Origin of the sequence: Duganella radicis (genome assembly GCF_009720825.1) — a bacterium.
Classification (GTDB): domain Bacteria; phylum Pseudomonadota; class Gammaproteobacteria; order Burkholderiales; family Burkholderiaceae_D; genus Rugamonas; species Rugamonas radicis.
Genome location: NZ_WNKY01000006.1, coordinates 1 through 115,343, shown reverse-complemented (window position 1 = coordinate 115,343; position 115,343 = coordinate 1). Strand labels below are relative to the sequence as shown.

The window sequence follows — 115,343 nt, the reverse complement described above, 5'->3', positions numbered from 1 at the left end:
AGAATGACAAGGGAGAGATCGCCGCCGTCAGCTTCAAGAACGGCGCCGGCGAGACCGAGGAATGGGCTGACGTCATCGGCCTCGATTACGGCAACAAGGAACTGTGGCCGGCGATGATTTCGGCCATGGCGTTCTGGGTCAAGGATGTGGGCGTGGACGGCTTCCGCGCCGACGCGGCGGGCTTCGTGCCGACCGAGTTCTGGAATCAGGCGCGCGCGCAATTGGACAAGATCAAACCGGTGTTCATGCTGGCCGAGTCGGACGAGGTGGCGCTGCACGACAAGGCCTTCGACGCCAGCTATGACTGGACGCTGAACGGCATCATGAAGAAGATCGGCAAGGGCCAGGCCGGCGCCGCCGATTTGCGCGCGTATGTCAGCAATCCGGCCAAAGCATTCTCGCGCGACAGCTATCGTTTGCAGTTCACCAGCAACCACGATATCAATTCGTGGGAAGGCACGGACAAGGAGTTGTATGGCCCGGCGTGGGGCGCGATGGCGGTGCTGAGCTATACCCTGCCCGGCATCCCGCTGGTGTACAACGGCCAGGAAGCAAAGCTGGACAAGAAGCTGGCGTTCTTTGAAAAAGATGCCATCGAGTGGAACAACATCGATCTGGAATTGTTCTTCGCCGGCCTGAATGCATTGAAGAAGCAGAACCCGGCGCTGTGGAATGGCGCGTCCGGCGCGCCGGTGCAGTTGCTGGAGGTCGGCAATGAGAACCTGTTTGCCTTCAAGCGCCAGCAGGGCGCCAACAATGTGCGCGTGATCGTCAACACCACCGGCCAGCTGCAAAAGTACAAGCTGGCCGGCGACGAAGGCCAGGCTTACCTCAAGCCCTGGCGCTGGCGCATCGTCGTGCCGGAGTAAGCATCACTCGGTCGCCAGGCGTTTGCCCAGGCGGTACAGGTACTCCTGGCCGTCATACAGCGACTTGACGCGGATGTGTTCATTCAGGCCGTGGGCGCCGCTGCCTTCCGGACCGTGGAACATGCCGCTGACGCCATAGGTCCAGATGCCGGCGTTGTTGAGGAAGCGGCCATCGGTGCCGCCGGTCGACATGGTCGGAATCACCGGCACGCCCGGCCACATGTCGTTGCTGATGTCTTCCACGGCCTTCATCAGGGTGACCGTCATCGGCGGCATCGGGCCGTCGACGCCTTCACCCACACGGGTGATCTTGATTTTGTCGTCGGCCACCACACGCTGCAAGGTGGCCTGCACTTCGGCGATCGGCTCGCCCGGCAGAATGCGGCAGTTGACGATGGCGCGCGCGCGTTGCGGCAAGGCGTTGTCGGCGTGGCCGGCATCGACCTTGGTGGCCACGCAGGTGGTGCGCACGGTGGAATTGTGCGACGGGCTGACGGCGTACAGACGGTCCAGCGCCGCCTGGTCCGGCGGATCTTGCAGGATGGCTTTCATGTCTTCCGCCACCTGGCCTTTTTCGATTTTCGACATGCGTTCATAGAACGCGCGCGTCACCGGCGACAGCTTGAACGGGAACGAGAACTGGCCGAGGCGCGACAGGCCGTCGGCCAGATGGTAGATGGCGTTGTCCTTGAACGGCGCCGAACTGTGGCCGCCCGGATTGGTCACCTCCAGCTGGAAGCTCTGGTAGATTTTTTCGCCGGCCTGGATGCCGTGGCGTACCGGCTTGCCGTCCTTGTCCAGCAGACCGCCACCGCCTTCGTTGAGGGCGATCTCGGCGTCGATCAGGGCGCGGTGGTGGTTGACCAGGTATTCGGCGCCGTCGAATTTGGACGGCACCAGTTCTTCATCGCAGGTCAGCGCCATGATGATGTCGCGCTTGAGCGGCAGCTTTTCTTTTTTGTAGAGGATCATGTTGTTGACGAAGGAGGCGGCCATGGCCTTGTCGTCCGAGGCGCCGCGCGCGTAGAACATGCCGTTTTCCTCGACCAGCTTGAACGGGTCGCGCTCCCAGTCCTCGCGATTGGCTTCCACCACGTCGATGTGGGCCAGCAGCAGCAGCGGCTTCTTGCTGCCGTCGCCTTTCAGGCGGGCGACCAGGTTGCCTTTTTTCGGACCGCCGGGCGGGATGATGAGCTGGATCTCGCTGTCCTGGAAGCCACCGGCCTTCAGGCGCTTGGCCATCTTTTGCGCGGCCAGGGTGCAGGAGCCGACCGAGTTGGTGGTGTTGGTTTCCACCAGTTCCTGATAAATCGCGCGCATCTGCTGTTGCACCGGCGTCAGCCCGGCGCCATGCGCCGTCGTCATCGCCAACCCTGCCGCCAACCAAACTGCCTTCTTCATAATGCTCCTGTCCCGATGAGGTTGCTTAAGAGATCAAATTTATCTCTCGACCATAGGACTGTCAATAAAATGGATTCAGGCCCTTGCCAAACGGCACAGCCGCTCGTTATAATGCGTGCCCTTGGCCTGGTAGCTCAGTTGGTAGAGCAGAGGATTGAAAATCCTTGTGTCGGTGGTTCGATTCCGCCCCGGGCCACCAAGAATAAGCAGCAAAATCAAAGAGTTACGCGCATTAGCCCGTAACTCTTTTTTTTCGAACGGCGTATGGCACGCCCTACGCGCTGGGCGAGGCTACCGCCGCGCGAGTACCGGGCCCTCGCCAGCGGCTGAGCCCGGGACATGCCGCGGCGATTATTTTTGCGCGCTCCACTGGATGAACTCGCGCGCATGGTCGGCCCACAATGCGGGATGACTCATGCTCAGATGGCCAGGTGATCCCGGGGACTTCGGCCGCACCACGTATCGCCCTTGCCTGACCTGAGGGACATCGCGTTGAAGAATTTGCAGGCTGTCGGGATAAAACTCATCGTCCGCAAAATTCAAGGCATAGACTTTCGCCTCGATTTTCCCGAGAGCGGGTTCCGCATCAAAGTCGCCGGACGCTTTCAACGCGTACAGGAGATCGTTGGCGTCCACCTTGACGTTCTTTCTGACACCTTGCAGAAAACCGTCAATTTTGGGTGCCGCATCGAACCGCTCTTGCAAGTTGCCGACGCCGTCGATCATCATGCTGATCAGTCCCACCACGCTCGGTAGCGACGCCGGGTCGGTTTCGATCATGTTCACCGCGATTTTTCGCCACATCAGATTGCGGCCGGAAACCGGGGCCGGGAAGCAGGCGATGGGCATGACGCCATCCATCATCCCGGGATACCGCTCGGCCCATTGCCAGGCATTCATGCATCCCATCGACATGCCGACGACCGCCTTGAGATGGGGAAGGCCCAAAGCTTCGGTGACCAGCTTGTATTGCAGGTCGACCATATCCTGATAGCCATACCTGGGGAACGCGGTGCCCAGGCCATCACTCGGCTTGCTGGATTGGCCGTGTCCGATCGGGTCGGGCAAGACCACGAAGTAGCGCCCGGCATCGAAAGGCGCGCCAGGCGCAAACAACGATGACCGGAACTCCTCCGTGAGCAAGTCCGCGCTGCTTCCTCCAGTCCAGGGAAGCATCAGGATGGCGTTATCCACGACGCCATCCGCATTCCGGTGAGGCTGGCCAACGGTCGCATAGTGCATCCGGAGCTCATCCAACTCGCCGCCGGCGCGGAAGCGATAGTGTTTAAACGTTACCTCCGACTGCCGGGCCTTGGATGGGGCGTCAGCGTCCGCCGATGCGGCAACGGTGAGCGGCCCAAGCGCGATGACGGCAACGGCAGCGGCGAGCCCGCGTTTGATGGTGTTCATTGTCGATCCTTGTAATGGGTTCGCCGTCCTTTTTAAGACAACTGTTTGCGGAAAAACCCAGCGATGCTCTGAATGGCAAAATCGGCCTGCGTGGCCTGATCGTAATAATCAAAATGGGTACCGTCCCCCCACGCAAGTTCTTTTACTCCACCGAGAAGCGTGTAAAACTCCTTCGCCTGCTCAGGGAAGGCAGCCCCGTCCGAATGAACGACCAGCGTCGGTATCTTGATGGCCGGCGCCTTGTCGAGCGGGCTGAAATCCAACCAGGGTCCGTACGACATGACGGCAAATTCGTTCCGCCACTGGGGAACCCCACCACGCGCTTCGTTGAAGTAATAATCGTACGTGGCAGCCGGGTTGTAGTTCACTGCGAATTGATCGGCGTTGCTGTAAGCCGGCACCAAGATCTGCTCGCCCGTTTGCTCGTACGTCAACTTGGCGGCGGCGCCTGCCGCGCGGCGGCGGGCAATTTCCGCCTCGCCGAACACACGATTGATCAGCGCGGGACCAGGCAGGAATGCCGCGACTGTCGCCAACGCCTTGACGCGTGCGTCGTCAGCCGCAAGGTAGGCGGCATTTCCGGCCGAGGTACATACGCCCACCATGCCAACTCCTTGGACGTAGGGCAAGCTGGAAAGATAAGTAACGGCGGCTTTCAAATCGCGCAGTTTTTCAGCGGGCGATTCATATTGCCGAGGCTGACCTTCGCTCTCTCCGTAGTGGCTGTAATCAATCGCCAGCGCGACAAAGCCATTCTCAGCGAGTTTTTGGCCGTACGTGCCAGCCATTTGCTCTTTCACGGAAGTAAACGACCCGGCGACAACAACCGCCTTGTAATTGCCGCTCTCATCGAAATTTTCAGGTGTAAAAAGATTGCCCACCAAGGTCAAATTATCGCTTTTGAAGCGTACTTTGCGTGTCATGATGTTCCCTTGCAAGTGGCGGCGCCCTGGCCTTCCGCAGGTCGGGCTGCTGAAGGCCAGGGCGAGGATGAATTTCACGCGAGCCCGAACGTTTTCCTCAGGCCTTTCTCGACCGGTGCGGCGGGCATGAAACGGCGCAGCTTGGCCAGCAGCGACGCCTCGCCTTTGGGCGTGTGACGCATCTTCCATGCGCCCAGCGCGGCGTCGGCGATGGTGGCGGCGACGCCCTCGGGCTGGGGCGCCTTTTGCACGTTGTTCTGGATGGCCTGGGAAACCACCTCAAGCTCGCTTGCGTAGTCGCCGATTCTGGCTTCGGTCTGCGGGGCATTGAGATCCAGATTGGTTTTGGTAAACGATGGCTCGACCAGCGCCACGCGGACGCCGAATTGACGCACCTCGTGATCCAGGGACTCGGACAGGCCTTCCACCGCATGCTTGGACGCCGCATAGAGCGCCATATACGGCGCCGGCAAGAAGCCCAGCACCGAACTGACGTTGACGATGCGACCGGAACGCTGCGCGCGCATGTAGGGCAGGACCGCCTTGATCGTACGCAGCAGCCCGAACAGGTTGGTGTCGAACAAGGTCCTGGCCTCGACGATCGAGGTTTCCTCCGCCGCGCCGAGCAAGGTCCCGCCGGCGCTGTTGACCAGCACGTCGATGCGTTTGGCTTGGGCGATGATGCTCTGCATGCCTTGTTGCACTGATGCGTCGTCGCGCACGTCCATCTCGACAAATACCACACCCGGTATTGCCTGGGCTTTCGCCACATTGCGCACGGTACCGAATACCTGGCAGCCGCGCTTGACAAACAGCTCCGCCGCGGCACGACCAATCCCCGACGACACGCCGGTAATTACCACCACCTTCGACATAACAACTCCTTATAAGTTCAAAAATAGAAACGCAGGGCGCGGGAGGTCAGCCGGCTTTGCCTATCGGCGCCACATTGCGCTGCTGATGTATTTCCGCCTCTCCCTGGCCAACGCTGCCGGGCCGGATCTTGAACCAGATCGAATACATGGCCGGAAGGAACACGAGCGTCAGGATGGTTCCCGCGAACGTGCCGCCGATCAGCGTGTAAGCCAGCGTTCCCCAGAACACCGAATGGGTCAGCGGGATAAAGGCCAGGATCGCCGCCAGCGCGGTCAGGATCACCGGACGGGCGCGCTGCACAGTCGCCTCGACCAGCGCGCGGAATGGGTCCAGCCCGGCCTGCTCGTTTTCGTGGATCTGTCCGATCAGGATCAGCGTGTTGCGCATCAGGATGCCGGACAGGGCAATCAGGCCCACCAGCGCGTTGATGCCGAAGGGCTGCCGGAACAGCAGCAGGGTCGGCACCACGCCGATCAATCCCAGCGGGCTGGTCAGGAAGACCATCACCATCCCGGCAATCGAACGCACCTGGAGGATGATGATGAGCAGGGTAATCGCCAGCATGATGGGGAAGATCGGCAGCATGGCGACCGTCGCCTTGCCCGACTCCTCGATGGAACCCGCCTCCACAATGCGATAACCGGCCGGCAGTTTTTCCATGATGGGCTGGAGTTGCCTGGTGATGGCGGCCGACACGTCCGGCGGCTGCAAGCCTTCGGCGATGTCGCCGCGGATGGTGATGGTCGGCACGCGGTCGCGTCGGCGCATGACCGGTTCTTCCATGCGCACCTCGACCTTGCCCACCTGCGACAGCGGGATGCGCTGCCCGTTGGCGCCCGCCAGCGTGAAGTCGCCAATCCTGGCCGGGTCAAGCCGGTTGTTGCCCGCCGAGCGCGCCACCACCTGCACCGTGCGGATGTCCTCGCGCACGGCGGTGACAGGGATGCCCGAGAGCAGGAATTGCAGTTGCTGCGCCACCGAGCTGGAGCTCAGCCCGACGGCCTGCAAGCGGTCCTGCTGCAAGGTGAAATGCAGGGTGGGCACGCGCACGCCCCAGTCCGTGTTGACCGTGCGCATCAGCGGGCTGGCGTCCATGACCTGTTGCACCTCCAGCGCCACCTTGCGCAGCACCTCCGGATCGGGGCCGGCGATGCGGTAGGCCACCGGGAAGGGCGAATACGGGCCGAACACCAGCTGGGTGACGCGCAGGCGCGCCTCGGAGGCCAGGCCGTCGGCGATGGCTTGCCGCAGCCGGAATTTCAAGGCTTCGCGCTGCTCCTGGTTGTCGGTGCGGACCACGATCTTGGCGAACGATGGATCGGGCAACTCCGGCCCCATCGAGAAATAGAAGCGCGGCGCGCCCTGGCCGACGTAGGCGGTGACGATCTTGGCTTCCTCCTGCTTGGCCAGCCAGGCTTCCACCTTTTCCGCAGCGGCGCTGGTCTGCGTGATCGAGGTGCCGTACGGCATCTGCACCTCGACCAGAACCTCCGGCCGGTCGGAGATCGGGAAGAACTGCTTCTTGACCACGGCCATGCCGAGCACCGACGCCACGAACAGGCCGATCACGGTGCCGGCCACCAGCCACTTGCGGGCGATGACGCGGCCCAGCAGCTGGCGGAAGCGGTTGTAGCGCGGCGTGTCGTAGATCGCGGCGTGGCCGCCCTCGACCTTCTTAAAGTCGGGCAACAGCTTGACGCCAAGGTAGGGCGTGAACACCACCGCCACCACCCACGAGGCGATCAGCGCGATGCCGACGATCCAGAACATGTTGCTGGTGTACTCGCCCGCCGAGGAGCGGGCGAAGCCGTTGGGCATGAAGCCGACGGCGGTGACCAGCGTGCCCGACAGCATCGGCGCCGCCGTGTGGCTCCAGGCGTAGGCCGACGCGGTGATGCGGCTGTAGCCCTCCTCCATCTTCACCACCATCATCTCGATGGCGATGATGGCGTCGTCCACCAGCAGCCCCAGCGCCAGGATCAGCGAGCCCAGCGTGATGCGGTCGAAATTCTTGCCGGTCGCGAGCATCACCGCGAACACCACGGCCAGCGTCAGCGGCACGGCCGCAGCCACCACCACGCCCACCCGCCATCCCATGCTCACGAAGCTCACCAGCATGACCACCAGCACCGCCGCGAAGAACTTGACCATGAACTCATCGACCGCCGAGCTGATATTGACGGCCTGGTCGGTCACCTTGGTCAGGCTCATGCCCAGCGGTTGCTCCGCGTTGATCGCGCTCACCTCGCCGTCCAGGGCCTTGCCCAAGTCCAGCCCGTTCCAGCCGTCGCGCATGACGACGCCCAGCAGCAGCGCCGGTTCGCCGCCATTGCGGATCATGAACGTCGCCGGGTCCTCGTAGCCGCGCTTCACGGTGGCGATGTCCGACAGCTTCAGCGTGCGGCCGCGCGCCACGACGGGCGTGTTGCGGATCTTGTCCAGTTGGTCGAAGGCGCCGTCCAGGCGCAGGAACACCTCCGGCCCCTTGGTCTCGATGGACCCGGCCGGGGTCAAGGCGTTCTGGCTGTTGAGCGCGGCAAACACATCCTGCGGGCTCACGCCCAGGGTGGCCAGCCGCTCATGGGAAAACTCGACGTAGATGCGCTCCGGCTGCTCGCCAACGATGTTGACCTTTTTCACGCCGGACACGTGCAGCAGGCGCTGGCGCAGCGTTTCCGCGTCGCGCACCAGCAGGCGCTGCGCCTCGCCCTTGGCCTTGAGCGCGTACAGGGCGAAGGTCACATCGGAATACTCGTCGTTGACAAACGGCCCGACCACGCCCGGCGGCAACTGGCGGACCTCGTCGCCGATCTTCTTGCGGGCCTGGTAAAACTCGTCCGACACCGCCGACGGCGGCGTGCTGTCCAGCAAGGTCAGCGTGGTGAACGCCAGCCCGGGACGGGTGTAGGTCTCGCTGCGCTCATACCAGCGCAGCTCCTGCAGGCGCTTCTCGATCTTTTCGGCGACCTGGTCCTGCATCTCCTGCGCGGTGGCGCCGGGCCAGGCGGTGACGATGGTCATCACCTTGATCGTGAACGAGGGATCCTCGGCGCGCCCCAGCTTGAAGAAGGACAGGCCCCCGGCCAGCGAGATCAGCAGGATCAGGAACAGGGTGATGGCGCGCTCGCGCACGGCGAGCGCCGACAGGTTGAATCGGCCTTCGCTCACGGACGCGCTCCTTCGCTCACAGGGGCCGCGGGACCCGCCACCCGCACTTGCTGGCCTTCGCGCAGCAGATGCGCGCCGAGCGCGACTATCCGTTCACCCTGCTTGATCTGGCCGGCGACATAGGCGCCGGCGTCGTCGAGGCGCACCACGGTGACGGGCCGCCAGGACACTTTCGCCGGCTCGCCATTGATCACCCACACCCCCGCCCCCTTGCCGGTGTCGAACAGGGCGCCAATCGGCACCTGCAGGCCGCCGGACGCCTCGGAACCCGGCTCGGGGATGCGGACGGTGACCGTGGCGCCCAATGGCGCCTCGGCCAGCGCGCCCTCCAGCACGTAACGCGCCTCGAAGGTGCGGGTCAGCGGGTCCGCGCTGTCCGAAAGCTGCCTGAGCCGGGCTGGAACGGCGGCGCCTTCCTTGCCAAACAGCGCGGCCTGCCCCGCCGAGCCCAGCGCCGGGCGCACGGTTTCGGGCAGTTGGATGACCGCTTCGCGTCGTCCCGCATGGGCCACCCGCACCACGACCTGCCCCGCGTTGACGACCTGGCCGGGCTCGGCCAGCGTTTCCACGACGACGCCGTCGGCGTCGGCCAGCAGTTCCGCGTACCTGCTGGTGTTGAGGGCGACCTCGGCCTGGGCTTCGGCCGCGCTGAGCTGCGCCTTGGCGGCATCGGCCGCAGCCTTGGCCTGGTCATAGGCCGAGGCGGAGACGGCGCCGGTGCCGCGCAGGTTGCGGTAGCGCACCTCGTCCTCCGCCGTCTGCCGGGCACGCGCGCGCGCGGCGGCCACGGTTTCCTGCTGCGCGTGCAGGGCAAGTTTCAGGTCGACCGGATCGACGCGCATAAGCGGCTGACCCCGCTTGACGGTCTGGCCGACATCCACCAGCCGCGCCAGGACTTTTCCGGGGACGCGGAATCCCAGGTCGCTTTGCACGCGGGCGGCGACGGTTCCAGTGTACGCATGTGATGAGGCGGTGGCCGCCTGAACCCCGGCGACCCGCACGAGCGGGGCGGCGGTACGCGGATCAGGTGGCGCCTTGGCGCCGCAGGCGGCTAGCGCCAGCGGCAAGACAGAGACAGCGATGAGGTGGTTGCGGCTGAGCATAGAAATCCCGTGGGTGGAATCAAACAGGATTTCATTTTGGTACTAGTGACTAAATAAGTCAAGCGTCACATGAATATTGCCGACCTAGGGTGACAAGCTGCGCAGCACCAGACTGGACAATTTGGCCGGCGCCTCCTCCGCGTAATCGAGGCCATATTGCAGGAGCATCGGGTTGAGGTAGGGCCGCATGACCAGATAAATGGCGGCAACGGCCTCGTCCAGCGGCGTCTTGCGCTCGAACTCCCCCGTCGCGCGGCCCTGGCGCAAAATTTCCAGCAGTATTTCCTGGATGCGCCGGTCGTGGATGTCCACCACCTCCCACTGCCCGGCCGCCGCCGCGGCCGCAATGTCATACAACTTGCGGTCTCCAAAACACAGGCGAAGACTCGACTCGACAATCGCCTTGAACATCCGCCGCAGCTTCTCGGGCGGCGACTCAACCGCGTCAATCGCCGCCCTGATATCGGCTTCGATCCGCCGCAGGCACGCCGCGCAAATCGATTCACCGATGGCTTGCTTGGATCCGAAGAACTTATAGATATAGGCCTTGGAAAAACCTATCGCCCTGGCCAGATCGGAAACAGTGGTTTTTTCGTAGCCGTACAGCCGGAAGTGCCCGGTTGCGGCGGTCACGATCTGATCCCGCACCTCGTGATCGACCGGACCACGGGCGGGGCTGGGGGAAGGGGTTGCTGGTGTCATGGCCGACAGCTTACCTCTTGCCTCAACTTTTCACAACTAGTGACTATTTTGTGATAAAGTCACCTCCATTATCCCTCCTCACGGAAGACACTCATGCTAAAACGCACTCTCCTCATGGCGGCTGTCGCCGGCCTCGCCGCCGGTTGCGCGGTCGGGCCGGACTACCTGCGTCCGGACGCCCCCTTGCCACAGCGCTATCTCGGTCAACCGGCGGTTGAGCAACGCGCCGCCTCTGCCAGCGCCGATTTCGCCACCTGGTGGGAGGGTTTTGGCGATCCACAGCTGAGCCGCCTTGTGACCCTGGCGCTGGAGCAGAATCTGGACCTGGCCCAGGCCAGCGCGCGCGTCGCCCAGGCGCAGGCGGGACTGGGGGCCGCCAATGCCGCCCTCCTCCCTTCAGGCAATATCAGCGCCCAGGGCGCGCGCGCCTACCAGTCGGTGGAAACGCCAGTGGGACAAATCCTCAATTCCCGCCCCGGCTTTGACCGCTACGGCAACGCCTATGAGGCCGATCTCGCCGCCAGCTGGGAGCTGGACATCTTTGGCGGCCTGCGGCGCGGACGGGAAGCGGCGCTGGCCGAGTACCAGGCGTCCCAGGCCGGCGCGGTGGCCACCAGGCTGGCGGTGGCCGCGCAGACCGCCGACATCTACGTCGGCATCCGCGGGCTGCAAACGCGCCTGCAGGTCGCGCGGCGCCAGGTGCGGACGCAGCAGGACCTGCTCGCCACCATCAACCAGCTCCACGCCCAGGGCCTCGCGGCCGAATTGCAGGTGCGCCAGGCCGAAGGCGCGCTGGCCCAGGTGCGGGCGTCGATCCCGGTGCTTGAAGCCGGCCTGGACACGGCCATGAACGCGCTGGACGTGATGCTGGGCACCCCGCCCGGCACCCACCGCGACCAGCTGGCCGTCAACAGCGGCGCCATCCCGGCCGCGCCGCGCATCGACGACAGCGGATCGCCCGGCGATCTGCTCAGGCGCCGGCCGGACCTGATCGTGGCGGAGCGCCGCCTGGCCGCCGCCAACGCACGCATCGGCGCGGCGATTGCCGAGTACTACCCCAAGCTGTCCCTGACCGGCTTGATCGGCAGCGCGACGTCGGTCTCGGCCGGCAACCTGTTCAGCGGCGGCGCCAGCCAGGCGTCCGGCGTGCTGGGCCTGCGCTGGCGGCTGTTCGATTTCGGCCGCATCAACGCCCAGATCGGCCAGGCCAAGGGGCAGGAGGCGGAAGCCCTGGCCGCCTACCGGCTGGCCGTGCTGCACGCGGCGGAAGACGTCGAGAACGCCTTTTCGGTGCTGGTCAAGCGCGAGGACCAAGCCGAGATCCTGACCCAAGGCGTGGACTCGCTCGGCCGCGCTCGCGCGGCGTCGTACGCCGCCTACCAGAACGGCGTGGTCAGCCTGATCGAAGTCCTGCAGGCGGACGAGAACCTGCTGCGCGCCGCCGACGCGCAGGCGCAGGCGCAGACCGAGTCGGCCCGCGCCGCCATCGCGGCCTTCAAGGCGCTCGGCGGCGGCTGGCATCCCCGGCCATCCGAAGCCGTGGCCCTGAAGTAAGCACCCATGAATATCACCACTTAAACAACCATAAAAAGGAGAACGACATGACGATGTATCGGAATTCGCGGACGCTGCTGGCGGCGGCCGCCGGCCTGCCGCTGGCCAGCCAAAGCCAAGGCGCGGCATTTGAACTCAAGGAGCGGAGCGCCAAGGCACAAGGCCGCGCCTACGCCGGCTCGATCAGCACGCCGGGAGACGCCAGCGCGATCGCGGACAATCCCGCCGCGATGCGCGGCCTGGACGGCCGGGTGTTCCAGGCCGACGTGACGGCCATCGATTACTCGGTGAAATTCAGCGGCGATGGCGCGGACGCGCTTGGCCGGCCGCTGGCGGGCGGCAACGGCGACGACGCGGGCGCGACCAAGGCGGTGCCCGCGCTGTATCTGCACCTGCCGCTCAACGAGCGCACCCACCTGGGACTGTCCGTGACCGCGCCGTTCGGCTTCAAGACGGAATACGATGCGCAATGGAAGGGGCGCTATCACGGCCAGCGGACCGAGCTGAAGGCGATCAATCTCGGCGCCGCCCTGTCGTATGACGTCAGCGACGCGTGGTCGCTGGGCGGCTCGCTGTTTGTCGAACACGCGCAGGCCAAGCTGTCGAGCGCGATCGACTTTGGCGCGATCCTGGCTGCGGCGCGCGTGCCGGGCTTTGCCCCGGCCAGCGCAGACGGGCGCATCGCCATCGACGGCAGCGACAACGCCGTCGGCTTCACCATCGGCGCCCTGTACAGCCCCGCCAGGCAAACCCATATCGGCCTGGCGTACCGCTCGGCGGTGAAGCATACGCTGGGCGACGTCCCGGTGGCATTCGAGGTGCCGCAGGGGCCGAAAGCCATCCTGGCGGCGGTGCGGCCGGGCTGGTTTACAGACACGACCGCCGCCACCGAATTGTGCATGCCGTCGTCGCTGACACTCAGCGTGTCGCACCAGATCGATGAACGCTGGTCGGTCATGGCGAGCGTGAGCCGTACCCAATGGAGCAAGTTCCGCGACGTTGTCCTCGACTTCCGCTCGGCGCAGCCGGACCAGGCCATTGCGTTCGACTACCGCAACACCTCCTTTGCCGCGCTGGGGACGGAATACCGGGTCGACGACAGCCTGACCCTGCGCACCGGCGCGGCCTACGATCAGACGCCGGTCACCGGCGGCGCCCGCGATGTCCGGGTGCCCGACGTCAACCGCAAGTGGCTGGCGCTGGGCGCGACCTGGCAGGCCAGCCGCAACCTGGAATACAGCGTGGGCTACACCCATCTGTTCCTTGACGAGCCCGGCGTGAGCCTGCGCTCCCCGACCGGCAGCACCCTGCACGGCACTTACGACCTCGCCAGCAATATTCTCGCCATGTCGCTGGCCTATCGGTTCTAGGTCTCAACGCGAGACGGGAATGCTTCGGCACGCCGAAGCTGATCACGATTGAAAGGTCAGGCGTTTTTGCCTGGCGCCTGACCTGGCGTGACAATGTGTGCGTTTCTTCGCGCCACAAACTGATACCCTTGCGCTGATTTTGACCAAATGAAAAGGTTGTCATGCGCAAATCAATCTCGTCGGGCGTGATCTTGCTGGGACTGGCCGGCTGCGGTGGTGGTGGTGGTGGCAGTGGCACCGGCGTGACCGCCCCGCCCACGCCCGCCGCCCCCACCTACACCGTGGCCGGCAGCATCACGGGGCTCAAGAGCGGCGGCATGACGCTGTCGTCGGGCTCGGACAAGCTCGCCATCCCGGCCGCCGCCACGGCCTTTATCTTGCCAACCGCCCTGACCGCCGGCACGGCCTACAATGTGCGCATCAGCGACCAGCCGCCGCGCTTCACCCAGCAATGCGCGGTGGCCAACGGCAGCGGCACCATCGGCGGCGCCAACGTCACCAATATCGCCATCAGCTGCGCCAACCAGATCGCGCTGGTCAGCACGCTGGCCGGCAACAACAACCCCACCAAGCTGCCCGGCGAACCGGCGGCGATCTTCAACGAGCCGCAGGGACTGGCGGTCGATGCCGCCGGCAATGTGTTTGTCGCCGACCGCAAGTATGGCCGCATCGCCATGGTCACGCCGGCCGGGGCGGTGAGCACCTTTGTCGGCGCCACGCCCGGCCAAGCCGCCACCGAGGCCGAACTGGCGTTCGGCTACGCCGACGACATCGCGCGCGACCAGGCCGGCAATTTTTACGTGGTCGGCAAGCACATGGTGCGCAAGATCAGCAAGGACGGCGTGGTGACCACGCTGGCCGGCGCCGACGAGATCGGCTTTGCCGACGGCGCCGGCAGCCAGGCGCGTTTCAATACGCCGCTGGGCATCGCGGTCGACAGCGCCGGCAACGTGTATGTGGCCGACACGCTCAATCTGCGCATCCGCAAGATCACCCCGGCGGGCGTGGTGAGCACCATCGCCGGCAGCGGCGCGCGCGGCGCCAGCGATGGCGCGGCCGCGCAGGCCAGCTTCAACAATCCTTACGGCCTGGCGGTCGACAAGGCCGGCAATGTGTTTGTGGCGGACACGCTGAATGACCTGATCCGCAAGGTGGCGCCGGACGGCAGCGTCACCACCTTCGCCGGCCATATCGGCGACACCGATGCCGGCGACGGCGCAGGCATCAAGGCCACGCTGAAACAACCGGCCGGCATCGCGCTCGACGGCGATGGCAATCTGTATGTGACGGAAATGGGTGGCAAGGTGCGCACCATTACGCCTTCCGGCTATGTGTCGACCATCGCCGGCCAGTATGGCCTGAACGGTTTCGGCACCACGGACGGGGTCGGCAGCGTGGCGACCTTCCGCACGCCGCGCGGCATCGCGCTGGACGCGGCCGGCAATCTTTACGTCAGCGATACCGCCACCGGGCGGGTGCGCAAGATCGTCCAGCAATAATCGCCGGGGCCGCCCCGCAAGCCGAAGCCGGATCGCGGGGCGGAGGGTCGCTTAACGCGAGACGGGCAGCGCCAGGCGGCGCATGGCGGCACGGCTGGCCGACAGGGCCGGAACCGGCGCCACCACCAGGCGCGCGTCCCCGATGAAGAACAGCGTCGCGCCATCCGGGCTGATGGCACCCAGCGCGCGCGTGTCGCATTCATAGGCGTCGATGTTGCAGGTCGGGTAGTCCTTCAGATCGAACGAACCCAGCAGCGGCAGGTTGGTGCTGGTCACCATGCGCGTGCTGCTGTCGAAGACGTACACGCGCGGCATGACGGTCGAACCCAGGTACAGGCCGGCGCTGCTGTACGCCAGCACATACAGGCGCTTGCCATCCGGCGAGAACACCGGCGTGCGGCCGAAGTAGTTCGCATCCGGGAGGGCGACTTTGCCGATGATGTTGAAGTCGCGGTCCCACACGGTGTAAGTACCTTCGGCAAAACGCTCGCCGCGCAGGCTCTGGGCTGCTTCGTACCAGAAGGTCAGGCCGCCCGGAGCCGGCTTGGCGGCGCTGTCGGTGCCGTCCAGCGACACCATCGGCGGCTGCGGGCTGTAGCTGGCCGACTGCACGATGTTGAGGTGCGAGCCGTCGCCGGACGCCACCGCCCAGCCAAAGGCATAGCTGCCGCCGATATTGCCGAAGCTGCGGCTGGCCAGATCGAAGTAGGCCATGCCGCCGGCGCCAGCCACGCCGGAACCGCCGGCAAACAGCACCTTGCCGTCATTGCGCACGGCAAGGCGCGGCAAGGCGTTCAGGGTATCGCCGGACACGTAACCGGCTTTATAGCTGCCCTGGCTGGCCAAAGTGGCTGGATCGAACAACTGGATCTGGCCGCTGGTGACGGTCACGATCAGGCTCTTGCCGTCAGGCGCGATGGCGACCGCGTCGGCGTCCGGCACCGGGACGCTGCTGACGTCCCAGCTGGCGCCGTTTTTCTGGAAGCGCATCAGTGAGCTCAGCGTCTTGTTGATGGTGTACACCGCCTGGCGCTCGGGATCGAACACCATGCCGCCCTTGCGGCCCTGGGTGTCGATGGCGGCGTAGGCCATGGCCGGCTGCGCCAGCGCCTTCAGGGTCGCCGCGCCCACAGGCGCGCCAAGGGTGTTGGCGATGGCGAAGGTGGCGTCGCCGGTGGCGGCCGGCAGGCTCACCTCCAGCTGGGTGTCATTGACGCGCACCACCTTGGCCGGGACGGCGCCGCTCACCTGCAAGGCCTTGCTGACATCGGCCAGCGCATCGAAGCCGCTGCCGCGCACGATGTAGTTGCCGGCCTCGCCCGGCAGGCGGGTATGCGGGCTGACGAAGTTCAGCTCGGCCAGCTTCTTGTCCAGCGTGACGGTGAAGGTGGTCGGATCGGCTTTGCCGCTGGCCACGCTCAGGCTGATGGCGGCGGTGTGGGTGCGGCCGTTGGCCAGCTTCAGCATTTCGGCGACGTTGACCGAAATGCCGAGCTTGTCGGTGCGCAGCGCGCCGCTGCCGCGCGACAGGGTCAGCCAGCTGGCGTTGCTGCTGGCCTGCCAGGTTTGCACCGGCAGGTTGGGGATGTCGATGCTGATCTGTCCGCTCAGGCCGGCCGCGGTGCTGGCGGCGTTGACGCTGAAGCTGGAACTGCCGCTGACGCTCCAGTCCGGCGCCAGCACATTCAGGCTGACCGGTAAGCTGACTGGCAGCACGTCGGGGCCGCCGTTCAGCACCAGGCTGGCCGCGTAGTTGCCGGGACGCAGGCCGACCGCCGAGGCGACCAGGTTCAGCGCGCCCGCGGCGTCGACGTTCACGCTCAGCCAGCCGCTGCCGCTGTCGTAGACCACGGCGCTGCTCAGCCCAGTGGCCCAGGCCGGCAGCGTCACCTTCATTTGCTGGGCGGTGCTGGCGTAGCCGGCCGGGGCGGTGAAGCCCAGGCTGGCGCGCTCGGGTGTGATGCTGTTCACCGAAGCCGGATTATTGCCGACGTTGTAGGTCACCGGCACGGTGACCTGGCGATTGGCCGCGCTGACCGTTACCAGCGCGGAGTACACGCCAGGCGCCTTGCCGGCCGCGGTGAGCGTCATGCCACTGGCAGTCACGCCCGAGATGTTCAGCCAGGTGGCGGTGGTGGTGGCGGTAAAACTGGTGGCGCCGGCTGGCAGCTGCACCACCAGCTTGGCCGAGGCGGTGACACCAGCCAGCGCGGTCAGGCCGACGCTGCCCGGCGTCACCTTCAAACCTTTATTGATGCTGACGGTGTAGGTCACGTCCACCGGCGAACCCTTGAAGTGCTGGGCGCACTGGGTATCGGCGCACATCGACAGCCGCAGGGTGCCGCTGTACTCGCCCGCCGCCAGTTGCAGCTTGGGGTAGACGGAGAATTGGGCGCTGGTGCAGCTGATGAAACTATTTGAAGTTTCTATTTTTCTTGACGTTGGCGGCCTATCGGCCTATATTAAACCCATAGGTTAATTAATCGATTGGTGAAATGATGCAGGACCAGCTCAGCCGGACTTTTTCCGCCCTTGCCGACCCCACCCGCCGCGCCATGCTGGCGCGGCTGTCGAGCGGCGAGGCCAATGTGTCCGATCTGGCCCAGCCCTTCCTCGGCGAGATGAGCCTGCCCGCCGTGACCAAGCACCTGCAAGTGCTGGAAAAGGCCGGGCTGATCACCAAGACCCGCAACGCCCAATGGCGCTCGTGCAAGCTCAATGGCGACGGCCTCAAGGACGCTGCCCACTGGATGGAGCAGTACCGCGTGTTCTGGGAAGAGAGTTTCGACCGTCTCGATGCCTATCTGAAAACCGTCACCGCCCAAAAACCGCCAACAGGAGATGAAAATGACTGAGTTCAACGCCCCGAATGAAATCCGCATCGTCCGCCTTTACGACGCGCCGCTACAGGCGGTGTGGGATGCCTGGACCGATCCGGCCCAGGTGGCGCAATGGTGGGGCCCGCGCGGCTTCACCATCACCACCCACAGCAAGGACCTGCGCGCGGGCGGCCACTGGCGCTACACCATGCACGGCCCGGACGGCACCGACTGGCCCAACAACACGAAGTACCTCGAAGTCGAACCGCTGCGCAAACTGGTCTACGACCACGGCGGCAACGATGAGCAGGCGCCGCTGTTCCGCGTGACGGTGACGTTCGAGGACCTCGGCGGCAAGACGCAGATGGACATGCGCATGGCGCTGGCCAGCGCCGAGGCGGCCGCGCAGACGCGCCAGTTCATCAAGCAGGCCGGCGGCGATTCGACCTGGGACCGCCTGGCCGAATACCTGGGCAAGCGCTGCGCCGACCAGGACCGGTTTGTCATCAGCCGCAGTTTCGAGGCGTCGCGCGCGCTGGTGTTCGCGATGTGGACCCAGCCCGAACATCTGGCGCGCTGGCTGCCGCCCACCGGCATGGAGATGCGCCTGCTGCGCGCCGACATCCGCACCGGCGGCGGCACGCTGTACTGCATGAGCGGCAACGGCCTGACCATGTACGGCCGCGCCCATTACGAGGAGGTGCGCGCGCCGGACCGGCTGGTCTACACCCAGCAGTTCTGCGACGAGCAGGAGCGGATCGCCCGCCACCCGCTGGCGCCGGTGTGGCCGGAAACCATGCGCACCACGGTGGACTTCACGGCCGAGGGCCCGCAGCGCACGCGGGTGACGGTGACGTGGGAAATCGACGGCCCGGCCACGGCCGAGGAACGCGCGGTGTTCCTCGCCGCGCGCGCCGGCATGACGCAGGGCTGGACCGGTTCGTTCGATAAACTGGAGGCGGCGCTGGCGCCGGAGAGCGGCCAGCGGTGAGCCAGAGTCCGCTGCTATTGCGGCGCCTGCTGCGCGCCAAGGACAAGATGGACGCGGCGCCGCACGAGGCGTGGCCGGTGCAACGGCTGGCCGAGGTCAGCGCGGTGTCGCCGGCCTATTTCGCGCGCGAGTTCAAGCGGGCCTTCGGCCTGCCGCCGCACCGCTATCTGCTGACGCGCCGCATCGAGCGCGCCAGCGCGCTGCTGCGCGATACCGATCTGCCCGTCACCGAGATCGCGCTGCAAACCGGCTGGACCAGCCTGGGCACCTTCGGCCGCATTTTCCGCGACATCACCGGCGCCAGCCCGGGCGAGCTGCGCGCGCACGAACGCGCGCAGCCGCACGCCGGCGCCGGGATCCCGGAATGCGTGACGCGCCACGCCGAACGGCCCGATCTCAATATCGCAGTTTTGGAGAAGCGGCGCCGCCAGGACGGCGGCACACTGTAGCTCCCAAACCAAGGAGGTGATATGACGCAATCTGTAAATGTAGCCGGCCTGTATGTGCGCGACCAGGACGAGGCGCTGGCCTTTTATGTCGACCAGCTGGGCTTCGTGGTCCATACCGATGTGCGCAACGGCGATTACCGCTGGCTGACGGTGCAGGCGGCCGACCAGCCGTCGTTTCAGCTGGGCCTGTTCAAGCCCGGGCCGCCGCTGCACGACGCCGCCACCGCGCAAACCCTGAACCAGATGGTGGCCAAGGGCGCCATGCCGGCGCTGGTGCTGCACGTGGACGACTGCCGCGCCGCCTGGGAGCGCCTGCGCAAGAACGGCGTCGAGTTCACGCAGGAACCGGTGGCGCGCTACGGCACGGTGGATGCCGGCTTCCGCGATCCGTCCGGCAATGGCTGGAAGATGGTGCAGCGCTAAGGCGGTCCGCCAACGAAAACACCCCGCCGCAGCGGGGTGCCGGCTTTACGCCAAGGGGGTTCAGGATTGGCGGCGGCGCAGGGCCGCGCCCATCAGACCCAGGCCGGCCAGCAGCATGCCGTAGGTGGCAGGCTCCGGCACCGCGCTGGTCATGTACAGGCCGCCGTTGGACAGCGAGCTGAAGCTGGTGTCGATGGCGTAGATGCCGGTGTTGCCGGCATCGAACAGGTAGAAGGCGGTGCTGTTGGCCACGTGATCGTCGGAGCCGCCGCCGATGTGCAGGCCGATGATGGTCATGCCGTACAGCGCGGTGGTGAAGGTCAGGGTGCTGCCGGACTTGCTGGCCAGCTCGATGGCGTGGCCGTCCGACACCAGGCCCAGGATGCCCAGCTGGGTGGCGGCGTCGCCGTCGGCCGAACCCTTGATGTGGTTCTTGTCGATGAAGCCGGCGCAGGCGGTGACGGTGACGCTGGTCAGGTCGCTGAAGGTGCAGGGCGCCGGATCGGCCGGGGCCGCAAACGCCGAGGCCGCGATCAGGGCGGTGGCGAGGATGGCTGCTTGAGTAGTCTGTCGTACGAACGCTTTCATTTTTTATTCCCCTCATATTGTGTGTGCGTGTCACTGGCAATTATTTGCTCAGTAAGGATGATCCTAGCACCAACAATAGTTTCCAGATTCAAAAAATGAATTTCATTTTTATATCAGTTATTGTCATTCCGATAGGGGTTTTGTATGAACTCAACAGGAATTTTCAAAGAGAAATAAACGCTTACCTGACGCCCCTCGCCAGCGGTGCTGGCGGGGCGGCGGGCGGGGCTGCGAAAACGGCTTCCCCTTCCCCCGCGGTAATGTTGCCGCAGCTACCTGTCGGGGAAAAGCCACAGGGCGCGCGACCTGTTCCCGCCATGCGGCAATTCATCGGCGCCGCCGGCGGCCTGTCGCATGGCGTACGCACGGGGATGCAAAGTTGCTATGATGACCTTTCCCTTTCACCACCATGAGGTCAACATGATCCGCTACGCCCTGCCTGCCCTGCTGCTTGCCAGTGTTTTGCCGTGCTACGCCCAGTCCCCCGCCACCGATGTGCCGCTGATCGAGCGCGCCCGCATCTTCGGCAATCCCAGCAAGACCGGCGCCAAGCTCAGCCCGGACGGCAAGTGGCTGTCGTGGATCGCCCCGCGCGACGGCGTGCTGAATGTGTGGGTGGCGCCGGCCGGCGACCTGGCCAAGGCGCGGCCGCTGACCGATGAAAAGACGCGGCCGCTGCGCGGCAGTTTCTGGTCGCCCGATTCGCGCCATGTGCTGTTCATCCAGGACAAGGGCGGCGATGAAAACTTCCTGCTGTACGGCGTCGAGGTGGCCAGCGGCAAGCAGACCAATTACACGCCGTTTGAAAAAACCCGCGCCGCCGTGCTGCACATCAGCAGCAAGATCAAGGACCGCATTCTGGTCGGCCTCAACAACCGCGACCCGCGCTGGCACGATGTCTACAGCCTGGAGCTGGCGACCGGCAAGCTGACGCTGGTGCAAAAGAACGAGGGCTACGGCGGCTTCCTGGCGGACGACCAGCTCAAGCTGCGCATCGCCGAGAAGCCGCGCAGCGACGGCGGCACCAGCTATTTCCGCATCAGCGATGGCAAGATCGAGAGCACGCCGCTGGCCGAGGTCGGCCTCGACGATTCGCAGACCACCGCGCCGGCCGCCTTCACGGTGGACGGCGGCACGCTGTACTGGATCGATTCGCGCAACCGCAACACCGCCGCGCTGGTGGCGCAGGATGTGGCCAGCGGCAAGACCACGGTGCTGGCCGAGGATGGCCGCACCGACATCAGCAACGGCCTGTTCGATCCGCGCACCGGCCGCGTGCAGGCCTACAGCGTCGATTATCTCAAGCAGGAGTACATTCCGCTGTCCGACGATCTGAAGGCCGACCTGGCGTTCCTGAAGCAAAACACCAAGGGCAAGTTCAGCGTGACCTCGCGCACCGAGGCCGACGACAAGTGGCTGGTGGCGGTCGATCCGGTCACGGCGCCGGCCTCGACCTGGCTGTATGAGCGCAAGGCCAAAAAACTGACGCAGCTGTTCGTCAGCCGGCCGGAGCTGGAGGGGGCGCCGCTGGTGGCCATGCATCCGCAGGAGATCAAGGCGCGCGACGGCCTGACGCTGGTGTCTTACCTGACCCTGCCGAAGTCGGTGGACGCCGCCGGCAGCGGCAAGGCCAGCAAGCCGGCGCCGCTGGTGCTGCTGGTGCACGGCGGCCCGTGGGCGCGCGACGGCTATGGCTACAACGGCTATCACCAGTGGCTGGCCAACCGCGGCTACGCGGTGCTGTCGGTGAATTACCGCGGCTCGACCGGCTTCGGCAAGAACTTCATCTCGGCCGGCGACCTGCAATGGGGCCGCAAGATGCATGACGACTTGCTCGACGCGGTGGACTGGGCGGTCAAACAGGGCGTGACCACCGCCGACCAGGTGGCCATCATGGGCGGCTCCTACGGCGGCTACGCGGCGCTGGCCGGGGTGGCGTTCACGCCGACCACCTTTGCCTGCGGGGTCGACATCGTCGGCCCGTCCAATCTGTTCACGCTGCTGCAAACCATCCCGCCGTACTGGGAGGCCGGCAAGCAGCAGTTCTACAAGCGCATGGGCGATCCGACCACCGAGGCCGGCCAGGCGCTGCTGAAGGAGCGCTCGCCGCTCAATTACGCCGCCAATATCCAGCGGCCGCTGCTGATCGGCCAGGGTGCCAACGATCCGCGCGTCAATGTGCGCGAGTCGGAGCAGATTGTCGACGCGATGGCGGCCAAGCATATCCCGGTCACCTATGTGGTGTTCCCGGACGAGGGCCACGGCTTCGCGCGGCCGGTCAACAACATCGCCTTCAACGCGGTGACGGAAAACTTCCTGGCCCAGTGCCTCAAGGGCCGCGCCGAGCCGATCGGCGGCGCGCTGAAAGCCTCGACCGCCCAGGTCAAGCACGGCGCCGAGTTCGCGCCCGGCCTGGCCGAGGCCCTGCAGTAAGCCGGTTGGCCGGGCTCAGCCCCGGCCCTGCCCGGCGCGCGCCAGCGAGGCGCGCAGGGTCATGGTGACCGGGTAGTTGCGGGTCACCGGGCGTTGCAGGTGGTAGCAGCGGTTGAGCAGGTCGCTGACGCCGTTCTGGGTCATTTCGCGCCACGGCATGTGCACCGTGGTCAGGCGCGGCGCGGAGAATTCGGCGCTGGGTGTGTCGTCGTAGCCGATCACCGAGATTTCGTGCGGCACGCGGATGCCGGCTTCCTGGAAGTAGGACAAGGCGCCGGCCGCCATCTCATCGTTGGCGCAGAACATGGCGGTGCAGCGCCGCCCCGATTCCACCAGTTCCTTGGCGGCCGACCAGCCGCCGGCCGGCGAGAAGTCTTTTTCCACCATCCACATGGCGCCGGTGTCGACCCCGGCCGCCGCCAGTTCCTGCTTGAAGGCGGCCACCCGCACCACGTTGTCGGGCAGGCTGGCCGGGCCCGACACCAGGGCGATGGCGCGGTGGCCGTGGTCCAGCAGGGCGCGCGCGGCGATCTTGCCGCCCAGGGTGTGGTCGACCGTGAAGCATTGCGCGGCGATGCTGTCGAAGTGATGGTTGAGCACCACCATCGGCGTCGGCCGCGGGCCCAGCGCGTGGATGTCTTCCTCCAGCAGCACGTTGGTCATCAGGATCAGGCCGTCGCAGCCGCGCTCGACCAGGAAGGCCATGCCTTCGATGGCTTGCTGGCGCGCGCCGCCCAGGCCGGCGCCGAAGGCCACCACCATGTGCAGGCCGGCCGCGCGCAGTTCGGTGTCGATGATTTGCAGGATGGGGGTGTAGAAGGTCCCGCTCAGCACCGGGATGTAGACGCCGATCATTTTGCTATGGCCCGACAACAGGGTGCGCGCCGCGTGCGAGGGGCGGAAGCCCAGTTGGTCGATGGCGGCGCGCACCTTGGCCAGGGTGGCCGGCGATACCGAGCCCTTGCCGCTGACCACGCGCGATGCCGTGCCCAGTCCCACGCCCGCCAGCCGGGCCACGTCTTTAATGGTCGCCACGTTGTTTCTTCACGTAAGTCATGATGTTGAGGAAAGTATCGGTCCAGTATAACTGACGGTGTGCCGCCAGATAGCGGACCAGCTCCTCGTGGGCCTGGGCGCTGGTGCTCAGGTAGTCGCCGCCGACGCCGTGGAAGGTGAAGTTGACCATGCTGCCCTGCGCGGCCGCCTGCTGGACGATGGCGATCAGTTGCGCCCCGCTCAGGCCTTGCGGCGCGGCCACGCCCACCGCGTACGGATCGAGCGCGGCCATCGACGGGGTCACGGCCGCGCCGCTCACCTTGATGGCGACGAAGCTGTCGCGCAGGCCCGGCAGGTAACTGGCGCCGGCCGCCAGGGTGTCGCCGCAGGGCACGGTGTAAGTGCGCTCACTGCGGCCGTCGATGGCGGCCAGCATGGTGTTGCCGAGCAGGACCTGGTCCTGCATCTGCGCCGCGCTGGTGGTGTCGAGGTCGCGCTGCGGCTGCACCCAGTCGTGGCCGGGCGCGCTGCGCGAGCACTGGTGGAACAGGCTGTGGTTGCCCAACTCATGGCCATTGGCGGCGGCGCGGCGCCAGGCGTCCAGCCGGCGCCCGACCGCCGGATTCGACAGCTGCAAGTAGAAGCTGCCCTTGAGGCCGTATTGGTCGAGGGCGGGGATGGCCACGTCCAGCTGCGAGTCGAGCGCGTCGTCATAGGTCAGGCTGACGGCGGCACGGGCGCCGTGCGGCCAGGGAAAATCGGCGGCGGCGGCCAGGGCCGGCGCCAGCAGCCATGCGGCCAGGGTCAGGCGGGTGCGGAAGCTCATCCAGTGGCCTCGTGATGGAAACGTTCCCAGATGATCGCATCCCCCTCCCCGCATGTCAACAATTGGAAACGTTGCCAATTAGCCTCACTTGGGCAGGTTTACCGCTCCGCCGCCGCGTTGCGAATTGACTTTGATTTTTGAGGAATGCTATATTCACCACATTATTGGAAAGCTTTCCAAGCATTTTCCAAACAGTAGGGCAAGTCGGAGTTGTTCATAAAAACCAGGAGATAACATGCATTATCCTAAGGCACGACAAACACTAATGAGTCTGGCGGTAGCCAGCGCCTGCGCAGCGGCAGCCCTCCCCGCCGCCGCCCAGGACAGCCAGGTCAAAGCGGCTGAAGACACCGCGGTACAAAGCGTGGTCGTTACCGGCCTGCGCGCGTCGCTGTTCTCGTCGATGAATCTGAAGCGCAATTCGGACGGTATCGTCGACGGCATCGTGGCCGAGGATATCGGCAAGTTCCCGGACACCAACCTGGCCGAATCGCTGCAACGCATTTCCGGCGTGTCGATCGACCGCTCGATCGGCGAAGGCTCGAAGATCACCGTGCGCGGCGTCGGTCCCGACTTCAACCTGGTGCTGCTGAACGGCCGCCAGATGCCGACCTCCAATCTCGGCGACCTGAACGGCCGCGCGTTCGACTTCGCCAACCTGGCGTCGGAAGCGATCTCGCAGTTGCAGGTGTATAAGACCAGCCGCGCCGAGAACGCCACCGGCGGCATCGGCGCCACCGTCAACGTGCTGACCGCGCGCCCGTTCGACCGTCCGGGCCTGCACGCCAGCGTCGGCGCCAAGGGCGTGTACGACACCTCGAACAACAATCTGCCGGGCGACGTCAAGGCCAGCAGCTCGGGCACGCCCGAGGTGTCGGGCCTGTACAGCGACACCTTCGCCAACAACACCTTTGGCGTGGCGCTGACCGGCAGCTACCAGGAACGCAACCTGGGCTACAACACCGCCGCCGTCGCCAACGGCTGGAAAGGCCCGTGGCTGGGCAACGCCGGCCCGCTGCCGGCCAGCGGCGCCACCAACCGTCCGGGGCCGACCGACCTGTACTCGCTGCCGCAAAACCTCAATTACAACTTCAACGGCGTCAAGCGCCAGCGCACCAACGCCCAGCTGACCTTGCAGTACAAGCCGGTCGAGACGCTGACCACCACGCTCGACTACACCTATTCGGAGAACAAGATCCAGACCAGGCGCAACGACGTCTCGGCCTGGTTCAACTTTGGCGACTCGACCAGCGCGTGGACCGGCGGCTCGCCGCGCAGCCCGCTGAGCTACACCGAGATCCTGCCGGCCGGTAACAGCGACATCGCCATGGGCGCGGCCGACTTCGCCACCAAGACGCAGAACAAGTCGCTTGGCTTCAACGCCGTGTGGAAGCCGTCCAGCACGCTGCGCTTCGAGCTCGACACCCACCACTCGACCGCCACCTCGGGCGCCGACAGCCCGTTCGGCTCCAGCAACACGTTGGCCACCGCCAGCTTCAGCCGCGGCAACACCACGGTGGACTTCAGCAAGGACTTCCCGGTGCTGAGCATCCAGGGCGCCGACTTCGTCAGCGACGCCAAGCGCCAGCAGGTGACCGGCTCGGTGTTCACCAACGCCTATATGCGCGGCGAAGTGGACCAGCACCAGGTCAAGGGCGCGTGGAAGGTGCTGGACGCGTCCGAGCTGAAGTTCGGCCTCAACTACACCAAGGTCGACAACCGCTCGGCCTTCTCCAACAACCAGCGCGACACCTGGGGTGGCGCCACCAAGCCGTCCGATTACCCGAGCAGCGTGTGGCACCAGGAGAGCGTGCGTCCGTACTTCGACAAGATCGATGGCAGCGGCAGCCCGGCGCTGTTCAACCAGTTCTACACCTTTAACTTCGACCAGGTGCGCCAGCTGGTGGCCAAGGCTTCCGGCCTGCCGGAGATGTACCTGCCGAAAAATACCTTCGACAACGACGCCCGCACCGGCGAGAAATCCAAGGCCGCCTTCCTGCAATTCAACACCGACTGGGACACGGCGCTGCCGATCCGCACCGCCGTCGGCGTGCGCTACGAGAAGACCGACGTGGTGTCGACCGCGCTGGTGCCGTCGGCCAAGGCCATCAACTGGGGTTCGCAGAACGAGTTCCCGATCGAGTTCGGGGCGCCGACCTTCACCACCCTGACCGGTTCCTACCACCACCTGCTGCCCAGCTTTGACTCCGACATCGAGCTGACGCCGGAGCAGAAGGTGCGCTTCAGCCTGGGCGAAACCATCGGCCGCCCGCGCTACGACCAGATCCAGGGCGGCCAGACGCTGGACCGCCTGGTGCGGGTCGACGGCGGCACCGGTTCGCAGGGCAATCCGGCGCTGAAGCCGGTCAAGTCGAAGAACCTGGACCTGTCGTACGAGTGGTACTACGGCAAGCAGAACTTCATCTCGCTGGGCTACTTCCGCAAGAACCTGGAGAACTACGCCGGCCAGACCCAGATCGACGCCACGCCATTCAATCTGCACACGCCGGTGGGCGGCGCGTTCTGGAACGAGGCGCTGGCCAATGGCTGCGCCAAGGCCGACACCACCTGCATCCGCAACTTCATCCTGCGCAAGTACAACGGCGGCAATGGCGTGACCATGACCGGCACCGACGCCAACGGCAACGCCACCGGTTCCATCGTCGGCCAGCCCAACGATCCGGTGGCGCATTTCCGCATCACCTCCTTCTCCAACCAGAAGAAGGCCAGCCTGGACGGGCTGGAGGTGAACTTGCAGCATATGTTCGGCGAAAGCGGCTTCGGCGTGTCGACCAACTACACCTATGTGAACTCGGGCCTCAAGTACGACGACAACAAGGTGGGCGAGCAGTTCGCGCTGGTCGGCCTGTCGAACTCGGCCAACCTGGTCGGCATCTACGAGGACAAGAAGTTCAACGCGCGGGTGGCCTACAACTGGCGCGGCAAGTTCCTGTCCTCGACCTTCGACGGCGGCGGGCCGAACCCGCAGTACGTGGAGGCCTATGGCCAGGTCGACGTCAGCCTCGGCTATCAGTACAACGACAAGCTGAGCTTCCAGCTGGAGGCGATCAACCTGACCGACGAAATCCAGCGCGTGCACAGCCGCACCAAACAGCAGCTGGAGTCGGTGACGCAAGCCGGTCCGCGTTACATGATCGGCATGCGTTACAAGTTCTGATGTTGTAAAAAATCCACGATTTATCCACGACCAGGCCGCTGCTCCGTCAGCGGCCTTTTTTCGGTTAAACTCCCTGTAATCTATTACGTAATAAGACCCTCATGCTGAAACGTATCGTGATCGTCGGTGGCGGTTCGGCCGGCTGGATGACCGCCGGCGTCATCGCCGCCGACCATCGCGCCAGCGGCGTCCAGGTCACCCTGATCGAATCGCCCGACGTCGCCCCGATCGGCGTCGGCGAAGGCACCTGGCCGAGCATGCGCGACACGCTGCGCCGCATCGGCGTTTCCGAATCCGATTTCTTCCGCGAGTGCGACGCCGCCTTCAAGCAGGGCTCGCGCTTCAACCGCTGGGTCGACGGCGGCGACGACGATGTCTACTTCCACCCGTTCATGCTGCCGCACGGCCATCACGAGGTGAACTTGCCGCAGCAATGGCAGGCCCGGCATCCCGGGGTGCCGTTTGCCGACCTGGTCAGCGTGCAGCCGCACCTGTGCGTGCATGGCCGCGCGCCCAAGCAGGTGGTGACGCCGGAATATGCCGCGGTGGCCAACTATGGCTATCACCTGGACGCCGGCAAGTTCGGCGTGTTCCTGCGCAAGCACTGCCTGGAAAAACTGGGCGTGCACTACGTGCCGGACCATGTGACGGGCGTCAAGGCGCATGAGAATGGCGATATCGCCGCGCTGCAAACCCAGCGCCACGGCGCGCTGGAAGGCGAGCTGTTCATCGATTGCAGCGGCATGCAGTCGCTGCTGCTGGGGCGGCACTATGGCGTGCCGCTGCTGCCGCAGCATGCGGTGCTGTACAACGACTCGGCGCTGGCGGTGCAGATTCCCTACGCGCAGGAAGAGGCGCCGATCGCCTCGCAAACCTCGTCCACCGCGCAGAGCGCCGGCTGGATCTGGGACATCGGCCTGCCGAGCCGGCGCGGCGTCGGCCACGTCTACGCCAGCGCCTACATCAGCGACGACCAGGCCGAGGCCGAGCTGCGCGCCTACATCGTCCAGAGCGGCGGTCCGGCCGAGATTCCCGCCCCGCGCAAGCTCAGCTTCACGCCCGGCTACCGCGAACAATTCTGGCACCGCAACTGCGTGGCGATCGGCCTGTCGGCCGGCTTCATCGAGCCGCTGGAGGCGTCGGCGCTGGCCCTGGTCGAGATGTCGGCGGCGATGCTGAGCGACGACCTGCCGGCCACGCGCGCGGCGATGGACATCGTGGCGGCGCGCTTCAACGAAGCCTTCACCTACCGCTGGCAGCGCGTGATCGATTTCCTCAAGCTGCACTACGTGCTGAGCCGGCGGCGCGACACCCCCTACTGGCGCGACAACACGGCGGCGGTGCCGCCGCGCCTGGACCAATTGCTGACGCTGTGGCGCCACCGCGCGCCATCGCGCAGCGACTTTAACCGCATCGAAGAAGTATTCCCCTGGGCCAGCTACCAGTACATCCTGTACGGCATGGGCTTCCGCAGCGAATTCCGCCGCGCGCCCCCGCCGCGGGAGGCGGCGCTGGCCGACGGCTACTTCCGCGAGGCGGCCGAGCTGACTCGGAAAATGCTGGGCGCGCTGCCGGACAACCGCGCCCTGATCAACCACATCAAGCGTCACGGCTTGCAAAAAATCTAGAACGAGAGACACCATGCCCAATCCGGTTTTACTGAACAACCTGCAACACGCCGACCTGCGCGTGCTCACCCGCCCCGGCGCCGACCTCGGCGACGCCATCATGGGCGTGACCACCTTCCCGGCCGAGTTCCGCGACGTCCAGGCCTGCTACCCGATCGTGTTCCGCAAGACCACGGACGGCCTCGGCTTCGAGCCGATCGCCCTGTTCGGTTTCCAGGATGGCGAGAACCTGTTCCTGCAAGGCCAGCGCTGGGACGCGCCCTACATTCCGCTGATGCACCAGCGCCAACCCTTCCTGATCGGCATCAGCGGCGAGGAGTTGATGGTGAATGTCGACCTCGACCACCCGCGCGTGAGCCAGAGCGAGGGCGAGGCGGTGTTCAAGCCGCACGGCGGCACCACCGAGTTCCTCGACCAGACCAACGCCATGCTGTTTGCCATCCACCAGGGCTTGCAGGCCACCCAGGGCTTCCTGGCGGCGCTGCTGGAGCACGAGCTGGTGGAAAGCTTTGCGCTGGACGTGCAGCTGAACGACGGTTCGCAGCACCGCCTGGCCGGCTTCTACACCATCAACGAAGACCGCTTGCAGGCGCTGGGCGGCGAGGCCATCGCCAGGCTGCACCAGGCCGGCTATTTGCAGCCGATTTACCTGATCATCGCCTCGCTGTCCAACTTCCGCTCGCTGATCGACCGCAAGAACGCCAGCCTCCATGTCTGAAGCCCTGCGCGAAATCAGCGGCGTCGGTCCGGACCAGTTGACCGACGCCATCCTCACCGCCAGCGAGCCGCTGGTGCTGCGCGGCCTGGCGGCCGGCTGGCCGATGGTGCGGGCGGCGCTGGCATCGGACCGCGCCGGCATCGACTACCTGCGCCAGCACTATCAGGGCGCGACGGTGGGCGCCATGCTGGGCGGACGCGAGGCCGAGGGCCGTTTCTTCTACAACGACAGCATGGATGGCTTCAACTTCCAGCCGGTGCACGCCAAGCTGAGCGGCGTGCTGGAGGAAATCGAGGCCAAGCTGGCGCTGAATCCGGCGCCGACGGTGTATGTGGGCTCGACCACCATCGACACCTGCCTGCCCGGCTTCCGCCAGCACAATGACGTGCGGCTGGGTGCGCGCGACGCGCTGGCCAGCATCTGGATCGGCAACCGCACCCGCATCGCCGCCCACTACGACTTGCCGGACAATCTGGCGGTGGTGGCGGCCGGGCATCGCCGCTTCACCCTGTTCCCGCCGTCGCAGCTGGCCAATCTGTACGTGGGGCCGGTGGATTTCACGCCGGCCGGGCAAGCCATCAGCCTGGTGGACTTCCTGAACCCGGACCTGGAACAATATCCGCGCTTCGCCGAGGCGCGCCGCCACCAGCTGACGGCCGAACTAGGGCCGGGCGACGCCATCTTCATCCCCAGCATGTGGTGGCACCACATCGAGGCGCTCGACCCGTTCAACGTGCTGGTCAACTACTGGTGGCGGCAGTCGCCGGACTACATGGACACGCCGACCAACGCGCTGATGGCGGCCTTCCTCACCCTGCGCGATTTGCCGCGGGAGCAGCGCAAGGCGTGGCAGGAAATCTTCCGCCACTACATCTTCGAGGCCGACGACAGCACCGCCGCCCACATCCCGGCGCATGCGCGCGGCGTGCTGGCGCCGCTGAGTGAGGATGGCGCGCGCGCCCTGCGCGCGCAGTTACTGAAAAGATTAAACCGTTAAAGGAGACAGCATCATGCGTGACCCCAACAATCGCCAACCGGTGCGCCGCGTGGTCATCTGCGGCGGCGGCACGGCCGGCTGGATGGCGGCGGCCGGCATCTCCAAGGTGCTGGGCAAGCTGCTCGACATCAAGCTGATCGAGTCGGAGGAAATCGGCACCGTGGGCGTGGGCGAAGCCACCATCCCGACCCTGACCAATTTCCACAATGTGCTGGAGATCAACGAGCAGGAATTCATGGCCGAGACCCAGGCCACCTTCAAGCTGGGCATCAGCTTTGAAAGCTGGCGCGACGTCAGGCAGGACTACATCCACTCGTTCGGCACCACCGGCATCGACCACTGGACCGCCGGCTTCCAGCACTTCTGGCACAAGGGCGTGGAGCGCGGCCTGGCCGGCGACTACGGCGACTACTGCCTGGAGCTGAAGGCCTCGCTGGAAAACCGCTTCTCGCACCTGCCCAACAATGGCATGAACTACGCCTACCACCTGGACGCCAGCCGCTATGCCAAGTTCCTGCGCCGCCTGAGCGAGCCGCGCGGCGTGCAGCGCATCGAGGGCAAGATCGTCAGCTACAGCAAGCACGCCAATGGCGACGTGCGCGCGGTGACGCTGGCCTCGGGCCAGGAGATCGAGGGCGATCTGTTCATCGACTGCACCGGCTTCCGCGCCCTGCTGATCGGCGAGGCCATGCAGGAAGAGGTGGAAGACTGGTCGCAATGGCTGTTCTGCGACCGCGCCATCGCGGTGCAGACCAGCTCGGTGGGCGACGCCGTGCCGCTGACGCGCTCCATGGCGCACCAGGCTGGCTGGCAGTGGCGCATTCCGCTGCAACACCGGGTCGGCAATGGCATCGTGTTCTCCAGCCGTTATCTGGACGAGGAGACGGCGCGCCAGCAGCTGCTGGCCAATGTGGAGGGCAAGACATTGATCGAGCCGCGCCTGATCAAGTTCAAGCCCTGCCAGCGGCGCCATACGTGGAAGGGCAATGTGGTGGCGATCGGGCTGGCCAGCGGCTTCCTGGAGCCGATCGAGTCGACCAGCATCCACCTGATCCAGCGCAGCGTGATCCGGCTGATGCAGTCGTTCCCGTCGGACGGCATCCAGCAGGCCGACATCGATGAATACAATGCCCAGTGCAACAGCGAGATCGACCACATCCGCGATTTCATCATCCTGCACTACCACGTCAACCACCGCACCGATGCGCAGTTCTGGATCGATGCGCGCGAGATGAGCATTCCGGCCTCGCTCAGGCACCGCATCGATTTGTTCAAGGAGACCGGCCGGGTGTTCCGCATTCCGAACGAGCTGTTCGCGGAGAATTCGTGGATACAGGTGATGCTGGGCCAGGGCATCATGCCGAAGTCGCACCACCAGACGGCGGATCTGATGGGCGACGAAGAATTGCGCGCCTTCCTCGGCAACATCAAAGGCCGCATCGACCGCACCGTGGTGCAGCTGCCGACCCACCAGGCCTACGTCGAGCGCTACTGCGGCCGCCCGGACGCCAAAGCGGCCTAATCAAAAGCCACATCCTCCAGCCGGAAGCGGTATTTGCGCCGCTCCGGCAAGTCCCAACCTTCGCCGGGCGCCGGATTGCGCGGCGCCACCTGCGGTTCGGGCCGAAGCGGCGACGACGGCCGGCCTTCGCGTATCTGGGCCTGCAACGCCACCAGCAAGGCGCCCATGGTGGTGTCGGCCAGCGCGGCGGCGACACCGGCCGTGGCCGGAGGCTGCCTGGCCTGCTGCGCCAGCTCCAGCCGCAAGCGGTGCGCCATTTTGAACTGCTTGTCGCCAGGACGGCGAACACTCAGGTCCATCCACGCATTGCGCATGGTGCGCGCGAACGATTGCGCGAACTGGTTGGGTGTTACCGATTTTCCCTGATGGATGATTTCATCACCCACTACGCGCGCGTAGTTATGCTCGCCATAACTCCACGATCGAATCTCCGTCCCTTCCGGCAGGAACAGCGATTTCCATTGGTAGCCGCGCACGCCGGCGGGATCGCAGTTTTTGGCGAGCTGCGATTGCTCGCGCAACCAGAGCACGATTGCGCTATTGATCGCCTCAGATACATCCTGCGCTCCGCCGCGCACTTTCAAATGAGAAATCAGCTGGAGCAGGGTATCGGTGTCTACCTGTAGGGTCATTGTGGATTTCATTTTTTTTCTCCTTCTGCTTTGTTCTGTTTAGACCTGAAGTCTTCTGAAGAGTTCAAAGCAGATGAAATCAGAAAAAAACAGAGAAAAGCAGAAGACAAAATAGAAGCTTCGCCACAAGAAGATGGCACAGGTTCCCATGCTCGCACTCGAACTTGCTGTGCCTGCCGCACCACACTCCCCAGAAATATTTATCATTTCCACATTTTTTAAGTAGTAATATTACAAACCCATCCGGAACATAGAAAATCCGGGGAAAACCACGACAACAACGGAGATATGTATGAAACTTCAATGTAGTTTAGTTTCACAATTGAAATTCGCCCTGGCCACCGGCACACTGGCCGCGCTGGCTGCCTGCGGCGGTGGCGGCGCCCAGGACGGCGCGCAAACGCCCACCGCCAAGGCGGCACCGATGGCCCTGGCCACCGCGTCCGGCGGCGTCAGCGCCGCCGCCGCGCCGGCCGCCGGCACCATCCGCATGCACTTCCACCGCACCCAGCACGACGAATCCCAATGGGGCGTGTACTCGTGGGACGGCCCGGTCAATCCCAGCCCGGCCTGGATCAGCGGCCGCTTCATGATGACCCAGAGCGACAGCTTCGGCGGCTACGTCGACATCCCGGTCGACACCGGCAAATCGGCGATCTGGTTCCTGGTCACCGATGGCAGCGGCAACAAGAATTGCGGCAACGATCAGTCGGCCGCCTTCAACAGCAATATCGCCACGGCCGGCCAGGAAGTCTGGCTGCTGGAGGGCGATTGCACCGTCTACAACAGCCAGCCGGCCATCAGCTTCGGCAACCTCAACAGCGCCAACGCCCACTGGCTCAACGCCACCACCCTGGCCTGGCCCGGCGTGCCGTCCAGCGGCGCCAGCTACCAGCTGTACTACGCCGTCAACGGCGGCCTCGGCTCCAGCGTGGATGGCGTCACCGGCGCCGACGGCAGCTACCGCCTGACCGCCACCAGCGCTCTGCCGGCCGCCCTGAAAACCAAGTACCCGCACCTGGCCGGCGCCACCGCCCTGACTCTGTCGCCGTCCGACGCCAACAGCCTGGCGGCCAAGGCCAGCTACCAGTTCGCGATCGCCCAGTTCGATACGGCCGGCAAGCTGGTGCAAGTGACCTCGCTGCAAATCAGCGGCATGCTGGACAGCGTGTTCTTCAGCGCCGTCAATTCCCCGCTGGGCCTGAGCTTCGGCGCCAATGGCGCGCCCACCTTCCGCCTGTGGGCGCCGACCGCCAAATCGGTCAGCCTGAATCTGTACCCGGACGCCAACGCCGGCGCCAGCCTGACGGTGCCGATGACGCGCAACTTCGCCACCGGCATCTGGAGCTACACCGCGCCCAACGCCGGCTGGGTCAACCGCTACTACTACACCTACAATGTGCAGGTGCTGTCGCGCTGGGCCGGCAACACGGTGGTCAACAACACCGTCACCGATCCCTACTCGCTCAGCCTGAACGCCAACAGCCAGCGCAGCTTTGTCGCCAACCTCAACAGCGGCGCCCTGCAACCGCCCGGCTGGGAAGGCCACCAGCCGCCGCGCCTCGACCACCCGGCCGACATCGCGCTGTACGAGCTGCACATCCGCGACTTCAGCGCCAGCGACAGCACGGTGCCGGCCGCCCACCGCGGCAAATACCTGGCCTTCACCGACCAGGATTCCAACGGCATGCGCCACCTGCGCGAGATGCGCAAGTCCGGCCTGAGCCACATCCACCTGCTGCCGGCCTTCGACATCGCCAGCGTCAACGAAACCGGCTGCGCCACACCGGCCATTCCGGAGGCGGCCGCCAACAGCGACGCGCAGCAGGCGGCGGTGGAAGCGGCGCGCGGCGGCGACTGCTTCAACTGGGGCTACGATCCGGTGCACTACGCCGCGCCCGAAGGCAGCTACGCCAGCGACGCCAACGACGGCGCCGCCCGCGTGCGCGAGTTCCGCGCCATGGTGCAGGGCCTGCACCAGCAGGGCCTGCGGGTGGTGATGGACGTGGTGTACAACCACACCAGCGCCTCGCAGCAGGGCCCGCTGTCGGTGCTCGATAAAATCGTCCCGACCTACTATTACCGCCTGAACGCCGGCGGCGCCATCACCAACGACAGCTGCTGCGCCGACACCGCCGCCGAAAACGCCATGATGGCCAAGCTGATGATCGACGCCACCGCCATGTGGGCGCGCGACTACAAGGTCGACGGCTTCCGTTTCGACATCATGGGCTTCACCCCGCTGGCGGTGATGCAGCGGCTGCAAGCGGCGGTCAACCAGGCCGCCGGGCGCGACATCTACCTGTACGGCGAAGCCTGGAACTTCGGCACCGTGGCCAACGACAGCCGCTTCGTGCAGGCGCGCCAGGCCAATATGTATGGCAGCGGCATCGGCTCGTTCAACGACCGCATCCGCGACACCGTGCGCGGCGGCGGCTGCTGCGACAGCGGCGAGGCCCTGCTCAGCCAGCAAGGCCTGATCAACGGCGTCTGGTACGACAACAACGGCCATTCGTCGCAGACCCGCGACGACCTGCTGCGCCTGGGCGACCTGGCCAAGGTGGCGCTGTCCGGCACCCTGCGCGACTACCGCTTCACCGACCGCGGCGGCGCCGTGCGCAAGAACTCGGAGATCGACTACTTCGGCCAGCCAGCCGGCTTCGCCGCCCAGCCGTCGGAAACCATCAACTACGTGGAGGCGCACGACAACCAGACCCTGTTCGACCTGAACGCCTACAAGCTGCCGCAACACACCCCGCTGGCCGAACGGGTGCGGGTGCAGAACCTGGGCGCGGCCTTCACCGTGCTGTCGCAGGGCCTGCCCTTCCTGCACGCCGGCCAGGAAATCCTGCGCTCGAAATCGATGGACCGCGACAGCTACGACGCCGGCGACTGGTTCAACCGGCTGGACTACAGCTACCAGGCCAACAACTTCGGCGTCGGCCTGCCGCTGGCGGCGGTCAACGCGGCCAACTGGCCGCTGATGTCGCCCATCCTGGCCAACCCGCTGATCAAGCCGGACACCGCCGCCATCGTCGGCGCCCGCAACGTCATGAACGAGCTGCTGGCGATCCGCGCCGACACCAGCCTGTTCCGCCTGCGCACGGCGGCCGACGTCAGCGAACGCCTGCGCTTCCACAACACCGGCCCGGCGCAGGTGCCCGGCCTGATCGTGATGAGCATCGACGGCCGCGGCTACGCCGGCGCCCGCTACCAGTCGGTGGTCACCCTGTTCAACGTCACCACCGGCCCGCAGACGGTGACCGTGGCCGAACTGGCCGGCCGCAACCTCAAGCTGCACAAGGTGCAGCGCAACTCCGCCAGCGACACGCTGGCGCGCACCGCCAGCTACAGCGGCGCCGGCGGCAGCTTCACCATCCCGCCACGCAGCGCGGTGGTGTTCGTGGAGGGCGGCGCCGACTAAACCCACTACAAGGCCACGGCAAACTCCGCTATAGTCCTGCCGTGGCCTTGAGTGGCCGCATCCACCACACTTGCGAGGAAAGCCCATGAAAAAACTGTTCGTAGCCAGCCTGATCCTGTCCCTGAGCGGCGCCGTCCTGGCGGCCGAGCCCACGGCGCAACAGAACAAGATGAAAACCTGCAACGCCGACGCCGCCGGCAAGAAAGGCGATGAGCGCAAGGCTTTCATGAAGGAATGCCTGAGCGCCAAGCCGGCCGCCGAGGCGCCCAAGATGACCCAGCAGGACAAGATGAAGAAGTGCAACGCCGACGCCAGCGGCAAGAAAGGCGACGAGCGCAAGGCCTTCATGAAGGAATGCCTGAGCAACAAATAAGCCGTCCCCCGTGGTCCCGGCGCAACAGCGCCGGGAAGTACAGTAAAATCAATCTTGTCGATTTGATTAATTTGCCAAGGACCTTCCCCATGCGCCGTATCGTCGTTGCCGCCACCCTGCTGCTGCCCGCCCTGCTGGCCCACGCGGCCGAATCCATCCGCGCCCTGCCCGCCTTCATCGCCATCAACGCCAAGGGCGCGTTCAGCATGAAGGTGGAGGTGGGCAAGGCGCAATCGGTGGTGGTCAGCGGCGAGGACCAGTTCGTCCGCCTGCTCAAGACCGAGGTGATCGACAACGAACTGCAAGTGCTGCTGCCGGAAAAGCAGTTCAGCTCGTCCAAGGGCGCGCCCACCATCACCATCACGCTGCCCTCGCTGAGCCGGGTCAAGCTGGAGGGCGCCGGCGAAACCCTGCTCAACAACGTCAACAGCGACCGTCTCGACATCAGCTACCTGGGCGCCGGCCGCCTGGCCGCCCAGGGCAAGGTCAAGTACCTGCGCCTGAACGCCAAGGGCGTGGGCGAGGTCGACACCCGCAAACTGGTGGCCGAGCGGGTCGACGTCCAGTTCGAGGGGGTGGGCAATGTCAGCGTCCACGCCACCGAGCTGCTGAACGCGGTGGCCAAGGGCATCGGCGGCCTGACCTACTACGGCCACCCGAAAAAGGTCAACAAGGACGTGGCCGGCATCGGCAACGTGCGCGCCGGCGACTAGGCCGTAAAAATTGCCCCAGTGACACGAGATGCGAATGCGGGTACTATCACTTTTATAAAAACCGCAACGCATTCTGGAGGTCAGTCCCGTGGCTGTGGCAAACGACATAGCGCACTGGCGCGCGCAAATCTTCGCCAGGCTGTTGCTGGTCGTCTTCCTGCTCGGGCTGGCCACGGCCGTGCCCAGCGTGCTGCTGGCCGTCAGCGAGGGCATGTGGTCGATCGCCGTCATCGACAGCGTCGCCCTGCTGTGGATCGGCCTGATCTGGCGCTGGCGCAGCCTGGCCTATACCACCCGCGTGCTCAACTTCCTGAGCGTGGCCTTCATCGTCGGCCTGGCCCTGCTGCTCAAGGTGGGCGCGGTCAGCCAGATCTACCTGATGGCGGTGCCGGTGCTGGCGGCCCTGCTGCTGGGCCTGCGCCCGGCGCTGGTCACCCTGGTGCTGGCCGGGCTGGCCGTGATGGTGCTGGGCTTCGAGGACAACGCCAACCTGCGCCTGGCCGGCGTGCCCGACTACGGCTTCCTCAAGGCCGCCATCATTTCCGTCAACTTCATGTTCATGACCGCCGTGCTGACGCTGTCGTGCGCGGTGCTGCTGCGCCACCTGGAGCGCTCGCTCGACCAGCTGCACCTGCTGAACGCCGAGCTGCGCCTGACCTCGGCCGCGGTGGCGCGCCTGAACGACATGGTGCTGATCGCCGCGGTCGACCCCGGCGCCGCCGACCCGGCCACCGCCCAGCACATCATCTTCGTCAACGAGGCGTTCGAGCGCCGCACCGGCTACCGGCGCGAGGAAGTGCTGGGCCGCAACCTGCGCCTGCTGCGCGGCCCCGACACCGAGCCGGCCGTGGTGGAGGAGATCGAGCGCCACATGGCGCGCAGCCAGCCGGTGCGCGCCGAGCTGCTGAACTACACCAAGAGCGGCGAACCGTACTGGGTCGAGACCGAGCTGGTGCCGCTGGCCGACGAGGGCGGCGTGCACACCCACTGGGTGGCGGTCGAGCGCGACATCACCGAGCGCAAGAAGTCGCAGGACGATATCCACCGCCTGGCCTTCTTTGACGTGCTGACCGGCCTGCCCAACCGCCGCCTGCTGATGGACCGCATCGACAAGCTGCTGGCCAGCTCCGCGCGCGGCGGCACCTACAGCGCCGTCATGTTCATCGACCTCGACCGCTTCAAGACCATCAACGACGCCCGCGGCCACGCCATCGGCGACGCCCTGCTGTGCAACGCGGCCGACCGCTTGAGCAAGCTGATGCGCAAGGCCGACACCGTGGCCCGCATCGGCGGCGACGAATTCGTGGTGCTGCTGGGCCACCTGTCGCACGAGCTGGCCGGCGCCACCCACGCGGCGCTGACGGTGGCGGAAAAGATCCGCGCCGCCATCGGCCGGGATTTCGAGATCGCCGGCCAGACTTACAATTCCACCGCCAGCATCGGCGTCACCATGCTGCCCAAGACCGGCCAGAGCGCGCACGACCTGCTGCGCGAGGCCGACACCGCCATGTACCGCGCCAAGTCGGACGGCCGCAACGGCATCGCCTTCTTCGAGGCCGCCATGCAGGCCGAGGTCGAGCGGCGCCTGACGCTGGAGCGCGACCTGGCCGCCGCGCTGGCGGCCGGTCAGCTGCAAATGCATGTGCAGGCCCAGGTCGACCGCCACGGCCGCGCCATCGGCGGCGAACTGCTGATGCGCTGGCCACTGGCCGACGGCGCCATGGTGCCGCCGGCCGTGTTCATCCCGGTGGCCGAGGAATCCGGCCTGATCGTCGAACTGGGCGCCTGGGCGCTGCGCCAGGCCTGCGCGGCGGTGCTGCAATTGCAGGCCGCCGGGCTGGCCATGCCGCTGTCGGTCAACGTCAGCCCGACCCAGTTCCGCCAGACCGACTTCGTCGACCAGGTGCGGCAGGCGCTGGAGCAGAGCGGCGCGCCGGCCGCGCTGCTGGTGCTGGAGGTGACCGAGGGCCTGCTGATCGACAAGATGGAGGACACCATCGCCCGCATGCACCAGCTGACCGCGCTGGGCCTGCGCTTCTCGATCGACGACTTCGGCACCGGCTATTCCAGCATGGCCTACCTGAAGAAAATGCCGCTGTACGAGCTGAAGATCGACCGCAGCTTCATCCTGGACACGCCGGACGACGCCAGCAGCCGGGCGCTGGTGCAATCGATCCTGGCCATGGCCGGCCACCTCGGCCTGCGGGTGGTGGCCGAGGGGGTCGAGACCCAGGCCCAGGCCGATTTCCTGATCGCCCACGACTGCGCCAGCATGCAGGGCTATCTGTACGCGCGGCCCATGCCGCTCACGGAGCTGATCGCACGACTACACCGCAACACGGCCGTGGCCGCAGCATAAGCACCGACAAGCTGGCCGACCGCCACCTCAAAAAAACCGTGGCCGCGGGCGGCGCCAAGGCGGGGCGCGCTTACTGCACGATGCTGACGCGCTTGCCGCTGACATTGCGCTGCGCCGGATTGCCATACACCGTGACGCCGCCCGAACCGTTGGCGGCCGCCACCAGCGACTGCGTGACCGCCGCCGAAATGCCGCCCGAGCCATTGGCGTTCAGCTCCGCCACCTGACTGGTCAGCCCGGCCAGATCGGCGCTGCCCGAACCGTTCAGGCGCACCGTCAGATTGCGCACATTGCCGCTGGCGCTGGCGCTGCCGGAGCCATGCAGCTCCAGCGCCAGTTGCTCGCCGTTGATGCGGCCCAGCTCCAGCCGGCCGGAGCCGCTCAGGCGGGCCGAGGTCGAACCGCTGTCCAGCGCCGACGCGTTCAGGCCGCCGGAACCGTTCAGGCGCGCGTCGAGGCGGCTGACCTGGCCGGCCAGCCGCACCGCGCGTGAACCGTTCAGCGACAGGCCGAGCGGACCGCCGTTCAGGCCGCTGATATTCAGCTGGCCGGAACCGTTGGCGGCCACCTCGCGCAGTTGCGGCGTGGTGTAAGTCACGCGCAGCGGATGGCTGGTGCGCACATTGCCGTCGACCCAGAGGCGCAGCATGCCGCCGCTGGCGTCGGTGCGCAGCAGCGGCAGGATATTGCTGTCGCCCTCCACTTGCAGCGAGGTGCCCTGGCCGACCCTGATCTCCACCTGCATCGGCCCGTTGATATCGACGCTGTCCAGCGTGGCGACCTGGCGCGACTCCACCAGATGCTGGCCGTTGCCCTGCACGGCGTCGCCGCCGAAGGCGGACTTGTAATGCATGCCGCCCTCGCCGTCCGGCACCACGATCACGGCGCAACCGGCGAGGAGGGAAAGAGCGGCAAGAGCGATGAGGGTGCGGCGCATGATGGCAAGTCCTTGAAGTTATAATGCCGCCACTATAGCCAGCGGCGCCACGGCGCGCCCGCGCCGTGCGACAAACGGTAGAAAACAGGGAATGAAGCGCGCAATGACCACCTCCGACCAGCAAGATCTCCACGACCTGCGCGAACGCACGCGCCAATTCGCCCGCGAGCGCGACTGGGCGCAATACCACACGCCCAAGAATCTGGCCATGGCCATGTCGGTGGAGGTGGCGGAAGTGGCCGAGCACTTCCAGTGGCTGCACAGCGGCGCCGATCACGAGCTGGACGACGCCACCCGCGCCGCCATCCGCCACGAGCTGGCCGACGTGCTGCTCTACCTGGTGCAGCTGGCCGACAAGATGAACGTCGACCTGCACGCCGCCGCGGTCGAGAAAATGGCGCTCAACGCCATCAAATACCCGGCCAGGACGCGCTGAAGCCGGCGCCGGCCGGACCCGGCCAACCTCAGCGGGCGCCGCCGACGAAGGCCGATTCGGCCGCCCACACGTCGCAGGCGCGCGCCAGCAGCCGGGCCTCGGCGTCGGCCAGCACCTCGTCGGCGTCGGCGATCTTCCACATCGCCTGCAGCAGGCGGCGGCGCAGCGCCGGCTCGGTGATCTCGCCCAGCAGCGCGTCGATGGTCGCCGGGTCCAGCACCACGTGCTCATGGCGCGCGGCGGTGCTCAACATGTCCTGGCACAGCTCGTCGACGATGGCGTGGAAGGTGTCGACATCCAGATCGATGTACTCCAGCAGCCGCGAACGTTGCAGCGCCTGCAGCTCGGACGGGCTCATATTGCCGTCGCCGATCATGCACAGGGCCACCAGGCGCGCCGCCGCGCTGGCGCTATTGGGAACATAATTTCGCATCACAAACTCCTCTCTCGGTTCAATCAGTCAATGGATCACTTCTTGCGCGTGGCGTACAGGCTGGCGACCACGCTGCCGGCGATCAGCAGCGCCACCACCGACAGCGAGATGTGGACCGGGATGTGCAGCCACGGCAGCAACAGCATCTTCAGGCCGATGAAGCACAGCACCAGCGCCAGCCCGTACTTGAGCAGGTGGAAGCGGTCGGCGATGTCGGCCAGCAGGAAATACAGCGCGCGCAGGCCGAGGATGGCGAACATGTTCGAGGTGAACACGATGAACGGATCCGAGGTGATGGCGAAGATGGCCGGGATGGAATCGACCGCGAACACCAGGTCGGTCGCCTCGATCAGGATCAGCACCAGCAGCAGCGGCGTCACATAACGCTTGCCGTCGCGCCACACGAAGAACTTCTCGCCGTGCTCGCCCTCGGCCACCGGCAGGTGGCGGCGCGCCAGGCGCAGCACCGGGTTGTTCCTCACGTCCGGCTCCTGGTCCACGGCGCGCAGCATCTTCACGCCGGTGTACAGCAGGAAGGCGCCGAACAGGTACAGCACCCAGCTGAACTCGCTCACCACCCAGGCGCCGGCCAGGATCATGATGGCGCGCATCACGATCGCGCCCAGCACGCCGTACACCAGCACGCGCCGCTGGTACTCCGGGCGCACCTGGAAGGCCGAGAAGATCAGCAGGAAAATAAAGATGTTATCGACCGACAGCGCTTTCTCGATCAGATAGCCGGACAGGAACTCCAGCGCCTTCTGCTCGGCGATCACGGCGCCGGCGCTGTCCCGCAGGTACCACCACAGGCCGCCGTTGAACAGCAGCGCCAGGGCGAACCAGCCCAGCGACCAGGCGCCCGCCTCGCGCGCCGTCACCTTGTGCGCCTTGTTGCCGCCGAACACCCACAGGTCCAGCGCCAGCATGGCCAGCACGAACAGCACGAAGCCGGCCCACATGGGGCCGGTGGCGATGTTTTCAATTCCATTCATGAGTTGCCTCCCGCTTCAGATAATGCGTCATGATAAGCACGTCCCACCCTTCGTACAATTCGAATATACTTGATCGATACATCGAACAAATCGATGTGTCGAAGGAGTCCCATGTCCAACTTGAACTACAAGCACCTGCGCTACTTCTGGATGGTGGCGCGCAGCGGCAGCATCGCCAGGGCGGCCGAACAGCTGCACCTGACGCCGCAATCGATCTCCGGCCAGCTCAGCGAGTTCGCCGGCGCCCTGGGCGTGGAACTGTTCCGGCGCGTGGGCCGGCGGCTGGAACTGACCGAGACCGGCGCCAGCGTGCTGCGCCACGCCGACGACATCTTCAGCGCCGGCGACGCCCTGCTGGACCTCGTCAAGGACCAGGCCGCCACCCAGGCCACCTTCCGCGTCGGCGTCTCCGATTCGGTCTCCAAGGCGGTGGCCTGCCGGCTGGTGGCGCCGGCGCTGGCGCTGGCGCGGCCGACCCGCCTGATCTGCCGCGAGGGCCGGCTGGCGGCGCTGCTGGCCGACATGGCGGTGCACCGGCTCGACCTGATCATCGCCGACCGCGCCATGCCCGGCCACCTGAGCGTGCGCGGCTACAACCACTTGCTGGGCGAGAGCGAGCTGGGCGTGTTTGTCGCCACCGCGCTGGCGCCGGCCTTCAGCGGGCCGTTCCCGGCCTGCCTGGAGCACGCGCCGCTGCTGCTGCCCGGCGAGGACTTCGCGGTGCGCGCGCGCCTGATGCAATGGCTGCACGCGCACGTGCCGCGCCTGCGCGTGGTGGGCGAGTTCGACGACAGCGCCATGATCAAGGCCTTCGGCCAGTCGGGCAAGGGCTTGTTCTTCGCGCCGGCCGCGCTGGCCGCCACCATCTGCGCGCAATACGGCGTGGTCCTGCTGGGCACCATCCCCGCGCTGCGCGAGCAGGTGTACGCGATCACCACCGAGCGGCGCATCAGCCACCCGGCCACACAAGCTATCCGCCAGGCCGCGCGCGAGACGCTGTCGGCGTGAGGGCATCGCGGATCCGCGCCGCGATCAGCGGCCACGAGGGCGAGGCCAGGGCCACCTCGTCGTAGTGGCTGGCGCCGGGCAGCACCAGCACCTCGGCCGCGTCGCCGGCCGCCGCCGCGCGCCGGGCGTAGTCGTGGCCCACGCGCGGCGGCGAGATGTCGTCGTATTCGCCGTGCACCAGCACCGTGCGCACGCCGGCCGGCAGCATCTCGGCCGGCGAGGTATCGCTGAAAATATTGGGCCGCGCGGCGCTGGCCACGCCGGCCAGCTGCGCCATGTCGCGGCCGCAGCTGGTCTTGATCAGCGCCTGCTCGTGGCGCAGATCGGCCAGGCCGCCCAGGCTGATCACCACCGGCACCGGCAGCGGATCGGCCACGTACAAAGGGCTGCCGCGCGGCAGCCGCGCGCGCGCGCCGGCCCACTGCGCCAGGTGGCCGCCGGCCGAATGCCCCACCAGCACAATGCGCGCCAGATCGAGCGCATGCTCGCCCGCCAGCGCGCGCAGGCGGTCCATGGCGCTGGCCACATCGTGATACATGCCCGGATAGCCGCCGCCCGCCTCATCGTAGCGGCGATACTCCACATTCCACACCGCGATGCCCTGCCGCGCCAGATCGCCGGCCATATTGCGCATCTGTCGGATGCCGCCGAATTCCTTGGTCCAGCAGCCGCCGTGAATGATCACCGCCACCGGGAACGGCCCTGCGCCGGCCGGCAGGAACAACTCGGCGAACTGCGACGGCGCCGCGCCATACGCGACATGGCGCGTCGGCGCCGGCCCGTTCAGGGCCAGATAATCATCCAGCGACATTGGCGCCGCCTGCGCGCCGCCCACGCCGCCCGCCGCCGCCGCGGCCATCAAACTGGTTCGGATTTTTTTCAACATCCGCTTATGCTACACGATTCCCATCGCCATCCACAGCGCCTGCAAACACTTGTTTCAGCGACCGTGCCTCCGGCAAAGCATCGCACCAGGCCGCGATACATTCGACATCGGCCTTCGCCAGCGTATGGCGAACCGCCTGCGGCAACGGCCCAAAGCGCCGCGTAAGCAGCCGCTCCAATAACGCCACCGCCCCTTCTTTGCGGCCTTGCTCCAATCCTTGCTCCAATCCTTGCTCCAATCCTTGCTCCAAGCCCCGCTCCCAGCCTTGTTCTCGGCCTTGCTCCAACCCCAGTTGCAGACCTTGTTGCAGGCCCTTCTCAATGAACGACTGCTCCAACGGACTAATCCATTTCATCTTGCGCTCCTCTTCCCACTGCACAATGGCTTGCCAATAACGCTCCTGATATGGCTCAGGTAAAACCATCATCCAGTTAATCACATCGAATAACACCAGTATGCGCCTCCTGCTCCAGCGATGCTCGAACATTTGCCTGGTCAATTGCCACTTGAACGCGTACAACACCTCCACGTCGTGATGAGCCTGCTGGGTGCGCAAATGCACCAATGTGATCCAGGCAAACGGGTTATGCGAGGCCTGCAACGCGACGGCGCGAGCCGCATGGTCAAGCAGCTTGGCCGTCGTGAAGGAGATCCCCATCATCGTTCCCGGCAAATCATTATGAAACGCGCGCGGTCGCCAACCAGGCTCGTCATCGGCAAGCAGCGCCAGGCTGATCACTGGCTGCCCATACTCCTTGTCACGGAAGCGCGGCCGTATCGCCCAGTTGATCTGAGCGCGAAGTTCAGGGAAGAAGAACGCCATGAAGTCGCGAAAAGCATGCGATATCGCAGCTTTCCAAGGTGAATCGTAGCGCGCGGGTGGGCGGGCATTCGGCATCCAGCCAGTCTACCGCCATACCAAGCCCCTCCGTATTGATCCAATACAAGGACGAACAAAAAAAGGGCCGCCCCGCAGGACGGCCCCCAACTAAACACCCCTGCTTAGAACTTGTAATTGGCGCGCGCGTAGTAGTAGCCGCCGTTGATGCCGAACGGCGAAAAGCCCGGCAGCACGTTCACCGCCGCGTTGTCGCCCGCCGCGCGCTGGTCGGCCAGCAGCGCCGGATTCACGCCGTTGGGATAGATGTTGAACAGATTGTTCGCCCCCACCGCCACCGACCACGCGTTGTTGATCCTGTAGCCCACCTCCAGATCGGTGATCAGCTTCGGCTTGACCTCGGTCAGGTGATACACCGAGCCATCCTCGCTGCCGTACTCCGAGGCCTTGCCGTAAATCGCCTCGCGCAGGTTGACGGTCCAGCTGCCGACCTTCCACAGCGCGCCCAGATTCACGCGCAGCTTGGGCGCGGCGGTCTCCAGGTCCGAGATCGCGGTCTTGTCGAGCAGCGTTTGCGGCAGCAGCTGCGCCGGCGCCTGGTTGATCTTGGTGACCTCCACCTTGTTGTAGTTGGCGGCGATCGACCAGTCCACCTTGCCGGCGGTGCCGTAGTTGGAGTTAATCGTCGTCACGAACTCCAGGCCGCGGCTGCGCGTGTCGACCGCGTTCGAGAAGATGTTGATGCCGGTCTGGCTCACCGTGCCATCGAGGACATTGCCATTGGCCTTGATCGCCGCCACCACCGCCGGCGAGTTGACCGAACCGCCCGAACCATACAGCGCGCCCGAACCGACGATGCGGTCGCGGATCTTGATCTGGTACACGTCCAGCGTCACCGCCACATTGTTGGCCGGATTGATGACCAGGCCCAGCGACAGATTGGTCGAACGCTCAGGCTTCAAGCCATCCACCCCCACCAGCTTGGCGCCGGCCGAATTCGGCGCCAGCTGCACGAAGGCGGTGGTCGGGCCGACGTTGGTGGCCGAATAGTATTCCTCGGCCAGGGTCGGCGCGCGGAAACCGTTGGAGAAGGTGCCGCGCACCGCCACCGCCGGCGAGAAGTCGTAGCGGCTGGTGATCTTGCCCACCTTGGCGTTGCCGAAATCGCTGAAATGCTCGTAGCGCGCCGCCAGGTCCAGCGTCAGGTCGGCCACCGGATTGCCGGCGAAGTCGATATACGCCGCCTCATTGGTGCGGCGATGGCTGCCGGCGTCGGTCAGCGAGAAGCCCGGATACGACTGCGAGCCTTCCTTGTAGCGCGAGGCCGCGTCGCCCGCCTCGATCTCGTACTTGTCGATGCGGTGCTCCAGACCGGCCGCCACGTTCAGCGGCTTGGCCCAGCCGATCTCGAACTCCTTGCTGGCCTCCAGCGTGGTGGTCAACTGGCTGGCGATGAAGGCGCCGGCCCGGAACACGGTCGGCGTGGCGCCGGTGTCGTTGAACAGCGAGACGTTGCCCGAATCGGCCACGCCGATCTGCGCCTTGTCGCGGCCCCAGGTCGAACTCAGATCGGTATTCCAGCCCGCCACCTTGCCCTTGATGCCCACCGTCAGGCCGAAGTCGTCCTGTTTCATGGTCTCCTTGGGCGAGAAGCCGGTCGGATAAATCTTCGGCAGGCGGCTCGGCAGACGGTAGTTCTCGAACGCCCGCGCCTCCTTGCGGCCGGCGGTGAAGATGGTGTAGAACTGGCTGTCCGGCGCGAAGTCGTAGCCGAAGTTGGCCGCGAACACATTCAGGTGGTACTGCGCGTCGCCGGCGATGTGATTCACGTGCGGGTAGCCCGGATGCTGGAACATGCCCGGATACGCCGCCATATTGGCCGGATTCTCCACGCGCGGGTCGATGCCGCCGCGATCGCTGTAGCCGTGGTACTTCGATTCCGCCGTCAGGCTCAGATACGCATCGTTAAACGGCTCCAGCCCGATATTGGCCGAGGCATCGGCGGTGCGGCCGCCGCCGTCCACATAGCCGCCGCCGGTGGCCGTGGCGGTGCCGCCATGGTTGTTCGACTTCAGGATGATGTTGACCACACCGGCAATCGCGTCCGAACCGTATTGCGCGGCCGCGCCGTCCTGCAGCACCTCGATGTGATCGATGGCCGATACCGGGATGTAGTTCAGGTCCGCCGCCGCGCCGCCTTGGTATGGTCCGCCCAGCACCGCCAGATTGGAGGTGCCGTGACGGCGCTTGCCGTTGATCAGCACCAGCGTGTTGTTCGGGCTCAGTCCCCGCAGGCGCGCCGACAGCGTCAGGTTGGCGGTGTCGCCGCCGAAGGCCTGCGCCGTGAACGACGGCAGATTCTGCGCCAGCGCCTGAATCAGGTCCGGCTGGCCGGTACGCTGCAAGGACGCCGAATCGAGCACCTGGATCGGCGAAGCGCTGTTCTCCACCTTGATGCCGCTGCTGCGCGTGCCCGTCACGATCACCGCTCCCACGTTGGGCGTGGCGTTCGCATCGGCCGCCGCATCGACATCCTCCGCGTAGACACCAAACGCCAGCGTGGACAACACGGCTGCAACGCCGATTTTGAGTGTGGCCTTATGCATAGTAAATCCCCATTTTTGAATAAAAAAAATTAAGACCTCAACCGCAAACTACAAAACTATTTTTTGGCGGCGACCACTTCGATCTCCACCAGCCAGCCCGGATTGCTCAGGCCCGCCACCTGCACCACGGCGCGCGCCGGCAGGTTGGGTTGGGGGCCGGGCTGAGCACCGGCGCCGAAGTACTGCGTGTAGGCTTCCATGAAGCCCTTGGTATCGGCCTTGCCGCCCTTGGCCGGATCGCCGACCAGGAACACCTGCATCTTCACCACGTCCGACATCTCCAGCTTCATGCCTTGCAGGATTTCCTTGATCTTCCTGAGCACCGACTCGGACTGGGTCCTGGTGTCGCCAAAGGCCTCCAACGAATCGCCCGGCGCATCCTTGTTCACCACCGCCGGCACCTGGCCGCTGATGAAATGGATGGTGGCGGTCGGCGGAATCGTCACCGCCAGCGCGATCGGAAAATCGGAGTTCGGAATCTTGTGGCGCACAATCTCCGCTTTCGGCGCGGCGAAGGCGCTGCCGACGGCGGCGCACAGCAGCAAGGTGGCAAATGCTTTTTTCATGGTGATCTCTCTCAGTGTTTGTTGGACATGACGGAATTGCCGAACGGGTCGACGCCCAGCGTGGTGCGCAACGTGCCGACATCGGCCTCGCTCAGGCCATCGGCCTTGTTGCCCCAGTTGGAGCGCACAAAGGTCAGCACGGTGGCGATATCGCGGTCGCTGAGCGACTCGCTGAAGTCCGGCATGCCGCCGCGCCCTTTCAGCAGCACCGTGGCCACGTCAGCGCCCTTGCCCTGCACGAACTTGCTGCCGGCCAGCGCCGGAAAAGCGCCGGGAATGCCCTTGCCGGTCGGCTGATGGCAGGCCGCGCAATTCTTGAGGAACAGCGCCTTGCCATCGACCTCCTGCGCCTGCGCCATCAGCGCGGCGAGCGCGGTCGCCGCCGTCATCAGCATCTTCTTCATGCGCTTGCCCTTTCATGGATCTTGGTGATCTGCTGCCACGCCGATTCGATGGCGCCGGCCTGCCAGCCGGTCAGATAGCTCAGGTGTTCGCCGGCCAGCAGAATGCGGCCCTCGCCCTCCACCAGCGTTGGATAGGCGGCGGCGCGGGTCTTCTCGGTCCACTCGGCCCAGCCGCCCAGGTTGTACTGCACGCGATGCCAGGCCACCGAAAACGACGTCTCGAAGTTCTCCGTGTATTGCGGGAAGATCTTCTGGCCGGCCGCCAGCGCAAACTCGGCGCGTTCCTTCGGCGAGAGGGCGCTGATTTCAATCGCCTGCGTCTGATATTGGTAATAACCGAGCAGCACGCCCTTCTTCTTCTGGAAGCCATACGACGGCACCGAAATGGTGTTGATGCCTTGCAGGTCGGTCATGATGTGGCCACCGTAGATGTGGTCATCCTCCTCCCAGAAGCGGCGCTTCATCTGCAAGCCGATCTTGCCGACCGGCGCATACGCCACGGTGGCGACAGCCTTTTTGAACTTGTCCGAGAAATCGGTATCGATCTGGCGCAGCACCGACAGTGGAATCGCGCACAGGCAGTAGTCGGCGCCGATGCTGCTGACCTTATTGGTGCCGGTGTCCTTGTAAGTCACCGTCACGCCCTTGTCGTTCTGGCGAATGGTCTGCACCTCCGCCTTGTAGCGGATATTCTTGCCGACGCGTTTTTCAAACGCCTTGGCGATGGCATCCATGCCGCCGACCGGCTGGAACATGGTGGCCTGCATCGGGAAGTCGTGCACCGCGCTGTACACATTGCCCAGCTTCGACGCCAGCAAATCCTTGAAGCCCAGCGGATCGGACGGCGTGCCCGGTCCCGGCGACAGGCCGGCGCCCGGGTTGACCGCATAGCCACGGCCGCTGCGGCCCTTGTATTGCAGATCGCCCGCGGTCAGCGCCCCCTCGCGCTGCAAATAGTCCAGCAGCAGGCGCTGATCGTCGGCGGTCAGTTCCTGGTCCAGCGAGTGATTCTTGACCGACTTGGCCAGCAGCTCCGACACATGGCCGCGCATATCGGCCTTGACCTCCTTGATGCGCACGCGCTTGCCGGCAAACGGCCCGGCGTTTTCGGAATACACGTAGGCGTGATCGTTCTCGTTGATCATCACCTCCAGCGGCACCTCGAACAGCCTGGTATAGTGCAGCGTCGATTGATGGTGCAACGGAATGCGCCACGGCCCGTGATTGATGTAATGGCCCTCATCGAAGGCGCAAGTCTGCTTCTCGCCGCCCAACTCGGTCAGGCTGAAGCCCTTGCGCGCGGTCTGGCAACGGCCGCCGGCAAAGCTGCGCGCTTCCAGGATCTGCACCTTGTAGCCCAGCTTCTCCAGCTCATAGGCGGCAGTCATGCCGGCCAGTCCGGCGCCCAGGATCAGCACCTTCTTGCCCTTGCCGCTGCCGCTCAGTGCCGGCGGCGCCGACGCGGTGGAGGCGATTCCCATGCCCCACGCATTCATGGTATTCAACAGCAAGCCCGTGCCGCCGACCGCCGCGGCACGATACAGAAAATCCCTCCTCGTAAATGAAGTAAACGATTTATACGGTTTTACTGTTTTACTATCCATCTGCTTCCCCGTCGGTTGCTGAACGATAGTTCCTATTTAGCAAACGGCGTGCCACAAGATGAGCAAAAAATAAACCTGTTTCACATATCCGCGCGATGAACGCACATGCACCTGCGGCGAGGCCGCAGGTGCAAACACTTTATTTTCGGGGATCAGTTGATGAAGCTGTGCAGGCCCTGCGTAGTGCTACGTAAGGCCGTGGCGTGAAGCGCCTTTTGGGTGCGTGGCAGACGCGCGATTTCAGCGGCCGACAGATGCTGGTGCGCCATGCTGGCGTCGGTGAGATGGCAGGCGTGGAACTGCAACGGCGCCGTCCCATCCAGCAAATAGACCGTCTCCAGATTGGCCGGATCGTAAGCCAGCTTGACGCTCCATTCGCCGCGCAGACGGGCGCGCTCGAACCAGCGCTCGTTGATGGCGCGCGCGCAGGTGTACAGGCTGTCGAACAGCGCGATGCCGGCGCTGGTGACAGTGGCCTGCGCCACCGGCAGCAGGCTGCAACGGATTAAATGCTCGGGAAAGATCTTTAATCCGCCGCCGCGATGTTCGCTTCCCCAGTCCCACAGCTGGCGTGGCGTAACGCCGGCCCGCGCCAGCTGCTGGCGGTTATTAAAATACAGCACACAGTCGATCACAATGCGCGTGAACTGCTCCAGATCCAGCACGCCGTCGGTCCGTGATGGTGCGCCATGCTGCGACGGCGGCAAAAGACGGAAGCGTTTCTCCAGCACGGCGCGCCAGTCGTCCGGTCCCGATTCAGCCGCCACGCTGCGCAGGTTGAAGTTATTCAGCAGCGTATCGCCATTCCAGCCGCGCATCAGTGACGGGTGGGCGAACAGGGTTTCCGGCAGGTGCCGGCACGGCCACTGCTCCGCTTCGATGCGGCGGCCATACTGCTGGCTGTAGCGCTGCTTGTCGGCGCCGCAATGCGCCAATGCCAGCATGGCCTGCGTCCACTGCGCCTCGCCCATGCCGATGTAAATCCCGCATACCATGCGGCTGAACACATCGGTCGCCATATAAATCACCGGCCGGCCGATGGCCTGATTGCGGTCGGCGCGCGACACCAGTTGCACCTCGGCGCGCAGCGCGTCCAGATAAAAGCCTGCGCCGGGGCGGCCCGGCGGCAGGGCGGCCAGTGCCGGCGCCGGCGCGGTGGCCTGCCGCGCCACCGCCGCCACGGTAGGTGCGCGCCGCGCCACTTCCGGCGGCCGGTCGTCGTCATGATCGAGCCAGTAATTGAACTGGCCGAAGCTCGGCACCTCGCGCACCGGCGCCGGCTGCGTGAACAGCACCCGGCCCGAGTCGGCGTCGATGCGGCGCTCGACGAAGAATTCGGCCAGCATCTGCTGGTAGGCGCCCAGCCGCGAGAACCTGGCGTTGGCGGCCGCATAGCGCGCCGTGGCGACGCGGAACACGCGGCGGATATCCTCATCCGCATTCAGGCCGGGACCGGCGTCAGTGCCGTTCTTGCGCGGCCTGCCGCGCTTCACGCCCGCCGACGACTGGCGCACCTTGCCGCGCCCGCCGGAATTGCCGTAATCGGGCAGCAGCGCGTTCGGCGTCTGTCCGCGCTGCCAGTAGCGGCGCAGGTAACGGTAAATGGTGGGATGCGACACGCCATGCCGCGCCGTGGCCTGCGCGATCAGGGGTCCGCGCAGGCGTGCCTCGTAAATCTGCGGCTCCTGCGCCACCAGCCCCTCGATGATCTCCCACGCGCGTGCGCGCAGTTGCAGGTGCTTGGGCGGCAAAAGCTCCTGGCTGACCACCACCAGATGGGGATCGGCCGCCAGCACGCTGGCATGGCCGGCCCGGATGTCGGCGTGCAGCACCGACAGCTGGACCAGCTCCACCTCCGCCGAACTGGCCGCCACGTCAAACACGTAAGCGTGGCTTTGCCCGGGAGCGATCCACAAGATACGGACGGTGCGCGGCGCCGGATGCGTGTACTGCAACAGGTCATTCCGCAATAGCATCTGCCCTCCGTTAAGAGATAAGTTGCTATCACTAATGCAATAAGCGGGCCAGCGGGCTTTTACTATGAGCGCGCGGAACGGACGGATTCGTTGTGGTGCGCGGCCGCACCGGGCATGTGCACGGTGGCGCAAATGAAAACGGAGCCTTGCGGCTCCGTGGTGCTTAGTACTTCTTGGACTTCGGCTTGGCGCCGGGCGCCGGTTTCTTCGGCGGCGTGTGCTTGGCCGACTCCGGCGGCATGCGGTCGGCATGGCTGATCTTCAGCTGCGCGCCGCCGACCCAGACCTTGCCCAGATTGCGGAACATATCGTCCGGCATCCCGTCCGGCAGCTCCAGCATGCTGTAATTGTCGAAGATCTCGATGCGGCCGATGTATTTGGCTTCCAGCCCGGTCTCATTGGCGATGGCGCCAACGATATTGGCCGGCGTGACCTGCTGCTCGCGGCCCACCTCGACGCGGAACGGCGACATCGGCACCGAAATCTTGCCCGGCTTTTCCTTTTTCTTCTTGGCCGGCGCTTCCTCGGCCTCCTCGGCGGCGGCGCGCACCGTGCGCTCCAGCGGCGAGCCGGCCGGCTTGGCTGGCTTGTCGGCCTTCACCGGCTTGTCGGCACGTGCCGGTTTTGCGGCGGCCGGCACCGGCGCGGGAGCGCCCTCGCCATCGACACTGATGCGCAGTGCCTGGCCGGCCACGCGGATGCCGGCCATCAGCTCCAGCGCTTCCTTGCTCAGGGTGTCCGGCATGTCCAGCACCGTGAAGTCATCGAAGATCTCGATGCGGCCGATATTCTTCGAATCGATGCCGCCCTCGTTGGCGATGGCGCCGACGATATTGCCCGGCTTGACGCCGTGCTGGTAGCCGACTTCGATGCGGTAAGTGCGCATGCCCGGCTCGGATTCGCGCGGAATGCGCTCCTTCTTGCCGAAACGCTCGCTGCGCTCCGGGCGCTCGCCGCGATCGGCAAAGCGGTCGGCACGTTCCGGACGGTCGAAGCTCTGGCGCGCCGGGCGATCTTCCCACTGCGTCTGCTGCTTCTTATCGAGCAACAGTGGCACGTCGCCGCGCGACAGCTTGGCCAGCGCGGCGGCGATTTCCACGGCCGGGATATTGTGCTCCTGCTCATAGTCCTCGATCAGCGACTGGAACTGTTCCAGGCCGCCCTCGGCCAGCGTATCGGTGATCTGCTGCTTGAAGCGGGCGATGCGCACATCGTTCACCGCCTGAATGGTCGGCAGCTCCAGCTGACCGATCGGCTGGCGGGTGGCGCGCTCGATCATCTTCAGCAGGCCTTTTTCGCGCGGCGTGATGAACAGGATCGCCTCGCCGCTGCGGCCGGCGCGGCCGGTGCGGCCGATGCGGTGGGTGTAGCTTTCCGGATCGTGCGGCACATCGTAGTTGACCACGTGGCTGATGCGCTCCACGTCCAGGCCGCGGGCGGCGACGTCGGTCGCCACCAGGATATCGATCTTGCCATCCTTGAGCATCTGCACCGTGCGCTCGCGCTGCGCCTGCTGGATGTCGCCGTTGATGGCGGCGGCCGAGAAACCGCGTGCTTGCAGCTTCTGCGCCAGTTCCTCGGTACCGAGCTTGGTGCGCGAGAAGATAATCATGCCGTCGAAGTTCTCGGCTTCCAGGATGCGCGTCAGCGCATCCAGCTTGTGCATGCCGGACACCAGCCAGTAACGCTGGCGGATATTCTCATTGGTGCCGGTCTTGGCGGCGACCGTGATTTCCTTCGGATTGCGCAGATAGGTATTGGCGATGCGGCGGATGGCGGGCGGCATGGTGGCCGAAAACAGCGTAGTCTGACGCGATTCCGGCGTCTCTTGCAGGATGCGTTCGACGTCGTCAATAAAGCCCATGCGCAGCATCTCGTCGGCCTCGTCCAGCACCAGCGTTTTCAGTTTCGACAGATCGAGCGAACCCTTGTCCAGGTGATCGATCACGCGGCCGGGGGTGCCGACCACCACGTGCACGCCGCGGCGCAGGGCCGACAGCTGCGGGCCGTAGCTTTGACCGCCGTAGATCGGCAGCACGTGGAAGCCCGGGATATGGTGGGCGTAGGTCTGGAACGCCTCGGCGACCTGGATCGCCAGCTCGCGGGTCGGCGCCAGCACCAGCGCCTGCGGCGTGGACTGTTTGATATCGATGCGCGCCAGGATAGGCAGGGCGAAGGCGGCGGTCTTGCCGGTGCCGGTCTGGGCCTGGCCCAGCACGTCCTGATTATTCAGCAGCAGCGGGATGGTCGCGGCCTGGATCGGCGACGGCGACTCGTAGCCGACGTCATCCAGCGCCTTTAACAGCGGCGCGCCGAGATCGAGGTCGGAAAAAAGGGCAATTGGGGATACTGGGGATGCAGACATGGCGTCACTCACAAAGATTGTTCGAATCGCCTAATTGCGAAAGAAATTTGCGCTAGTTTACTCTGTCTGAGCGAACTCCGCGTTTTTTTGCAAGAATTAACCGTTAAATGCACGCTTTTCAGGAGTTTTCCACCATGCGCATCCTACTTACCGCCGCCCTTCTCGCCGGCTCCGCCTCCGCCGCCACCTACGGCCCCCAGCTCGAAGGCTTCGCCTACCCGCACCCTTTGCACAAATACAGCTTTGCCTCGCAGGGCCTGAATCTGGAGATGGCCTACATGGACGTGGCGCCCAGCGGCGCCGCCAACGGCAAGACCGCCGTCCTCCTGCACGGCAAAAACTTCTGCGGGGCCACCTGGGAACAGACCATCAGCGAGTTGACCAGGGCCGGCTACCGCGTGGTGGCGCCGGACCAGATCGGGTTCTGCGCCTCGTCCAAGCCGGAGCACTACCAGTACAGCTTCCAGCAGCTGGCCGCCAACACCAATGGCCTGCTCCGGCACATCGGCGTGCGGCAGGCGGTGGTCATCGGCCATTCGACCGGCGGCATGCTGGCCACGCGCTATGCGCTGATGTATCCGGATGCGGTGTCGCGGCTGGTGATGGTCAACCCGATCGGGCTGGAAGACTGGAAAGCGCTGGGTGTGCCGCCGATCAGCGTCGATCAATGGTATGCGCGTGAATTGAAGCTGTCCGCCGACAGCGTGCGCGCCTACGAGCGCGCCACCTACTACGGCGGCAACTGGAAGCCCGAATACGAAAAATGGGTCGACATGCTGGCCGGCCTGAATAACGGTCCTGGCAAGAAGCTGGTGGCATGGAATTCGGCGCTGATCTACGACATGATCCTGACGCAGCCGGTGGTGTACGAATTCCCGCTGCTGAAAGTGCCAACCACACTGCTGATCGGCGATGCCGACACCACCGCCATCGGCAAGGACGCGGCGCCGCCGGAAGTGAAGGCGAAGATCGGCCGCTACGAGGTGCTGGGCAAGGAGACGGCGAAAAAGATACCGCAGGCGCGGCTGGTGGAGTTCAAGGGGATGGGACACGCGCCCCAGATGGAAGACCCGGCGGCCTTCCATCGCGCGCTGCTGGAGGAACTGAATCGCTGAACGCAGAAAAGACGGAGTTGGAATCCGTCTTTTCTCTTGCGCCGCCCAGGCCCTGAGGGTCCGGGGCGGCACGTCCGGCGCGAACGCTGATTACTTGCTGGCGGCTGGCGCCGAAGCTGCCGGGGCCGGGGTCGAAGCGGCGGCCGATGCCGAAGCCGAGGCGCTGGCTTTGTGCGCTTTCTTATGCGTGGCCTTCTTGGCCGGCGCCGAAGCGGCTGGAGCGGAAGCGGCAGGGGCCGAGGCGGCTGGCGTCGAGGCAGCGGCGGAAGCGGAAGCCGAAGCGGCTGGAGCTTGAGCGAAAGCAGCGGAAGCGAACAGGCCGGCGATCAGGGTGGCGATTACTTTTTTCATGATTCAGTCCTCTATTTATTTAATTTATACGGTTTATATCGTTAATTACTTTGCTGCTGGTGCTGCGGCGACAGCTTCCGCCGCTTTGGATTCTTTGACTTCCTTCTTGGCCGCGTGATGCGTTTTCTTCTTGGCGGCTGGTTTCGCTTCGGTTTTTTCCGCCACCGCAGGCTTGGTTTCAGGAGCGGCAGGGGCGGTCGCAGGCGCTTGAGCGAATGCTGCGGTTGCGAACAGGCCGGCGATCAGAGAAGCGATTACTTTGGTCATGATGTTTTCCTTTTCGGGGTTTCGGCATCGGGACAATTCCCGTGTCGCATGAGCAAAAAACGCGGCCGCTGACAGCCCAGTTGACGGACATTACAAATGCTTACAATCAAGGTTTTACGTCGTCCTTGAGCGCGGCCAGCGCCATGTTTTCCACCAGCCCGGGGGCGATCAGCTTCAGCCAGCGTCCCAGCTTGCCCTTGGTGGACATCACCACCTCGCGCCGGCGCGCCTCCATGCCGTCCAGGATCAGGCCCGCGCATTCCTCCACCGGCATGGCATGGTCTTCCTTCAGGCTGCTGCTGCCCAGGGCGCCGCCGGCGGCGTTGAAACCGCGATGGCGGATCTGCGTCGCCACCACGCCCGGATAGGCGGTGGTCACGCTCACACCATAGGGCTTCATCTCGATGCGCAAGGCTTCAAAGAAGCCGCCCATGGCGAATTTGGTGGCGCTGTAGGCGGTGCGTCCCGGCACGCCCACCAGCCCCGCCAGCGAGGACACCGCCACGATGCCGCCGCGCGCCTGCTTCAAATATGGCAGCGCCGCGTGCGTGCACCACACGCTGCCCCATAAATTAATCCGCATCAGTTCCTCGTACCACGCCAGGTCCTTCACTTCCTCGAACAGCGCATGCGCCGAGCGGCCGGCGTTGTTCACCAGCGCGTCGATGCGGCCGAAGCGCGCCACGCAGGCGCCGATCAACGCCACGCACTGCGCCTGCACCGAGACGTCGGTCGGCGCCACCAGCGTCTGCGCGCCGGACGCCGCGCACTGCGCCGCCACCTGCTCCAGCATGGCCGCGTTGCGCGCCGCCAGCACCAGCGCCACGCCGGCGCCGTGCCGGCGCGCCAGCTGCCGCGCGAGTTCCGCGCCGATGCCGTCCGATGCGCCCGTGATGATGATGGTTTTCATAGCTCTCCCTGGTTGTACGAATTACAGTAAGATTACCGCCTTCCGTATCAAACCATGGAGTCAATATGCGTCTTCCTCTCATCGTCCTCGCCGTCGGCCTGACCTTGCAAGCCCACGCCCAGCAACCAGTGGTCGCCGAGGCGCCCCTACGCGCCCACCTGTCGCTGCTGGCCGACGATCTGTTCGAGGGCCGCGGCACCGGCCAGCGCGGCGGCGATCTGACGGTGCGCTATCTGGAGACGCAGGCGGCGGTCCTCGGCCTCAAGCCGCTGGCCGACGGCAGCTACCGCCAGCTGGTCAAGGCCGAGGGCAGCAAGCTACTGCCAGGCAGCTTCGCGCGCTTCACCTCGGACAGCGGCAAGATCCTGACCCCGGCCACCGGCACCGAGATCCTGATCGGTACCATGGGCGGCAAAGAGGACATCGCCATCGACGCGCCGCTGGTGTTCGTCGGCTACGGCGCCGTCGCGCCAGAAGAAAAATGGGACGATTACAAGGGCGTCGACATGAAGGGCAAGATCCTGGTCATGATGGTCAACGACCCGCAGCCGACCGCCGAGGAACCCAACCGCTTCGGCGGCAAGGCCTATACCTATTACGGCCGCTGGATGTACAAGTATGAGGAGGCGGTGCGCCAGGGCGCGGCGGGCGCGCTGCTGATCCACACCACGCCATCGGCCTCCTACGGCTGGAGCGTGCCGGCCACCAGCTTCTCGCACGAGCGCTTCCATCTGGCCGGCAGCGGCAATCCGCTCGAGGGCTGGCTGCAAGAGGACACCGCGCGCGCCCTGTTCGCCGCCGGCGGCTTCGATCTCGACACCCTGCGTGCCCAGGCCGAGCGCCGCGATTTCCGCCCGGTCGATCTCAAGCTGAAGATGCATGCCGAGATCAAAAGCAAGATCCGCCAGATCGAGCAGTACAACGTGGTCGGCATCGTGCCCGGCACCGATCCGAAGCTGAAGGCGGAAGCGGTGGTCTATTCGGCCCACTGGGACCACCTGGGCATCGACGACAGCAAGCAGGGCGACAATATCTGGAACGGCGCCATCGACAACGGTTCCGGCGTGGCCGCCCTGCTGGCCATGGCGCAGGCGGCCGTCCAGCATCCGGCCAAGCGCGCGCAGGTGTTCCTGTGGCCGGCCGGCGAGGAAACCGGCTTCCTCGGCAGCAGCGCGTATATGCGCAATCCGGCCTGGCCGCTGGACAAAACCAGCGCCGACCTGAACCTCGATTCGATGAACTTCGTCGGCAGGACACGCGACATCGGCGTCGCCGGCGCCGAGCGCAGCAGCCTGTACGAGGCCGCCGCCACCGTCGCCAAACGCATGGGCCTGAAGCTGGCCCCGGCCATCCCCGACCTGTCGGGCGCCTACTTCCGCGCCGACCACTTCAGCTTTGCCAAGGCCGGCGTGCCGGCGTTTAACGTCGGCTCGGCGGTGTTCTCGGGCGACGGCTACTTCGACTTCGTCAAGGACCAGGACAAGTCGCGCGCCCGGCTGGTGGCATTTAAGCAAGACTATCACCAGCCGAGCGACGAATACCACGCCGACTGGGATCTGTCGGGCATGGTGCAGCAGGCCCAGTTCACCCTGAACCTGGGCTATGAAGTGGCCAACGCACCCAAAATGCAGACCTGGAAGGCCGGCGACGCCTTCGGCAAGGTCAAGCGTTAAAAAAGTCCCACACGGAAACGGAGCATGTCCGCCTATAATTCAGGCAGACATGCTCAGGTGAACTATGAACTTCAAATCCGTGTGGCTTATCGTTTTGACCATGTTGATGGCGATCGCGCATGCCAGCGCGGCCAACGTCAACTTCAACGGCGGCGCCGTCGCCAGCTGCACGCTGAGCGGCAGCACCTATAGCTGCACCGGCGGCTTATCGATGGGCGCCACCGATGTGGTGGTGATCGCCAGCGGCTATACGGTGGTGATGACCAGCTTCGCGCCCAGCTACAATCAGGGCCTGACTATCAGCGGCACGGGCGCGCTGCAAACCAGCGGCAATCTGGACCTGTCCGGCATCAACCCCGCCAATATCAGCACCGGCGGCGCCACCCTCACGGCCGGCGGCAGCTTCACGCTCGGTTCCAGCACCACCATCAACGGCTCGGTGGTGGCCGCCAGCATCAACACCAACTCGGGCGACACCATCACCGGCTCGGTCACCGTGAGCGGCCTGGCCGACCTGGGATCGGCCATCAAGATCAACGGCAATCTCAACGCCGGCTCGGTCAAGACCAACTCGCCCGGCACCATCAGCGGCAGCATCACCGCCAACACCACCATCGCCATCGGCTCAGGCGTCACCGTGGGCGGCAACATCAGCGGTACCACCATCACCACCAATTCGCCGGTCACGCTCAAGGGCAACGTCACCGCCAGCACCTCGTTCACGCTGGCCTCGGGCAGCACGGTGACCGGCAACATCAGCGCGCCCACCGTCACGCTGAACGCCTCCAGTTCCACCGTCACCGGCAGCATCAGCGCCACCGGCGCGCTCGACATCGGCAGCGGCAACACCGTCAACGGCGCCGTCGGCGCCGGCTCGCTGACCATGCGCGCCTCGGGCGCCACCATCAACGGCGCCACCACCATCAGCGGCGATGTCGACATGGGGTCGGGTACCGTCATCAACGGCGACCTGAGCGCGCGCAACGTCACCACCCATGCCAGCGGCGCCGTCATCAACGGCAACGCGGCGGTGAATGCGATTTATATCGACTGGGGCGACAGCGTCACCAAGACCATCACCTGCACCGGCCCCGGCGCGGTCGGTTGCAGCTGCGTCACCAGGGCCGACTCCAACTACCACCCGATCTGCGGCGCCGCGCCGCCCGCCGTGCCGCACCACTTCCAGATCAACCACGGCGGCACCGGCCTGACCTGCCAGCCGCAGACCGTGACCGTCACGGCATGCGCCAACGCCGCCTGCACCGCGCCCAATTTCACCAGCAACGTCGACGTCACCCTGCTACCGGGCGGCAAGACCTTCACCATCACCGGCGGCGTCAACAGCGCCGCCTCGGTGCAGAGCAAGGATGCCGGCACCTTTGCGCTGTCGGCCAGCGCCACCGGCGTGAGCAACGCCAGCACCTGCCTCAACAGCGGCAGCGGCAGCGGCGCGGCCTGCGACATGACGTTCAGCGGCACCGGCCTGACGGTCACCGGCAGCAATCATATTTCGATGGCGTCCGGTGCGCTGGTGACGATCCAGGCGCTGACCTCCTCGTCCAGCGCGCCCAGCTGCATTCCGCTGGTGAGCAACCAGACCGTGAATATCGACATGGCGTGCAGCTACCAGAATCCCGCCAGCGGCAGCGCCCAGGTTGGCATCGGGGCGAAGAGCGCCAGTTGCGGCGCCAACGCCTATGGCGGCACGGTCAGCGTACCGTTCACGTTTGACGCCAACGGCCTGGCCAGCGCCGCCCTGCAATACGCCGATGTCGGCAAGGTCGGGCTGAAAGCCACCTACACCACGTCGAGCTTGAGCGCCACCGGCAGCGGCGACTTCATCGCCGCACCGGATAAATTCCTGATCAAGGCGGTCAGCGCCGCCGCCAGCATCGGCACGGCGGTGCCGGCCAAGGCGCCGGCCGACATCTTCGCCAGGGCCGGCGAGGCGTTCACGCTGACCGTCACCGCCGTCAACCGCAGCGGCAATCCAACGCCCAACTTTGGCAAGGAGAGCACGGCCTCCAGGGTCAAGTTCACGCCCAGCATCAACAATCCGGCGGAAGTGCCGGTGCCGTCCGGGACCGGCAGCAGCGGCAACCTGTGGTATGACGCGATCGCCCTGACCTTCAACGGCGGCATCGGCAGCACCAGCGCCAGTTTCGACAACGTCGGCTATCTCAAGCTGACGGCCGCGCTGGACGACGGCGGCAGCGCCGCCATGCCTTACTACCTGGGTGTACCTCTCTCCGCCTTCCAGACCAGCGGCACCCAATTCGTCAGCCGCTTCATACCCGATCATTTTGACACCGCGTTGATGACCGCCGACGAAATCAAGAAGGTCGCCACCAATACGCACCTGAGCTGTGCCAGCCTGGGGGACAGCATCAATCCCTGCAAATACACCGGGGCGGGCGACACCTTCGTCCACTCCAGACAAGCCTTCTTCGTGAAGGTGCTGGCCTACAACCGGGCGGGTGCGCTGACCACCAACTATTTCGGCACGCTGGCCAAGGTCATCGGCATCACCGCCATGAGCGGCAAAGGCGGCGACACGCCGGTCAATGCCGCCAGCGACGCCATCACCTGGAGCAGGGGCAACAACGCCGTGCGCTTCACCTTCCCAACTGACACCTCCACCGGTTTCGTGCCCGGCATCGGCTTGCTGACCATTCCGGCACCGGGCGACAGCGCCAACCTGCCAGCCTTCAAGTTCGCCCAGGCCTACCCGGACAAGGACGTGTTGCCAGCCACCATTTACCTGCGCGCCACCGATGAGGACGGCGTCAGCTCCAAGCGCACCGTGGCGGCGGACTCGGTGGAGGCGCCACTGGTGGTGGTCAGCGGGCGTCTGATGGTCGCCAACGGCTACGGCTCGCCAAGGTCGGCGCTGCCGGTGAACGTCACGGCTCAGTACTACCTGCCGGCCGGCTATGTGTTCAATCCACTGGCAAGCGGCAGCGGCATCGACAAGGTCAGCAGCTATATCAAGTTCAGCAACTGCCAGAAGAAAGTGAGCACGGACAGCTGCCCGTCCGCGTTGACCGATTCCAACGCCGTCCTGACCGTCACCAACGGCATCGGCAAATTCATGCTGGCCGCCCCGGTGCCGGTCACCGGCGTCGTGTCGACCGACATCCGTCTGATCGACACCAGCGGCGTCGACCTGATTCCCTTCCTGCCCAGCACTTCCGGCCGTGAAACCTTTGGCCTGTACCGCTCCGGACCGGTGATTTACACGCGCGAGGTGTTTTGAGAGTAGGATGGCCGTTTTCTGAACCACCTACCAAGGAACAGCATGGAAACCAACGCGAAGTGGATCGATATTGAAACCAGCGACGGCACGTTCGGCGCCTACCTGTCGCTGCCGCGCGGCGGCAAGGGCCCGGGCATCGTGCTGCTGCAAGAAATCTTTGGCGTCAATCAGCACATCCGCAACGTCGCCGACCAGTACGCCGCCGACGGCTATGTGGTGCTGGCCCCCGACCTGTTCTGGCGCCAGCGCGCGCGCATCGAGCTGGGCTACGATGGCGAGGAATGGAAGCAGGCCTACGCCCTGATGCAGGCCACCGATTTCGCCAAGGCGCAGCAGGACGTCGGCGCCACCGCCAAGGCGCTGCGCGGCCTGGTCGGCGAGGCAAGGATCGCCTCGATCGGCTACTGCTTCGGCGGCCGCCTGTCCTACCACACCGCCGCCAACGGCCTGGTGGACGCGGCCATCGCCTACTATGGCGGCGGCATCCAGAACGCGCTGGAGCGCGCGCCGGAGATCAAGGTGCCGCTGCTGATGCACTTCGGCGCGGCCGACAGCCACATCCCGCTGGCGGCGGTGAAGAGCATCGCCGAGCGCTTCGACAGCAACGAGCAGGTCGAGATCCACGTCTACGACGGCGCCGAGCATGGCTTCAATTGCAATCACCGCGGCTCGTATCACCAGCGCGCCGCCGCCGAGGCGCACGGCCACTCGCTGATCTTCCTGAGCGAAAACCTCTAAGTCCGTGCCCGTTTGTCGAGGCGCCGTAGCTGTAAAAACACCCCCACCAGGAAAAGCAGGAACAGCACGCCGGTGATGGCCTTCAGCTCGGGCGCCTCGGCGTTGGGCAGCAGCGGCGCGCCCAGCGGCAGGCGGGTGGTGGTTTCCGTCACGGCAGGAATCATGTGGAACAGAAACGTCAGCGAGTAGCTGACGATGGCCACCCTGGGCGACCTGATGCGCCACGCCAGCGCCAGCACCACCAGCGTGATCACGCCCAGCGCGTGCGGCTTGCCGAAGCCGCCGTGTTGATAAATGCCGAAGCCGGTGAGGCAGGTCAGCACCGTGGTCCAGATGTAGACCTTGCCCAGCGTGCTGGCCGGGTCGATGTTTTTGTGCCGCACGAAGGCGGTCAGCGCGGCGGCCACCGCGACCAGGCTGATCAGGGTGTGGATCACGCCCAGGTAAGTAAGTCCGTAGATCATCGCGCATCCTTTCAGGGTTGAGGCGTTGATCGTACACAGGATCGCGGCCGCGGTCGTACCACTAAAGGGCTATTGCGGGCTGCGTTAACCACCCCGGCAACGATTCCATGATTTCCATGATCTCGGAAGCGCGGGCGCGCTTCCTGTACGACTACGGGGTGCAGGAGACCGGGCAGGACGGCGGCGACATCATCTTCCGCATCAGCCGTCCGCGCGACGGCAAGCTGGTGGCGATGGCCAAGTATGGCTTCGTGTTCTTCAACTACCGGAGCGGCCAGGTGACCCCGATGCCGCCGGAGTTCCTGGCCAAGTTCCCGAAAGTGAACCGGCTGGATTAACGCCGCGCCACCTTCGGCACGATGGATTTGTTGAACCAGTCGTCCAGCATCTGCTTTTCATAGCGCAGCGGATCGCTGTCGAAATAGCCGCCCAGGCGGCCCTGGTAGTTCATATTGGACAGCTGCTCGTCGCCGCTGCGCAGCACCTGGCCGTTCTGTTCCAGCGTGTATTTCAGGTGCATATGCGGCCAGTCGGCGCCGCCGTTCATGATGCGGATGTCGTCGCCGGCGCGGCGCGGATACAGGCGGCCGGCCAGGTCGATGTCCAGCACCTCGATCTTCAGCTGCTGTCCGGCCGGCAGCTTCTTGTCCAGCGTCTTGAAGTAGTCGCTGAATTCCTTGAGCGTGCGCTCGCGTTCGATGGCGTTGCGCGGCACGTCGGTGTAGTCGTCCGGTTTGGTGTAGCTGACCGACACCTGCGCCAGGGCGGCGCTGGAAGCCAGCAGGGCCGCCAGGGCGGCCAGCACGGTGTGGTTCAATCGGCGCATGATACGTTCCCCCCTCAGCATGGATACCAACAATATAGACCTTTTCCACGCGCCACGCCGGCGCTGAATAAGTTTGTTACCAATCGCCGCGGTGCCATGCATGTCACAAGCCTGTCGTCCCAAATCGCCGCTTTCAAGGGCGGCTGCCCGGGCACAGCCCGCCAGGGTGCCGGCGCCGGCGGGCTTTTTTTCGTACCGTGCGGCGGGGGTGCCGGCTGCGGTTGCATAATGCGCAGGTCGAACCGCCGGGAGAAGCATCATGTGGAAACGCGCCTGTGCTGTCATGCTGGCATCCAGCCTCGCCGCCTGCGGTGGTGGCGGCGGTGCCGACTCCGGCATCACGAAAACCCCGCTGCCGCCGGTGACGCCGACGCCGTCCATCGATCCGGTGGTGCTGGCCACCGGCCTGCAAATTCCGTGGTCGATCACGTTTTCCGGCGGCACCGCACTGGTGAGCGAACGCGGGTCGGCGCGCATCCTGGCGCTGGGCGCGGGCGGCGCGCTGACGCCGATCGCCACCATTGCCGGCGTGAGCGGCAGCGGCGAAGGCGGCTTGCTGGGCATCACGGTGCGCGACGGCTATCTGTACGCCTACTTCACCGCCGCCGACGGCAACCGCATCGAACGCTATCCGCTCAGCGGCAGCGGCGCCGGCACGCGCCTGGGCGCGGCGCAACTGCTGCTGAGCGGTATTCCCGCGCGCAGCAACCACAACGGCGGGCGCCTCGCCTTCGGGCCGGACGGCATGCTGTACGCCAGCACCGGCGACGCCGGCACCGGCAGCCGGGCGCAGGACCTGAGTTCGCTGGCCGGCAAGATCCTGCGCATGACGCCGGACGGCCGCGTGCCGGCCGACAATCCCTTTGCCGGGTCCTATGTCTACAGCTACGGCCACCGCAACGTGCAGGGCATGGCGTGGAGCGGCAGCGGCGCGCTGTATGCGTCGGAGTTTGGCGAGAACACCTGGGATGAACTCAACCTGATCAAGGCTGGCGGCAACTATGGCTGGCCGGCGGTGGAGGGCAAGGCGGGCGATGCGAAGTACCTCGACCCGGTGCAGCAATGGCCGACCTCCGAGGCCAGCCCGAGCGGCATCGCCATCAGCGGCGACAATATCTACATCGCCAACCTGCGCGGCGAGCGGCTGCGCAAGGTGCCGCTGGCGGCGACCGGCACCGCGACCGAGTTCTACGTCAAGCAATACGGCCGCCTGCGCGACGTGGTGGTGGCGCCGGACGGCCGGCTCTACCTTCTCACCAACAACACCGACGGCCGCGGCACCCCGCGCGCCGGCGACGACCGCATCCTGAACGTGCCGGCGCTGTAGCCGGCGCCGGCGTCAGAACACCAATCGCAGGCCGAAGTTGGCGCGCCGGCCGACGTCCTCCAGCGTCAGGAACTGGCTCTCGTTGTTGGCATATTCATGCGTGCGCGAGTTGCTCAGGTTGATGACGTCCAGATACACGGCGATCGACGGCGTGACGTTGTAGCGCAGGCTGGCGTCGGTTTGGCCGTAGGCGGCGCGGTTGCGCGGCAAGGCGCTGCCGCCGCCGCAGTCCAGCGAGAAATGGTTGCGCCAGTTGTAGCTGGCGCGCGCCATGAATTTCTCGTTCTCGAAGAACACCGAGCCGTTGTATGACTGCGGCGACAAGCCGGGATAGCCACAGGTCGGCGCGCCGGCGTCGCTGTCGCGGGTGGCGCTGGCGTCGACGTAGGTGTAGTTGGCCGCCACGCCAAACCCTTTCAGCAGCGGGATCTCCTTGTCGAACGCGTACTGCCCGGACAGCTCCACCCCCTTGATCCTGCCCTTCTGCCCGTTGCGGATGCGGGTGTCGTGCACGATCTCGCTGAACTGCGGGATCTTCATGTCCACCAGCTTGGTCTCGAGGAAGTCGGACACATGCTTCACGAACAGGGCGGCGCCGACAAAGTTGGTCTTCGACAGATACCACTCGTACGACAGGTCCAGGTTCTTCGACTGCATCGGCTTCAGGTATGGGTTGCCGCCGCCGGTCTGCACATAGCCGGCACGGCCGCCGTACCAGTTCTCCACGCCCATCTGGCTCAGGGTGGGGCGGGTCTCGGTTCTGGACGCGGCCAGGCGCAACAGCATGTCGCTGGTCAAATCGATCTTCAGATTGGCCGACGGCAGTACGCTGTTGTAGCTGTTGCCCACCGTGGTGGTGGCCGGCGGGCCGTACACCATGATGAAGGTGGTGTCGTTCGGGCTTTTCTCGGCCGACAGCAGCACGCGGTTGGCGCCGGTCGAGCCGGAATTCACGTGCACCACACGCACGCCGGCGTTGGCCGACCAGCCGCCGCCCTCCCACTTGGAGTCGACGAAGAAGCTCGATACTTTTTCCTCGACGATCCAGAAGTTGGGCTTGGTGTAATCGATCGCCATCGGCCCGTTCGGGTACCTGGTCTTGTCGGCGTACGCGTCCGGATAGTTCGATTGGCCCAGCAGCGACGGCTGGTTCAGGTAAGTCATGTAGGCCACCGGGTCGAAGCGCAGATAGGAGGTCGGCTGCGCGCCCGCGCCCATGAAGTTGTCCATCGGCGTCACGGTGAACAGCGACGAAGGCAGGCTGACGTGATAGCCGCTGAAGGCGTTCCACGAGTCGCTATACCACGAGGTGCGGCCCACCTTGCGCCGCGCATGGGCGACGCCGCTGTCGATGCCCTTGAAGTAGCCCCAGTCCTGGGCCCAGGCCAGATTCAGGCGCCCTTCATGCAGGGTGTCCGTGTTGCGCACGTCGCCGTTCGAGACGGCGTGGGCGCGCACCGCCGTCGGATCGGCGATGCCGTCGCCGAACGTCACGCTGGGCGAGGCGCCGAAGGTCAGCACGTCGCCATTCTTCGGCACCATGCCGGCCACCACCCACATATCCGGCCACCTGGAGGTGGTGCGCGAGGTCGACAGGTCGCCCTCCAGTTTCCAGTCGGGCGCCAGCTTCCATTTCGAGTTCAGGCCGAAGGCCTTGGTCTCCGACAAGCGGTCGCCGCCCTTGACGATCATGTCGTTCGAATTGGCCTCGCCCAGCAGCTTGCCCGGCCCGGCCAGCGCCGGGTTGTTGGCGGCGAAGATGGAACCCGGCCGCAGGAAGCTGGTGACCTGGTTGTTGCTGTCATACTTCACGCCCAGTTGCACCGGCACGATCCAGTCGCTGACGGCGATCACGGAATTTTTCTGGTTCAGGCGCGAATACAAGGCGTCGGCGCTCAGTTTCCAGTCCGGCGACGGGTTGTATTGCAGCGTCAGGTTGGCCACCACGCGCTTGCGGCTTTCATCCTCCTGCTGGAAGCCGTAGCTCTGCGGGATGTACAGCTTTTTGGTGGTGACGTCGGCCATGGTCAGGCCCTTGGAATTCAGGTCGCCGTTGATCATCGACACGTCGAGGTAGTTCCAGGCGTCGTTGACCGCCTTGTTCTGCTTGGAGGCACGGTCCGTGTACGAGAGCGAGCCGGTCACGCCGAAGGTGCGCGCCTCGTTGGCGTACGAATACATGCCGTTGATGTTGGGCGTGTTCCTCTTCGAATTCGAATCGTGGGAATCGGACACATTGAGCACCGAGTTGTGGCCGCTCTTGCCCGACAGCGGGCGCGCGGTCTGGATGTCCACCGTGGAGCCGATGCCGCCCTCCGGCAGGAACGGCTGGGACGTCTTGTACACCAGCGCCTTCGAGATCAGGTCCGAGGACAGCAGGTCGAAGGAAAACTCGCGGCCGCCGGTATCGCTGGTCATGGTGCGGCCGTTGACCAGCACGTTGTTGAATTCCGGTCCCAGGCCGCGCACCGAGATGTAGCGGCCCTCGCCGTTGTTGCGCTGGATTTGCACGCCGGTCACGCGCTGCAGCGATTCCGCGATATTGGTGTCCGGGAATTTGCCGGCGTCCTCGGCCGACACCGCGTCGACCACGCCGTCCTGCAGGCGCTTGGTGGTCAGCGAGGAACTCAGGGAGGCGCGGATGCCGCTGACCACCACGGTCACGTCCGGCGTGGGCGGCGTCTCGACGGTCTGCGCGGCGGCGCTCATCGCCATCAGCATCTCGCCGATCACGGTGGCCAGCACGGTCTTGCTCAATCTGCTCTTGTTCATATTGTCTCATCTCCGAATAATTCTTATAGGATCAGGCTGGCGGCGCTTGCGCTTGCCGCTGCCTGCAAACCATTCTACGTAGCGCAAAAATCGCGACCTATTTTTTCTCTGCCGCGACTTATGCTAAAACCACATAGCTGCCCCGATCGCCGCGGCCATCCTGATTTCGCATGGCTGGCGCACAAAATGGCATGGCAGCGCAGCGCGGAAACGGGCTATCGTCGCCCCATCTTTTTTTACCGCCTCGCGATGGACCATCCGGATTTCTTTCACGCCTCGCCGCCGATCACGACCATCGCGCCGCCCTCGGGTCGGCTGTGCCACTGCCTGCGCTGGGACGCCGCCGGCGACCGCCTGTGGTGGGCCGACGCCGCCGGCGACGCGCTGCACGCCTGGCACGAGCGGGACGGCCACGGCTACCGGCAAGCGCTGCCGGACGCGCCGCAACTGCTCGCCTGCTGCGCCAGCGGCCGCATGCTGATCGGCATGTCCAAGCGCCTCTGCCTGGCTGAACTACGCCCCGGCGGACGCCGTCAGGCGCCCTTCGTGCGCACCCTGGCGATGATCGACGCCGCCGACCAGCGCACCGTGATCGCCGGCGGCCGCACCGACCGCGCGGGCAACTTTGTGTTCGGCACCCGCAACCTCGCGCCGGCGCCGCGCGCCATCGGCAGCTTCTTCCAGTTCTCGCGGCAGCACGGCTTGCGCCGGCTGGCGCTGCCGACCGTGGTGCAGGCCAGCGCCATTTGCTTCACCGGCGACGGCAGCCGCATGTTTTTCGCCGACGCCCCCGGCGGCATGCTGTGGCAGTGCGACTATGACGCGGCACGGGCGGCGGTCGGTCAGGTCCGTCCGTTCGCCCCGCCCGCCGCCGCCGGCATGACGGTGCACGACGCGCTGGTCGATCACGACGACCGCGTGTGGAGCCTGCTGGTCGACGCCAACGATGGGCCGCTGCTCGCCTGCCACGACCACCGGGGAGGGCGGCGCGTGCTCGCCCGGCTCGCGTGCGGCAGCGCCACCAGCCTGGCGTTCGCCGGCCCGGGGGGTGAGCGCCTGCTGTTGCTGGCGCGCGAAGGCAGCCTGCGCGAAGTGACGCTGCCGGCGCTGCGCGGCCTGGCCGAGGTGCCCTTCGACGACCGCCGCTACAGCAAGCGCGAGCTGCGCTTCCAGCCCAATCCGCGCCCGCCGGGCCCGCGCTGACTGTCGTGCCGGGACAACATTCCGCCAGTCAATGGATAGCGCGCTTGTGCGTATAATCGATCCGTCGCCCAACGCTGACCTGAACTGAATGAGCACCCCGCCCCACACCGACCCGCAGACCGCCGCCTCCGTCCGTTTCGTGCGCAGCCACCTGAAGATGCGGCACTTGATCCTGCTGGTGGAGCTGGGCCGGCACGCGTCCATCGTCACGGCGGCCAAGGCGGCGCGCCTGACGCAGCCGGCGGCGTCGCGCCTGATCAGCGACCTCGAGCACGTGCTCGGGGTGCAGTTGTTCGAGCGCCGCGCGCGCGGCGTGGAACCGACCTGGTCGGGCAAGATGCTGATACGCCGCGCCGGCGTGGCGCTGGCCGAGATGGACGCGGCCCATCTGGAGCTGTCGCTGCTGCTGTCCGGCATGGGCGGCAAGGTGGCCATCGGCAGCGTGCTGACGCCGGCGGCCGACATCCTGGCGCGCGCCATCAAGCTGTTCAAGTCGCGCACGGTCAACGCCAACGTGGTGGTCGACTTCAGCACCAGCAAGTCGATGGTCGAGCGCCTGCTCGATGGCCAGCTCGACCTGGTGCTGGGCCGCATCCTCGACACCGCCAGCGTCCCGCTGCTCAACTTTGAACCGATCACCGACGAGGTCCACCACATCATCGTGCGGCCGGGGCATCCGCTGGCGGGCCGCAGCGGCCTGCAACTGGAAGAGCTGGCGCAGCAGTCGTGGATCGTGCCGCCGACCGGCAGCATCCTGCGTGACCGCCTGACCGCGCTGTTCCTGTCCGAGGGGCTGAATCCGCCGCTGGAGACGGTGGAAACCCTGTCCACCTCGCTGGCGGTCTCGCTGCTGGCCACCACCGACATGGTGGTGGCGCTGCCCAGGGAGCTGGTGCAGCAACAGCTCGACTCGGGGCAGCTGGTGGCGCTGCCGTTCGACCTCGGCCTGAGCATGGACGTGTACGGCGTCATCACGCGCCAGGGCCATGTGCTGTCGCCCAGCGCGGAGGCGATGCTCATGGCCCTGCGCGAGACGGTGGCCGCCACGCCGTCGCTGCGGCGGCGCCGTCCGGCCGTCTGAGCGACGCGCCGCCTACGGCAAGGCGGCCCCCACCAGCCATGTCTTTTTGCGCAAAAGCCAAGCCGAATCAGCATGGCCGGCGGCGCCGCGACACGCGTAGAATCCGCAGGCACACGCAGACACGGAGACTCGCATGACCACAAGTAACACCACAAGCACGGCGGCCAGCAGGACGCCCCGCGGCGTCCTGATCACCGGCGCCCTCGGCGGCATCGGCCGCGCCACCGCGCTGGCCTTCGCGGCCGAAGGCGCGTCGCTGTTACTGATCGACACCGCCGCGCCCGATCCCGCGCTGGACGCCGCGCTGCGCGCGGCCGGCGCGGCGGCGGTCGAATTCCTGCAGGCCGACATCGCCGACGACGCCCAGGTGGCGCAGGCGGCCGCGCGCGCCATGCGGGCGTTTGGCGCCATCGACGTGCTGGTCAACGTGGCCGGCGTCATGAGCTTCCGGCCGATCGCCGAACTCGATGGCGCGACCTGGCGGCGCCTGCTGGACGTCAACCTGGTCGGCGCCGCCCTGCTGAGCGGACAGGCCATGCGCGTGATGCGGCCCGGCAGCGCCATCGTCAACATCGCCTCGGTGCACGCGCACCGCACCAGCGCGCTGGTGGCGCCGTACGCCGCCGCCAAGGCGGCGCTGGTCAGCCTGACCCGCTCGGCGGCGATCGAGGGCAAGCCGCTGGGCATCCGCGTCAACGCGGTCTGCCCCGGCGCGATCGACACCCCGATGCTGCACGCCAGCCCCACCATCAAGGCCGGCATCGAGCGCATCGACCCGGCCGACCTCGGCCAGCCGGAGGACGTGGCCGCGCTGGCGCATTTCCTGTGCACCGACGCCGCCCGCTTCATCACCGGCGCGGACATCGTGGCCGATGGCGGCCGCATGGGCCGCCTCTAATCCCGGGGGACACGACATCATGATGCATGGCACCGAACCCGTTTCCGACCGCGACGCGCTGGCGTTGCGGCCACACTCCACCATCACCCTGTGGCTGGCCGCCGCCGTGTCCGCGCTGGGCGGCTTGCTGTTCGGCTACGACTGGGTCGTCATCGGCGGCGCCAAGCCGTTCTACGAAGCCTGGTTCCAGCTGATCGAACCCGGCCAGCAGGCCTGGGCCATCAGCTGCGCGCTGATCGGCTGCCTGGCCGGCGCCATGGGCTCCGGCCTGATCAGCGACCGCCTCGGACGCCGCCGCGGCCTGCTGATCGCGGCGCTGATTTTCGCCGTGTCCTCGGTCGGCACCGGCTGGGCCGGCAGCATCGGCGTGTTCGTGCTGTGGCGCATGCTGGGCGGGGTGGCGATCGGCCTGGCCTCCGGCCTGTCGCCGGTGTATATCGCGGAGATCGCCCCGGCGGAGATCCGCGGCCGCATGGTGTGCCTGAACCAGATCGCCATCGTGGTTGGCATCCTGGGCGCGCAGATCGTCAACCTGCAGATCGCCGAGCCGGTGCCGGCCGGCGCCAGCCTGGCCAGCATCGCCGCCTCGTGGAACGGCACCACCGGTTGGCGCTGGATGTTCGTGGCGGCCGCCGCGCCCTCGCTGGCGTTCCTGGTGGGCTGCCTGCTGATCCCGGAAAGCCCGCGCTGGCTGGCCGCGCGCGGCGACCCGGACGGCGCCATGCGCGCGCTGCGGCGGCTGGGCGGCGACGCCTACGCCAGCGACGCGTTGCCGGCCATCCACCAATCGCTCGGCGTCCGCGGCAGCCGCGGCCTGAACGATGTCATGCGCGAGCCGCGCTTCCGCCGCGTGCTGCTGATCGGCGTGGTGCTGGCCGTGCTGCAGCAATGGTGCGGCATCAACGTGATCTTCAACTACGCGCAGGAAATCTTCGCCTCGGCCGGCTATGCCGTGTCCGACACCCTGTTCAACATCGTCATCACCGGCGTGGTCAACTGCGTGTTCACGCTGCTGGCGCTGGACACGGTCGAGCGCTGGGGCCGGCGCCGGCTGATGCTGCTGGGCTGCGCCGGCCTGACCGTGATCTACCTGCTGCTGGGCGCCTGCTACCTGGCCGGCTGGCAGGGCTGGCCGCTGCTGTTGCTGGTGGTGAGCGCGATCGCCTGCTACGCCATGACGCTGGCGCCGGTCACCTGGGTGGCGCTGTCGGAGATCTTCCCCAACGAGGCGCGCGGCGCCTGCATGGCGGTGGCCACCACCGCGCTGTGGGCGGCCTGCTTCCTGCTGACCTACACCTTCCCGCTGATTAACCACGGCATCGGCACCGGCCCGACCTTCTGGCTGTATGCGCTGCTGTGCGCGCTGGGCCTGGTGTTCGTCTACCGCCACCTGCCGGAAACGCGCGGCAAGAGCCTGGAGGAGATCGAGGCCGGCTGGCGCTAGGCGCTGGCCGCAGGCCGGTTCAGAGCGGCGGCCGCGCGGGCCGGCCGCTCGCGCTGAGCAGCAAGTCAAGCGGCCCCTGCAGCAGATCGGCCATCAGGCCGCGCGCGCGCGCCGGCTCGCCGCGGATGATGGCCTGGCCCACGCGCGCGTGGTCGGCCGCGCTGGCGCGCGCCACGCCGGCATAGGCGTTGGTGCGGCGGATGCTGATGCGCAGCGTGGCCTCGGTCAGGTCGCGGAACTGGCGGATAAAGCGGTTGTTGCTGGCCACCAGCACCGCGTGATGAAAGGCGATGTCGGCTTCCAGCGCATCCTCCTCGCCACGCTCGGCGGCGGCCATGCGCTCCATGGCGGTCACGATGGCATGCCGCTGCGGCCCGGTGGCGCTGTGCGCCGCCAGGCCGGCCGCGCGCGGCTCGATCGCCATCCGCACTTCGGCGAAGTCGATCAACAGCTCGAGCGAGAGTTCGCGTTCCAGCATCCAGCGCAAGACCTCGGGATCGAGCAGGTTCCAGCTATCCTCGGGCTCGACCACCGTGCCGGCGCGCTGGCGCGCGCGCAGCAGGCCCTTGGCGGTCAGCATCTTCACCGCCTCGCGCACCACGGTGCGGCTGGCGCCGTACTGGGTGCACAAGCGCGCCTCGACCGGGAATGGGGCGGCGTGCGAAAACTGCCCGGTCACGATCGCGCGCCCGAGCACGTCGACGATGCGGCGGGTCAGATTGCCGCCGTCCTGCTTGCCCGTCCCGGTTTTTTCGTCCTGTATCTCGCTCATCATCCTGCCCATGGTCATGCTGCCGGTAGCCCGGCAGTGTAACCGATTCGGTTCAGGCGACCAGCGACTTGAGCATGGCTGCCGTCAACGCCGTTTGCGGCGCGAAGCGCGCCGAGGCGGCATACGCCGCCAGGCTGTGGCGCAGTTGGCGCGACACCGGATCGGCGCCGGCCGGCTCGCCCAGTTCAAAGCCGCAGACAATCAGGCGGCCGGCGCCGACCGTGGCTTCGATGACCAGGCCCAGCGAACGGCCCGTGTGCCAGTCGTCGATCACGCGCACCAGCGGCTGGAGCGACGGTGGCAGGCCATCCAGACGCAGCGCGGCGGCGCGATGCACCACATGCCACCATTGCCAGTTGGTGTGGGCGTCGGTGGGGAACGCGGCCAGCGCGGGATGGGCCGGATCGCACAGGACGCCCAGCGTGGTCGGTCCCTGGCCCTCGGTCCACAAGGTATTCCAGAAAATCGTCGAGAAACCGAACTTGACCGGATGGCGCTCGAAGTTGCGCACCTTGGCCGGGGGCAGGCCCAGCAGCACGGTGTCGCCGCGCGCCAGCAGCGGCAGCGCGGCCGCCACGCTGTCGACCACCTGCACCGCGCCGGCGGCCGCCGGCAACGGCGGATAGACCCACAGTTCCCAGTCGTTTTCCACCGGCGCCGCCAGGTCCGGGCTGCGCAGTCCGGCCACCAGCTTGCACTTGGCGGCGCGCTCGACACGCGCCAGCGGCAGCGTGATGGCGCCCAGCGGCACGCCGGTGCCCTGCGGCACGCCGGCCAGCTGGAATTCGCCCTGCTCCAGCACGCCCTGCTCCGATTCCAGACGCCAGTAGACGCTGGCCGTCCCCAGCGGCCGCGCACCGCTGTGCGCCACCTCCAGCTGCACGCGCGGCGCCTCATCGTTGCCGAACACGCGTTTCGGCAGGCGCGCCAGCATCACGGTCGGGCCGCAGAAACGGCTGAATTCGGCCGCGCCGACATAGCCCTTCTCGCGCCAGAATGGATTGAGCACCCCCACCAGCGCCGTGCCCTGGCCGGGGAAGTCATGCAGGTCCAGCAGCTGGAAGCCGCCCATGCCGGGCGTCCTCAGCGCCGCCTCGATTTCCTCCTTGTACAGCAAGGTCTGCAAGCGGCCCGACGCGTGCAGGAAGGCCGGCGCCAGCGCTGCCAGGCCGCTGGCGCGCAGACGGTCCTCGAAGATATCGAAGTTCTTGGCCTTCAGGTGGCCGCTGTACTGGGCGCGCTCGCGCAGGTCCGGATACACGCACCACTGGCCAATCTCGTGGCTGACCACCGGCACCTTGCGCTCGCCGATGAAGCCGCGGTAATCGATCATGGTCTCGGGCGGACGGCCGTTGACGCGCGACTTCAATTCCTCGCCCCACTGCTGGATGCGCGGCTGTTGCAGGATGTGGTACTGGTTTTCCGCCAGTTCCGGCCAACCGGCGCCGGAGGTCCACAGCCGCCGCGCATCGCGTTGCGCGAAATGACGCACGAAGTTGGCCAGATAGGCCGGATGGTTCTTGCCGCCCGGCTCGTTCCCCTGCGGCATCAGCATGAAGCTCGGATGATTGCCGTAGGCTTTCAGCACGCGCGCCGCCTCGGTCATCGACCAGGCATCGACCGGCTTGCCGTCGCCGATGGTGGTGGAGCCGTTGGCCCAGCACAGCTCGATCTGGTAGTAAAAGCCCATCTCGTCGGCGGCGTCGAACGCGGCCTGGGGCGGGCAGTAGGAATGGAAACGCAGGTGGTTCAGGCCGAACGCGCGGGCGATGGTCAGGATGCGGCGCCATTCCGCGATATCGGTCGGCGGATGGCCGGTCAGCGGGAAGATGCAGCATTCCAGCGTGCCGCGCAGGAACAGCGGGCGGCCATTCAACAGGAACTGGGTGCCGCTGGTCTTCAGTTCGCGGAAGCCGAAGCGCACCGCGACCTCGGGGCCGTCATCCAGCCGCACCGCCACCACGTGCAGCGTGGGCGAAAACTCGTCCCAGAGCCCGGCGTCGGCCGGGTAGGGCACGATGGCCTCGAAGCTGCCGCCCTCGGGCTGCCAGCTGACATCGACCTGCCGCACAGTGCCGCCGCCGGCAAGCCGCACCCGGCCGCTGCCGGCGCGCGTGGAGGCGTTGCCGATCACGCCCTTGAGCGTGACGCTGCGGGTGTGGATATCCGGGTAGGCCTGCAAGTCCTCGATCCACACCGGTTGGCGCGCCGACAGTTCGATGTTGCCGATAATGCCGTTCCAGTTGCCCTGGGTATGGTCGCTGACGCCATGCGCATCCGAGCCGATGTCGACGATCAGGCGGTTATCCACCCGCACCGTCAGCAGGTGCTTGCCCGGACTGAGCTGGCCGAGGTCGTAGACGTGCGGCGTGTGCAGGCTGTCGTCGCGGCCGAGGTAGCGGCCATCGATCCAGGCCCGGGTTTCCCAGTGCGGGCGTTCCAGCGAGACCACCGCGTGCTTGCCGTCCCAGTGGCGCGGAATGACGATCTCGCGCTGGAACCATGCGGGCCCGACATAGTGGGTGTCCGGTTGCAGGAAAAACGGCACTTTCACCTTGCCCGGCGCGCGGTAGGCGGCATATTCCGGCGCGATGAAGAATTGGCGGTTGAACAGCTTGGCGGTCCACTGGGTATCCACCGTGATGGCGTCGCCCAGCGGCTGCGCCGGCAGCGAACCGCGTACCGGCACGGCCGCGGCCAACGGGCGCGTGAACCAGCCTTCCATCATGCCACGGTCGGCGCGGTCCAGGCTAACGGCCCAGTCGCCCTCCATGCGCGTGCGCTCGCCGCCCGCCGGCGCGGCGTGGCCGGCCACCGGCGCCAGCGCCATCAACGCGCCGCTGGACAAGGTTTTCAGGAAGGTGCGACGTCCGCTCCGGTCGCAGTTTGTTTTACTAATCGGCATACGGCATCCTCTGATATTGACATACTTTAATCTCCGGAACCCCGCGAAAAACGGCCTGAAAACTGGTCTCCAACAGTGAAAGGCCACGCGATCCCGCGCTAAAAAGTATTATATATTTCAGAAAAAAGGAACGACCGCCGGGCCCCATGCAGATTCGACATGGCTTTCGCACGGAATAGCATGGTACGTATCGAATTTACAAAAACCTTTCTTTTTCAATAGCAATATTGCCAAAAACGAAGTATTGTTGTGTTCGCACATTGGCGTTACAGGAAACTAACGCCGCGCCGTCGCTCAGCACTGCGGCGTACAATAAATTCAAGCGAGTGTTGTGCGGAACAACGGGAATATTTATTGCCTGTTGTTAATGGCTTGGGGTCGGACTACAATCGGAAAATTCACTCAGTCGCGTCATTTTGCGGAACTTGTTCATATGTCTTTTTTGTCCTCTGCTTCGCCCAAGTTAGCGCCGTGGAAAGTTCTGTTGGTCGACGACGAACCGGACATTCATGACATCACCAAGCTGACCCTGAGCCGCTTCCGCCTCGACGGCCGCGCCCTGACCTTCCTGCACGCCTACAGCGGCGCCGAAGCCAAGGAAGTGCTGGCGCGCGAGACCGACATCGCCCTGGTGTTCCTCGACGTGGTGATGGAAAAGGAAGACAGCGGCCTGGAAGTGGCGCGCTGGATGCGCGAAGACCTCGACAATCAGTTCACCCGCATCGTGCTGCGCACCGGCCAGCCCGGCCAGGCGCCGGAGGAACGCGTGATCGTCAATTACGACATCAACGATTACAAGGAAAAGACCGAGCTCGACCGCACCAAGCTGTTCACCACCACCTTCGCCGCCCTGCGCGCCTACCGCGACATCATGAAGGTGGAGGAGGCGCACCGCGCGCAAGTCAATTACCGCGAGGGCCTGGAGCGCGTGATCGCCGCCTCGGCCCACATCTTCCAGCAACGCAACCTGAAGGACTTCGCCAACGGCCTGCTGCAACAGGTGGTGGCGCTGCTGCGCCTGGAACACAGCATGCTGCTGCGCCTGCGCGGCGCCACCGCCATCAGCGGCGAGAACGAGTACGAAATCCTGGCCCAGATCGGCGACGAGGAAGGCAGCCTGCTGACCCCGCAAGTGCTGGCCCAGCTGGACGCCGCCAAGAGCAACAAGATCTCGCGCGTGGAGGGCGACACCTACATCGGCTATTTCCCCAACAACAGCGGCAAGGCCTCGCTGCTGGTCTTGAAGGGCGTGGAGGAAATCTCGGAGATCGACACCAAGCTGCTGGAAGTGTTCTGCTCCGGCGTCGCCATCGCCTTCGACAACATCCTGCTGAACCAGGAAATCACCGACACCCAGGCCGAGCTGATCCTGCGCCTCGGCGACGTGGTCGAGTCGCGCTCCAACGAGGCCGGCAACCACGTGCGCCGCATGTCGGAAGTGTGCCACCTGCTGGCGCAGGCGGCCGGCCTGCCGGAGGACGAGGTGGCGGTGCTGCGCCACGCCGCGCCGATGCACGACATCGGCAAGATCGCCACCCCGGACGCGGTGCTGCTCAAGCCGGGCAAGCTCGACGCGGCCGAATGGGAAATCATGAAGCAGCACCCGGCGGTGGGCCTGTCCATCCTGGACGGCTCGCAGCGCCCGATCCTGAAGGCGGCCGCCGTGATCGCCCACCAGCACCACGAGAAATACGACGGCAGCGGTTATCCGCAAGGCTTGAAGGGCGAGCACATCCACAAGTACGCCCGCATCGTCGCCGTGGCCGACGTGTTCGACGCGCTGATGCACAAGCGTTGCTACAAGGAGGCGTGGCCGATCGAGAAGGTGGTCGACCATCTGCGCGAAGTCTCGGGCCACCACCTCGATCCGGTGTATGTCGACCTGCTGATCAAGCACATCGACCAGGCGCTGGCCATCAACGAACGCTTGCCGGATTAAGTCCGCGCCACCTAAGGCGAACAGGTAAGTCCGGCCTCCGTCTGAAGGCTGAGGCAGCGAAAAAACCGGCGGTTCCCTGCTAGTATCGGCGGCTCTGACAGCCTCCAAAGGAACCTCATGAAAACCTCCACCCTTCTCGGCGCGGCCGCCATGGCCGGCGCGCTGGCCCTGCCCGCCGCCTTCGCGGCCGACGCCAAACCGACCGTGGTGCTGGTGCACGGCGCCTTCGCCGACTCCTCCAGCTGGGATGGCGTGACCGCCAGGCTGGAACAGGACGGCTACACCGTGATCGGCGCCGCCAACCCGCTGCGCAGCGTGAAGTCGGACGCCGCCGCGGTGGCCGCCGTGGTGAACAGCGTGAACGGCCCGGTGGTGCTGGTCGGCCACTCCTACGGCGGTTCCGTGATCAGCGCCGCCGCCGCCGGCGCCGGCAACGTCAAGGCGCTGGTCTACGTGGCCGCGTTCGCGCCGGAGGCCGGCGAAACCGCGGTCGGCCTGTCCGGCAAATTCCCCGGCAGCACGCTGGGCCCGACCCTGGCGCCGCCGGTGGCGCTGGCCGATGGCGGCAAGGACCTGTACATCCAGCAAGCCAAGTTCCACAGCCAGTTCGCCGCCGACGTGCCGGAAGCCAAGGCGCGCCTGATGGCGGCCGGCCAGCGCCCGATCACCGACGCCGCGCTGAACGAGGCGGCGCCGGCGCCGGCATGGAAAACCATTCCGTCGTGGTTCGTGTACGGCAAGGCCGACAAGAATATCCCGGCCGCCGCGCTGGAATTCATGGCCAGGCGCGCCAACGCGAAAAAGACGGTGGCGATCGCCGGCGCCTCGCACGTGGTGATGACCTCGCATCCAGCCGAGGTGGCGCAACTGATCGAAGAGGCGGCCGGCGCCAGGCGCTAACTCAGGCCTTGTGGTCCTGCTGGCGGACCAGGCGCTCCACCGTGGCGCGCAGCCCCTTGAGGGATTGGCTGACACTGTCCAGTTGTTTCTCGTCCTCGGCGCGCTGGGCGTCAAACGGCGCCGCCACCGGCTGGACGGTTGTGGCGGCCTCGGCGTCGGCCGAGGCTTGCTGTTCCGCGTAGGCGCCGTAGCCGTCCGGCGTTTGCGTGTCCGGCACGCTGTTTTCGGGCGCGGCCCGCAGCACGCCGGACACCTGCTTCAGCTGGCTGGCCAGCTGCTTGAGCTGTTGCAGCAGGGCCTTGGCGTCCTTGCCGCCAAACAGGGCCAGCATCTTCCTCAGCGCCTCGATTTCCTTCTTGATTTCATCCACGCGCTGGCGCGCCAGGGCTTTCTGGTCCTGGTCCGCCTTGCGCGACAGTCCATCGGTCGCCGCGGCGTTCTTCTTGGCGATATCCAGTTTCTTTTGCATCAACTCCTGGTAGGCGTCGGTGCTGGAACCGGTGGCAAATGTAGATATGGACAACATGATGGGTCTCACGAAAGGCTGCTCAACTGATACAGGCGACGCGGCCGGCCGTTCCGTTAAACGCAATTGCGCTGGGCTTATCGCCCCTCCCCCGAACCAGCCCGAGGCATCTTTGTTGAAATAAATAAAAGATAGATTGTGACAATCGGATAGAAATATTGCCTCCAAATTATGTGAAACTGGTTTCATTAAAGTTATTTTAAAAGTCAAACGAGGAGGGGGAAATGCTTGTAAAGACGGCAAGTTCAGCGGGATTTTTACTGCTAGTCCTGATGCACATCAACCACGCCACGGCATCCGAGGAGGCGCAGTCGGCACCGGCCGAGGAAGTGCCCTACTTCCTGACAGTGGGCGCCCAGGCCGAGATGGAAAAGTGTTTCGGGTTAGCCAACGCCAAGTCCAAAGAGTGCGTGGCCGACGCGGATTCGGACGACTGCAAGGTATCCGAAAAAAAATCCAAGGATGGTAGCGAGTTCACATACGTCCCGCGCGACAGCTGCGTCAAGCAAGGTGGGCAGAAGGTCATGACTAAACGGCCTAAGCCACAGAAGTGACGCTGTGAAGCGCAAGGCGGCCCGTCCGGCCGCCAGCCTCACATGACCATCCCACACGCCGGACCAAATCCGTTAAGGCATATGAAAAATTCCATCATGACTCAGCATCCACGCCTACGCCACGCGGCAATCGCCCTGGCTTTAACCAGCTCGCATCTCAGCGCCTCCGCTCAAAACGATACTCCCTCACCGTCACCGGATATCCCTAGCGTTGAAATCAAAGGAGATCGCCCTGACAAGGGACCCGGTTGGTCCATGCCATCCGCCCCCGTGGATCTGCCCTCGATCAGGCTACCCTCCTTTCAAAACATGCTGCCGAACGCACAGAACAACAGCGGCCTGACGGATCCGTTATGTCCCGGGAAAAAAGCCATCCCCACAACCAGTCCCACGACGCCGAATCCGGTGGTGATCGCCACAGGCGAGAAGTTCAAGCTGGAGACGGATTTTGTGGCGACGTCGCCGTCGGGATTGTCGCTGGAACGCACCTACCGCAGCCAACACAAGGCAGGCAGTCTGTTCGGTCCCAACTGGTTGTCGGGTATCGAGCAGCCGAGCCTGGTGTTTTACAGCTATACCAACGACATCCCCGATCCGATCACAGTGATTGACTCGACGGGGGCGGAACACGTCCTGAGCAAGATGACCTCCCCGCCCGGCTATCCGCCGGGGCTCAGACTCTACCCGGGGCCGGCGGCCGTAGGCTATTTAACTTTCGACGTCGCCCAGAATAAATACACGCTGTACAAGAATAACCAGCGGTTCAGCTATTTCGCCGATGGCCGCTTTGACAAGCTCCTCTCCGGCACGGGCGCCATACTGCTCCAATACAATTGGAACGGGGCCGGGCAAGTGGGGGCGATCACCAACGCCGCCGGGCAATCGCTTCAGTTCAACTGGGTGAACAACCGGGTGACGCAGGTGACCGACCCGAACGGACAGAGCTGGAAATACGCCTACGACGGCAACAACATGCTGGTGAAGGTTACCGCCCCGGTGGACGCCGCGAGCGGCGTGCCCGCCGACTACCGGGAGTATATGTACGAGGACAGCCGCGACCCGACGTTGCTGACCGGGATCAAGGTGAACGGCGTGCGCTACAGCACCTACCAGTACGACGCCAGCAAGCGGGTGATCGACAGCGCGCTGGCCGGACGCGAGGAATTCGAATCGTTTGTATATGGCGGCAACTATACCGATGTGACCGACGCGCGCGGCCAGACCACGCGTTACACCTACACCACCTATCTCACCGAGAAACGCATCACCTCGCAATCGCGCAGCCTGACCGCCAGTTGCCCGGCGTCGGTGGCCTCGACGTTCTATACGGCGAACGGAGACATCGACTACACTCTGGACTGGGAAGGCAACAAGACGGACTATTTCTTCGACGGCACCAAGGCGCTGATCAGCGTCACGACGGCGGCGGGCACGGCCAACGCGTTGACGAAGTTCAATAACTGGGGCCCCAACAGCCGCCTGAGTTCGACCGAATTCCGCGACGCCAATGGCACCACCTTCCGGCGCATCGACTACACTTATAAGACCAACACAGCCGTGCAGGACTATGGCCTGCTGGACACCGTGACCGACAACGACCTGGCCAGCGGCGAGCAGCGCAAAATCGGCTACACCTACACCTACCACCCGGACGGCCTGCTGGCGACGCAGACCACCACCTACTATCTGGCGGCCGGCAACCAGACCGAGACCACCGCGTATGACGCGTTCGGCAACTTGATCCGCACGACCAACCAGCTGGGACAGTCGGTCTCGTTCAGCGGCCATGACAAGCTGGGCCAGCCCGCAACGGTGGTGGACCTGAACGGCATCAGCCATACCCTGGCGTACAACCTGAACACCACCCTGAGGTCGGCGACCGATAATCTGCCCACCGGGAACCGCGTCACCACCTACAGCTACAACGGTGATCGCCAGGTCACCGACATCGTGTACCCGGACGGCAGCGCCAGCCGCTATCGCTACACCGCCAGCGGCCGGCTCCAGCAGGTGGGCGACGCCGCGAACAACTTCGCCACCGTCGCCTACAACGCGCCGACGCTGACCACCACCACCAGCTCGGCCCGCCAAACGCCCAACTGGACCGGCAGCGCCACCTCCGCCGTGGCGAACGGCAGTTTCGTCGCCACCGCGAAGGACGACTCGCTGGGCCGGCTGTACACCAGGATCGGCAACAACGGCCAGGCCTGGAACTATCGCTACGACAAGAACGGCAACCTCGTCTCGCTGTCCGACGCCAACGGCAACGCGAAGTCCTTCGAGTACGACGCCCAGCGGCGCCTGACCAAGGCCACCGTGCTGCCCGAGGGCAGCGCCACGCTGTTCCACTACGACGCCGCCGGCAACCGCGACTGGATCCGCGACGCCCGTGGCGTGCAGACCAACTACACCTACAACGCCTTCGGCGACGTGCTGACGGTGACCAGCCCCGACACCGGGACCACCACCTACACCTACGACCAGGCCGGCCGGATGGCGACCGAGCACCGCGCCAACGGCGCCCTCCTCCAATATACCTGGGATGGCCTCGGCCGCCTGACCTCGCGCACGGTGGGCGCGGCCACGGAAACCCTGAGCTACGACCAGGGCACCTATGGCGTCGGCCACCTGACCGGGACCAGCAACGCCAGCGGCCAGACCAGCTATACCTACACGGCGGCGGGCCAGTTGGGCACGCAGACCGCGGTGATCACGGGGCAAACCTATGCGACCGGCTGGACCTACGACGCGGCCGGGCGGCCGCAGACGCTGACCTACCCGTCGGGTCTCAAGCTGACCTATTGGTATGACACCTACGGCCGCTTGAACAAGCTGACCAGCAGCCTGGGCGGGACCTGGAGCACCATCGCCGATTCGTTCCAGTACCAGCCAGTGAACGGCAGGCGCTACGCCTGGCGCTTCGGCAACAACAAGCCACGCTTGCTGACGCTGGACACCGACGGGCGCCTGGTCACGATCGACAGCCTGACGGTCCACAAGCTGCAACTGGGCTACGACCCGGCCGACCGCCTCAAGACCCGCGCCGACAGCCTGGACGCGAGCAAGTCGGACACCTACGGCTACGACAGCGCCGACCGGGTGAGCTCGGCCGCGCGCACGGCCGGCGGCGAATCGTTCAGTTGGGACTTGGTGGGCAACCGCGCCTCGCACACCGGACCGGCCGGTGTGTTCAACTACACCAACGACACGGCCAGCAACCGCCTGCAATACTGGGCCTCGTCCACCGGCGACCGCTACCGCAACTTCAGCGCCTACGACAGCGTCGGCAACCTGAGCGCGGAACAACGCAAGAGCGGCGCCGCGCTGTCGACCATCGGCTACGACTACGACCTGTTCAACCGCCTCAGCGCCTTCCGGCAGAACGGCGCGGCCCTTGGCGCCTATAAATACAACGCCCTCGATCTGCGGGTGGAGAAAATCACGGCGGCGGGCACCGCGCGCTACGTGTACGGCCCGTCGGGCCAGTTGCTGGCCGAGACCGGCCCGTCGGCCACCGAGTACGTGTGGCTGGGCGGCGAGCTGCTGGGCATCGCGCGCGGCGGGCAGTTCTACGCCAGCCACAACGATCAGGTGGCCCGTCCGGAGGCGCTGTCGGACAGCGCCGGCAACGTCGCCTGGCGCGCCAACAACAGCGCGTTCGACCGCGTCGTCACGCTCAACACCGTGCCCCTGAACATCGGCTTCCCGGGCCAGCAGTATGACGCGGAGTCCGGGTTGTGGTACAACTGGCACAGGTACTATGACGCCACGCTGGGACGTTACCTCCAGAGCGATCCGATCGGGCTGGCGGGGGGCGTCAACACCTACGCATATGTCGGGGGGAATCCTGTTTCATTATCCGATCCAAGTGGATTGGCAAGCGATCCCCCTCCGTTGGTACCGATGCACTCACTTAGCACAATCAAGAGCCCATCTAGCAATTACCTGAGCTGGGCGAGAGAGTCAACGCCGAGCATAGTTGAGTCTTTGAAACCAGGATCGCCAGAGCCTTTGCGAGTTGGTTCCGACGGAAGAATTTGGGATGGCAATACCCGAATTACGATACTTCAAGAGCGTGGTGTTAATGTAAATAAATTGCCTCGTGTGCCCTATAAACCCGGGGGCATGTGTCGTGTCCCTGGAGTCTTGGGGGCATTAGGTACGCTTGGACTATACTTGGATATTAGCGACATGGTAGAAAGAGGAAGTGAAATAGATCGAGAGAATGCCGTTTGTGGAATAAAACCAGGGGCAGCAGAAGTAGGATGTATGTGACCATTCGGTATCTGCAAATGCCGTAAAAACTGTTCAGCCCCAAAAGTCACGCAAGCAGGGCAGCGGTGGCGTGAAGCGTATATTTAGCAAACGTTTTTGATACTAATTTTAAGAAACTCTGCCAGCATAAGTCAGATGGATTGTTGGCCTTTAGCATAACATTTGCAGCTTATACGGAACTTTGAGGAAAGAAATATGATTAATGATGATGCTTCAATGATTGAGGCGATGCCTATAAACGAACGCGCCCGTTACTTGAATTCTTTAGCCTTTCATCTAACTGTGGTCGCACGAAATACCTATGTTCCTGCCGAAAATGCCGTCGAACGGCCGGTCGCTTTACGGGGGGTTGTCGAAATTAGCCATCGGGTGCTGTCGAGAGTTTTGACGTTGCAGCGGGGTGAGGATATCGTTTCAGCCGATTCGTTTTTGACAATGCTATTTGGATTGGCACAAATTTACGACTGTGTCTTCGAATTGGAAAATGCACTTGCGTTTTCGGCAGAGTCTTATTTGAAAAGCTAATAGTCCGTTTCATCAAGACATTTACGAGTAAGTCATGATGGGATCGAATCTATTCCATTGATCGGTTTGGCGGACGGCTGTCCAAGGACCAGTTATGCGTCTTGACTACCATCCATATCCCGGAACAGGCGGGGAGTCGCGTCTGCACTTGAACATTGGTCTGGAGGTGTTCATATTCCTCTTGACCCTAGATCCTTCTGGGATGGGCGCCCCTAAATGTTACATGGACAAACCCCGATTACCTGCGTAAGCGTTAAGCGAGCTGGTGAAGCGGACTGGCGGCTCAGTTTTCACATAGAAATTCTTACAGGCTCATGGTGATTCTTTGAAAAGCAAAAAACAGCGCAGTTGGATTTATTTTTTATTTGGCGTTGTTGCGTTTTTCGCTTCACTGTGGAGCTTTCTGTGGCTATTTTCTTCAGCTAGTCTTGCCAGTAATTTTTGCAATAATAATTTTAGCCTTTTGCATGAACACTTTCGTTGCAGGCAACCTTATATCGCAATAATTTCTTGTATCGTTTTAGGCTTGATCTCATTGATACTGTTTGTGGTTGGTTGGCGTCGAATTAAACGTGGTGCGACTACCCAGTCAGGTCTGAAAAATTAAACGGAGCCTGATTCTAAAGGCGAAACGGCAAAAAAACGCCAGCCTGTTTCTGACTAAGGAAGCGAAGTGAAGGTGAACCGAATGTTTTTTCTTTTAGCGGCACTAATGCTTTGCTCATGTTCAAAGACTGAAAGGATTGGGCAGGCTTGGACTCTTCAAACCGGAGTATCAGTATTGGAATCGAAAGTCTGCGACCAAACGGCGCTTAAAGATGGGTTGTCCGTTTTAAAGCAGGCTAATCGTTACATTGTAGAGGTGAGTGAGACATTCGCATGCGAGGCTGAGTTACGCTCACCTTGGCTAACGGTTGCAAAGGAACACAAAGCCACCTTGGTTCTTACGCAGAGTACAAGAGGAAGCGGCTGCGAGTGTCGTGGGAGGGTTCGCGTGCAAATATCTGATCGTTTAGAAGCGGGCGACACATTGTATCTATTGAATGAGAGCGAGGTTGTGGGGCATATCGTGCTTCCCTAGTAAAACGCCTTGCCAGTCGGTGTCGAGGACGCCGTATGCATCGGCGAGCTCGGCCGCGCACACCGGACCGGCCGGCGTGTTCAACTACACAAACGACGCGGCCAGCAACCGCCTGCAATACTGGGCCTCGTCCACCGGCGACCCTGCCGCAACTTCAGCGCCTACAGCGTCGGCAACCTGAGCGCGGAACAACGCAAGAACGGCGCCGCGCTGTCGATCTGAGTGGGGAAGGCTACGCGGACCGCAAAGGAGCAAATAAAGGATTCCTTACGTATATACTCCCATGTATTCCGCTAAGTCCTTGCTATTCCAACACCCATTGGTCTGTCCATGAACCAGACGCTCTCCCGCCCGACCATGATAAGTTACTACCTGGTCATCTTCCTCTTGCTGGCGACCCCGTTGTTGCTGATCTGGCATCATTTCGGCATGACCAGCACCCTGGAGATCTCCCCGCGCCAACCGCATGGCTTCCGGCTGACCGATGACAGCCAGCGCGACAACGGCAACTCGGTCTCGACGCTGGAGCGCACCGACGACGCGCTCATCATGCACTGCCAGCTGGGCGCGGCCGCCAACTACCCGTTTTGCAAGATGCAGTTCCTGGTGGGCGACCCGGTCAAGGGGGTCGACTTTTCCCGCTTCGACACGATCACCTTCAACATGCGCTACGCGGGTCCGCATCCGCAAATCTTCAAGATCCATTTGATGAATTTCGAACCCGAGATCTCGGTGCTGGGCGACTGGAACTCGCAGCGCTTCAACGAGGCGGAGATCACCATGCCGCCGCAGCCGGTGTTCACGATTCCCCTCAATGTCCTGCACACCGCCGAGTGGTGGCGGACCGTCAGCAAGGTGCCGCTGTCGCAAAGCTACACCCGGCTCGACCACGTGACGGCGGTGGAACTGTCCACCGGCGTGGTCCCGCCCGGCCAACGGATCACGATGGAGGTGCGCTCGATCAAATTCCGCGGCAAGTGGATCTCGAAGACCAATCTGCTGATGGGCCTGGTCTCGGCATGGATAGGCTGCGGGCTACTGGGCTTGTCGCTGGGCCTGCTCCACCTGCGCTTCAGCCTGTCGGCCAGCAATTCACGCCTGGAAAGCCTGACCGCGATCGACCGCGAACGCAAGGCGGCCGAGGCGGCGCGCGAGGCGGCGCTGGCCGAGGCGCTGCGCCTGGCGCACCAGCGCAGCAATTTCATGGCGCAGATGAGTCACGAATTACGCACGCCGCTGAACGCCATCATGGGCTATGCCCAGCTGCTGCGGCGTAACAGCGAGCAACTGAGCGAACAGCAGGCGGCCAGCCTGGCGACCATCCACGACAGCAGCCAGCATCTGCTCACCCTGATCAACGACATCCTGGACCTGGCGCGGGTCGAGGCCGGCAAGATGATGCTGTACCCGACCGCCACCTCGCTCGGCGGCTTCCTGCAGGCGGTGGCCGACATCATCCGCGTCAAGGCCGAGGAAAAAGGCCTGGCGTTCAGCTACCAGCTGGCGCCCGGCCTGCCGGCGGCGATCACCATCGACCAGACGCGTCTGCGCCAGGTGCTGCTCAACCTGCTGGGCAACGCCGTGAAATTCACCGACCACGGCCAGGTGTCGCTGCGCGTGCTGCCGGCGCGCTCCACCGGCGCCGGCGCCGACGCCGTCCATGACGGCCAGGCCGGCGTGGGCTTGCGCTTCGAGGTGGCCGACAGCGGCATCGGCATGAGCGCGCAACAACTCGAACGCATCTTCCAGCCGTTCGAACAGATGGGCAATATGCAGCGGCGCGAGGGCGGCGCCGGCCTGGGCCTCGCCATCAGCCGGCAACTGGTGCGCATCATGGGCGGCGACATCGCGGTCGCCAGCGCGCTCGGACAGGGCAGCACCTTCTGGTTCGAGCTGGCGGCGCCGGTCGCCACCAGCGCCCCGGCCGTGGTGCGGACGCCGCACGCCATGCTCGGCTACGAGGGCGAGCGCAAGCGATTGCTGATCGTCGACGACCAGCCGGCCAGCCGCGCCATGCTGGTCGATTTGCTGCAAGCGACCGGCTTCGTGGTGGCGGCGGCCGAGAACGGCCTGGAATGCCTGGTCCTGCTGCACAGCTTCAAGCCCGACCTGATCGTCATGGATGTCATGATGCCGCTGCTGGACGGCAATGAGACCACCCGCCGCATCCGCAAGACGCCGCCGTGGGAGCGCACCCCGATCATCGCCGTGACCGCCAGCGCCAGCCCGGAAGACGAGTCGACCTGCTACCAGGCCGGCGCCAACGCCTTCCTGGCCAAGCCGATCGAACACGAGGCCTTGCTGCACACCATGGGCACGCTCTTGTCCCTGAACTGGATTGCCGCGCAGGCGCCGCCGCCGCCCGCCGCCCCGGCCGACGCCGACGACGCCAGCCTGGTGATCCCGCCGGCGCAGGAGATCGAGACCCTATGGCAGCTGGCGCAACACGGGGACATGCGCGAGATCATGAAGTGGGCCGACCGCCTGCAAGCGCTGGATGCCGTCTATGCGCCGTTCGCCGAACGCCTGCGCGGCCTGGCGCGCGGCTACCACTCGCTGGCGTTGACCGCCTTCGTGGTGCGCTACCGCGACGCGCAGGCGCAGGCGCTGTCGCCCTAGCCCGCCGTCCGGCTCACTGGCGCCGGATCTTCGGGAAGCGCAACTTGTAATGCAAGCCCATGCCGGGCGCGCTCGCCACCTTGACGGTGCCGCCCAGCGCGCCGGTCACCAGGTTGTACAGGATGTGCGCCCCCAGCCCGCTGCCGCCCGAGCCGCGCTTGGTGGTGAAGAAGGGATCGAACAGCTGCGCCAGGGTGCTGGTGTCCATGCCGGCCCCGTCGTCGCTGTACTCGAAGTCGACGAAATCGCCGTCGACCTTGCCGCTGATCCTGATCTTGCCCGCCTGCCCCTCCTCGAAGCCGTGCACCAGCGAGTTGACCACCATATTGGTGACGATTTGCGAGATCGCGCCCGGGAAGCTGGCCATGTTGATGTGCTCGTCGCACTGGATCTCGATCCGGATCGGCTTGCCCTTGAGCTTGGGCTGCAAGGACAGCAACACCTCGTCCAGGTACTTGCGCAGGTTGAAGCTGCGGATATCGTCGGACGACTGGTCCACCGCCACCTGCTTGAAGCTGCGCACCAGCGCCGCCGCGCGCTGGGTGTTGGTGGTCATGATCTTGAGCGACTGGTCGACGATGTCGAAGAACTGCTGGAGGCCATCCTCGTCCAGCGTGCCGTCGGCCAGCTCGGCGCGGGTCAGCTTGAGCTCCTCCACCAGATGGCTGGTGGCGGTCACGCAGATGCCCAGCGGGGTGTTGATCTCGTGCGCCACGCCGGCCACCAGCCGGCCCAGCGAGGCCAGCTTCTCCTGCCGCACCAGCTCGCCCTGGGCGTCCTTGAGCGAGGTCAGCGCGCTTTCCAGCTGGGCGTTCTGTTGCTCCAGCCGCTCCTTGGACAGGCGGATCTGGCGGTCGGCCTGCATGCGGGCGATGGCCACCGCCACGTGGCTGGCCATGAAGGCCAGGATCTCCAGGTCGGCCTGCGTGTAGCGCACCTGGTCGTCGTAGCTTTGCACGATGAGCACGCCATACGCCACGTCGCCCAGCAGCATGGGCGCGCCCATCCAGCTATGGATGTCGATATTGCCCAGCGGCCGCGCCATCGCGCCGCTGTCCACCAGCGCCCTGAAGCCGTCGCGGTCCAGCAGCATGGCCTGCTTGCGCTGCAAGACGTAGGACGACATGCCGACGCCGTAGTCGAAGCGCTTGACCGGCGCCTGCTCATCCTTCTCGTCGACAAAATAGGGAATGCTGATTTCCTGCGTGTCCGGGTGATACAGGGCCATGAGGAAATTCCTGGCCGGCAGCAGCTCGCTGATGATCTGGTGCAGCCGCATGTTCAGGCGGCTGCCGCCGGTGGCGGTGGCCGACAGGTTGGCCAGTTCGTACAGGCCGCGCTGGATATTCTCGGCGCGGCGGCGCTCGGCCACCTCGTGCTGCAACTGGGCGGTGCGCTCCTGCACCGCGCGCTCCAGCCGGTCCATGCTCTGCAAGCCTTGCAGCGCGCTGGAGACGTGGTTGGCGATCAGCGCGAACAGCGCCTGGTCCTCGGCGCTGAAGGTGTGCTGCTGGTCATAGCTCTGGATCACCACCGCGCCCAGCACCTGGTGATTGTGGTCGAACAGCGGGCAGCCCATCCAGTGCTCGGCCACGGTGCCGATGCCGAAGCCGGCGTTGTCCTCGCGCTTGGAATGGTGCTCGGCCGCCGTCATGACGATGCGTTCGCGGCTCAGGATCACGGCCGCCGTCGGCGATTCGCCCGCCACCAGCTCGAACAGGGCGTCGCGGTTGGGCGGCTCGTCCACCTCGTCGACGTAGTACACAAAGCGCACCAGGTTGGGCGGGCCGTCCTGGTCGCTCAGGGCGACAAAGAAGTTGGCGGCATACATGATGCGGCCCAATGCGGCGTGCACGGCCTGGAGGAATTCGCTGATATCGGTGCAGCTGCTGGATTTCTGCCCGATTTCGAGCAGCACGGTCTGGACGGCTTCCAGCCGGGAGAGTCGACTTTCCATCATTTTCCTATGTTTATGCGCATAGGAAATACTACAGGTGAAGCCGGGACCAGGCAACGGCGGCAAGCGCCGCCATCGCCTGGCTTGCGCGTTTGCGCGTTATCGTCTACCGGTCGGCTTACGCGGCGTCGGACGATTTGCGCTGTCGTCGGGCGAGCGCGCCGACCAGGCCCAGGCCACCCAGCAGCATGCCGTAGGTGGCAGGCTCAGGTACGGCCGAGACCGTGGCGCTGCCGGTGTAGGAGCCGGCCGCCTTCGACAACACGGTGCCGGTCACCAGCAGGAAGTAATTGCCTGCGGCCAGCGGACCCGAGCTCAGCTCCCACTGGTCGGTCTTGCCGGTCGACAGCTGCGTGCCCTTCAGCACCAGACCGTCCGCGTTGAACAGGCTCAGGTCCAGGATGTCCAGACCGTTCTTGGCGTTGCCGGACGACGAGAAGGTGTCGGCGAAGATCGAGCTGCCGGCGCCGACCGTGAAGGTGTAATGGTCGGCGAAGGTGTTGGCGACATTGTTGCCGGTGATGGCGTGGCCGAAGAAGCCGGAGCCGCCGCTCAGGTCCAGCGCGGTGTCCGGATTGCTGATGTCGGCTGCCATGGCGCCCTGCGCCATCATTGCTGCGCCTGCGAATGCGACTGCGGTTGCGATGCGTTTTGCTATTTTCATATTACCTCCTTGGGTTAAAAAAAACGGTGTAAAAATTACACCGTTCACGAGGAGGCTAAAATTTAACAGCCGAGCCTGTTTTTAAAGGCCCCGCACGATTGAAAGTTACATCCGCTTACACGTTTATTTAACGAAATCTTAATTCCAGGAAGCTAGTTCACGGCTTTTGGTAGCCGTTTGCTATCCACGCGGAAGCGGATGTTGCGCTTAGTTTAAAGTTCAGCGCCACCCGCACGCGCGCCAGCTGTTCCCCGTACTGATCGAAGGCGCTGAGGGTGGCGTACGGGTCGTCCTCGTCCGGCGTGATGTCGAGGCAGACCCTGATGTCGTCCACGCTCACGCTCTTGTGCAGCTGGGCGTGCAATTGCTGCTCGTGGCGGCGGAGCACCTCGTTGGCGGTCTTGACCAGCGTGTTGAAGGCGTTCACGTCCAGTGGCTTGGGATTCTTCTTGTCGCGCCCCATGGTCCAGGGGCCGACCAGCGCCGGCTCCGGCTCGCCATCCTTGATCATGGCCACGGCCCAGCCGTCGTCGTCTTCGTTCTTGATCACGCGGGCGGTCCAGCCATTGCCTTGCCACAGGCGATCTTCCTGCGCCGGCGCGCCATGGTCCAGATCTGGGTAGTCGTTGCTCATACTTATGGTCGTTTCGAAAGAAAAGTCGGGGTGGAATAATAAGCGGCCCTCAGCGTAACAACAATAGGAAGCCGTCAATGATGCGCAAGATAGTCCCCGCCCTGCTGGCCGCCGCCTGCGGCAGCGCCCTGGCCCAGCACCAGGTGCAGCTCTACGGCCGGCTCAACGTGGGACTGGAAAGCCTGCAAAACGACGGCGCCCGCCTGGCGCGCCTGAGCAACAACCGCTCGGTGCTGGGCTTCCGCGGCGAGGAGGACGTGGGCGGCGGCGTCACCGTGCTGTTCCAGATCGAGGGCACGCTGGCGCCCGACACCGGCGCCGGCAGCCCGGCCGCGCGCGACACCCGCGTCGGCATCGCCGGGCCGGCCGGCACCCTGTTCGCCGGCAACTGGGTCACGCCCTACAACGGCGCCACCGCCGGCCTCGATCCGTTCTACCCCACCACCGCCGGCTACATGAGCATCATGGGCAACGGCGCCGCCGCCACCGCCAGCAACACCAGCGACACCGCGTCCTTCGACCGCCGCCAGCAAAACAGCGTGCATTACTGGACGCCGGTCTGGAACGGCTGGCAGCTGCGGGTGGCGCAGGGCGTCGGCGAGGAGCGCCCGGCCAATGGCGCCAGGCCGTCGCTGAGCTCGGGCGCGCTGGTGTACCAGCAAGGCGCGTGGTACGCCAGCGCCGCCTGGGAGCGCCACCACGACTACCAGGGCCCGGGCCTGAACGACAGCGCCGCCCGGCTGGGCGCGGCCTACCGCTGGGGCGACACCCGGGTGGCGCTGGTGGCCGAGCGGCTGCGCTACGCCACCATGGCCGGCACGCTGGATCGCAACGATATTTACGCCGCGCTGACCCGGCAGCTCGGCCGCCACGCCATCAAGCTGGGGCTCGGCCACGCCGGCGACGGCAGCGGCAGCGCGCCGGACGGTGCCACCGTCGGCTACGCCCGCAAGGGCGCGCACACCGGCGCCACCCATGCCACCGTGGGCTACGACTACACCCTGTCCCAGCGCAGCGCCGTGTACGCCTACTACAGCCAGCTGGCCAACCGCCGCAACGGCGTGGCGGACTTTGCCATCAACAGCCTGGGCGCGCGGCCGGGCGCCACGCTCAAGGGTGTGGCGCTGGGACTGCGGCACAATTTCTGAGGCCAGCGCAAAAGCCCGCAACGCAGGCGGGCTTTTTGACTGAAGCTCGGGCGACCTCAGCAGGTCATGCAGGGTGGCCGCTCCGTGATGGGCGGCTTCAGCGGTGTGACGCGCGGGTCGATGGCCGGCTCCGGCATCTGGTAGCTGAACGGCGTGATGATGATAGGCGGTATGGTGGGAGGCGCCGAGGGCGGGCCTTTCGGGCCGCCGCCGGACAGGCGCTGGGCGCTGCGCTGGCGCCGCGTACATTGACGTGCCGAAGGGATCGATTGCCCCTCGCTCATTGCTAGCCAAGCCATGTTCATGCCCTCCGTGTGCAAGTGAGATTATCAGTGTAGACCACCATAACTTTAAATCAAGGTGGAATCCCGCCGCCGGCGCCGCTCATCGCGGCGCAATCGCGTTCCATCCCGCAAATTTGCCGGTCTGTCGCAATCCGATGGCCGATGCCGGCCGGCATCGGTACAGTTCAACCATGCCAAACGGCATCACAACACAACGAATCGGGGTCACGCCATGAACACCAAAGCCAAAAAATTCATCTTCGCCGCCTTCATTTTCCTACTGGCCGTTGCCGTGTGGCAGTCGGTGTTTGGCGACGGCATGCACGTCAACATCGATGGCGATGAAATCGACGGTCCGCTGGGCGCGCTGCTGGCCCTGCTGTTCGGCGGCGCCGGCATGCTGCTGGCCGGCGTGATCATGACCTGCGTGGCGATTTTCCTGTGCCTGCTGTTCGCCAGCCTCGGCGTGCTGGCCGTGTTCGGCGTCGGCCTGGCGGCCGTGGTCGCGGTGGCGCTGGTCTCGCCCCTGCTGCTGCCGCTGCTGATCCCGGTCGGCCTGTACTGGCTGTTCGTCAGCCGCCCACGCAAGCAGCGCCTGCAAGCGACCATGCAACAGCCGGTCTAAAGCTTTACACCGGAAGCGGCCGGGACCTGATGCCCCGGCCGATCCGCCTCCACATCCATCAATTCCACCCGGTTGCGCCCGCCACGCTTGGCGCAGTACAAAGCCTGATCGGCACGGATCAGGGCCGGGTCGCCCCCCGGCGTCCTGCCGCCCATCGCCGCGATCCCGATGCTGACCGTGATGTCCAGCGTGGCGCCGTCATCCAGCCGCATCGGCGTCTGCGCCACCCGCTGGCGCAGACGCTCGGCAAACACCGCCGCCGCATCCAGCTCGGTGCCCGGCAGCAGGATGGCGAATTCCTCGCCGCCGATGCGGCCCAGCATGTCGATCTTGCGCTGGCTTTCGCGCATCAGGTCGGCCAGCTGGCGAAGCACGGCGTCGCCCGCCGCGTGGCCGTGTTCATCGTTGATGCGCTTGAAGTGATCGATATCCAGCAGCAGCACCGCCGCGCAGGCGCCGATGTCGCGCTGGAGCCGCCCCTCCTCCTGCTGCAAGCGCCCCATGAACTCGCGCCGGTTCGGCAGGCCGGTGAGGAAGTCGGTGGTGGCCAGCACGCGCAGCTCGTCGTCCATGCGGCGCCGCTCGGTGATGTCGAGCGTCGAGACGATCACGAAGTCCAGGCTGTGGGTGTGGCCCGGCATCACCAGCAGGGTCAGCTCATTGAGCCGCGCCACCCCGTCCAGCCGCTCGAAGCTGCCCTCGCCGGCGAAGAAGTGCCGGCCCTGCGCCAGCGCGGTGACGGCGCGCGCGAAATTGGGCATGGCGGCGGCGTCGAAGTTTTGCGCCAGGCTCAGCTCGCCCAGCTCCTTGCGGCCCGGCGGCGCCGCCACCTGCGCCAGCGCGGCCGCGTTCACATCCATGATGCGCACCAGCGAGGCCAGCCGCCGCAGCTGGCTGGGATTGGCCTGCAGCCAGGCGCCCAGATCATCGACGCCGGACAGCTCCAGCTCGGCCAGCGCGGCGCGCACGCCCGACCAGTCCTGCTCCCACAGCGCCACCGGCGCGTGGTCATACAGGCTGCGGAAGCGCGCTTCGCCGGCGCGCAGCGCCACCGCCGCCTGCGCCTGCTCGATGGCGATGCCGGCCAGCCGCGCGCCCTGCTCGATCAGCGCGATGTTGGCCAGGCTGGGCAGGCGCGCCTCGCGGTGGTAGATGGCAAACGTGCCCAGCACCGTGCCATGGGTGCTGATGATGGGGTCGGACCAGCACGACCCCAACCCGGCCTGCAAGGCCACGTCGCGATACTCCACCCACGACGGCGCGTTGCGGATGTCATCCACGATCACCCGGCTGCGCGTCAGGACGGCCTGGCCGCAGGCGCCCAGTCCGCCCAACAGCGGCTTGCCGTGCACGGCGGCGTTGAAGAAGGCCGGCAGGCTGGGCGCCGCCCCCACCAGCAGGCGCTCGCCGCGCTCGTCCAGCAGCAGGACGCTGCACAACATCTCCTCGTTGTCGGCCTCGACCCCGCGCACCACGCTTTCCAGGATGGTTTGCAGCGGCGCGCCGGTGGCCAGCAATTCCAGCACCTGGCGGCGCGTCTGCTCGCGCTGTTCGATGCGGGTGCGCTCGGTGATGTCGCGGAACGACCAGATGCGCGCCGGCTCGCTGCCCAGTTGCAGGCCGCGCGTGGTCTTCTCGATCACGCGGCCGTCCTTCAGATGCAGCACCTCGTGCGCCTCCGCCAGCGGCACGCCGCGCTGCACGCCGGGCAGCGTCAATTGCGCCGGCGGGTCCAGCCGCAGCCCGCAGTCGGGATGGCGCAGCTGCGCGCGCATGTGCGCCATCAGCACCGCGCCGTCGCTTTGCCAGTCCAGTTGTTCCGGCACATCCCATAGCTCGCGGAAGCGGCGGTTGGAGTTGAGCACCGTGCCGTGCAGGTTGTCGACCAGGATGCCGTCGATGGTGGAGTCCAGGATGCTGCGCAACATGGCCTGGCTGCGCTGCGCGCTGTCGGCCAGCACCATCAGCGTGGCCTGGCCCTCCTGCAATTCCCCGGCCAGCGCGCCGCTGCGCTCCTCGCCCTGGCGCGCCCGCACGCGGCCGCGCGCCAGCAGCCAGGTCAGCCACGCCAGCAGGAAGCTGATCGCCACGCCCACGGCGGCGCTCTGCTGCGCCCGGTCGGCGCGCGCCGAGGCCGCCGCCGGCATGGCGATGCGCAGCGTCCAGCGATGATTGGCGATGCTGATCTGCTGGCGCGTGCTGCGCAGCCCGGCGCCGGCGTGCGGCACGCTGTCGTACATCAGCGCCTCGGGCGCGACGGCGTCGCCGTCGTAGATTTCCACGTCCAGCGCGGCGATGCGCGGGCCGCCCAGCCCCGCCATCAGGTCGCCCACGCGGAACGGCGCATACACCCAGCCGCTGATGGCCGCGCGCCGTTGCGCCAGCGTGGCGATCGGCTGCGGATGGTTATACAGCGGCAGCACCATCAGGAAGCCGGCCTGCTCCTGTTCCAGCCCGGCCTCCTGCACCAGCCGGATCTTGGCGCTCATGGCCGGCTGGCCGGAATCGCGCGCCTGCTCCAGCGTGGCGCGGCGGCGCGGCTCGGAGGCGGCGTCAAAGCCGAAGGCGCTGCGGTTGTTGTCGTTGAACGGTTCCAGGTAAACGATGGGGGCATACCAGGCCCGCTCGCCGGACGGGAACACATGGTAGTCCGGATAGCCGCCACGCCGCACAATGGCTTCGTGCGCCTCGCGCTGGCGCCCGCCGACCAGCTGCATATAGCCGACGCCGTGCACCCCGGGGAAGTGGCGGTTCAGATCCTGTCCGGTGAGATAGGTGCGGAATTCATCGCGATCCACGTACTGCGAGCTGGCGAACAAGCCCTGCACGCCATACAGCACCTGCACATAGGTTTGCATGCGCTGGTCGAGATTGTTGACCAGCTCGCGCACGCGGCCGTCGAAGTCGGCCTGCGCGTCCTGCTCGGCGTCGTCGGCGGCGCTGTGCCACAGCAGCGCGGTCCCCCCCAGGCAGCCCGTCAGCACCAGCGCCGGCAGGATCGCCGGTGACAGCAGATCCTGGAGCCAGCGGCGCAGCCGTGCCTGGGTGGCGGTGGGCATTTACACCTCGGTGCCCACGAACTGATGGTAGCCGCGGGCACGCAGCGCGCAGGCCGGGCAGGTGCCGCAGCCGTAGCCCCAGTCGTGCAGCGCGCCGCGCTCGCCGAGGTAGCAGGTGTGGGTGCCGTCGCGGATCAGGTCCACCAGGCGCTGGCCGCCCAGCTCCTGCGCCAGCTCCCAGGTCTGTTTCTTATCGCGCCACATCAGCGGCGTTTCCAGCTTGATGCGGGTGTCCATGCCGAGGTTGAGCGCCACTTGCAGCGCCTTCATGGTGTCGTCGCGGCAGTCCGGATAGCCGGAGAAGTCGGTTTCGCACATGCCGCCCACCAGCACCGTCAGGCCGCGGCGGTAGGCCACGGTGGCGGCCACCGTCATGAACAGCAGGTTGCGGCCGGGGACGAAGGTATTCGGCAGGCCGTTGGCCTGGGTTTCAATCGCGATGTCATGGGTCATCGCGGTTTGCGAGATGGCCGAGATCAGCGACAGGTCGATCATGTGGTCTTCGCCCAGCCTGGCGTCCCACTCGGCGGAATGTTCGCGCAGGCTTTGCAGCAGTTGCGGGCGCACGGTCAGCTCCACGGCGTGGCGCTGGCCGTAGTCGAAACCGATGGTTTCAACCCGGGCGTAATGCTTGAGCGCCCAGGCCAGGCAGGTGGTGGAGTCCTGGCCTCCGCTAAACAGGACCAGGGCGGAATCGGTAGGCAGCATAGTTCTTTTTCCAGATGAAGCAATATTATTAGTACGCCATCTTTCTGGGCAATCCGGTAACATGCACACTAGCGTACACCCGATGGAGTCTCATGTTACCGGCATCACCTGCAAAAAAATGGACAGGACCACGAATTTTGGCACAAGTTGTGACAAAAGGTGCTGCCTGCCTCGGTGCGGCCATGCTGGTCACGGTGGCACAAGCGGCCGACGGCCTGAAATACGAAGTCCGTATCGACGCGCCGGGCGAGGTGCGCGAACTGCTGGAACAAAACCTGGACCTGATGCGTTTTCGCGGCAATGACCGCATGGACCGCGAACAGCTGCAACGGCTGGTGCGGGTGGCGCCGGAGCAGATCCGCACGCTGGTGGCGACCGACGGCTACTACTCGCCGCAGGTGAGCGCGCAGCTGGACCGCGAGACCGGCACGCCGCTAGTCACGGTCAAGGTCACGCCGGGCGAGCCGGTGCGCGTGGGCGAGGTCGATCTGGAACTGCAAGGCCCTGCCGCCGCCACCGACCAGCAAGCGCTGAAGGCCGCGTGGCCGCTGAAAAAAGGCGCGGTGTTCAGGCAGGGCGACTGGGAGGCGGCCAAGCGCGCGACGCTGCGTTCAGTGGTGCAGACGCGCTATCCGCGCGCGCAGCTGGTGGACAGCCAGGCCACGGTCGACCCGGAGGCGCATCTGGCCAATCTGCGGGTGGCGATCGACAGCGGCCCGGAGATGCGCTTCGGCGAACTGCGCATCGAGGGCTTGAAGCGCTACCCCGCCTCGGTGATCAGCAACCTGAATCAGATCCACCCCGGCGACTATTACAGCGAAGCGGCGCTGCAATCGTATCAATCGCGCTTGCAGGACACCGGTTACTTCGCCAGCGTGGAAGTCAGCGCCGACATGAGCGCGATCCTCAACGAGCAGCTGGACGCCGCCGCCATGACGCCGGAGCAGAACGCGGCCGCGCCGATGGCGCCCCTGCCGCTGCTGGTGCGCGTGGTGGAGAACAAGCGCAAGAACGTCAGCGCCGGTATCGGTTATTCGACCAACACCGGCAACCGCGCCTCGCTGACTTACGATGATTTGTCAGTGTTCGGCCTGCGCATGAAAAGCGCGCTGACGCTGGAGACCAAGAAGCAGACCGCCAGCAGCAATTTCTATTTCCCGGTCACGCCGGAAGGCTATAACGACAGCATTGGCGCATCGTTTGAGCGCAGCGATATTTCAGGCGAGGTGACCAGCGTGGCCAGCGTGGCCGGCAAGCGCACCTGGGGCACGCCGCTGCTGGAGCGTTCGCTGACACTGGAGCTGCTGACCGAGACCAAGACCATCGGCGGCATTCCGTCCAGCCAGAGCAAGAGCTTGCCGCTGACGTATGGCGTCACCTGGCGCAAGCTGGATAACCTGCTGTTCCCGACCAAGGGCTATGCGCTCAACGCGCAGCTGGGCGGCGCGCTGCTGCCGGTGCTGACCGACGAAGCCTTTGTGCGCGCTTATCTGCGCGGCGTGGCGTACCTGCCGCTGGGTGTCAGTTCGAATGCCATCTTCCGTGGCGAGGCCGGTGCGCTGGCCTCGCGCGACAAGAACGGCGTGCCGGCGGTGTATCTGTTCCGCGCAGGCGGCGATCAGTCGGTGCGCGGGTATGCGTATCAGGAACTCGGCGTGCCATTGGATGGTGCGATTACCGGCGGCCGTTATCTGGCCACGGCCAGCGCGGAGTATCAGTACTGGTTCAAGCCGCAGTACGGTGCGGCGGTTTTCTATGATGCGGGTAACGCCGGCGATACGGTGAGCGCCTTGCATCCGAAGTCCGGCTACGGCGTCGGCGCGCGCTGGAAGAGTCCTGTGGGGCCGATCAATGTCGACGTGGCGTATGGCCATGCGGTGCACAAGTATCGTTTGCACTTCTCGTTGGGGTTCACTTTCTGATGGCTGATCAAGAGCAAAAACCGAAAGCGCGTTGGCCGCGTCGCGTGGCGATCGGCCTGGCGGCGTTTGCGCTGCTGTTGTTCGGCGCCTTCTGGCTGCTGGGCCGGGAGTCGACCTTGCAGCAACTGGTGCAGCGCATCGCCAATGCCAGTGGCGGGCAGATTACGGTTACTGGCGTGAGTGGCTCGCTGTATCACCGCATGCACATCGATAAGCTGGTGTATCGCGATAAGGGTACGGTGGTGACGGCGGAGCAGATTGATATCAACTGGTCGCCGTTGCAGTATTTTTCGGAAGGGTTGACGATTAGTGAGCTGCACGCGCGCAGTCTGGTCGTGCAGAGTAGTGGTCCGTCCGAGCCGGCGAAGATGCCCGCGTCGCTGGCCTCGCCGATCAGGTTGAGCATCTCCGACGGCCGGCTCGACAAGCTGACCTTGAGCAGCGAGAGCGGCAGCGACGTGATCGAACGCCTGCGCTTCAAGCTCGATGGCGACCGCACCGCGTGGCGCGTGCAGCAGGCGTCGGCCCATACGGCGTTTGGCGACATCCAGGCCGAAGCCACCATCGCCGGCGTCAAACCGTTCGCGCTGCAAGGCAAGGCCACGCTGACCTACGGCGCGGCGGCGAGCGGCGCAGCGCCACGAGATGCGGCTGCCGGCGGCGCGAACGCAACGGCCCGCCCGGAGGCTGCGGCGGGCGGCGTGGGCGCGGCGCGGTTGGCGGTGCAGGTTGGCGGCGATCTGGCGCTGATGACGCTGAAGGCGCAGGGTGCGGCGAATGGCGCGAGCGGCGAGGCCGTCGTCGCGCTGGCGCCGTTTGACGCCATCATTTTGCACTCGCTCGACCTGACCGGCCGCGATCTCGATCCCGCCGGCTTCGATGCCAGCTGGCCGCAAGCGAAATTCAGTCTTAAACTCACCGCCGCTATCGCCAGGGATCAAAAGCTCTCCGGCCAATTCGCCCTGCTCAACCAGGGCAAGGCCGCACCGCTTGATCAGGAAGGCCTGCCGCTGCAAGCCTTCAGCGGACGCCTGGACGGCACCCTTACCACCTCCTTGCTGGACAACGTCCTGCTCGACCTTGGCCCAGCCGGCAAATTCACCGGCGGCGGCAAAGTCCAGCGCAGCGGTCCGGAAGCCGGCATCGATGCCGCCACCTTCAAGCTGCACACCGACCGCGTCGACCTGAAGAACCTCCACACCAGCATCAACAAAACCGCCGTCGCCGGCGACATCACGCTCACCAGCACGCCGAAACAGCAATCGCTGCAAGCCACGCTGGCCGACAAAGGCCTGCGCCTCGACCTGCAAGCCACGCTGGCCGACGCCCTGCTGCAACTGCATCAGGCCCGCCTGCAAGCGAGGAAGGGTAGCATCAGCGCCACCGGGCAGGCCAGCCTGAAAGACAAGCAGCCGTTCAGCGCCAGGCTGACCGCCGACCACTTCGATCCCTCCGCGCTCGGCCCCGGCTATCCGATCGCCGATCTCAATGCCGACATCAGCGCCAGCGGCGCGCTGGCGCCGGTGTGGCAAGTGGCGGCGAGCTTCCAGATCAAGGCCAGCAAGTTGATGGGCCAGGCGCTGACCGGCAACGGCAAGCTGAACGCCGACGCGCGCCACATCAGCGGCGTCGATGCGCACCTGTCGTTGGCACAGAACACGGCGGACGTCAGCGGCAGCTTCGGCGCACCGGGCGAACAATTGCGATGGAAGGTCGATGCACGCCAGCTGTCTGCAGTGAGCAGCGATTTACTGGGCGCGATTGCGGCCAGCGGCGTGGTGACCGGCACCATGCAAGCGCCACGCAGCAGCTTTGAAGCCGACGCGCGCGGCCTGGGACTCGCTTCCGCCAAGCGGCCGTCGGATAGCCTGATCCACGCCGCTGGCGATGTGGTGATGGTCAAAGGCACGCCGGAGCTGAAACTGAACGGCAGCATCCAGCGTCTGAACCCGGCGTCGTTTGGCGCGGCACAGGCGGGTGCCGTCAACGCCACTTTCAGCGGCGATGCACGGCTGGCCAGCGATTGGCGCGCGGGGGTGAACCTGACCTTGCAGCCGTCCACGTTCGCCAACGCACCGCTGTCGGGCTATGCCAGGCTGACGGCGTCCAGGGGAAGCGTCAGCAATGCCGACGTGGACCTGCATCTGGCCTCCAACAGCCTGACGGCCAAGGGCAGCTTTGGCAGCGCGCTCGATAAGCTGGAGTGGAAGCTCGACGCGCCACAACTGGGTGCGCTCGGCCCGCAGTTCGGCGGCGCGCTGCATGCCAGCGGCACCGTGTCCGGCACCAGCGCGCGGCCGGCGATCGCGCTCACGCTCAACGGCAGCAACCTGCGCGCCCCCGGCCAGCAGGAAATCGGCACCATCAAAGGCAGCGCGACGCTGGGCAACACCATCGCCATGGCGAACGGCACAACCGGCGGCAGCCCAACAGCCAGCGCGGCACGCGGCGGCGTGGGCGCGGCACGCGGCAACGCGGCGGCGGCGCGTGGCGGGATGTCGGGCGCGGAGGTGATGGCGGATGTGCCGCTGGTGAGCGACATCGACATCACGCGCTACGTGTCGCCAGCCATTTCGCTCGACCGCGTGCGGCTGCAAACCAGCGGCACGCGCTCGGCGCACGTCATCCAGCTGAGCGCCGCCAATCCGGACTTCGACGCCGCGTTGCGCGTCAAAGGCAGCTGGGCCGACGATACCTGGGCCGGCGCCATCGATACCCTGCAAAACAAAGGCCGCTTCGCCCTGACCCTCGCCGCGCCGGCGCCGCTGAAGCTGGCCGCCCCCGAAGACACCGGCGTCGCCGGCCTGCTCAAGCCCGAGCAGATCGCGCTGGGCGCCGCCACCATCAACCTGCCCACCGGCTCCGTGCGCATCGACTACCTCGAAAAGAACGGCGCCGCCTGGCGCAGCAAAGGCCAGGCCGCCGGCGTGCCGGTCAACTACCTGGCCCAGCTCTCCGGCGCCTGGCGCGACAACGTCCGCAGCACCATGACCATCGGCGCCGACTGGGGCCTCAATCTGCAAGCCGCCACCCGCTCACTGGCCGGCGGCGTCCACGTCTACCGCGAGCAGGGCGACCTCACCATCATCGGCGCCGACCTGCCGCAAGCCCTCGGCCTGCGCACACTGGACGCCCGCGCCGACGTCACCGACAACACGCTGCGCGTTCAGCTCAACGTCGATGGCACCCGCGCCGGCCAGGCGAAACTGGACGGCAGCGCCCAACTGCAAAACGGCCGCCTGGCCGACGACAGCAGCTTCACCCTGAACGGCAGCGCCAACATGGGCTCGCTCGCCTGGCTGGCGCCACTGGCGGGCCAACCGGGCCTGGAAATCGACGGCACGCTGAAAATGGCCATCGGCGGCAGCGGCACCATCGCCGCGCCACAGCTGAGCGGCGACATCACTGGCGATAAACTCAGCGTCAACTGGCTCGATCAAGGGATCAAACTGCGCAACGGCCAGCTGCAAGCCCACCTCACCGGCGACCAGCTGCAACTGCAAAAACTGGCCTTCGACGGCGCCCAGGGCCGCGCCCAGGCCGATGGCTGGATACGCTACGCCGGCAACGAAGCGACCATGCAGCTCAAACTCAGCGCCGACAAACTGGAAGTGCTGTCGCGCCCCGACCGCATCCTCACCATCAGCGGCACCAGCAGCCTGATGCGCGACGCCAGACACTTCCAACTGGACGGCAAATTCCGTGCCGACCGCGCCAACATCGAGCTGGCCGGCGCCGACACGCCCACGCTGAGCGACGACGTGGTCATCCTCGGCAAAGGCAAAGCCCCGGCCAAAGCGCCGCAAGGGATGCCGCTGAATATCGACGTGGAAGCGGACCTCGGCAACGACTTCACGCTCAAAAGCAAGGGGCTGGAAGCGCAACTGGCCGGCACCGTGCGCATCCGCGTGGCCGACCGCCGGCCGCCGCGCGTCAACGGCAGCATCCGCGTGGTGAACGGCACCTACGCCGCCTACGGCCAGAAACTGGTGATCGACCGCGGCGTGATCAACTTCACCGGCGCGTATGATAACCCGGGCCTCAACATCCTCGCCGTGCGCCGCCGTCCGGAAGGCGAGGCGCTCAGCGAAACCAATGTGGAAGCCGGCGTGGAAGTGCGCGGCACGGCGCTGGCGCCGCAGGCCAAGCTGGTCTCCACGCCCACCGTGTCGGACAGCGACAAGCTGGCGTGGCTGGTGCTGGGCCACGGCATCGACAACACGCAAGGCAACGACATGGCCCTGCTCAGCACCGCCGCCGGCGCGCTGTTCGGCGGCGCCGGACAGGGCAAGCTGGCCAGCGCCCTGGGCGTGGATGAGCTGGGCGTGGGACAGGCCGCCGGCACCTCAACCGCCGGCGCGGCGACGGGGTTGCAGAACACCGTGGTCACAGTCGGCAAGCGCCTGTCGTCACGCGCCTACCTGAGTTTTGAACAGGGCGCGGGCACGGCGACCAGCCTGGTCAAGCTCAAGTACAAGCTGAACCCGCGCATCACGCTGCAATTCCAGACCGGCACCAACAACGCGCTGGACGTGCTCTACACCTGGGCGTTTGATTAAGAAGGATTGTGGTCCGGTATGGGATCATCCTGCGGCGCCGGGTGCGGTACGTTCGGCGGCGCAGGGTCGTCCACGGGCGTTACAGGATCGGGGGCGCGGTGAAAGCATTTCATGATCGTCACTCCTGGCGGGGAACACTGCCACCATTCTACGCCGTTGCGTGCTTCACGTATTTCTCCAGCCAGGCATTGGTTTCGTACAGCATCTGCATGATCGATTCGCGCGCGCGGTAGGCATGCGATTCGTTCGGCAGCATCACCAGCCGCGCCGTGCCGCCCAGCCCTTTGATGGCCTGGAACATGCGCTCGCTTTGCAACGGGAAGGTGCCGGAGTTGCTGTCTTCCGCGCCATGGATCAGCAACAGCGCATCCTTGATCTTGTCGGCGTTATTAAACGGCGACATGGCCTGATACACCTCCGGCGCCTGCCAGTAGGGCCGCTCCTCGGACTGGAAGCCGAACGGCGTCAGAGTGCGGTTATACGCCCCGCTGCGCGCTATGCCGGCGCGGAACAGGCGCGTATGCGCCAGCAGATTGGCCGTCATGAACGCGCCATATGAATGCCCGCCAATCGCAATGCGATGACGATGCGCCACACCGCGCCGCACCACCTCCTCCACCGCCGCCTCGGCCGATGCCACCAACTGCGGCAGATAGGTGTCGTTAGGCTCCTCATCGCCCGTGCCGACGATGGGGAACGATGGATTGTCCAGCACCGCGTAGCCCATCGCCAGGAACACCGCCGGTCCCCAGTAGCTGACCGCATTGAAGCGGTACGGCGAACCGGTGGTCTGGCTGGCCGCGCCGGCCGATTTGAACTCCTGCGGATAGGCCCACATCAGCATCGGCAACGGACCGTCGCGCGCCGCGTCGTAACCGGGCGGCAGCATCAGCGTGGCGGTCAGCTCCACGCCATCCTTGCGCGGATAGCGGATCTGCTCCTTCACCACATCCCGCAGCTGCGGCGTGGGGTGCGGATAATTGGTCAGCGCCGTCAGCTGCTCGCCTTCCGGCCTGGTCAGATCACGCAGATAATAATTCGGCCGCTCGGTCGGCGATTCGCGCGTGGTGAGCAGCAGCGTGCCGTCGTCATTCAGCACCGCCGCCACGTTTTCAAAATACGGCGCGGCGCTCTGGAACAGGCGTTCCTTCTGGCGCGTGGTCAGGCTCAGACGATCGATGAACGGGCGGTCGCCTTCCGGCGTGGCGCCGGCGCCGTCCAGCAGCACCGTGGTGCCGGGACCGATCAACAGGCGCGGGAAGCCGTTGGCGTCGGCGCGCATCACCGGCGAGCCGGGGCTGTTGTAGCGGTCCTCGTACGAACCGGCGATGATCAGCTCCGGCGGCGTGGAAAGGTGGCCCGGCGCGATCATCCACTGCTTGTAATCGCGCGTCTTGTGCCAACGCTCGTTAATCAGCGCCACATCGTCGCGTCCCCAGGCGATGCCGGCGTAGCGCATGGTCAGGCGCGCCAGCACCAACGGCGGCTCGCGGAACGGCGCCGCATGGAGCAGCACCAGATCGCGGATGCCATCAATGACTTCGCGCGCGGGATCGCCGCCATCCTGCGCCTCGGCCCACACCAGCGAGGCCGGCGCATCGGCGCGCCACGACACGTGGCGCACGCCTTCCGACACCGCGTCATTCCCCGGCGGCAAGCCCTCCTCCAGCGGCAGGCTGGCCACCGTGTGGACCACATCGCCGTGCATGTCGCGCACTTCCAGCTTTTCGCCGAAGCTCGATGCCGGCACGATGTAGGAATACGGCCGCGCGATGCTCTGCGTGAGCAGATACTCGCCGCCCGGCGCAATCGAGGTGCGCGAGAACTGTCCCGGCGCGCCCAGCAGGCGCGTCTTACCGTTCAAGTCCACAACCGCCATCTGCACCGTGATGTAGTACTCGAACAGGCGCGCGTCGTCCTCGTTCTTGAGCAGATCCTGATAGGTGCGCAGCTGGCGCACATGGCCGTCCGAGGTACTGTCCTGCTCTATCGGCCCGGCGGGAATGCCGTTGGACACCGGCGGCTTGCCGATGCCGGCCGGACGCCAGTGCACCAGCAGCCCGCTGCTGTCCGGCAGCCAGTTGAAGCCGCGCGTCAGCACCGCCGACAAAGGCTGCGGCGACAGCCTGCGCGCCTTGCGTTCTTCGATATCCAGCACCCACAGCTCCACCGCGCCACGGTCGCCCTGCATCGCCACATGCGTGAAGGCGAGATAGCGCTGGTCCGGCGACCAGCTCAGGTCCGCCAGCCGCAGGTTGCGCGGCAAACCGCGCAGGCGGCTCTCCTTGCGCGTGCCCACGTCCAGCAGCGACAGATCGGTGCCGAACGAAAAACGCGAGGATGCGCAGGTGCGCGGATTGATGCGCAAACCGGCCAGCTTCAATTCCGGCTGCGCCACTTCGGCGATGCCGGGCAGCGGCGGCGTTTGCACCACCGCCACGATGTTACGTTGAGGGCTCAGGCTCAAGGCCGGCGCGCGCGGCGCGTCGACGATGGCTTGCAGGGCGGCGGGCGGCAGGCGATAGCCGCCCTCCTGGGCGCCGGCTTGCGGCGAGGCGGCCATCAGGCCTAAATTCAGGGGCAGCACAGATAATGGTTTGTTCATGGAGATCCTTTCGGTCCAGAAGCGAAGGGCTGCTAAAGCCCAGTTTGCTTACGCTTGCCGTGATTGTCAATCCAGTGCCGTACAATCACGGTTTTCAGCTTTCGCTTTCGGACAGATTATGGAAATGACCACACTCGTATTGTTGCTACTGGTGCCACTGGCGGTCTGGCGCATTTATTCGCGCCTGAAGGTGGTACTGGGCCGCACCAAGTCCGAGCTGTGGCGCCACTACGCCACGCTGGCGGTGATGGTGGTGATGGTGCTGGCGGTGGCGGTGCAAATCCTCGGCAACTGGGTGGCGCTGGTGGCGCTGCTGGCCGGTGTGCTGGTGGGCGCCCTGCTTGGCCAGCAAAGCATGAAGCGCAGCCGCCTGGAGAACCGGCCCGAGGGCTTTTTCTATACCCAGGACCGCAAGCTTGGCTTATTGGTCATCATGCTGTTCATCAGCCGCCTGATCTACCGCCTGTTCGAGGCCTATCTGCATATGCACAACGGCATGCCGCTCGATCCTGATTTCCTTGGCAATCCGATCTCGTCGTGGCTGTTTGGTTTGCTGGGCGGGTTCTATGGCCTGTACTCCTGGCGCCTGATCGTGTGGCGCCGTACGCAAAAACCCGTACCGCGTCCGATAGACATTTTCGACATTAAATAAAGCGACAGTGCTATCGTAGTCGTGTGGTATTCTGAGTATATCCGCACGGCAACAAGGTTGCACTGCTATGAACACCTCCATTTACGACAAGACCGCCAAGGGGCGCGAGGAAATTGCGACGCGCAAGTTCCAGCTTGCCTCGCGTTTGCGTGCCCTGCTGGTGTTGGTGGATGGCCACAGGTCGGAACAAGAACTGCTGCGCAATGTGGCGGGACTGGGCCTGACGGCGGCCGCATTGCAGGAATTGCAGGAACAGGGCTACATCGTGCTGGCCACCAGCTATGTCTCGCTGCCGGAGCCCGAAGCCACCGCACCGCCGCCATCGCCATCGCTGCCCGAGTCAGCGGTCGACCCGGTGCGGCAATTCCAGTCGGTTTACGATTTCTACAACAAGACCATCAAGAGCACCATGGGCCTGCGCGGCTTCACCTTGCAGCTGAAGGTGGAAAAAGCCGGCTCGGTGGATGAGTTGCGCCAGCTGCGCGATCCCTACGTGGAAGCGGTGCAAAAAGCCAAGGGCCGCGACATGGCGGCCCTCCTTGCCCAACAACTGGATCAACTGCTGGCCAACTAAATCCCGTCAGGCGGCCGCTTTCTCCTCCTGCTTGCGGCGCTGGAGCACGAAGATCGGCTGGGCCCATTCCGTGTCCTTTTTCTTTTTGCTGGTGATGAGCGTCAGCTCCGAAGGATCGTAGACGTCGGTGTTGTGGGTCAGCGGCGTCGTCATCAGATACTGGGCGTCGGTGTTCTTCAGGAACTCGCCGACCAGCTGGATGTTGCGGATATCCAGGTGGGCAAACGGTTCGTCGATGAACACGAAGCCGCCGGAGCCGTCTTCCGACTTCAGCAAACCAATCAGCAGCACCAGCGATTTCATCACCTGCTGGCCGCCCGACGCCTCACCGTCGTTCATGCCGATCACGCCCTTGCCGTCGAACTTGAAGCGCACGTGCAGGCCGGCTTGCGCCAGTTGCACGTCGTCGTTCTCCAGACGCACCGGATCGGCAGTCACCTCGATGCCGGCCAACTGGCCCAGCTCCTTGATGTTGGCGGCGTAGGTCTTGATGGTGTAGCGCAGACGCTCCATGTAGGCGCCGCGCGCATTGCCGGTGGCCTCGATGGCGCGGTTGTTCTGGTAGCGGCGCTCCTCGGTTTCCGACTGGCGCGCATGCAGCTGGTCGTTCAGGCGCTGGTACTGGTCGATCACGGTCGCATCCAGTTCCCAGTCGCTGCGCGCCAGGCTGGCTTCCAGGCTGTGCACGCGCAGCGTGACCTGGTGCGCGTTCTGATGTTCCTTCACCAGCGCGGCGCGGCGCGCGGGACGGCGCCAGCCTTGCGGCAGATGGCGCCATGCCTTGCGCAGTGCCAGCAAGGCCCCGGCGTGGTCGCTGCGCTGCTCCAGTTGGCGCTTGTGATTCAGGCGCATGCCGGCTTCCGCTTCCGACAGGGCGAAGCGCGCGTTCTGCCAGGTGGTGTCCGCACGGGTGCGGGTGACCACGGCGGTCTTGATCAGGTTTTGCAGCTCGCCCAGACGCGCACCGACTTCGGTACGCTCGGCGCGCAGCGGCACGGCGTTGCGTGCGGCATCGTCGAATTCCTCCGCGCGCGCGGCCAGCTCTTTCGCCGCGTCGACGCCGGCCAGGCGGGTTTTCAGCGAACTGATTTCGGTCGCCAGCTTGGACACTTGCAGCGTCAATTGATCTTCCTGCGCCTCCAGCGCCGGCAAGCCTTTCTGGATCGCTTCCATGCGCTGCGTGCGGCCGGCGGAGCCGAAGCGGTAGCGCGAGGCTTCCACGAACAGCGAGCGGCCGCCGCGGCGTTCGCGGTGGTAGGCTTCCGGCGTGATCCACTCTTCGTGGCTACCCAGCTTGGCGCCCTGGTCGACGCTGTCCACGCGGGTGATGCGCGACAGCTGTTCCACCAGCCATGACGGCACCTTGGCCGAGAACTTCACCACCGACATCAGCGAGTCGTCTTTCACGCTCGGCGCGTGCACCAGATCCGGCACGATGAAGTGGCGATAGCGTTCCTTCTCCGCCAGACGGTAAGCGGCGGAAGCATCGGACGATTTATCCAGCAGCACCACCGAGGCATAGCCCGACAGCACGCCTTCGATCGCGCCCTGCCACTTCGGATCGGTGACTTCCACGATATCCGACAGCATGACGTGGCCGATGCCGGCGTCGTTCAGCACCTTGCGCATGGCGCGCTGCGCTTCCGGTTCCGGCATGGCGGTCTTGCCTTGCAGCGCCGAGATGGTCGACAGCTCGCCGGCGATCTTCGAGGCCACGGCGTCGCGCGCGGTGCGCTGGCGCGCCAGTTCGATTTCCTTTTCTTGCAGCGTCTTCGCCACTTCGGCCAGGTCCGAACCGGAGTCCGACGCCAGCTTCTCCAGACGGGCCTTCTGCTCCAGCAGGCTTTCCAGCGGCTTGAGTTTGCCGTTGATGTGGGTCAGGCGGGTTTGCAGCGAGGTCGATTCCTGCTCCAGCACCGTCTCGTGGCTTTGCGCATCCGACAGCGCCTTGGCCTGCGCGGCCAGCATGGCGCGCTTGTCGGCCAGTTGCGCGTCGGCCTGCATCAGCGGCTTGCGCGCTTCGCGCAGCTGACGGCTGATGTTGGCGTGCTTCTCGCGCGCCTCGTGGTACTCCAGCGACGGCAGCACCTCTTCTTGCAGGTTGCGGCGTTCCTTGTTCAGGTCTTCCCACTGGTGGTAGTTGGCCACGCGCAGACGCAAGCCTTCCAGATTGGTCCTGGAGGCTTCCAGTTCCGCTTCAAAGCGTTTCAGTTCGGTCTCGGTGTCGCGCTGGTGGCGTTTCGCTTCATCGTAGGCATCCAGCACTTCCTTGTCGCCGAACACCTGGAACACCAGGTCCAGCAACTGGCGTGGCGCGTATTCGCACAGCTTGTCGGTTTCGCCCTGCTCCAGCGCCAGCACCTTGGCCATGGCCGGCGACAGGCCCGCCATCGCCAGGCGCTTGCGGTAGTTTTCCACACCGAGCCAGTCGCCGACCGGTTCGCCGATGTCTTCGATCTGCACGTTACCGGGGCGCATGAGGTACTGGCGCTTCCAGTCGCCGCCGTTCTTCTGAATCTGGCAGAACAGCGTCACTTCATCTTCGGCGAAGAAGCCGGAGCTGCGGAACGGACGGTTGGACAGCTGGCGGCCCATCGGCTTGTTGTCCACCACGGCGCGCAGCCATGCGGTTTGCTGGCCGCTGTGGCGCGCATAGTGTTTATACGTGCGGCCCATCGAGCAATCGAGGCCGAACAGGGTGCGCAGCGCGTCCAGCAAGGTGGTCTTGCCGGAGCCGTTCTGGCCCGCGATGGTGATGATCTTGGCGTCCAGCGGGATGTTCTTGATGCGTTGCCAGTAATCCCAGTGGACCAGTTCTAGCGATTTAATGTGAAACATGGCTTAGTCCTTGGCTGGAGTGTCATCGATAGGAGCTGGCGGCGGTGCTTCGAAAGCCGGCAGGATTTCCTCTTCGTCGTTGGCTGCTTCGGTCGGCGTATCGACAGCGATAGGCGGCTCGCTGCGCGGCACCGCCACCATGGTCGGCGGCGAGCGCTTGAACACGTCGGCCAGCGCGCCGTTGACGATGCGCTCTTTCAGCAGGTCGGTATCCATCAGCAAATCGAGCAGCGGGCCTTCGACGATGACGTCGCCGCGGCGCTCGATGAAGCCCAGCTTGGACAGGATGCCGAGGTTCATGTCGAGACGGGTCTTCTTGCCCAGCTTATCGCCGAAGTCGGCCAGCAGCGCCTTGTAGGCGATGCCGATCGAGGTGTCTTCCGCGCGCGGCAGCGGCTTCTCGGTGCCGAACATATCGTTCTGGTTGTCCTCCGCGTGCTGGTGGGTTTCCTGGCGTTCGCGCTTGGGCAGAATGATCTGCGCCCACAGCACCACCAGCAGCGCCACGCCATCGCGCGACAGGCCGAAGTTATTGTTTTGCCAGACATCCTTCGCGCCGAAGATCTTCGGCTCGATATTGCGATGCAGGGCCAGCGTGACGTGATCGGCGTACACGTTGTCGAGCAGCTTGAGGCCGACGGCCAGCAGGCGCGCATCGACTTCGGTGCGGAACTGCTCGTCCGACAGCACGCGCTTGACGAGTTTATCGTCGCGGCGCAGGGTTTGATGCGACAGCAGGCGCGCAATCAGAATTTGGGAATCGTCATTCATCAGACTTGTCGCCTTCCGGATTCAAAGACAGTGAGAGGGAGGCTAAGGACATGGCGGCTACCTCCAGATCGGGCAGCTGCACCATTTCATCTTGCGGCGAGAACTTCACCGGCAGGCGCGCCAGTTCGGCGGTGGCGCCTTGCAGGCGCGCCTCGTCGGCGTCGCCCAGCAGCGGCAGCAGCGAGGCGCGGTACGAGGCCACGGCAAACGTCGCCGGCAGCAGCGATTCGTGCGCCTGGATCGACTTCGGCGCTTCCTCGGCGATGCTGGGGAAATTGCCCAGCGCCGCAAAGTCGGACAGGCGCGCCAGCCAGTCGTCCAGCTCCTGCTGCATGGCAGGGCCTTCGCTGATGGTGGTCGGCGCATCGGTGCCGGTCGGCAGGCCATTGGATACAACTGTGTTTACGCGGTCTGCCATTAATTCTGTTTCTGCTACGTCGATCATTTCCGCCGGCGTGATGAACAGCGGGACGACCGGCTGGTCGATCGCGTCCGTGGCCAGCGAGGCCAGGTCCTCATGCTCCAGCAGCCAGCGCTTGATGTCCGTGGTGGACAGGCCGGACTGGCCCAGGTGCACGCGCTGGCGCTCGATCTGGTTGAGGGCGCGCGAGAACATGCCCTGCATGTTCAGCAGCGCCGATTGCGCGCGGCCGATGGCCTGCGCCGCCTTGTGCGTGGCGCTGTCGGCGTTTTCGTCGGTGGTGATGGCGCGCAGGATTTCCGAGCCCTTCTCCACCCAGTCGCACGCCATGTGCCACTTGGCCTGCGAGGCGCGCAGGCGGAATTCCGAGCCGGAGGCGATCGCGTCCGAGAATTCCTCGGTCAGTTCCACCAGTCGGCCCAACAGGTGATTCAGCTGGTCGACCGTGACGCCGCCCATCACCTGGGCGCCGGCCACCTGCGACAGCAGGAAGCCCATTTCGGCGTTGTCGTCTTCTTCGCGGCCGAGCGCCAGCAGCGCGTCGATGGCCGACAGCACGTTGCGCGCCATCGGCGTGACGCGGTACACGGCTTGCTGGGCGTCCCAGGCCAGCAGCTGGTTGGAGCGCAGGCGCAGCACGGCCGTCTCCAGCGATTCCGGCAACAGGTAGCCAAGGCGCGTGTTGATGTCGGCACGGGTGAAGCTGGTGGACGACGTGTCGCCGGCCAGTTCGCGCAACACCAGCAGGCGTACCAGCACGCCATCGAAACCGCCGTGGAACAAGGCCGTGAATACCTGAAGCAGCGGCTGCGCGCGCTTCAGGTGGTAGACCTGCTCGATCTCGTCGGCGGATATGTGCGGCTGGAAGTGGGCTTGCAGGCTGTCCGGCTCCTGCTGCTCCTGTGCGGCTTCACTAGTTATAGGTTCGATCATTCTTTGCCATTCTGTACTCCCCACAATTGCAATAATTGCAAATAAAACGTCATTGTCGCGGGGGCGTCAGTATAGCAGGAGCCTACTTTTTCACGACCTTTTCCAGTGTCTGGTCGACGAAGTCGCCGTCATTGTCGTTAAAGCGCACGCGCACCGGGTACCAATCCATGGATGGCGCCAGCCACAGGTCGACCTGTTGGCCCTTGGCGTCCGGCGGCGGCGCCTTGCTCAGGTGGACCGCGCTGATTTCACCGGAGCCGATGTCCACGGTTTCGGTCTTGAGCACCTTGAAGCTCCATTGCTCGGCGTCGCGGCGGCCGGCCACGAACAGATGCCACTCGCTGCCCGGCTTGAACTTGTCCGGCGCGGCGCGCGCGATGGCGGCCAGCTGCCACTGGGCGCTGCTGCGATCCTGCTCGCCCCCCAGTATCGGATAAGTGAGGTCGCTTTCAGTAAACGCAATGGTTTTGGCGTCGCGTTTGAAGCTGGTGGTGTAGGGGTCCTTGCGGATGCGCTTTTCGTAGAACGTCACCGGCGCCAGGCCGAAATCGTCGATCACGCCCTCGCTGCGGTTTTCCACCACCTTGCCGAAGATGGCGGCGCGGCTTTCGGTGACGATGGAGTATTTGCCATCGCCGACGCGCCATTGCACGGTGGCGGTGCCGTTCAGCGACAGGCCGCTTTGCCTGATTTTCAGGCTGTAGCTCAGGTCCGCCGAGGGCAGCGGATTGGTCGGGCGCTTGACGCTCGGGTGCTCGTCGGCCGCGTGGACCGAGGCCGCCAGCAGCAGCGCCGCGCATAGGGTACTGATGTTTTTCATTTGTCTGTCATCTTTATGTTGGAGACGGTCTGCGTGGTGAGCGCGCCGCTCGCCTCCGTGTTACGTATCTGGATCGGATACCAGTTCAGGCCCGGCGCCAGCCAGATATCCAGTTTCGACGAATAGCTGCCCGGCTTGGGCGGACGGCTCAAATGCCAGGTCACGACCTTGCCGGTTTTTGTTTCGACCTCCTCCTCGCCCACCAGCTGGAAGCGGAAGATGGTGGCTTCCTTTTCCTCGCCCACCTGTATATCGATGTCGCTGCCAAACTGGTTGACATCGGCGCGGCCGATGCCGCCCAGCTGGAACGGCACGGTGGCCTTGTCCTGCGCCCCCACCAGCAGCGGGTAGCTGCGCTCGGACGCGGAGAAGGTGATGGTGCCGTCCGCGCGGTTGAAGTGGGTCGCGGTTTCGGCGCGGCGCGCGCGCTTTTCGGTGGCGGTGACCGGGGCGATACCGTAGTCGTCGATCTCGCCCTCGCTGCGCAGCACCAGCAGGTTGAGGCGCGTGACCAGCAGGCTGACGCCCGCCTCCACCGAGGCCGTGTAGCGGCTGCCGTCAGTATGCCACGTCATGGTCGCGGCCCCCGTCCATTTGGTGCCGTCGGCGTCCACCCGGTCGACCGTCATGTCGAAGGTGGCCGACGGCGGCAGGTTCACCTTGTAGCGGCGCAGGCCCTGGCGCGGGGCGGCGTCCGGCACCACGGCGGCCGGCGTCTCGCCCTGCGCCACCGCCGGCGGCGGCGTGCCGGTC

88 protein-coding genes and 1 tRNA gene (1 of these 89 running past the window's edge) are annotated in these 115,343 nt (G+C 65.4%); 45 read left to right on the top strand and 44 right to left on the bottom strand.

All coding sequences use genetic code 11. The features are described 5' to 3' along the window. Positions 1-869 carry the 3' portion of an alpha-amylase family glycosyl hydrolase gene (locus GM676_RS08515; protein WP_155463095.1) on the top strand. The gene continues 424 nt to the left of window position 1, outside the view, so 869 of the gene's 1,293 nt are visible here — the last part of the coding sequence; its start codon lies beyond the left edge, outside the window; the stop codon is at positions 867-869. Positions 870-872: 3 nt separating this feature from the next. Here the strand turns inward: GM676_RS08515 and GM676_RS08510 are convergent, their stop codons facing one another. Then, complete coding sequence (locus tag GM676_RS08510; protein WP_155463094.1) at positions 873-2,270, bottom strand: M20/M25/M40 family metallo-hydrolase; 1,398 nt, start codon at positions 2,268-2,270, stop codon at positions 873-875. 123 nt (positions 2,271-2,393) lie between these two features. Here GM676_RS08510 and GM676_RS08505 point away from each other — a divergent pair. Continuing rightward, positions 2,394-2,469, top strand: a tRNA-Phe gene (locus tag GM676_RS08505). Between the two features lie 152 nt (positions 2,470-2,621). Here the strand turns inward: GM676_RS08505 and GM676_RS08500 are convergent. The 6 genes from GM676_RS08500 to GM676_RS08475 form a co-directional block, all read right to left on the bottom strand. Continuing rightward, the gene (locus GM676_RS08500; RefSeq protein ID WP_155463093.1) at positions 2,622-3,680 is read right to left on the bottom strand and encodes an alpha/beta fold hydrolase; all 1,059 of its coding nucleotides are present in this window, start codon (positions 3,678-3,680) and stop codon (positions 2,622-2,624) included. Positions 3,681-3,712: 32 nt separating this feature from the next. Then, positions 3,713-4,603, bottom strand: a complete 891-nt coding sequence (locus GM676_RS08495; RefSeq protein WP_155463092.1) for an alpha/beta hydrolase — start codon at positions 4,601-4,603, stop codon at positions 3,713-3,715. Positions 4,604-4,677: 74 nt separating this feature from the next. Further along, positions 4,678-5,478 (bottom strand): oxidoreductase, encoded by an 801-nt coding sequence (locus GM676_RS08490; RefSeq protein WP_155463091.1) that lies wholly within the window; start codon positions 5,476-5,478, stop codon positions 4,678-4,680. A 46-nt stretch (positions 5,479-5,524) separates the two neighbouring features. Continuing rightward, positions 5,525-8,647 (bottom strand): efflux RND transporter permease subunit, encoded by a 3,123-nt coding sequence (locus tag GM676_RS08485; RefSeq protein WP_371866157.1) that lies wholly within the window; start codon positions 8,645-8,647, stop codon positions 5,525-5,527. After that, positions 8,644-9,750 carry an efflux RND transporter periplasmic adaptor subunit gene (locus GM676_RS08480; RefSeq protein WP_155463090.1) on the bottom strand — a complete coding sequence of 369 codons (1,107 nt, stop codon included), beginning with the start codon at positions 9,748-9,750 and terminating at the stop codon, positions 8,644-8,646. The genes GM676_RS08485 and GM676_RS08480 overlap by 4 nt, the downstream gene beginning before the upstream one ends. An 84-nt stretch (positions 9,751-9,834) precedes the next feature. Then, positions 9,835-10,452, bottom strand: coding sequence for a TetR/AcrR family transcriptional regulator (locus GM676_RS08475; RefSeq protein WP_155463089.1), 618 nt, complete (start codon positions 10,450-10,452; stop codon positions 9,835-9,837). Positions 10,453-10,545: 93 nt separating this feature from the next. Between GM676_RS08475 and GM676_RS08470 the strand changes: the two genes are divergently transcribed. The 3 genes from GM676_RS08470 to GM676_RS08460 all read left to right on the top strand — a co-directional run bounded on the left by GM676_RS08470 (position 10,546) and on the right by GM676_RS08460 (position 14,875). Continuing rightward, entirely contained in the window at positions 10,546-12,006 is a 1,461-nt protein-coding gene (locus GM676_RS08470) for an efflux transporter outer membrane subunit (RefSeq protein ID WP_155463088.1), read from the top strand. A gap of 47 nt (positions 12,007-12,053) precedes the next feature. Continuing rightward, the gene (locus GM676_RS08465) at positions 12,054-13,376 is read left to right on the top strand and encodes an outer membrane protein transport protein (protein ID WP_155463087.1); all 1,323 of its coding nucleotides are present in this window, start codon (positions 12,054-12,056) and stop codon (positions 13,374-13,376) included. 161 nt (positions 13,377-13,537) lie between these two features. Next, entirely contained in the window at positions 13,538-14,875 is a 1,338-nt protein-coding gene (locus GM676_RS08460) for an NHL repeat-containing protein (RefSeq protein ID WP_155463086.1), read from the top strand. A 51-nt stretch (positions 14,876-14,926) separates the two neighbouring features. Here the strand turns inward: GM676_RS08460 and GM676_RS08455 are convergent, their stop codons facing one another. Then, on the bottom strand, positions 14,927-17,200 hold the full coding sequence (locus GM676_RS08455) for a PD40 domain-containing protein (RefSeq protein WP_155463085.1): 2,274 nt from the start codon (positions 17,198-17,200) through the stop codon (positions 14,927-14,929). Between the two features lie 170 nt (positions 17,201-17,370). Between GM676_RS08455 and GM676_RS08450 the strand changes: the two genes are divergently transcribed. Genes GM676_RS08450 through GM676_RS08435 form a run of 4 tightly spaced genes read left to right on the top strand, consistent with a single transcriptional unit; the run spans position 17,371 to position 19,557 of the window. Next, complete coding sequence (locus tag GM676_RS08450; protein WP_211923189.1) at positions 17,371-17,730, top strand: ArsR/SmtB family transcription factor; 360 nt, start codon at positions 17,371-17,373, stop codon at positions 17,728-17,730. Continuing rightward, entirely contained in the window at positions 17,723-18,685 is a 963-nt protein-coding gene (locus GM676_RS08445) for an SRPBCC family protein (RefSeq protein WP_155463084.1), read from the top strand. The genes GM676_RS08450 and GM676_RS08445 overlap by 8 nt, the downstream gene beginning before the upstream one ends. Further along, positions 18,682-19,134, top strand: a complete 453-nt coding sequence (locus GM676_RS08440) for a helix-turn-helix transcriptional regulator (protein WP_371866156.1) — start codon at positions 18,682-18,684, stop codon at positions 19,132-19,134. Before GM676_RS08445 ends, GM676_RS08440 begins: the two co-directional genes overlap by 4 nt. Before the next feature lie 21 nt (positions 19,135-19,155). After that, entirely contained in the window at positions 19,156-19,557 is a 402-nt protein-coding gene (locus GM676_RS08435; protein WP_155463083.1) for a VOC family protein, read from the top strand. A gap of 60 nt (positions 19,558-19,617) precedes the next feature. Here GM676_RS08435 and GM676_RS31790 read toward each other — a convergent pair whose 3' ends face one another. Beyond that, positions 19,618-20,145: a PEPxxWA-CTERM sorting domain-containing protein gene (locus tag GM676_RS31790; protein WP_211923188.1), complete on the bottom strand. Its 528-nt coding sequence runs from the start codon at positions 20,143-20,145 to the stop codon at positions 19,618-19,620. A gap of 44 nt (positions 20,146-20,189) precedes the next feature. On the opposite strand from GM676_RS31790, the gene GM676_RS08425 reads away from it, so the two are divergent. Both GM676_RS08425 and GM676_RS08420 read left to right on the top strand, forming a co-directional pair. Next, a complete protein-coding gene (locus tag GM676_RS08425; RefSeq protein ID WP_155463082.1) occupies positions 20,190-20,558 on the top strand; it encodes a hypothetical protein in 369 nt (122 codons plus the stop codon). After that, positions 20,530-22,578 (top strand): S9 family peptidase, encoded by a 2,049-nt coding sequence (locus tag GM676_RS08420; RefSeq protein ID WP_229262593.1) that lies wholly within the window; start codon positions 20,530-20,532, stop codon positions 22,576-22,578. The genes GM676_RS08425 and GM676_RS08420 overlap by 29 nt, the downstream gene beginning before the upstream one ends. Before the next feature lie 15 nt (positions 22,579-22,593). Here GM676_RS08420 and GM676_RS08415 read toward each other — a convergent pair whose 3' ends face one another. Together GM676_RS08415 and GM676_RS08410 are read right to left on the bottom strand one after the other, a co-directional pair. Next, the gene (locus tag GM676_RS08415) at positions 22,594-23,613 is read right to left on the bottom strand and encodes a LacI family DNA-binding transcriptional regulator (protein WP_371866155.1); all 1,020 of its coding nucleotides are present in this window, start codon (positions 23,611-23,613) and stop codon (positions 22,594-22,596) included. Further along, positions 23,600-24,400, bottom strand: coding sequence for a polysaccharide deacetylase family protein (locus tag GM676_RS08410; RefSeq protein ID WP_155463080.1), 801 nt, complete (start codon positions 24,398-24,400; stop codon positions 23,600-23,602). The genes GM676_RS08415 and GM676_RS08410 overlap by 14 nt, the downstream gene beginning before the upstream one ends. A 265-nt stretch (positions 24,401-24,665) precedes the next feature. Here GM676_RS08410 and GM676_RS08405 point away from each other — a divergent pair, with 265 nt between their 5' ends. The 5 genes from GM676_RS08405 to GM676_RS08385 all read left to right on the top strand — a co-directional run bounded on the left by GM676_RS08405 (position 24,666) and on the right by GM676_RS08385 (position 32,443). Next, positions 24,666-27,578, top strand: a complete 2,913-nt coding sequence (locus tag GM676_RS08405; protein ID WP_229262592.1) for a TonB-dependent receptor — start codon at positions 24,666-24,668, stop codon at positions 27,576-27,578. 101 nt (positions 27,579-27,679) lie between these two features. Then, entirely contained in the window at positions 27,680-29,206 is a 1,527-nt protein-coding gene (locus GM676_RS08400; protein ID WP_155463078.1) for a tryptophan halogenase family protein, read from the top strand. Between the two features lie 13 nt (positions 29,207-29,219). Beyond that, positions 29,220-29,924, top strand: coding sequence for a SapC family protein (locus GM676_RS08395; protein ID WP_155463077.1), 705 nt, complete (start codon positions 29,220-29,222; stop codon positions 29,922-29,924). Further along, positions 29,917-30,921 carry a cupin-like domain-containing protein gene (locus tag GM676_RS08390; RefSeq protein ID WP_155463076.1) on the top strand — a complete coding sequence of 335 codons (1,005 nt, stop codon included), beginning with the start codon at positions 29,917-29,919 and terminating at the stop codon, positions 30,919-30,921. Before GM676_RS08395 ends, GM676_RS08390 begins: the two co-directional genes overlap by 8 nt. A 13-nt stretch (positions 30,922-30,934) precedes the next feature. Continuing rightward, positions 30,935-32,443: a tryptophan halogenase family protein gene (locus tag GM676_RS08385; RefSeq protein WP_155463075.1), complete on the top strand. Its 1,509-nt coding sequence runs from the start codon at positions 30,935-30,937 to the stop codon at positions 32,441-32,443. Here GM676_RS08385 and GM676_RS08380 read toward each other — a convergent pair. Beyond that, positions 32,440-33,087 carry a hypothetical protein gene (locus GM676_RS08380; protein ID WP_170304257.1) on the bottom strand — a complete coding sequence of 216 codons (648 nt, stop codon included), beginning with the start codon at positions 33,085-33,087 and terminating at the stop codon, positions 32,440-32,442. The two genes, GM676_RS08385 and GM676_RS08380, sit on opposite strands and share 4 nt — an antisense overlap. A 280-nt stretch (positions 33,088-33,367) precedes the next feature. On the opposite strand from GM676_RS08380, the gene pulA reads away from it, so the two are divergent. The 4 genes from pulA to GM676_RS08360 all read left to right on the top strand — a co-directional run bounded on the left by pulA (position 33,368) and on the right by GM676_RS08360 (position 39,944). Further along, positions 33,368-36,499, top strand: a complete 3,132-nt coding sequence (gene pulA / locus GM676_RS08375) for a pullulanase-type alpha-1,6-glucosidase (protein ID WP_155463074.1) — start codon at positions 33,368-33,370, stop codon at positions 36,497-36,499. Positions 36,500-36,584: 85 nt separating this feature from the next. Continuing rightward, the gene (locus tag GM676_RS08370) at positions 36,585-36,872 is read left to right on the top strand and encodes a PsiF family protein (protein WP_155463073.1); all 288 of its coding nucleotides are present in this window, start codon (positions 36,585-36,587) and stop codon (positions 36,870-36,872) included. Between the two features lie 89 nt (positions 36,873-36,961). Beyond that, complete coding sequence (locus GM676_RS08365) at positions 36,962-37,585, top strand: GIN domain-containing protein (RefSeq protein WP_155463072.1); 624 nt, start codon at positions 36,962-36,964, stop codon at positions 37,583-37,585. 94 nt (positions 37,586-37,679) lie between these two features. Then, a complete protein-coding gene (locus GM676_RS08360) occupies positions 37,680-39,944 on the top strand; it encodes a putative bifunctional diguanylate cyclase/phosphodiesterase (RefSeq protein ID WP_371866154.1) in 2,265 nt (754 codons plus the stop codon). 70 nt (positions 39,945-40,014) lie between these two features. Here the strand turns inward: GM676_RS08360 and GM676_RS08355 are convergent, their stop codons facing one another. Then, on the bottom strand, positions 40,015-40,881 hold the full coding sequence (locus tag GM676_RS08355) for a head GIN domain-containing protein (RefSeq protein ID WP_155463070.1): 867 nt from the start codon (positions 40,879-40,881) through the stop codon (positions 40,015-40,017). A gap of 103 nt (positions 40,882-40,984) precedes the next feature. Between GM676_RS08355 and GM676_RS08350 the strand changes: the two genes are divergently transcribed. Further along, the gene (locus tag GM676_RS08350; RefSeq protein ID WP_155463069.1) at positions 40,985-41,317 is read left to right on the top strand and encodes a nucleotide pyrophosphohydrolase; all 333 of its coding nucleotides are present in this window, start codon (positions 40,985-40,987) and stop codon (positions 41,315-41,317) included. 28 nt (positions 41,318-41,345) lie between these two features. Here the strand turns inward: GM676_RS08350 and GM676_RS08345 are convergent, their stop codons facing one another. Further along, positions 41,346-41,750: a tellurite resistance TerB family protein gene (locus GM676_RS08345; RefSeq protein WP_155463068.1), complete on the bottom strand. Its 405-nt coding sequence runs from the start codon at positions 41,748-41,750 to the stop codon at positions 41,346-41,348. A 35-nt stretch (positions 41,751-41,785) separates the two neighbouring features. Beyond that, positions 41,786-42,742, bottom strand: coding sequence for a TerC family protein (locus tag GM676_RS08340; protein ID WP_155463067.1), 957 nt, complete (start codon positions 42,740-42,742; stop codon positions 41,786-41,788). A 111-nt stretch (positions 42,743-42,853) separates the two neighbouring features. Between GM676_RS08340 and nhaR the strand changes: the two genes are divergently transcribed. Then, positions 42,854-43,750 (top strand): transcriptional activator NhaR, encoded by an 897-nt coding sequence (nhaR, locus tag GM676_RS08335; protein WP_155463066.1) that lies wholly within the window; start codon positions 42,854-42,856, stop codon positions 43,748-43,750. Here nhaR and GM676_RS08330 read toward each other — a convergent pair. From GM676_RS08330 to GM676_RS08295, 8 genes are all read right to left on the bottom strand, one after another. Further along, a complete protein-coding gene (locus GM676_RS08330) occupies positions 43,713-44,636 on the bottom strand; it encodes an alpha/beta hydrolase (RefSeq protein WP_229262591.1) in 924 nt (307 codons plus the stop codon). The two genes, nhaR and GM676_RS08330, sit on opposite strands and share 38 nt — an antisense overlap. 4 nt (positions 44,637-44,640) lie before the next feature. Next, entirely contained in the window at positions 44,641-45,459 is an 819-nt protein-coding gene (locus tag GM676_RS08325) for a DUF4351 domain-containing protein (protein WP_155463065.1), read from the bottom strand. A 179-nt stretch (positions 45,460-45,638) separates the two neighbouring features. Beyond that, positions 45,639-48,080, bottom strand: a complete 2,442-nt coding sequence (locus GM676_RS08320) for a TonB-dependent receptor plug domain-containing protein (protein WP_155463064.1) — start codon at positions 48,078-48,080, stop codon at positions 45,639-45,641. 56 nt (positions 48,081-48,136) lie between these two features. Then, entirely contained in the window at positions 48,137-48,646 is a 510-nt protein-coding gene (locus tag GM676_RS08315) for a RidA family protein (RefSeq protein ID WP_155463063.1), read from the bottom strand. Between the two features lie 11 nt (positions 48,647-48,657). Beyond that, a complete protein-coding gene (locus tag GM676_RS08310; protein ID WP_155463062.1) occupies positions 48,658-49,050 on the bottom strand; it encodes a c-type cytochrome in 393 nt (130 codons plus the stop codon). Further along, complete coding sequence (locus GM676_RS08305) at positions 49,047-50,654, bottom strand: flavin monoamine oxidase family protein (RefSeq protein ID WP_155463061.1); 1,608 nt, start codon at positions 50,652-50,654, stop codon at positions 49,047-49,049. Before GM676_RS08305 ends, GM676_RS08310 begins: the two co-directional genes overlap by 4 nt. A gap of 152 nt (positions 50,655-50,806) precedes the next feature. Further along, positions 50,807-52,630: a TnsB C-terminal domain-containing protein gene (locus GM676_RS08300; RefSeq protein ID WP_155463060.1), complete on the bottom strand. Its 1,824-nt coding sequence runs from the start codon at positions 52,628-52,630 to the stop codon at positions 50,807-50,809. Positions 52,631-52,793: 163 nt separating this feature from the next. Then, positions 52,794-54,995, bottom strand: a complete 2,202-nt coding sequence (locus GM676_RS08295) for a DEAD/DEAH box helicase (RefSeq protein WP_155463059.1) — start codon at positions 54,993-54,995, stop codon at positions 52,794-52,796. 134 nt (positions 54,996-55,129) lie between these two features. On the opposite strand from GM676_RS08295, the gene GM676_RS08290 reads away from it, so the two are divergent. Next, the gene (locus tag GM676_RS08290) at positions 55,130-56,110 is read left to right on the top strand and encodes an alpha/beta fold hydrolase (RefSeq protein ID WP_155463058.1); all 981 of its coding nucleotides are present in this window, start codon (positions 55,130-55,132) and stop codon (positions 56,108-56,110) included. A gap of 90 nt (positions 56,111-56,200) precedes the next feature. Here GM676_RS08290 and GM676_RS08285 read toward each other — a convergent pair whose 3' ends face one another. The 3 genes from GM676_RS08285 to GM676_RS08275 form a co-directional block, all read right to left on the bottom strand. Continuing rightward, positions 56,201-56,461, bottom strand: coding sequence for a hypothetical protein (locus GM676_RS08285; RefSeq protein ID WP_155463057.1), 261 nt, complete (start codon positions 56,459-56,461; stop codon positions 56,201-56,203). 45 nt (positions 56,462-56,506) lie between these two features. Beyond that, positions 56,507-56,728 carry a hypothetical protein gene (locus GM676_RS08280; protein ID WP_155463056.1) on the bottom strand — a complete coding sequence of 74 codons (222 nt, stop codon included), beginning with the start codon at positions 56,726-56,728 and terminating at the stop codon, positions 56,507-56,509. A gap of 106 nt (positions 56,729-56,834) precedes the next feature. After that, positions 56,835-57,638 carry an SDR family oxidoreductase gene (locus GM676_RS08275; protein WP_155463055.1) on the bottom strand — a complete coding sequence of 268 codons (804 nt, stop codon included), beginning with the start codon at positions 57,636-57,638 and terminating at the stop codon, positions 56,835-56,837. Between the two features lie 65 nt (positions 57,639-57,703). On the opposite strand from GM676_RS08275, the gene GM676_RS08270 reads away from it, so the two are divergent. From GM676_RS08270 to GM676_RS08260, 3 genes are all read left to right on the top strand, one after another. Next, positions 57,704-59,311: a M28 family peptidase gene (locus GM676_RS08270; RefSeq protein WP_155463054.1), complete on the top strand. Its 1,608-nt coding sequence runs from the start codon at positions 57,704-57,706 to the stop codon at positions 59,309-59,311. A 64-nt stretch (positions 59,312-59,375) separates the two neighbouring features. Then, positions 59,376-62,567 (top strand): DUF6701 domain-containing protein, encoded by a 3,192-nt coding sequence (locus GM676_RS08265; protein WP_155463053.1) that lies wholly within the window; start codon positions 59,376-59,378, stop codon positions 62,565-62,567. A gap of 42 nt (positions 62,568-62,609) precedes the next feature. Next, complete coding sequence (locus GM676_RS08260; RefSeq protein WP_155463052.1) at positions 62,610-63,305, top strand: dienelactone hydrolase family protein; 696 nt, start codon at positions 62,610-62,612, stop codon at positions 63,303-63,305. Here the strand turns inward: GM676_RS08260 and GM676_RS08255 are convergent. After that, the gene (locus GM676_RS08255) at positions 63,302-63,769 is read right to left on the bottom strand and encodes a hypothetical protein (protein ID WP_155463051.1); all 468 of its coding nucleotides are present in this window, start codon (positions 63,767-63,769) and stop codon (positions 63,302-63,304) included. The two genes, GM676_RS08260 and GM676_RS08255, sit on opposite strands and share 4 nt — an antisense overlap. A gap of 107 nt (positions 63,770-63,876) precedes the next feature. On the opposite strand from GM676_RS08255, the gene GM676_RS08250 reads away from it, so the two are divergent. Beyond that, entirely contained in the window at positions 63,877-64,107 is a 231-nt protein-coding gene (locus GM676_RS08250; protein WP_155463050.1) for a thioesterase family protein, read from the top strand. On the opposite strand, the gene GM676_RS08245 is transcribed toward GM676_RS08250, so the two are convergent. Further along, positions 64,104-64,595: a DUF3016 domain-containing protein gene (locus GM676_RS08245; protein WP_155463049.1), complete on the bottom strand. Its 492-nt coding sequence runs from the start codon at positions 64,593-64,595 to the stop codon at positions 64,104-64,106. The genes GM676_RS08250 and GM676_RS08245 overlap by 4 nt on opposite strands. 259 nt (positions 64,596-64,854) lie before the next feature. On the opposite strand from GM676_RS08245, the gene GM676_RS08240 reads away from it, so the two are divergent. After that, positions 64,855-65,922, top strand: a complete 1,068-nt coding sequence (locus GM676_RS08240; protein WP_155463048.1) for a PQQ-dependent sugar dehydrogenase — start codon at positions 64,855-64,857, stop codon at positions 65,920-65,922. Between the two features lie 12 nt (positions 65,923-65,934). On the opposite strand, the gene GM676_RS08235 is transcribed toward GM676_RS08240, so the two are convergent. Beyond that, a complete protein-coding gene (locus GM676_RS08235) occupies positions 65,935-68,694 on the bottom strand; it encodes a TonB-dependent receptor (protein ID WP_155463047.1) in 2,760 nt (919 codons plus the stop codon). A 120-nt stretch (positions 68,695-68,814) separates the two neighbouring features. Between GM676_RS08235 and GM676_RS08230 the strand changes: the two genes are divergently transcribed. The 4 genes from GM676_RS08230 (at position 68,815) to GM676_RS08215 (ending at position 73,320) form a co-directional block, all read left to right on the top strand. Further along, positions 68,815-69,897, top strand: coding sequence for an SMP-30/gluconolactonase/LRE family protein (locus tag GM676_RS08230; RefSeq protein WP_155463046.1), 1,083 nt, complete (start codon positions 68,815-68,817; stop codon positions 69,895-69,897). An 88-nt stretch (positions 69,898-69,985) separates the two neighbouring features. Beyond that, a complete protein-coding gene (locus GM676_RS08225; protein ID WP_155463045.1) occupies positions 69,986-70,978 on the top strand; it encodes a LysR substrate-binding domain-containing protein in 993 nt (330 codons plus the stop codon). Between the two features lie 133 nt (positions 70,979-71,111). Then, positions 71,112-71,876, top strand: a complete 765-nt coding sequence (locus GM676_RS08220) for an SDR family NAD(P)-dependent oxidoreductase (RefSeq protein WP_155463044.1) — start codon at positions 71,112-71,114, stop codon at positions 71,874-71,876. Positions 71,877-71,895: 19 nt separating this feature from the next. Next, positions 71,896-73,320, top strand: coding sequence for a sugar porter family MFS transporter (locus tag GM676_RS08215; protein ID WP_229262590.1), 1,425 nt, complete (start codon positions 71,896-71,898; stop codon positions 73,318-73,320). A 19-nt stretch (positions 73,321-73,339) separates the two neighbouring features. Here the strand turns inward: GM676_RS08215 and GM676_RS08210 are convergent, their stop codons facing one another. Both GM676_RS08210 and GM676_RS08205 read right to left on the bottom strand, forming a co-directional pair. Beyond that, positions 73,340-74,092: a FadR/GntR family transcriptional regulator gene (locus tag GM676_RS08210; RefSeq protein ID WP_211923186.1), complete on the bottom strand. Its 753-nt coding sequence runs from the start codon at positions 74,090-74,092 to the stop codon at positions 73,340-73,342. 52 nt (positions 74,093-74,144) lie between these two features. After that, a complete protein-coding gene (locus GM676_RS08205) occupies positions 74,145-76,997 on the bottom strand; it encodes a DUF8487 domain-containing protein (protein WP_211923185.1) in 2,853 nt (950 codons plus the stop codon). Between the two features lie 433 nt (positions 76,998-77,430). Between GM676_RS08205 and GM676_RS08200 the strand changes: the two genes are divergently transcribed. Both GM676_RS08200 and GM676_RS08195 read left to right on the top strand, forming a co-directional pair. Then, positions 77,431-78,936, top strand: coding sequence for a DUF3369 domain-containing protein (locus GM676_RS08200; protein WP_155463043.1), 1,506 nt, complete (start codon positions 77,431-77,433; stop codon positions 78,934-78,936). Between the two features lie 117 nt (positions 78,937-79,053). Then, positions 79,054-79,836 carry an alpha/beta fold hydrolase gene (locus GM676_RS08195; RefSeq protein WP_155463042.1) on the top strand — a complete coding sequence of 261 codons (783 nt, stop codon included), beginning with the start codon at positions 79,054-79,056 and terminating at the stop codon, positions 79,834-79,836. Between the two features lies 1 nt (position 79,837). Here the strand turns inward: GM676_RS08195 and GM676_RS08190 are convergent, their stop codons facing one another. Beyond that, positions 79,838-80,362 (bottom strand): hypothetical protein, encoded by a 525-nt coding sequence (locus GM676_RS08190; RefSeq protein WP_155463041.1) that lies wholly within the window; start codon positions 80,360-80,362, stop codon positions 79,838-79,840. Between the two features lie 224 nt (positions 80,363-80,586). Here GM676_RS08190 and bufA1 point away from each other — a divergent pair, with 224 nt between their 5' ends. The 5 genes from bufA1 to GM676_RS08165 all read left to right on the top strand — a co-directional run bounded on the left by bufA1 (position 80,587) and on the right by GM676_RS08165 (position 89,416). After that, complete coding sequence (gene bufA1, locus GM676_RS08185; protein WP_155463040.1) at positions 80,587-80,916, top strand: BufA1 family periplasmic bufferin-type metallophore; 330 nt, start codon at positions 80,587-80,589, stop codon at positions 80,914-80,916. Between the two features lie 309 nt (positions 80,917-81,225). Continuing rightward, the gene (locus GM676_RS08180) at positions 81,226-85,191 is read left to right on the top strand and encodes an RHS repeat-associated core domain-containing protein (RefSeq protein ID WP_170304256.1); all 3,966 of its coding nucleotides are present in this window, start codon (positions 81,226-81,228) and stop codon (positions 85,189-85,191) included. Between the two features lie 195 nt (positions 85,192-85,386). Continuing rightward, positions 85,387-85,716, top strand: a complete 330-nt coding sequence (locus GM676_RS08175; RefSeq protein WP_155463038.1) for a hypothetical protein — start codon at positions 85,387-85,389, stop codon at positions 85,714-85,716. A gap of 1,090 nt (positions 85,717-86,806) precedes the next feature. Further along, positions 86,807-87,019, top strand: a complete 213-nt coding sequence (locus GM676_RS08170) for a hypothetical protein (protein WP_155463037.1) — start codon at positions 86,807-86,809, stop codon at positions 87,017-87,019. Between the two features lie 108 nt (positions 87,020-87,127). Further along, on the top strand, positions 87,128-89,416 hold the full coding sequence (locus GM676_RS08165) for a response regulator (RefSeq protein WP_155463036.1): 2,289 nt from the start codon (positions 87,128-87,130) through the stop codon (positions 89,414-89,416). 13 nt (positions 89,417-89,429) lie between these two features. On the opposite strand, the gene GM676_RS08160 is transcribed toward GM676_RS08165, so the two are convergent. The 3 genes from GM676_RS08160 to GM676_RS08150 form a co-directional block, all read right to left on the bottom strand. Then, positions 89,430-91,373: a GAF domain-containing sensor histidine kinase gene (locus tag GM676_RS08160; protein WP_155463035.1), complete on the bottom strand. Its 1,944-nt coding sequence runs from the start codon at positions 91,371-91,373 to the stop codon at positions 89,430-89,432. Between the two features lie 118 nt (positions 91,374-91,491). Then, positions 91,492-92,037 carry an FxDxF family PEP-CTERM protein gene (locus GM676_RS31785; protein WP_211923184.1) on the bottom strand — a complete coding sequence of 182 codons (546 nt, stop codon included), beginning with the start codon at positions 92,035-92,037 and terminating at the stop codon, positions 91,492-91,494. A gap of 157 nt (positions 92,038-92,194) precedes the next feature. Beyond that, a complete protein-coding gene (locus GM676_RS08150) occupies positions 92,195-92,671 on the bottom strand; it encodes a hypothetical protein (RefSeq protein ID WP_155463034.1) in 477 nt (158 codons plus the stop codon). Between the two features lie 77 nt (positions 92,672-92,748). Between GM676_RS08150 and GM676_RS08145 the strand changes: the two genes are divergently transcribed. Further along, complete coding sequence (locus tag GM676_RS08145; RefSeq protein ID WP_229262589.1) at positions 92,749-93,819, top strand: porin; 1,071 nt, start codon at positions 92,749-92,751, stop codon at positions 93,817-93,819. Positions 93,820-93,875: 56 nt separating this feature from the next. On the opposite strand, the gene GM676_RS08140 is transcribed toward GM676_RS08145, so the two are convergent. Beyond that, the gene (locus GM676_RS08140; protein ID WP_155463033.1) at positions 93,876-94,118 is read right to left on the bottom strand and encodes a hypothetical protein; all 243 of its coding nucleotides are present in this window, start codon (positions 94,116-94,118) and stop codon (positions 93,876-93,878) included. A gap of 217 nt (positions 94,119-94,335) precedes the next feature. Here GM676_RS08140 and GM676_RS08135 point away from each other — a divergent pair, with 217 nt between their 5' ends. Beyond that, the gene (locus GM676_RS08135) at positions 94,336-94,728 is read left to right on the top strand and encodes a hypothetical protein (RefSeq protein ID WP_155463032.1); all 393 of its coding nucleotides are present in this window, start codon (positions 94,336-94,338) and stop codon (positions 94,726-94,728) included. Here the strand turns inward: GM676_RS08135 and GM676_RS08130 are convergent. Together GM676_RS08130 and queC are read right to left on the bottom strand one after the other, a co-directional pair. After that, complete coding sequence (locus GM676_RS08130; RefSeq protein ID WP_155463031.1) at positions 94,725-97,787, bottom strand: CHASE domain-containing protein; 3,063 nt, start codon at positions 97,785-97,787, stop codon at positions 94,725-94,727. The genes GM676_RS08135 and GM676_RS08130 overlap by 4 nt on opposite strands. Beyond that, positions 97,788-98,495 carry a 7-cyano-7-deazaguanine synthase QueC gene (gene queC / locus GM676_RS08125; protein WP_155463030.1) on the bottom strand — a complete coding sequence of 236 codons (708 nt, stop codon included), beginning with the start codon at positions 98,493-98,495 and terminating at the stop codon, positions 97,788-97,790. A 182-nt stretch (positions 98,496-98,677) separates the two neighbouring features. On the opposite strand from queC, the gene GM676_RS08120 reads away from it, so the two are divergent. Together GM676_RS08120 and GM676_RS08115 are read left to right on the top strand one after the other, a co-directional pair. Next, entirely contained in the window at positions 98,678-100,417 is a 1,740-nt protein-coding gene (locus GM676_RS08120; protein WP_229262596.1) for an autotransporter assembly complex protein TamA, read from the top strand. Continuing rightward, positions 100,417-104,976, top strand: a complete 4,560-nt coding sequence (locus GM676_RS08115) for a translocation/assembly module TamB domain-containing protein (protein WP_155463028.1) — start codon at positions 100,417-100,419, stop codon at positions 104,974-104,976. Before GM676_RS08120 ends, GM676_RS08115 begins: the two co-directional genes overlap by 1 nt. 148 nt (positions 104,977-105,124) lie before the next feature. On the opposite strand, the gene GM676_RS08110 is transcribed toward GM676_RS08115, so the two are convergent. Then, positions 105,125-107,581, bottom strand: coding sequence for a S9 family peptidase (locus GM676_RS08110; protein WP_155463027.1), 2,457 nt, complete (start codon positions 107,579-107,581; stop codon positions 105,125-105,127). Positions 107,582-107,705: 124 nt separating this feature from the next. Here GM676_RS08110 and GM676_RS08105 point away from each other — a divergent pair, with 124 nt between their 5' ends. Continuing rightward, the gene (locus GM676_RS08105) at positions 107,706-108,233 is read left to right on the top strand and encodes a CcdC protein domain-containing protein (protein ID WP_211923183.1); all 528 of its coding nucleotides are present in this window, start codon (positions 107,706-107,708) and stop codon (positions 108,231-108,233) included. A gap of 67 nt (positions 108,234-108,300) precedes the next feature. Next, positions 108,301-108,807: a hypothetical protein gene (locus GM676_RS08100; RefSeq protein ID WP_155463025.1), complete on the top strand. Its 507-nt coding sequence runs from the start codon at positions 108,301-108,303 to the stop codon at positions 108,805-108,807. Between the two features lie 6 nt (positions 108,808-108,813). Here GM676_RS08100 and GM676_RS08095 read toward each other — a convergent pair whose 3' ends face one another. From GM676_RS08095 to GM676_RS08075, 5 genes are all read right to left on the bottom strand, one after another. Continuing rightward, positions 108,814-111,645: an ATP-binding protein gene (locus GM676_RS08095; RefSeq protein WP_155463024.1), complete on the bottom strand. Its 2,832-nt coding sequence runs from the start codon at positions 111,643-111,645 to the stop codon at positions 108,814-108,816. 3 nt (positions 111,646-111,648) lie between these two features. Further along, positions 111,649-112,416, bottom strand: coding sequence for a hypothetical protein (locus GM676_RS08090; RefSeq protein ID WP_229262588.1), 768 nt, complete (start codon positions 112,414-112,416; stop codon positions 111,649-111,651). After that, positions 112,409-113,770: a hypothetical protein gene (locus tag GM676_RS08085; protein WP_155463023.1), complete on the bottom strand. Its 1,362-nt coding sequence runs from the start codon at positions 113,768-113,770 to the stop codon at positions 112,409-112,411. Before GM676_RS08085 ends, GM676_RS08090 begins: the two co-directional genes overlap by 8 nt. 82 nt (positions 113,771-113,852) lie before the next feature. After that, positions 113,853-114,590 carry a DUF3108 domain-containing protein gene (locus tag GM676_RS08080; protein ID WP_155463022.1) on the bottom strand — a complete coding sequence of 246 codons (738 nt, stop codon included), beginning with the start codon at positions 114,588-114,590 and terminating at the stop codon, positions 113,853-113,855. Continuing rightward, positions 114,587-115,343, bottom strand: a 757-nt coding sequence (locus GM676_RS08075; RefSeq protein ID WP_155463021.1) for a DUF3108 domain-containing protein, incomplete at its 5' end; no start/stop codon positions are given. The genes GM676_RS08075 and GM676_RS08080, both read right to left, overlap by 4 nt.

What these genes read in the sequence shown, in the direction of transcription:
- GM676_RS08510 (WP_155463094.1), bottom strand. Translation starts at nt 2,270, where the DNA reads ATGAAGAAGGCAGTTTGGTTGGCGGCAGGGTTGGCGATGACGACGGCG.
- GM676_RS08500 (WP_155463093.1), bottom strand. Translation starts at nt 3,680, where the DNA reads ATGAACACCATCAAACGCGGGCTCGCCGCTGCCGTTGCCGTCATCGCG.
- GM676_RS08495 (WP_155463092.1), bottom strand. Translation starts at nt 4,603, where the DNA reads ATGACACGCAAAGTACGCTTCAAAAGCGATAATTTGACCTTGGTGGGC.
- GM676_RS08490 (WP_155463091.1), bottom strand. Translation starts at nt 5,478, where the DNA reads ATGTCGAAGGTGGTGGTAATTACCGGCGTGTCGTCGGGGATTGGTCGT.
- GM676_RS08480 (WP_155463090.1), bottom strand. Translation starts at nt 9,750, where the DNA reads ATGCTCAGCCGCAACCACCTCATCGCTGTCTCTGTCTTGCCGCTGGCG.
- GM676_RS08475 (WP_155463089.1), bottom strand. Translation starts at nt 10,452, where the DNA reads ATGACACCAGCAACCCCTTCCCCCAGCCCCGCCCGTGGTCCGGTCGAT.
- GM676_RS08470 (WP_155463088.1), top strand. Translation starts at nt 10,546, where the DNA reads ATGCTAAAACGCACTCTCCTCATGGCGGCTGTCGCCGGCCTCGCCGCC.
- GM676_RS08465 (WP_155463087.1), top strand. Translation starts at nt 12,054, where the DNA reads ATGACGATGTATCGGAATTCGCGGACGCTGCTGGCGGCGGCCGCCGGC.
- GM676_RS08460 (WP_155463086.1), top strand. Translation starts at nt 13,538, where the DNA reads ATGCGCAAATCAATCTCGTCGGGCGTGATCTTGCTGGGACTGGCCGGC.
- GM676_RS08455 (WP_155463085.1), bottom strand. Translation starts at nt 17,200, where the DNA reads ATGTGCGCCGATACCCAGTGCGCCCAGCACTTCAAGGGTTCGCCGGTG.
- GM676_RS08450 (WP_211923189.1), top strand. Translation starts at nt 17,371, where the DNA reads ATGATGCAGGACCAGCTCAGCCGGACTTTTTCCGCCCTTGCCGACCCC.
- GM676_RS08445 (WP_155463084.1), top strand. Translation starts at nt 17,723, where the DNA reads ATGACTGAGTTCAACGCCCCGAATGAAATCCGCATCGTCCGCCTTTAC.
- GM676_RS08435 (WP_155463083.1), top strand. Translation starts at nt 19,156, where the DNA reads ATGACGCAATCTGTAAATGTAGCCGGCCTGTATGTGCGCGACCAGGAC.
- GM676_RS31790 (WP_211923188.1), bottom strand. Translation starts at nt 20,145, where the DNA reads ATGAAAGCGTTCGTACGACAGACTACTCAAGCAGCCATCCTCGCCACC.
- GM676_RS08420 (WP_229262593.1), top strand. Translation starts at nt 20,530, where the DNA reads ATGATGACCTTTCCCTTTCACCACCATGAGGTCAACATGATCCGCTAC.
- GM676_RS08410 (WP_155463080.1), bottom strand. Translation starts at nt 24,400, where the DNA reads ATGAGCTTCCGCACCCGCCTGACCCTGGCCGCATGGCTGCTGGCGCCG.
- GM676_RS08405 (WP_229262592.1), top strand. Translation starts at nt 24,666, where the DNA reads ATGAGTCTGGCGGTAGCCAGCGCCTGCGCAGCGGCAGCCCTCCCCGCC.
- GM676_RS08400 (WP_155463078.1), top strand. Translation starts at nt 27,680, where the DNA reads ATGCTGAAACGTATCGTGATCGTCGGTGGCGGTTCGGCCGGCTGGATG.
- GM676_RS08395 (WP_155463077.1), top strand. Translation starts at nt 29,220, where the DNA reads ATGCCCAATCCGGTTTTACTGAACAACCTGCAACACGCCGACCTGCGC.
- GM676_RS08390 (WP_155463076.1), top strand. Translation starts at nt 29,917, where the DNA reads ATGTCTGAAGCCCTGCGCGAAATCAGCGGCGTCGGTCCGGACCAGTTG.
- GM676_RS08385 (WP_155463075.1), top strand. Translation starts at nt 30,935, where the DNA reads ATGCGTGACCCCAACAATCGCCAACCGGTGCGCCGCGTGGTCATCTGC.
- GM676_RS08380 (WP_170304257.1), bottom strand. Translation starts at nt 33,087, where the DNA reads ATGAAATCCACAATGACCCTACAGGTAGACACCGATACCCTGCTCCAG.
- pulA (WP_155463074.1), top strand. Translation starts at nt 33,368, where the DNA reads ATGAAACTTCAATGTAGTTTAGTTTCACAATTGAAATTCGCCCTGGCC.
- GM676_RS08370 (WP_155463073.1), top strand. Translation starts at nt 36,585, where the DNA reads ATGAAAAAACTGTTCGTAGCCAGCCTGATCCTGTCCCTGAGCGGCGCC.
- GM676_RS08365 (WP_155463072.1), top strand. Translation starts at nt 36,962, where the DNA reads ATGCGCCGTATCGTCGTTGCCGCCACCCTGCTGCTGCCCGCCCTGCTG.
- GM676_RS08355 (WP_155463070.1), bottom strand. Translation starts at nt 40,881, where the DNA reads ATGCGCCGCACCCTCATCGCTCTTGCCGCTCTTTCCCTCCTCGCCGGT.
- GM676_RS08350 (WP_155463069.1), top strand. Translation starts at nt 40,985, where the DNA reads ATGACCACCTCCGACCAGCAAGATCTCCACGACCTGCGCGAACGCACG.
- GM676_RS08345 (WP_155463068.1), bottom strand. Translation starts at nt 41,750, where the DNA reads ATGCGAAATTATGTTCCCAATAGCGCCAGCGCGGCGGCGCGCCTGGTG.
- GM676_RS08340 (WP_155463067.1), bottom strand. Translation starts at nt 42,742, where the DNA reads ATGAATGGAATTGAAAACATCGCCACCGGCCCCATGTGGGCCGGCTTC.
- nhaR (WP_155463066.1), top strand. Translation starts at nt 42,854, where the DNA reads ATGTCCAACTTGAACTACAAGCACCTGCGCTACTTCTGGATGGTGGCG.
- GM676_RS08330 (WP_229262591.1), bottom strand. Translation starts at nt 44,636, where the DNA reads ATGTTGAAAAAAATCCGAACCAGTTTGATGGCCGCGGCGGCGGCGGGC.
- GM676_RS08325 (WP_155463065.1), bottom strand. Translation starts at nt 45,459, where the DNA reads ATGGCGTTCTTCTTCCCTGAACTTCGCGCTCAGATCAACTGGGCGATA.
- GM676_RS08320 (WP_155463064.1), bottom strand. Translation starts at nt 48,080, where the DNA reads ATGCATAAGGCCACACTCAAAATCGGCGTTGCAGCCGTGTTGTCCACG.
- GM676_RS08315 (WP_155463063.1), bottom strand. Translation starts at nt 48,646, where the DNA reads ATGAAAAAAGCATTTGCCACCTTGCTGCTGTGCGCCGCCGTCGGCAGC.
- GM676_RS08310 (WP_155463062.1), bottom strand. Translation starts at nt 49,050, where the DNA reads ATGAAGAAGATGCTGATGACGGCGGCGACCGCGCTCGCCGCGCTGATG.
- GM676_RS08305 (WP_155463061.1), bottom strand. Translation starts at nt 50,654, where the DNA reads ATGGATAGTAAAACAGTAAAACCGTATAAATCGTTTACTTCATTTACG.
- GM676_RS08300 (WP_155463060.1), bottom strand. Translation starts at nt 52,630, where the DNA reads ATGCTATTGCGGAATGACCTGTTGCAGTACACGCATCCGGCGCCGCGC.
- GM676_RS08295 (WP_155463059.1), bottom strand. Translation starts at nt 54,995, where the DNA reads ATGTCTGCATCCCCAGTATCCCCAATTGCCCTTTTTTCCGACCTCGAT.
- GM676_RS08290 (WP_155463058.1), top strand. Translation starts at nt 55,130, where the DNA reads ATGCGCATCCTACTTACCGCCGCCCTTCTCGCCGGCTCCGCCTCCGCC.
- GM676_RS08285 (WP_155463057.1), bottom strand. Translation starts at nt 56,461, where the DNA reads ATGAAAAAAGTAATCGCCACCCTGATCGCCGGCCTGTTCGCTTCCGCT.
- GM676_RS08280 (WP_155463056.1), bottom strand. Translation starts at nt 56,728, where the DNA reads ATGACCAAAGTAATCGCTTCTCTGATCGCCGGCCTGTTCGCAACCGCA.
- GM676_RS08275 (WP_155463055.1), bottom strand. Translation starts at nt 57,638, where the DNA reads ATGAAAACCATCATCATCACGGGCGCATCGGACGGCATCGGCGCGGAA.
- GM676_RS08270 (WP_155463054.1), top strand. Translation starts at nt 57,704, where the DNA reads ATGCGTCTTCCTCTCATCGTCCTCGCCGTCGGCCTGACCTTGCAAGCC.
- GM676_RS08265 (WP_155463053.1), top strand. Translation starts at nt 59,376, where the DNA reads ATGAACTTCAAATCCGTGTGGCTTATCGTTTTGACCATGTTGATGGCG.
- GM676_RS08260 (WP_155463052.1), top strand. Translation starts at nt 62,610, where the DNA reads ATGGAAACCAACGCGAAGTGGATCGATATTGAAACCAGCGACGGCACG.
- GM676_RS08255 (WP_155463051.1), bottom strand. Translation starts at nt 63,769, where the DNA reads ATGATCTACGGACTTACTTACCTGGGCGTGATCCACACCCTGATCAGC.
- GM676_RS08250 (WP_155463050.1), top strand. Translation starts at nt 63,877, where the DNA reads ATGATTTCCATGATCTCGGAAGCGCGGGCGCGCTTCCTGTACGACTAC.
- GM676_RS08245 (WP_155463049.1), bottom strand. Translation starts at nt 64,595, where the DNA reads ATGCGCCGATTGAACCACACCGTGCTGGCCGCCCTGGCGGCCCTGCTG.
- GM676_RS08240 (WP_155463048.1), top strand. Translation starts at nt 64,855, where the DNA reads ATGTGGAAACGCGCCTGTGCTGTCATGCTGGCATCCAGCCTCGCCGCC.
- GM676_RS08235 (WP_155463047.1), bottom strand. Translation starts at nt 68,694, where the DNA reads ATGAACAAGAGCAGATTGAGCAAGACCGTGCTGGCCACCGTGATCGGC.
- GM676_RS08230 (WP_155463046.1), top strand. Translation starts at nt 68,815, where the DNA reads ATGCTAAAACCACATAGCTGCCCCGATCGCCGCGGCCATCCTGATTTC.
- GM676_RS08225 (WP_155463045.1), top strand. Translation starts at nt 69,986, where the DNA reads ATGAGCACCCCGCCCCACACCGACCCGCAGACCGCCGCCTCCGTCCGT.
- GM676_RS08220 (WP_155463044.1), top strand. Translation starts at nt 71,112, where the DNA reads ATGACCACAAGTAACACCACAAGCACGGCGGCCAGCAGGACGCCCCGC.
- GM676_RS08215 (WP_229262590.1), top strand. Translation starts at nt 71,896, where the DNA reads ATGATGCATGGCACCGAACCCGTTTCCGACCGCGACGCGCTGGCGTTG.
- GM676_RS08210 (WP_211923186.1), bottom strand. Translation starts at nt 74,092, where the DNA reads ATGAGCGAGATACAGGACGAAAAAACCGGGACGGGCAAGCAGGACGGC.
- GM676_RS08205 (WP_211923185.1), bottom strand. Translation starts at nt 76,997, where the DNA reads ATGCCGATTAGTAAAACAAACTGCGACCGGAGCGGACGTCGCACCTTC.
- GM676_RS08200 (WP_155463043.1), top strand. Translation starts at nt 77,431, where the DNA reads ATGTCTTTTTTGTCCTCTGCTTCGCCCAAGTTAGCGCCGTGGAAAGTT.
- GM676_RS08195 (WP_155463042.1), top strand. Translation starts at nt 79,054, where the DNA reads ATGAAAACCTCCACCCTTCTCGGCGCGGCCGCCATGGCCGGCGCGCTG.
- GM676_RS08190 (WP_155463041.1), bottom strand. Translation starts at nt 80,362, where the DNA reads ATGTTGTCCATATCTACATTTGCCACCGGTTCCAGCACCGACGCCTAC.
- bufA1 (WP_155463040.1), top strand. Translation starts at nt 80,587, where the DNA reads ATGCTTGTAAAGACGGCAAGTTCAGCGGGATTTTTACTGCTAGTCCTG.
- GM676_RS08180 (WP_170304256.1), top strand. Translation starts at nt 81,226, where the DNA reads ATGCTGCCGAACGCACAGAACAACAGCGGCCTGACGGATCCGTTATGT.
- GM676_RS08175 (WP_155463038.1), top strand. Translation starts at nt 85,387, where the DNA reads ATGATTAATGATGATGCTTCAATGATTGAGGCGATGCCTATAAACGAA.
- GM676_RS08165 (WP_155463036.1), top strand. Translation starts at nt 87,128, where the DNA reads ATGAACCAGACGCTCTCCCGCCCGACCATGATAAGTTACTACCTGGTC.
- GM676_RS08160 (WP_155463035.1), bottom strand. Translation starts at nt 91,373, where the DNA reads ATGGAAAGTCGACTCTCCCGGCTGGAAGCCGTCCAGACCGTGCTGCTC.
- GM676_RS31785 (WP_211923184.1), bottom strand. Translation starts at nt 92,037, where the DNA reads ATGAAAATAGCAAAACGCATCGCAACCGCAGTCGCATTCGCAGGCGCA.
- GM676_RS08150 (WP_155463034.1), bottom strand. Translation starts at nt 92,671, where the DNA reads ATGAGCAACGACTACCCAGATCTGGACCATGGCGCGCCGGCGCAGGAA.
- GM676_RS08145 (WP_229262589.1), top strand. Translation starts at nt 92,749, where the DNA reads ATGATGCGCAAGATAGTCCCCGCCCTGCTGGCCGCCGCCTGCGGCAGC.
- GM676_RS08140 (WP_155463033.1), bottom strand. Translation starts at nt 94,118, where the DNA reads ATGGCTTGGCTAGCAATGAGCGAGGGGCAATCGATCCCTTCGGCACGT.
- GM676_RS08135 (WP_155463032.1), top strand. Translation starts at nt 94,336, where the DNA reads ATGAACACCAAAGCCAAAAAATTCATCTTCGCCGCCTTCATTTTCCTA.
- GM676_RS08130 (WP_155463031.1), bottom strand. Translation starts at nt 97,787, where the DNA reads ATGCCCACCGCCACCCAGGCACGGCTGCGCCGCTGGCTCCAGGATCTG.
- queC (WP_155463030.1), bottom strand. Translation starts at nt 98,495, where the DNA reads ATGCTGCCTACCGATTCCGCCCTGGTCCTGTTTAGCGGAGGCCAGGAC.
- GM676_RS08120 (WP_229262596.1), top strand. Translation starts at nt 98,678, where the DNA reads ATGCTGGTCACGGTGGCACAAGCGGCCGACGGCCTGAAATACGAAGTC.
- GM676_RS08115 (WP_155463028.1), top strand. Translation starts at nt 100,417, where the DNA reads ATGGCTGATCAAGAGCAAAAACCGAAAGCGCGTTGGCCGCGTCGCGTG.
- GM676_RS08110 (WP_155463027.1), bottom strand. Translation starts at nt 107,581, where the DNA reads ATGAACAAACCATTATCTGTGCTGCCCCTGAATTTAGGCCTGATGGCC.
- GM676_RS08105 (WP_211923183.1), top strand. Translation starts at nt 107,706, where the DNA reads ATGACCACACTCGTATTGTTGCTACTGGTGCCACTGGCGGTCTGGCGC.
- GM676_RS08100 (WP_155463025.1), top strand. Translation starts at nt 108,301, where the DNA reads ATGAACACCTCCATTTACGACAAGACCGCCAAGGGGCGCGAGGAAATT.
- GM676_RS08095 (WP_155463024.1), bottom strand. Translation starts at nt 111,645, where the DNA reads ATGTTTCACATTAAATCGCTAGAACTGGTCCACTGGGATTACTGGCAA.
- GM676_RS08090 (WP_229262588.1), bottom strand. Translation starts at nt 112,416, where the DNA reads ATGAATGACGATTCCCAAATTCTGATTGCGCGCCTGCTGTCGCATCAA.
- GM676_RS08085 (WP_155463023.1), bottom strand. Translation starts at nt 113,770, where the DNA reads ATGATCGAACCTATAACTAGTGAAGCCGCACAGGAGCAGCAGGAGCCG.
- GM676_RS08080 (WP_155463022.1), bottom strand. Translation starts at nt 114,590, where the DNA reads ATGAAAAACATCAGTACCCTATGCGCGGCGCTGCTGCTGGCGGCCTCG.